Source organism: Enterobacter sp. E14S (assembly GCF_055666685.1).
In genome coordinates this window covers 56,012-168,104 of record NZ_JBVODQ010000003.1, presented here as the reverse complement: position 1 = coordinate 168,104, position 112,093 = coordinate 56,012, and the positions used below count along the sequence as shown (strand labels likewise).

Annotated in this window: 108 protein-coding genes, 4 tRNA genes, 3 pseudogenes and 1 riboswitch (2 of these 116 cut by a window edge); of the genes and pseudogenes, 57 read left to right on the top strand and 58 right to left on the bottom strand. The window is 55.9% G+C overall.

The genetic code is table 11. From position 1 onward, the window contains the following. From rlmKL to rmf, 6 genes are all read left to right on the top strand, one after another. Positions 1–2,023, top strand: partial view of a bifunctional 23S rRNA (guanine(2069)-N(7))-methyltransferase RlmK/23S rRNA (guanine(2445)-N(2))-methyltransferase RlmL gene (gene rlmKL / locus ACZ6J2_RS09020; protein ID WP_126787253.1) — the 3' portion only. The gene continues 86 nt to the left of window position 1, outside the view; 2,023 of the gene's 2,109 nt are visible here — the last part of the coding sequence; its start codon lies beyond the left edge, outside the window; it ends in the stop codon at positions 2,021–2,023. A 12-nt stretch (positions 2,024–2,035) separates the two neighbouring features. Then, on the top strand, positions 2,036–3,943 hold the full coding sequence (locus tag ACZ6J2_RS09015; RefSeq protein WP_471725479.1) for an ABC transporter ATP-binding protein: 1,908 nt from the start codon (positions 2,036–2,038) through the stop codon (positions 3,941–3,943). Between the two features lie 13 nt (positions 3,944–3,956). Beyond that, the gene (pqiA, locus tag ACZ6J2_RS09010) at positions 3,957–5,210 is read left to right on the top strand and encodes a membrane integrity-associated transporter subunit PqiA (protein WP_023311024.1); all 1,254 of its coding nucleotides are present in this window, start codon (positions 3,957–3,959) and stop codon (positions 5,208–5,210) included. A 4-nt stretch (positions 5,211–5,214) separates the two neighbouring features. Further along, positions 5,215–6,855 (top strand): intermembrane transport protein PqiB, encoded by a 1,641-nt coding sequence (gene pqiB, locus ACZ6J2_RS09005; protein WP_008499933.1) that lies wholly within the window; start codon positions 5,215–5,217, stop codon positions 6,853–6,855. Then, positions 6,852–7,418, top strand: coding sequence for a membrane integrity-associated transporter subunit PqiC (gene pqiC, locus ACZ6J2_RS09000; RefSeq protein WP_471725478.1), 567 nt, complete (start codon positions 6,852–6,854; stop codon positions 7,416–7,418). The genes pqiB and pqiC overlap by 4 nt, the downstream gene beginning before the upstream one ends. Positions 7,419–7,673: 255 nt before the next feature. Then, positions 7,674–7,841 (top strand): ribosome modulation factor, encoded by a 168-nt coding sequence (gene rmf, locus ACZ6J2_RS08995; RefSeq protein WP_013097261.1) that lies wholly within the window; start codon positions 7,674–7,676, stop codon positions 7,839–7,841. 71 nt (positions 7,842–7,912) lie between these two features. On the opposite strand, the gene fabA is transcribed toward rmf, so the two are convergent. After that, complete coding sequence (fabA, locus tag ACZ6J2_RS08990; RefSeq protein WP_008499931.1) at positions 7,913–8,431, bottom strand: 3-hydroxyacyl-[acyl-carrier-protein] dehydratase FabA; 519 nt, start codon at positions 8,429–8,431, stop codon at positions 7,913–7,915. Between the two features lie 68 nt (positions 8,432–8,499). Further along, positions 8,500–10,260: an AAA family ATPase gene (locus ACZ6J2_RS08985; protein ID WP_471725477.1), complete on the bottom strand. Its 1,761-nt coding sequence runs from the start codon at positions 10,258–10,260 to the stop codon at positions 8,500–8,502. A 186-nt stretch (positions 10,261–10,446) separates the two neighbouring features. Between ACZ6J2_RS08985 and matP the strand changes: the two genes are divergently transcribed. Next, complete coding sequence (gene matP / locus ACZ6J2_RS08980; RefSeq protein ID WP_032658161.1) at positions 10,447–10,899, top strand: macrodomain Ter protein MatP; 453 nt, start codon at positions 10,447–10,449, stop codon at positions 10,897–10,899. 63 nt (positions 10,900–10,962) lie between these two features. Here the strand turns inward: matP and ompA are convergent, their stop codons facing one another. Continuing rightward, entirely contained in the window at positions 10,963–12,018 is a 1,056-nt protein-coding gene (ompA, locus tag ACZ6J2_RS08975) for a porin OmpA (protein WP_023311028.1), read from the bottom strand. Positions 12,019–12,372: 354 nt separating this feature from the next. After that, positions 12,373–12,882 (bottom strand): SOS-induced cell division inhibitor SulA, encoded by a 510-nt coding sequence (gene sulA / locus ACZ6J2_RS08970; protein ID WP_038417560.1) that lies wholly within the window; start codon positions 12,880–12,882, stop codon positions 12,373–12,375. Between the two features lie 217 nt (positions 12,883–13,099). Between sulA and ACZ6J2_RS08965 the strand changes: the two genes are divergently transcribed. After that, positions 13,100–13,726 carry a TfoX/Sxy family DNA transformation protein gene (locus ACZ6J2_RS08965; RefSeq protein WP_471725476.1) on the top strand — a complete coding sequence of 209 codons (627 nt, stop codon included), beginning with the start codon at positions 13,100–13,102 and terminating at the stop codon, positions 13,724–13,726. On the opposite strand, the gene yccS is transcribed toward ACZ6J2_RS08965, so the two are convergent. After that, positions 13,683–15,845, bottom strand: coding sequence for a YccS family putative transporter (gene yccS, locus ACZ6J2_RS08960; RefSeq protein ID WP_471725474.1), 2,163 nt, complete (start codon positions 15,843–15,845; stop codon positions 13,683–13,685). The two genes, ACZ6J2_RS08965 and yccS, sit on opposite strands and share 44 nt — an antisense overlap. A 19-nt stretch (positions 15,846–15,864) precedes the next feature. Next, the gene (locus tag ACZ6J2_RS08955) at positions 15,865–16,311 is read right to left on the bottom strand and encodes a YccF domain-containing protein (protein WP_023311032.1); all 447 of its coding nucleotides are present in this window, start codon (positions 16,309–16,311) and stop codon (positions 15,865–15,867) included. 123 nt (positions 16,312–16,434) lie between these two features. On the opposite strand from ACZ6J2_RS08955, the gene helD reads away from it, so the two are divergent. Continuing rightward, on the top strand, positions 16,435–18,489 hold the full coding sequence (gene helD / locus ACZ6J2_RS08950) for a DNA helicase IV (RefSeq protein ID WP_471725472.1): 2,055 nt from the start codon (positions 16,435–16,437) through the stop codon (positions 18,487–18,489). 57 nt (positions 18,490–18,546) lie between these two features. Here helD and mgsA read toward each other — a convergent pair whose 3' ends face one another. Then, on the bottom strand, positions 18,547–19,005 hold the full coding sequence (mgsA, locus tag ACZ6J2_RS08945) for a methylglyoxal synthase (protein WP_033145124.1): 459 nt from the start codon (positions 19,003–19,005) through the stop codon (positions 18,547–18,549). Positions 19,006–19,085: 80 nt separating this feature from the next. Further along, complete coding sequence (csgI, locus tag ACZ6J2_RS08940; RefSeq protein WP_033145125.1) at positions 19,086–19,748, bottom strand: curli synthesis inhibitor; 663 nt, start codon at positions 19,746–19,748, stop codon at positions 19,086–19,088. Between the two features lie 173 nt (positions 19,749–19,921). Between csgI and ACZ6J2_RS08935 the strand changes: the two genes are divergently transcribed. Further along, the gene (locus ACZ6J2_RS08935) at positions 19,922–20,335 is read left to right on the top strand and encodes a CoA-binding protein (RefSeq protein WP_023311036.1); all 414 of its coding nucleotides are present in this window, start codon (positions 19,922–19,924) and stop codon (positions 20,333–20,335) included. A gap of 35 nt (positions 20,336–20,370) precedes the next feature. Here the strand turns inward: ACZ6J2_RS08935 and hspQ are convergent, their stop codons facing one another. Beyond that, on the bottom strand, positions 20,371–20,688 hold the full coding sequence (gene hspQ / locus ACZ6J2_RS08930) for a heat shock protein HspQ (protein ID WP_008499919.1): 318 nt from the start codon (positions 20,686–20,688) through the stop codon (positions 20,371–20,373). A gap of 60 nt (positions 20,689–20,748) precedes the next feature. Further along, complete coding sequence (rlmI, locus tag ACZ6J2_RS08925; RefSeq protein WP_471725469.1) at positions 20,749–21,939, bottom strand: 23S rRNA (cytosine(1962)-C(5))-methyltransferase RlmI; 1,191 nt, start codon at positions 21,937–21,939, stop codon at positions 20,749–20,751. A 173-nt stretch (positions 21,940–22,112) separates the two neighbouring features. Between rlmI and ACZ6J2_RS08920 the strand changes: the two genes are divergently transcribed. From ACZ6J2_RS08920 to yccX, 3 genes are read left to right on the top strand one after another with little or no spacing between them, the layout of a single operon-like run. Next, complete coding sequence (locus ACZ6J2_RS08920) at positions 22,113–22,670, top strand: kinase inhibitor (protein ID WP_039261620.1); 558 nt, start codon at positions 22,113–22,115, stop codon at positions 22,668–22,670. Positions 22,671–22,680: 10 nt separating this feature from the next. Continuing rightward, a complete protein-coding gene (locus tag ACZ6J2_RS08915) occupies positions 22,681–23,469 on the top strand; it encodes an AraC family transcriptional regulator (protein WP_039261622.1) in 789 nt (262 codons plus the stop codon). Between the two features lie 11 nt (positions 23,470–23,480). Continuing rightward, positions 23,481–23,762 carry an acylphosphatase gene (yccX, locus tag ACZ6J2_RS08910; protein ID WP_262768775.1) on the top strand — a complete coding sequence of 94 codons (282 nt, stop codon included), beginning with the start codon at positions 23,481–23,483 and terminating at the stop codon, positions 23,760–23,762. On the opposite strand, the gene tusE is transcribed toward yccX, so the two are convergent. From tusE to ACZ6J2_RS08880, 6 genes are all read right to left on the bottom strand, one after another. Then, a complete protein-coding gene (gene tusE / locus ACZ6J2_RS08905; protein WP_008499913.1) occupies positions 23,759–24,088 on the bottom strand; it encodes a sulfurtransferase TusE in 330 nt (109 codons plus the stop codon). The genes yccX and tusE overlap by 4 nt on opposite strands. Before the next feature lie 68 nt (positions 24,089–24,156). Further along, complete coding sequence (locus ACZ6J2_RS08900) at positions 24,157–24,708, bottom strand: LuxR C-terminal-related transcriptional regulator (protein ID WP_047061513.1); 552 nt, start codon at positions 24,706–24,708, stop codon at positions 24,157–24,159. 10 nt (positions 24,709–24,718) lie between these two features. Then, positions 24,719–25,876, bottom strand: a complete 1,158-nt coding sequence (locus ACZ6J2_RS08895; protein ID WP_236903033.1) for a CfaE/CblD family pilus tip adhesin — start codon at positions 25,874–25,876, stop codon at positions 24,719–24,721. Position 25,877: 1 nt separating this feature from the next. Next, entirely contained in the window at positions 25,878–28,595 is a 2,718-nt protein-coding gene (locus tag ACZ6J2_RS08890; protein ID WP_471725466.1) for a TcfC E-set like domain-containing protein, read from the bottom strand. Positions 28,596–28,667: 72 nt separating this feature from the next. Next, positions 28,668–29,174, bottom strand: a complete 507-nt coding sequence (locus tag ACZ6J2_RS08885; RefSeq protein WP_021240847.1) for a CS1 type fimbrial major subunit — start codon at positions 29,172–29,174, stop codon at positions 28,668–28,670. 75 nt (positions 29,175–29,249) lie between these two features. After that, positions 29,250–29,993 carry a fimbrial protein gene (locus ACZ6J2_RS08880; RefSeq protein WP_471725464.1) on the bottom strand — a complete coding sequence of 248 codons (744 nt, stop codon included), beginning with the start codon at positions 29,991–29,993 and terminating at the stop codon, positions 29,250–29,252. A gap of 309 nt (positions 29,994–30,302) precedes the next feature. Here ACZ6J2_RS08880 and ACZ6J2_RS08875 point away from each other — a divergent pair, with 309 nt between their 5' ends. Together ACZ6J2_RS08875 and ACZ6J2_RS08870 are read left to right on the top strand one after the other, a co-directional pair. Next, complete coding sequence (locus tag ACZ6J2_RS08875; RefSeq protein WP_471725462.1) at positions 30,303–31,058, top strand: winged helix-turn-helix domain-containing protein; 756 nt, start codon at positions 30,303–30,305, stop codon at positions 31,056–31,058. Beyond that, positions 31,055–31,531: a hypothetical protein gene (locus ACZ6J2_RS08870; protein WP_039261633.1), complete on the top strand. Its 477-nt coding sequence runs from the start codon at positions 31,055–31,057 to the stop codon at positions 31,529–31,531. Before ACZ6J2_RS08875 ends, ACZ6J2_RS08870 begins: the two co-directional genes overlap by 4 nt. A 54-nt stretch (positions 31,532–31,585) precedes the next feature. Here ACZ6J2_RS08870 and yccA read toward each other — a convergent pair whose 3' ends face one another. Next, entirely contained in the window at positions 31,586–32,245 is a 660-nt protein-coding gene (yccA, locus tag ACZ6J2_RS08865) for an FtsH protease modulator YccA (RefSeq protein ID WP_023335168.1), read from the bottom strand. 269 nt (positions 32,246–32,514) lie between these two features. On the opposite strand from yccA, the gene ACZ6J2_RS08860 reads away from it, so the two are divergent. Both ACZ6J2_RS08860 and ACZ6J2_RS08855 read left to right on the top strand, forming a co-directional pair. Further along, positions 32,515–34,143 (top strand): ABC transporter substrate-binding protein, encoded by a 1,629-nt coding sequence (locus ACZ6J2_RS08860; protein WP_236903030.1) that lies wholly within the window; start codon positions 32,515–32,517, stop codon positions 34,141–34,143. A gap of 130 nt (positions 34,144–34,273) precedes the next feature. Further along, positions 34,274–34,361 (top strand) — tRNA-Ser (locus ACZ6J2_RS08855). A 249-nt stretch (positions 34,362–34,610) separates the two neighbouring features. On the opposite strand, the gene ACZ6J2_RS08850 is transcribed toward ACZ6J2_RS08855, so the two are convergent. The 6 genes from ACZ6J2_RS08850 to ACZ6J2_RS08825 form a co-directional block, all read right to left on the bottom strand. Further along, positions 34,611–35,447 (bottom strand): alpha/beta fold hydrolase, encoded by an 837-nt coding sequence (locus ACZ6J2_RS08850; RefSeq protein WP_032658141.1) that lies wholly within the window; start codon positions 35,445–35,447, stop codon positions 34,611–34,613. A 251-nt stretch (positions 35,448–35,698) separates the two neighbouring features. After that, positions 35,699–35,917 (bottom strand): acyl carrier protein, encoded by a 219-nt coding sequence (locus ACZ6J2_RS08845; protein WP_471725460.1) that lies wholly within the window; start codon positions 35,915–35,917, stop codon positions 35,699–35,701. A 17-nt stretch (positions 35,918–35,934) separates the two neighbouring features. Beyond that, positions 35,935–37,368 (bottom strand): AMP-binding protein, encoded by a 1,434-nt coding sequence (locus tag ACZ6J2_RS08840; protein WP_471725459.1) that lies wholly within the window; start codon positions 37,366–37,368, stop codon positions 35,935–35,937. Continuing rightward, on the bottom strand, positions 37,365–38,483 hold the full coding sequence (locus ACZ6J2_RS08835) for an MBOAT family O-acyltransferase (protein WP_048980325.1): 1,119 nt from the start codon (positions 38,481–38,483) through the stop codon (positions 37,365–37,367). The genes ACZ6J2_RS08840 and ACZ6J2_RS08835 overlap by 4 nt, the downstream gene beginning before the upstream one ends. 9 nt (positions 38,484–38,492) lie before the next feature. Continuing rightward, complete coding sequence (locus ACZ6J2_RS08830) at positions 38,493–38,615, bottom strand: hypothetical protein (protein ID WP_023335174.1); 123 nt, start codon at positions 38,613–38,615, stop codon at positions 38,493–38,495. Then, positions 38,612–39,748, bottom strand: a complete 1,137-nt coding sequence (locus ACZ6J2_RS08825) for a D-alanyl-lipoteichoic acid biosynthesis protein DltD (RefSeq protein ID WP_471725721.1) — start codon at positions 39,746–39,748, stop codon at positions 38,612–38,614. Before ACZ6J2_RS08825 ends, ACZ6J2_RS08830 begins: the two co-directional genes overlap by 4 nt. A 276-nt stretch (positions 39,749–40,024) precedes the next feature. On the opposite strand from ACZ6J2_RS08825, the gene ACZ6J2_RS08820 reads away from it, so the two are divergent. Further along, positions 40,025–40,112, top strand: a tRNA-Ser gene (locus ACZ6J2_RS08820). A 44-nt stretch (positions 40,113–40,156) separates the two neighbouring features. Here ACZ6J2_RS08820 and ACZ6J2_RS08815 read toward each other — a convergent pair. From ACZ6J2_RS08815 to hpxO, 3 genes are read right to left on the bottom strand one after another with little or no spacing between them, the layout of a single operon-like run. Next, positions 40,157–41,092 (bottom strand): PDR/VanB family oxidoreductase, encoded by a 936-nt coding sequence (locus ACZ6J2_RS08815; RefSeq protein WP_471725457.1) that lies wholly within the window; start codon positions 41,090–41,092, stop codon positions 40,157–40,159. Between the two features lie 11 nt (positions 41,093–41,103). After that, positions 41,104–42,138, bottom strand: a complete 1,035-nt coding sequence (hpxD, locus tag ACZ6J2_RS08810) for a molybdenum cofactor-independent xanthine hydroxylase subunit HpxD (protein WP_471725455.1) — start codon at positions 42,136–42,138, stop codon at positions 41,104–41,106. A gap of 17 nt (positions 42,139–42,155) precedes the next feature. Beyond that, positions 42,156–43,310 (bottom strand): FAD-dependent urate hydroxylase HpxO, encoded by a 1,155-nt coding sequence (hpxO, locus tag ACZ6J2_RS08805; RefSeq protein ID WP_471725453.1) that lies wholly within the window; start codon positions 43,308–43,310, stop codon positions 42,156–42,158. A gap of 239 nt (positions 43,311–43,549) precedes the next feature. Here hpxO and uraD point away from each other — a divergent pair, with 239 nt between their 5' ends. Next, positions 43,550–44,050, top strand: a complete 501-nt coding sequence (gene uraD / locus ACZ6J2_RS08800) for a 2-oxo-4-hydroxy-4-carboxy-5-ureidoimidazoline decarboxylase (RefSeq protein WP_471725451.1) — start codon at positions 43,550–43,552, stop codon at positions 44,048–44,050. Beyond that, on the top strand, positions 44,047–44,370 hold the full coding sequence (uraH, locus tag ACZ6J2_RS08795) for a hydroxyisourate hydrolase (protein ID WP_471725449.1): 324 nt from the start codon (positions 44,047–44,049) through the stop codon (positions 44,368–44,370). Before uraD ends, uraH begins: the two co-directional genes overlap by 4 nt. Here uraH and guaD read toward each other — a convergent pair. Both guaD and ACZ6J2_RS08785 read right to left on the bottom strand, forming a co-directional pair. Beyond that, the gene (gene guaD / locus ACZ6J2_RS08790) at positions 44,350–45,669 is read right to left on the bottom strand and encodes a guanine deaminase (RefSeq protein ID WP_471725447.1); all 1,320 of its coding nucleotides are present in this window, start codon (positions 45,667–45,669) and stop codon (positions 44,350–44,352) included. The two genes, uraH and guaD, sit on opposite strands and share 21 nt — an antisense overlap. Positions 45,670–45,770: 101 nt before the next feature. Next, positions 45,771–47,267, bottom strand: a complete 1,497-nt coding sequence (locus tag ACZ6J2_RS08785) for an NCS1 family nucleobase:cation symporter-1 (RefSeq protein WP_471725446.1) — start codon at positions 47,265–47,267, stop codon at positions 45,771–45,773. Positions 47,268–47,411: 144 nt separating this feature from the next. Here ACZ6J2_RS08785 and ACZ6J2_RS08780 point away from each other — a divergent pair, with 144 nt between their 5' ends. The 3 genes and pseudogenes from ACZ6J2_RS08780 to puuE all read left to right on the top strand — a co-directional run bounded on the left by ACZ6J2_RS08780 (position 47,412) and on the right by puuE (position 49,820). Then, a complete protein-coding gene (locus tag ACZ6J2_RS08780) occupies positions 47,412–48,128 on the top strand; it encodes a GntR family transcriptional regulator (RefSeq protein WP_471725444.1) in 717 nt (238 codons plus the stop codon). Further along, a pseudogene (hpxA, locus tag ACZ6J2_RS08775) lies at positions 48,128–49,003 on the top strand (allantoin racemase). Before ACZ6J2_RS08780 ends, hpxA begins: the two are co-directional and overlap by 1 nt. Beyond that, entirely contained in the window at positions 48,921–49,820 is a 900-nt protein-coding gene (gene puuE, locus ACZ6J2_RS08770) for an allantoinase PuuE (RefSeq protein WP_471725720.1), read from the top strand. Before hpxA ends, puuE begins: the two are co-directional and overlap by 83 nt. Positions 49,821–49,889: 69 nt before the next feature. Here the strand turns inward: puuE and hpxZ are convergent, their stop codons facing one another. The 4 genes from hpxZ to hpxW are packed head-to-tail and all read right to left on the bottom strand — an operon-like array spanning position 49,890 to position 53,449. Continuing rightward, positions 49,890–50,276, bottom strand: coding sequence for an oxalurate catabolism protein HpxZ (gene hpxZ, locus ACZ6J2_RS08765; protein ID WP_134866566.1), 387 nt, complete (start codon positions 50,274–50,276; stop codon positions 49,890–49,892). Continuing rightward, positions 50,273–51,670 (bottom strand): AtzE family amidohydrolase, encoded by a 1,398-nt coding sequence (locus tag ACZ6J2_RS08760; protein ID WP_471725443.1) that lies wholly within the window; start codon positions 51,668–51,670, stop codon positions 50,273–50,275. Before ACZ6J2_RS08760 ends, hpxZ begins: the two co-directional genes overlap by 4 nt. After that, a complete protein-coding gene (gene hpxX / locus ACZ6J2_RS08755) occupies positions 51,667–51,855 on the bottom strand; it encodes an oxalurate catabolism protein HpxX (protein ID WP_047174808.1) in 189 nt (62 codons plus the stop codon). Before hpxX ends, ACZ6J2_RS08760 begins: the two co-directional genes overlap by 4 nt. Positions 51,856–51,865: 10 nt before the next feature. Further along, entirely contained in the window at positions 51,866–53,449 is a 1,584-nt protein-coding gene (gene hpxW / locus ACZ6J2_RS08750; protein ID WP_471725441.1) for an oxamate amidohydrolase, read from the bottom strand. 143 nt (positions 53,450–53,592) lie between these two features. Between hpxW and hpxU the strand changes: the two genes are divergently transcribed. From hpxU to hpxK, 7 genes are all read left to right on the top strand, one after another. Then, positions 53,593–54,432 (top strand): MurR/RpiR family transcriptional regulator HpxU, encoded by an 840-nt coding sequence (hpxU, locus tag ACZ6J2_RS08745; RefSeq protein ID WP_471725439.1) that lies wholly within the window; start codon positions 53,593–53,595, stop codon positions 54,430–54,432. Positions 54,433–54,623: 191 nt separating this feature from the next. Beyond that, complete coding sequence (locus tag ACZ6J2_RS08740) at positions 54,624–55,406, top strand: transporter substrate-binding domain-containing protein (protein WP_023311064.1); 783 nt, start codon at positions 54,624–54,626, stop codon at positions 55,404–55,406. A gap of 4 nt (positions 55,407–55,410) precedes the next feature. Beyond that, positions 55,411–56,076 carry an amino acid ABC transporter permease gene (locus ACZ6J2_RS08735; protein ID WP_032658112.1) on the top strand — a complete coding sequence of 222 codons (666 nt, stop codon included), beginning with the start codon at positions 55,411–55,413 and terminating at the stop codon, positions 56,074–56,076. After that, positions 56,076–56,732 (top strand): amino acid ABC transporter permease, encoded by a 657-nt coding sequence (locus tag ACZ6J2_RS08730; RefSeq protein ID WP_014883296.1) that lies wholly within the window; start codon positions 56,076–56,078, stop codon positions 56,730–56,732. The genes ACZ6J2_RS08735 and ACZ6J2_RS08730 overlap by 1 nt, the downstream gene beginning before the upstream one ends. After that, positions 56,713–57,450, top strand: coding sequence for an amino acid ABC transporter ATP-binding protein (locus ACZ6J2_RS08725; RefSeq protein WP_023327069.1), 738 nt, complete (start codon positions 56,713–56,715; stop codon positions 57,448–57,450). Before ACZ6J2_RS08730 ends, ACZ6J2_RS08725 begins: the two co-directional genes overlap by 20 nt. A 13-nt stretch (positions 57,451–57,463) precedes the next feature. Further along, entirely contained in the window at positions 57,464–58,705 is a 1,242-nt protein-coding gene (locus ACZ6J2_RS08720; protein ID WP_471725437.1) for a pyridoxal-phosphate-dependent aminotransferase family protein, read from the top strand. Next, on the top strand, positions 58,702–59,958 hold the full coding sequence (gene hpxK / locus ACZ6J2_RS08715) for an allantoate amidohydrolase (RefSeq protein WP_471725435.1): 1,257 nt from the start codon (positions 58,702–58,704) through the stop codon (positions 59,956–59,958). Before ACZ6J2_RS08720 ends, hpxK begins: the two co-directional genes overlap by 4 nt. Positions 59,959–60,120: 162 nt before the next feature. On the opposite strand, the gene ACZ6J2_RS08710 is transcribed toward hpxK, so the two are convergent. Together ACZ6J2_RS08710 and ACZ6J2_RS08705 are read right to left on the bottom strand one after the other, a co-directional pair. After that, the gene (locus ACZ6J2_RS08710) at positions 60,121–63,738 is read right to left on the bottom strand and encodes an SIR2 family protein (RefSeq protein ID WP_471725434.1); all 3,618 of its coding nucleotides are present in this window, start codon (positions 63,736–63,738) and stop codon (positions 60,121–60,123) included. A gap of 646 nt (positions 63,739–64,384) precedes the next feature. Continuing rightward, complete coding sequence (locus ACZ6J2_RS08705; RefSeq protein WP_029741838.1) at positions 64,385–65,386, bottom strand: magnesium transporter; 1,002 nt, start codon at positions 65,384–65,386, stop codon at positions 64,385–64,387. A 60-nt stretch (positions 65,387–65,446) separates the two neighbouring features. Then, positions 65,447–65,616: riboswitch (M-box (ykoK) riboswitch) on the bottom strand. Between the two features lie 158 nt (positions 65,617–65,774). Here ACZ6J2_RS08705 and ACZ6J2_RS08700 point away from each other — a divergent pair. Continuing rightward, positions 65,775–66,278 (top strand): DedA family protein, encoded by a 504-nt coding sequence (locus ACZ6J2_RS08700; RefSeq protein ID WP_471725433.1) that lies wholly within the window; start codon positions 65,775–65,777, stop codon positions 66,276–66,278. 1 nt (position 66,279) lies between these two features. On the opposite strand, the gene ACZ6J2_RS08695 is transcribed toward ACZ6J2_RS08700, so the two are convergent. After that, positions 66,280–67,029: an SDR family oxidoreductase gene (locus tag ACZ6J2_RS08695; protein WP_471725432.1), complete on the bottom strand. Its 750-nt coding sequence runs from the start codon at positions 67,027–67,029 to the stop codon at positions 66,280–66,282. Positions 67,030–67,129: 100 nt separating this feature from the next. Here ACZ6J2_RS08695 and ACZ6J2_RS08690 point away from each other — a divergent pair, with 100 nt between their 5' ends. Beyond that, the gene (locus ACZ6J2_RS08690) at positions 67,130–67,489 is read left to right on the top strand and encodes a winged helix-turn-helix transcriptional regulator (protein ID WP_214538281.1); all 360 of its coding nucleotides are present in this window, start codon (positions 67,130–67,132) and stop codon (positions 67,487–67,489) included. A 1-nt stretch (position 67,490) separates the two neighbouring features. Here ACZ6J2_RS08690 and ACZ6J2_RS08685 read toward each other — a convergent pair whose 3' ends face one another. Then, positions 67,491–68,285: an SDR family NAD(P)-dependent oxidoreductase gene (locus tag ACZ6J2_RS08685; protein WP_471725431.1), complete on the bottom strand. Its 795-nt coding sequence runs from the start codon at positions 68,283–68,285 to the stop codon at positions 67,491–67,493. 125 nt (positions 68,286–68,410) lie between these two features. Further along, on the bottom strand, positions 68,411–68,854 hold the full coding sequence (locus ACZ6J2_RS08680; RefSeq protein ID WP_032658095.1) for a winged helix-turn-helix transcriptional regulator: 444 nt from the start codon (positions 68,852–68,854) through the stop codon (positions 68,411–68,413). 152 nt (positions 68,855–69,006) lie between these two features. Between ACZ6J2_RS08680 and agp the strand changes: the two genes are divergently transcribed. After that, complete coding sequence (agp, locus tag ACZ6J2_RS08675) at positions 69,007–70,248, top strand: bifunctional glucose-1-phosphatase/inositol phosphatase (protein ID WP_471725430.1); 1,242 nt, start codon at positions 69,007–69,009, stop codon at positions 70,246–70,248. Between the two features lie 33 nt (positions 70,249–70,281). On the opposite strand, the gene ACZ6J2_RS08670 is transcribed toward agp, so the two are convergent. Both ACZ6J2_RS08670 and wrbA read right to left on the bottom strand, forming a co-directional pair. Continuing rightward, on the bottom strand, positions 70,282–70,509 hold the full coding sequence (locus tag ACZ6J2_RS08670; RefSeq protein WP_008499832.1) for a YccJ family protein: 228 nt from the start codon (positions 70,507–70,509) through the stop codon (positions 70,282–70,284). Between the two features lie 20 nt (positions 70,510–70,529). Next, positions 70,530–71,126, bottom strand: a complete 597-nt coding sequence (gene wrbA / locus ACZ6J2_RS08665) for an NAD(P)H:quinone oxidoreductase (protein ID WP_023311076.1) — start codon at positions 71,124–71,126, stop codon at positions 70,530–70,532. A 390-nt stretch (positions 71,127–71,516) separates the two neighbouring features. On the opposite strand from wrbA, the gene ACZ6J2_RS08660 reads away from it, so the two are divergent. The 4 genes from ACZ6J2_RS08660 (at position 71,517) to ACZ6J2_RS08645 (ending at position 73,581) form a co-directional block, all read left to right on the top strand. Beyond that, positions 71,517–71,687: a con-10 family general stress protein gene (locus ACZ6J2_RS08660; RefSeq protein WP_023311077.1), complete on the top strand. Its 171-nt coding sequence runs from the start codon at positions 71,517–71,519 to the stop codon at positions 71,685–71,687. 117 nt (positions 71,688–71,804) lie between these two features. Next, positions 71,805–72,722, top strand: coding sequence for a DMT family transporter (locus ACZ6J2_RS08655; protein WP_471725429.1), 918 nt, complete (start codon positions 71,805–71,807; stop codon positions 72,720–72,722). 61 nt (positions 72,723–72,783) lie between these two features. Then, positions 72,784–73,053 carry a type II toxin-antitoxin system TacA family antitoxin gene (locus tag ACZ6J2_RS08650; RefSeq protein WP_023311079.1) on the top strand — a complete coding sequence of 90 codons (270 nt, stop codon included), beginning with the start codon at positions 72,784–72,786 and terminating at the stop codon, positions 73,051–73,053. Between the two features lie 6 nt (positions 73,054–73,059). Beyond that, a complete protein-coding gene (locus tag ACZ6J2_RS08645; protein WP_471725428.1) occupies positions 73,060–73,581 on the top strand; it encodes a GNAT family N-acetyltransferase in 522 nt (173 codons plus the stop codon). Positions 73,582–73,654: 73 nt separating this feature from the next. On the opposite strand, the gene rutG is transcribed toward ACZ6J2_RS08645, so the two are convergent. From rutG to rutA, 7 genes are read right to left on the bottom strand one after another with little or no spacing between them, the layout of a single operon-like run. Next, a complete protein-coding gene (gene rutG / locus ACZ6J2_RS08640) occupies positions 73,655–74,977 on the bottom strand; it encodes a pyrimidine utilization transport protein G (protein WP_471725427.1) in 1,323 nt (440 codons plus the stop codon). Between the two features lie 21 nt (positions 74,978–74,998). Beyond that, a complete protein-coding gene (gene rutF, locus ACZ6J2_RS08635) occupies positions 74,999–75,493 on the bottom strand; it encodes an NADH-dependent FMN reductase RutF (protein WP_471725719.1) in 495 nt (164 codons plus the stop codon). Positions 75,494–75,502: 9 nt separating this feature from the next. Further along, the gene (locus ACZ6J2_RS08630) at positions 75,503–76,093 is read right to left on the bottom strand and encodes a malonic semialdehyde reductase (RefSeq protein WP_471725426.1); all 591 of its coding nucleotides are present in this window, start codon (positions 76,091–76,093) and stop codon (positions 75,503–75,505) included. A gap of 9 nt (positions 76,094–76,102) precedes the next feature. Beyond that, the gene (rutD, locus tag ACZ6J2_RS08625; protein ID WP_471725425.1) at positions 76,103–76,903 is read right to left on the bottom strand and encodes a pyrimidine utilization protein D; all 801 of its coding nucleotides are present in this window, start codon (positions 76,901–76,903) and stop codon (positions 76,103–76,105) included. A 7-nt stretch (positions 76,904–76,910) separates the two neighbouring features. Further along, positions 76,911–77,297, bottom strand: a complete 387-nt coding sequence (gene rutC / locus ACZ6J2_RS08620) for a pyrimidine utilization protein C (RefSeq protein ID WP_010429508.1) — start codon at positions 77,295–77,297, stop codon at positions 76,911–76,913. An 11-nt stretch (positions 77,298–77,308) separates the two neighbouring features. Beyond that, positions 77,309–77,998 (bottom strand): pyrimidine utilization protein B, encoded by a 690-nt coding sequence (gene rutB / locus ACZ6J2_RS08615; protein ID WP_033145167.1) that lies wholly within the window; start codon positions 77,996–77,998, stop codon positions 77,309–77,311. Then, positions 77,998–79,089: a pyrimidine utilization protein A gene (rutA, locus tag ACZ6J2_RS08610; RefSeq protein ID WP_471725424.1), complete on the bottom strand. Its 1,092-nt coding sequence runs from the start codon at positions 79,087–79,089 to the stop codon at positions 77,998–78,000. Before rutA ends, rutB begins: the two co-directional genes overlap by 1 nt. 245 nt (positions 79,090–79,334) lie before the next feature. On the opposite strand from rutA, the gene rutR reads away from it, so the two are divergent. Further along, positions 79,335–79,973 (top strand): HTH-type transcriptional regulator RutR, encoded by a 639-nt coding sequence (gene rutR, locus ACZ6J2_RS08605; protein WP_023311087.1) that lies wholly within the window; start codon positions 79,335–79,337, stop codon positions 79,971–79,973. On the opposite strand, the gene ACZ6J2_RS08600 is transcribed toward rutR, so the two are convergent. Both ACZ6J2_RS08600 and putA read right to left on the bottom strand, forming a co-directional pair. After that, positions 79,970–80,365 (bottom strand): lysozyme inhibitor LprI family protein, encoded by a 396-nt coding sequence (locus ACZ6J2_RS08600; RefSeq protein ID WP_471725423.1) that lies wholly within the window; start codon positions 80,363–80,365, stop codon positions 79,970–79,972. The two genes, rutR and ACZ6J2_RS08600, sit on opposite strands and share 4 nt — an antisense overlap. A 51-nt stretch (positions 80,366–80,416) precedes the next feature. Further along, entirely contained in the window at positions 80,417–84,379 is a 3,963-nt protein-coding gene (gene putA, locus ACZ6J2_RS08595; protein ID WP_471725422.1) for a trifunctional transcriptional regulator/proline dehydrogenase/L-glutamate gamma-semialdehyde dehydrogenase, read from the bottom strand. Positions 84,380–84,801: 422 nt separating this feature from the next. Between putA and putP the strand changes: the two are divergent. Together putP and ACZ6J2_RS08585 are read left to right on the top strand one after the other, a co-directional pair. After that, a pseudogene (putP, locus tag ACZ6J2_RS08590) lies at positions 84,802–86,309 on the top strand (sodium/proline symporter PutP). 116 nt (positions 86,310–86,425) lie between these two features. Next, positions 86,426–86,845, top strand: a complete 420-nt coding sequence (locus tag ACZ6J2_RS08585) for a DUF3574 domain-containing protein (RefSeq protein WP_028019107.1) — start codon at positions 86,426–86,428, stop codon at positions 86,843–86,845. A gap of 73 nt (positions 86,846–86,918) precedes the next feature. On the opposite strand, the pseudogene ACZ6J2_RS08580 reads toward ACZ6J2_RS08585, so the two are convergent. After that, positions 86,919–88,102: pseudogene (locus tag ACZ6J2_RS08580) on the bottom strand (NupC/NupG family nucleoside CNT transporter). A gap of 251 nt (positions 88,103–88,353) precedes the next feature. On the opposite strand from ACZ6J2_RS08580, the gene efeU reads away from it, so the two are divergent. The 5 genes from efeU (at position 88,354) to ACZ6J2_RS08555 (ending at position 94,835) form a co-directional block, all read left to right on the top strand. Further along, positions 88,354–89,187, top strand: a complete 834-nt coding sequence (gene efeU, locus ACZ6J2_RS08575) for an iron uptake transporter permease EfeU (RefSeq protein ID WP_039261705.1) — start codon at positions 88,354–88,356, stop codon at positions 89,185–89,187. A gap of 40 nt (positions 89,188–89,227) precedes the next feature. After that, a complete protein-coding gene (gene efeO / locus ACZ6J2_RS08570; protein WP_471725421.1) occupies positions 89,228–90,355 on the top strand; it encodes an iron uptake system protein EfeO in 1,128 nt (375 codons plus the stop codon). A 5-nt stretch (positions 90,356–90,360) separates the two neighbouring features. Next, positions 90,361–91,644, top strand: coding sequence for an iron uptake transporter deferrochelatase/peroxidase subunit (efeB, locus tag ACZ6J2_RS08565; protein ID WP_471725420.1), 1,284 nt, complete (start codon positions 90,361–90,363; stop codon positions 91,642–91,644). Between the two features lie 500 nt (positions 91,645–92,144). Then, complete coding sequence (gene phoH, locus ACZ6J2_RS08560) at positions 92,145–92,936, top strand: phosphate starvation-inducible protein PhoH (protein WP_029740192.1); 792 nt, start codon at positions 92,145–92,147, stop codon at positions 92,934–92,936. A 393-nt stretch (positions 92,937–93,329) separates the two neighbouring features. Then, entirely contained in the window at positions 93,330–94,835 is a 1,506-nt protein-coding gene (locus ACZ6J2_RS08555; protein ID WP_471725419.1) for an alanine/glycine:cation symporter family protein, read from the top strand. Between the two features lie 240 nt (positions 94,836–95,075). Here the strand turns inward: ACZ6J2_RS08555 and ACZ6J2_RS08550 are convergent. From ACZ6J2_RS08550 to ACZ6J2_RS08540, 3 genes are all read right to left on the bottom strand, one after another. After that, positions 95,076–95,163: transfer RNA gene (locus tag ACZ6J2_RS08550), tRNA-Ser, on the bottom strand. A gap of 147 nt (positions 95,164–95,310) precedes the next feature. Then, entirely contained in the window at positions 95,311–95,988 is a 678-nt protein-coding gene (locus ACZ6J2_RS08545; protein ID WP_471725418.1) for an isochorismatase family protein, read from the bottom strand. Between the two features lie 20 nt (positions 95,989–96,008). Further along, positions 96,009–96,869: a pirin family protein gene (locus ACZ6J2_RS08540; RefSeq protein ID WP_471725416.1), complete on the bottom strand. Its 861-nt coding sequence runs from the start codon at positions 96,867–96,869 to the stop codon at positions 96,009–96,011. A 109-nt stretch (positions 96,870–96,978) separates the two neighbouring features. Between ACZ6J2_RS08540 and ACZ6J2_RS08535 the strand changes: the two genes are divergently transcribed. Continuing rightward, positions 96,979–97,884, top strand: a complete 906-nt coding sequence (locus ACZ6J2_RS08535) for a LysR family transcriptional regulator (RefSeq protein WP_471725415.1) — start codon at positions 96,979–96,981, stop codon at positions 97,882–97,884. Between the two features lie 132 nt (positions 97,885–98,016). Here ACZ6J2_RS08535 and ACZ6J2_RS08530 read toward each other — a convergent pair. Next, positions 98,017–98,104, bottom strand: a tRNA-Ser gene (locus ACZ6J2_RS08530). 232 nt (positions 98,105–98,336) lie between these two features. Here ACZ6J2_RS08530 and ghrA point away from each other — a divergent pair. From ghrA to ACZ6J2_RS08510, 4 genes are all read left to right on the top strand, one after another. Beyond that, the gene (ghrA, locus tag ACZ6J2_RS08525) at positions 98,337–99,275 is read left to right on the top strand and encodes a glyoxylate/hydroxypyruvate reductase GhrA (RefSeq protein WP_471725413.1); all 939 of its coding nucleotides are present in this window, start codon (positions 98,337–98,339) and stop codon (positions 99,273–99,275) included. Positions 99,276–99,359: 84 nt separating this feature from the next. Next, positions 99,360–100,097: a phosphatase gene (locus ACZ6J2_RS08520; RefSeq protein WP_033145179.1), complete on the top strand. Its 738-nt coding sequence runs from the start codon at positions 99,360–99,362 to the stop codon at positions 100,095–100,097. Positions 100,098–100,118: 21 nt separating this feature from the next. Next, positions 100,119–100,673 carry a TorD/DmsD family molecular chaperone gene (locus tag ACZ6J2_RS08515; RefSeq protein WP_471725410.1) on the top strand — a complete coding sequence of 185 codons (555 nt, stop codon included), beginning with the start codon at positions 100,119–100,121 and terminating at the stop codon, positions 100,671–100,673. 96 nt (positions 100,674–100,769) lie between these two features. Further along, positions 100,770–101,252, top strand: coding sequence for a DUF1097 domain-containing protein (locus ACZ6J2_RS08510; RefSeq protein WP_075203910.1), 483 nt, complete (start codon positions 100,770–100,772; stop codon positions 101,250–101,252). A 43-nt stretch (positions 101,253–101,295) separates the two neighbouring features. Here the strand turns inward: ACZ6J2_RS08510 and csgG are convergent, their stop codons facing one another. The 4 genes from csgG to csgD are packed head-to-tail and all read right to left on the bottom strand — an operon-like array spanning position 101,296 to position 103,637. After that, positions 101,296–102,129 carry a curli production assembly/transport protein CsgG gene (gene csgG, locus ACZ6J2_RS08505; protein WP_096150550.1) on the bottom strand — a complete coding sequence of 278 codons (834 nt, stop codon included), beginning with the start codon at positions 102,127–102,129 and terminating at the stop codon, positions 101,296–101,298. Between the two features lie 26 nt (positions 102,130–102,155). Beyond that, positions 102,156–102,569 (bottom strand): curli production assembly/transport protein CsgF, encoded by a 414-nt coding sequence (gene csgF / locus ACZ6J2_RS08500; RefSeq protein ID WP_008500846.1) that lies wholly within the window; start codon positions 102,567–102,569, stop codon positions 102,156–102,158. A 23-nt stretch (positions 102,570–102,592) separates the two neighbouring features. Beyond that, on the bottom strand, positions 102,593–102,982 hold the full coding sequence (csgE, locus tag ACZ6J2_RS08495) for a curli production assembly/transport protein CsgE (RefSeq protein WP_033145182.1): 390 nt from the start codon (positions 102,980–102,982) through the stop codon (positions 102,593–102,595). A gap of 4 nt (positions 102,983–102,986) precedes the next feature. Then, positions 102,987–103,637 carry a biofilm master transcriptional regulator CsgD gene (csgD, locus tag ACZ6J2_RS08490; RefSeq protein WP_471725407.1) on the bottom strand — a complete coding sequence of 217 codons (651 nt, stop codon included), beginning with the start codon at positions 103,635–103,637 and terminating at the stop codon, positions 102,987–102,989. A 763-nt stretch (positions 103,638–104,400) separates the two neighbouring features. Between csgD and csgB the strand changes: the two genes are divergently transcribed. The 5 genes from csgB to ymdB all read left to right on the top strand — a co-directional run bounded on the left by csgB (position 104,401) and on the right by ymdB (position 106,878). After that, on the top strand, positions 104,401–104,856 hold the full coding sequence (gene csgB, locus ACZ6J2_RS08485; RefSeq protein ID WP_033145183.1) for a curli minor subunit CsgB: 456 nt from the start codon (positions 104,401–104,403) through the stop codon (positions 104,854–104,856). A 41-nt stretch (positions 104,857–104,897) separates the two neighbouring features. Continuing rightward, positions 104,898–105,350: a curli major subunit CsgA gene (csgA, locus tag ACZ6J2_RS08480; RefSeq protein WP_039261729.1), complete on the top strand. Its 453-nt coding sequence runs from the start codon at positions 104,898–104,900 to the stop codon at positions 105,348–105,350. A 61-nt stretch (positions 105,351–105,411) separates the two neighbouring features. Further along, entirely contained in the window at positions 105,412–105,744 is a 333-nt protein-coding gene (gene csgC, locus ACZ6J2_RS08475; RefSeq protein ID WP_033145185.1) for a curli assembly chaperone CsgC, read from the top strand. A 164-nt stretch (positions 105,745–105,908) separates the two neighbouring features. Then, complete coding sequence (locus ACZ6J2_RS08470) at positions 105,909–106,229, top strand: type 1 fimbrial protein (RefSeq protein ID WP_471725405.1); 321 nt, start codon at positions 105,909–105,911, stop codon at positions 106,227–106,229. A gap of 106 nt (positions 106,230–106,335) precedes the next feature. Then, positions 106,336–106,878, top strand: a complete 543-nt coding sequence (gene ymdB, locus ACZ6J2_RS08465; protein WP_023311113.1) for an O-acetyl-ADP-ribose deacetylase — start codon at positions 106,336–106,338, stop codon at positions 106,876–106,878. Between the two features lie 33 nt (positions 106,879–106,911). Here ymdB and mdoC read toward each other — a convergent pair whose 3' ends face one another. Then, on the bottom strand, positions 106,912–108,051 hold the full coding sequence (gene mdoC / locus ACZ6J2_RS08460; RefSeq protein WP_471725403.1) for a glucans biosynthesis protein MdoC: 1,140 nt from the start codon (positions 108,049–108,051) through the stop codon (positions 106,912–106,914). 254 nt (positions 108,052–108,305) lie between these two features. Between mdoC and mdoG the strand changes: the two genes are divergently transcribed. Continuing rightward, on the top strand, positions 108,306–109,859 hold the full coding sequence (mdoG, locus tag ACZ6J2_RS08455) for a glucans biosynthesis protein MdoG (protein WP_021240787.1): 1,554 nt from the start codon (positions 108,306–108,308) through the stop codon (positions 109,857–109,859). Continuing rightward, positions 109,852–112,093: the 5' portion of a glucans biosynthesis glucosyltransferase MdoH gene (gene mdoH, locus ACZ6J2_RS08450; protein ID WP_471725401.1), read on the top strand. Its footprint extends 287 nt past the window's final position; the window shows 2,242 of its 2,529 coding nt (coding positions 1–2,242); its start codon is at positions 109,852–109,854; its stop codon lies beyond the right edge, outside the window. The genes mdoG and mdoH overlap by 8 nt, the downstream gene beginning before the upstream one ends.

Below are 112,093 nucleotides of genomic sequence, written 5' to 3'. Positions count from 1 at the left end.
GGTGGTTCAGGGTGGTGTCCATTTTGAGGGCGACACGCGGCTTATTTACCAGAGCCTGATGTGGAGCCGTCTGGCGTCGCGCATCATGCTGCCGATGAAGGAGTGCAAGGTCTATAGCGACCTGGACCTCTATACCGGCGTACAGATGATCGACTGGACAGAGATCTTCACGCCCAATGCTACCTTTGCGGTGCATTTCAACGGCGTGAACGACGAGATCCGCAACAGCCAGTACGGTGCCCTGCGCGTCAAAGACGCCATTGTGGACTGCTTCACGCGTAAAAATAAGGAACGTCCGAACGTCGATCGCGAAAATCCGGATCTGCGTATTAACGTCTGGCTCAACGGTGACACGGCGAGTATTTCTCTCGATCTGAGCGGCGCGGGCCTGCACCTGCGCGGCTACCGCGATCGTACCGGTATGGCGCCAATTAAAGAAACCCTGGCTGCCGCTATTGTGATGCGCTCCGGCTGGCAGCCGGGCACGCCGCTGCTCGATCCGATGTGTGGTTCCGGTACGTTGCTGATTGAAGCGGCCATGCTGGCAACCGACCGCGCGCCGGGCCTGCATCGCGGTCACTGGGGCTTTAAAGGCTGGGCGCAGCACGACGAAGCGCTCTGGAAAGAGGTCAAAGACGACGCGCAAACCCGCGCGCGTAAAGGTCTGGCGGAGTACACCTCCCACTTCTACGGTTCGGACAGCGACCCGCGCGTGATCGAACGCGCGCGCAGCAACGCCCGTCGCGCCGGTATCGGCGAACTGGTCACCTTCGAGGTGAAAGACGTGGCGAATCTGACCAACCCGCTGCCAAAAGGCCCGTACGGTACCGTGATCAGCAACCCGCCATACGGCGAGCGTCTGGACAGCGAGCCGGCGCTGATTGCCCTGCACAGCCTGCTGGGCCGCAATATGAAGGACTACTTCGGCGGCTGGAACCTGTCGCTGTTTAGCGCCTCGCCGGAGCTGCTGAGCTGCCTGCAGCTGCGTGCCGATCGCCAGTTTAAGGCGAAAAACGGCCCGCTGGACTGCGTGCAGAAAAACTACCATCTGGCGGAGAAAGCGGCGGACAGCAAGCCATCCGGCGTGGCGGAAGATTACGCCAACCGCCTGCGCAAGAACCTGAAAAAATATGAGAAGTGGGCGAAGCAGGAAGGAATTGAATGCTATCGCCTGTACGACGCCGACCTGCCGGAGTACAACGTGGCGGTTGACCGCTACGCGGACTGGGTGGTGATTCAGGAATATGCGCCGCCGAAAACCATTGATGCGCAAAAAGCGCGTCAGCGCATGCTGGACGTTATCGCGGCCACCATCGCCGTCCTCGGCATTGCGCCAAACAAGCTGGTGCTTAAAACCCGCGAGCGTCAGAAAGGGAAAAATCAGTATCAGAAGATGGGCGAGAAGGGTGACTTCATCGAAGTGGGCGAATACAACGCTCGCCTGTGGGTGAACCTGACCGACTATCTGGATACCGGCCTGTTCCTCGACCACCGTATCGCCCGTCGCATGCTGGGCCAGATGAGCAAGGGGAAAGATTTCCTCAACCTGTTCTCCTATACCGGCAGCGCGAGCGTGCATGCGGGTCTGGGCGGCGCGCGGAGCACCACCACGGTGGATATGTCCCGCACCTATCTGGAGTGGGCGGAGCGTAACCTGCGTCTTAACGGGCTGACCGGACGTCAGCATCGTCTGATGCAGGCTGACGTGCTGGGCTGGCTGCGTGATACCGACGAGCAGTTCGACCTGATCTTTATCGATCCGCCGACCTTCTCCAACTCCAAGCGCATGGAAGATAGCTTTGACGTTCAACGCGATCACCTGCGCCTGATGACCGACCTGAAGCGCCTGCTGCGCAAGGGCGGCACCATTATGTTCTCGAACAACAAACGCGGCTTCCGTATGGATCATGACGGCTTAGCAGCCCTGGGACTGAAAGCACAAGAAATCAGCCAAAAAACGCTGTCTCAGGACTTTGCCCGCAACCGTCAAATTCATAACTGCTGGTTGATTACCGCGGTCTGAAAGGAAAAATAAATGTCTTTAATTAGTATGCACGGCGCGTGGCTCTCTTTCAGCGACTCGCCGCTTCTCGATAATGCAGAGCTGCATATCGAAGATAACGAGCGCGTCTGTCTGGTGGGCCGTAACGGCGCGGGTAAATCCACGCTGATGAAAATCCTCAACCGCGAACAGGGGCTGGATGACGGCCGCATCGTTTACGAGCAGGATCTGATCGTCTCCCGCCTCCAGCAGGACCCGCCGCGTCACGTGACCGGCAGCGTTTACGATTTCGTGGCGGAAGGCATTTCTGAGCAGGCCGAATACCTGAAGCGCTATCACGAGATTTCGCATCTGGTGATGACCGACCCGAGCGACAAGAACCTCAACGAACTGGCGAAAGTGCAGGAGATGCTCGATCACCACGGTCTGTGGCAGCTTGAAAACCGTATTAACGAGGTTCTGGCCCAGCTTGGTCTGGAAGCGGACATGGAGCTGTCGGCGCTCTCCGGCGGCTGGTTGCGTAAAGCGGCCCTGGGCCGCGCGCTGGTCAGCGGGCCGAAGGTGCTGCTGCTGGACGAACCGACGAACCACCTGGATATCGAAGCGATTGACTGGCTGGAAGGCTTCCTGAAAACCTTCAGCGGCACCATCATCTTTATCTCGCACGACCGTTCGTTTATTCGCAACATGGCGACGCGTATTGTCGATCTCGACCGCGGCAAGCTGGTCACCTATCCTGGCGATTACGACACCTATCTGCTGGAGAAAGAAGAAAACCTGCGCGTGGAAGAGCTGCAGAATGCGGAGTTCGACCGCAAGCTGGCGCAGGAAGAGGTGTGGATCCGCCAGGGCATCAAGGCCCGCCGTACCCGTAACGAAGGCCGCGTGCGCGCTCTGAAGGCAATGCGCCGTGAGCGCAGCGAACGCCGTGAAGTGATGGGCAGCGCCAAAATGCAGGTGGAAGAAGCGTCCCGTTCCGGCAAGATTGTCTTCGAAATGGAAAACGTCAACTATCAGGTTGATGGCAAAGTGTTGGTGAAAGATTTCTCCGCCCAGGTGCAGCGCGGCGACAAAATTGCGCTTATCGGCCCGAACGGCTGCGGAAAAACCACGCTGCTGAAGCTGATGCTGGGCCAGCTGCAGGCCGACAGCGGCCGCATTCACTGTGGGACTAAGCTGGAAGTGGCCTACTTCGACCAGCACCGCGCGGAGCTGGATCCGGACCGCACGGTGATGGATAACCTCGCCGAAGGCAAGCAAGAGGTAATGGTAAACGGCAAACCGCGCCACGTGCTGGGTTATCTGCAGGACTTCCTGTTCCATCCGAAACGTGCGATGACCCCTGTTCGTGCGTTATCTGGCGGAGAGCGTAATCGTCTGCTGCTGGCGCGTCTGTTCCTGAAACCAAGTAACCTGTTGATTCTCGATGAACCAACGAACGACCTGGATGTCGAAACGCTGGAATTGCTCGAAGAACTGATTGACGGTTATCAGGGGACCGTGATGCTGGTTAGCCACGATCGTCAGTTCGTGGATAACACCGTAACCGAGTGCTGGATCTTCGAAGGTGAAGGGCGAATTGGACAATACGTAGGCGGTTATCACGATGCAAAAGGACAGCAATCGCAGTCTATGGCGCAGAAACAGTCAAAGTCCAAAATAAGTTCAGAACCTGCTGTAACAAAAGCAGAAACTGTCAAGAAAACCTCGGCTAAACTAAGCTATAACCTGCAGCGCGAACTGGAGGGGCTACCGCAGCGTCTTGAAGAGCTGGAGGCCGCGCTTGAGGATCTGCAAAAACAGGTTGCTGATGCGTCATTCTTTACCCAATCGCATGACTATACTCAGAAAGTACTGGCTGAACTGTCCGCGGCTGAAAAAGCCCTGGAAGAAGCATTTGAGCGCTGGGAGTACCTTGAGTCTCTGAAAAACGGCGCATAAACAGGGATAACATATGTGTGACCAGCACCATGCCGACAGGCATATTTTATGCTCGCAATGCGATATGCTCGTGGCGTTGCCAGAGCTTGGTCACGGACATAAAGCCCTGTGTCCACGTTGCGGCGCAACGTTGACAACCGAGTGGGACGCGCCGCGGCAGCGTCCCACTGCTTACGCTCTGGCAGCATTGTTTATGCTGCTGCTCTCCAACCTCTTCCCCTTCATCTATATGAAGGTGGGGGGGATAACCAGCCAGGTGGATTTGCTTGAAATTCCGGGCGTCATGTTCTCGGAAGATTACGCCAGCCTCGGCACCTTTTTTCTGCTGTTTGTCCAGATAGTCCCGGCTTTTTGCCTGGTCGTTATCCTTTTGCTGGTCAACCGCGTCAGGATGCCCTCATCATTGAAAATCCGGCTCGCGCGTATCCTTTTTCAGCTTAAAAGCTGGGGGATGGCCGAGATCTTTCTGGCGGGCATTCTGGTCAGTTTCGTGAAGCTCATGGCGTACGGCGATGTGGGAATCGGCAGCAGCTTTATTCCGTGGTGCCTGTACTGCGTCCTGCAGCTGCGTGCCTTCCAGTGCGTGGACAGGCGCTGGGCGTGGGATGATATCGCCCCGGCACCGACGCTTGCGCAGACGGTAAAAGTCGGTGTGCCCGGCATTCGTCAGGGGCTGCGTTCCTGCCCATGCTGCACCGCCGTGCTGCCCGCCGATCTTGACGTTTGTCCGCGCTGCGAAACGAAAGGTCACGTACGCCGTAAAAATAGCCTTCAGTGGACGATGGCCCTGCTGGTCACCTCCATCATGCTGTATCTGCCTGCCAATATTCTACCGATCATGATCACCGATTTGCTTGGCGATAAAATGCCCTCGACGATCCTTGCCGGGGTGATCCTGCTGTGGGGCGAAGGTTCCTATCCTGTCGCCGGCGTGATCTTTATCGCCAGTATTATGGTGCCAACCTTAAAAATGATCGCCATCGCCTGGCTCTGTTGGGATGCGAAGGGTCATGGAAAACGCGACAGCGAACGCATGCACCTGATTTATGAAGTGGTCGAGTTTGTCGGACGCTGGTCAATGATTGACGTGTTTGTCATCGCCGTTCTCTCTGCACTGGTGCGGATGGGCGGTTTGATGAGTATTTATCCCGCGATGGGGGCTTTAATGTTTGCACTGGTCGTGATTATGACCATGTTTGCGGCCATGACCTTCGACCCTCGTTTATCGTGGGATCGTGAGCCTGAATCAAGCCATGAGGAAGAGTAAGAGCATGGAAAATAAGAGTGGAGAGGCGAAAGTGCAGAAGGTCAAGAACTGGTCGCCGGTGTGGATTTTCCCCATCGTGACCGCGCTGATCGGCGCATGGATCCTGTTTTATCATTACAGCCATCAGGGACCGGAAGTCACGCTGATAACCACCAATGCCGAGGGGATTGAGGGCGGTAAAACGACCATCAAAAGCCGTAGTGTGGACGTGGGCGTGGTCGAAAGCGCAACCCTGACCGACGATTTAACCCATGTGGAAATTAAGGCGCGCCTTAATGCCGGCATGGAAAAACTGCTGCATGGCGATTCCGTTTTCTGGGTGGTTAAACCGCAGGTGGGGCGCGAAGGGATCAGCGGCTTAGGGACGCTGCTCTCGGGTGCCTACATTGAGCTGCAGCCGGGTGCTAAGGGTAACCAGCCAGCCCAATACCAGCTTCTGGATTCACCGCCGCTTGCACCGCCTGATGCCAAGGGCATCCGCGTGATTCTCGACAGCAAAAAAGCGGGTCAGCTCACGGCGGGCGACCCGGTTCTGTTCCGCGGCTACCGCGTCGGGTCGGTTGAGAAAAGCACGTTTGATCCACAGAAACGCGCGATCAGCTATCAGCTCTTCATTAATGCGCCAAACGATCGCCTGGTCACCAGCAACGTCCGCTTCTGGAAAGACAGCGGGATCGCGGTGGATCTGACCTCGGCAGGTATGCGCGTTGAAATGGGGTCGCTGACCACGCTGTTTGGTGGCGGTGTGAGTTTTGACGTGCCGGAAGGGCTGGATTTAGGGCAGCCGGTCGCAGAGAACACCGCTTTCCGTCTCTTTGACGATCAAAAAAGCATTCAGGATGCGCTCTATACCGATCACGTTGATTTCCTGATGTTCTTTAAAGACTCCGTTCGCGGCCTGCAGCCGGGGGCGCCTGTTGAGTTCCGCGGCATTCGTCTTGGTACGGTTGGGCAAGTGCCGTTCTTTGTCCCGGGCCTTCAGCAGGTGCTGGATGATGATTACCGCATTCCAGTACTGATCCGCATCGAGCCGGAGCGTCTGCTTAATCAGATTGGTGAAAATCAGGATATCGCGACTCATATCACCCAGCTGATGGAACGTGGTCTGCGCGGGTCGCTGAAAACCGGCAACCTGGTAACCGGTGCGCTGTATGTGGATATGGACTTCTACCCGAAAGCTCCGCCGATTACCGGTATTCGTGAATTTGGTGGCTACAAGATCATCCCAACGGTGAGCAGCGGTCTTGCTCAGATCCAGCAGCGTCTGATGGAAACGCTGGATAAGATCAACAATCTGCCACTGAATCCGATGATTGAAGCGGCGACGAACTCGCTGAGCGAAAGCCAGGCAACGATGCGTCGCCTGCAAACCACGCTGGATAACATCAACAAGATCACGGCGAGCCAGAGCATGCAGCAGCTGCCGCAGGATATGCAGAAAACGCTACGTGAGCTGAACCGCAGTATGCAGGGCTTCCAGCCGGGTTCAGCGGCGTACAACAAGATGGTGGCAGATATGCAGCGTCTTGATCAGGTCTTACGTGAACTGCAGCCGGTGCTGAAAACGCTCAACGAGAAGAGCAATGCGCTGGTGTTCGAAGCGAAAGATAAAAAGGATCCTGAGCCGAAGAGGGCAAAAGAATGAAAAAGTGGCTATTGATGGTTGGCGCTCTGCTGTTAACGGCGTGTAGTTCAGAGGTAGATAATAAAAGCTACTATCAGCTGCCTGTGTCTACCCACAGCAGTGGACAAAGCACGGCCAGCCAGGGAAACCGCCAGCTGTGGGTTGAGCAGGTTGCCGTGCCGGATTATCTGGCAGGAAACGGCGTGGTCTATCAGACCAGCGACGTTAAATACGTGATTGCGACGAACAACCTGTGGGCCAGCCCGCTGGATCAGCAGCTGCGTAACACGCTGGTGGCCAATCTGGGCAGTCAGCTTCCGGGCTGGGTTGTCGCGTCGCAGCCGCTGGGTAACGACCAGGATACGCTTAACGTCACGGTAACGGGCTTCCACGGCCGTTATGACGGTGCGGTGGTGATCAGCGGGGAGTGGTTGCTGAACCATCAGGGGCAGCTGATTAAGCGTCCTTTCCATCTGGAGCTGAAGCAGCAGAAAGATGGCTATGACGAAATGGTGAAAGTCCTGGCTCAGGGTTGGGCACAGGAGTCGGCCAGCATCGCGAGAGAAATTTCCCGTCTGCCATAAGTAAAATTCATCATCAAAAACCGCAGTTGGCCTGTCGCTGATTGCGGTTTTTTTTCGTTTTCACTTCAGATTGTTACTTGTGCCACGTCACAATTTTTGTACAAATGAACTTCCGGCTAGCTCACAAATATGACACCCGTATGAATTTTGAACATTGACGATGCGACTAATTCGGGGTATTCGTTATCTGTGCCTGTGCATTGAGTGCAGACACTGTTTTCTTTCCACCAGACAAAAGAATGAGGGAAACGAGGCATGAAGAGACAGAAACGAGATCGCCTGGAACGGGCTCATCAACGTGGTTATCAGGCCGGCATCGCTGGACGTTCTAAAGAAATGTGTCCTTATCAGACGATAAATCAAAGGTCACAATGGCTTGGAGGCTGGCGAGAAGCCATCGGCGACAGGGCACTCATAGCCTGATAACGTCTCTTTCAAAAAAGAAACCTCCGCAATGCGGAGGTTTCGCCTTTCTGGAGGTGCGAAAAGCACGATCAGAACGCGGAAGTGTCCTGGAACAGGCCAACTTTCAGGTCGCTTGCGCTATAGATCAGACGACCGTCGACCAGCACTTCGCCATCTGCCAGGCCCATAATCAGGCGGCGGTTAACGATGCGCTTGAAGTGAATACGATAGGTCACTTTCTTCGCTGTGGGCAGAACCTGGCCAGTGAATTTTACTTCGCCCACGCCCAGCGCGCGGCCTTTACCTTCGCCGCCCAGCCAGCCCAGATAGAAGCCAACCAGCTGCCACATGGCATCCAGGCCCAGACAGCCAGGCATTACCGGATCGCCAATAAAGTGGCAACCGAAGAACCACAGGTCCGGGTTGATATCGAGTTCTGCTTCTACGTAACCCTTATCGAAGTTGCCGCCGGTTTCGGTCATTTTCACGACACGGTCCATCATCAGCATGTTCGGGGCCGGCAACTGTGGGCCTTTAGCGCCAAACAGTTCACCGCGACCAGAGGCAAGAAGATCTTCTTTTGTATAGGATTCGCGTTTATCTACCATGTTCTCAGTAAGCCTTATTTTAGTGAAGGACGCAGGATAGCTAACACGTGTACGCTGAACAAGTCCGATCAGTTCGAACTAAACCAGCCCAGCCAGCGTAACGGCCATGGATAACGATGACGAGCATCCTGCTGCGTCGCCTGAGCAATGCGCTCCTGGATAGTCTGCATCAGGGTGGTTTGCCCTTCGCCATCCCAAACCAGATTTGTCAGTAAGGGTAGCGCATCCTCAATCCCTTCGATGGCCCAGATGGTGAATTGCTCTTGCTCAACCGCATCCAGAATATCCTGACTAAGGCTCAAATGGCGTGCGTTGGGAGCAGGAATAATCACACCCTGTTTGCCGTTTAAACCGCGCTGCTGACAGATAGAGAAGAAGCCTTCAATTTTTTCGTTGAGGCCTCCCACTGGCTGTGCACGACCGAACTGGTCCACCGAACCGGTGATCGCGATGTTCTGATTGATGGGCACTTCCGCCAGGGCGCTGATTAAGGCGCACAGCTCGGCCATAGAGGCGCTATCGCCATCCACTTCGCTGTAGGACTGCTCAAACGTCAGCGAGGCGGAGAAGGGGATCTGTTGCTCAAGCTGCAGCTCTGACATCAAAAACGCCTGCATGATCATCATGCCTTTCGCGTGAATGTTGCCGCCCAGCTCGGCTTTTCGTTCAATATCGGTGAACTCGCCATCGCCAATGTGCACAACGCAGCTGATACGGGACGGTTCCCCGAATGCTCGCGGATGGCCAGGAAATTCAATCACCGACAGGGCGTTGATCTGCCCGACGCGTTCGCCTTCGGTTTCCACCAGAATTTGTTCCAGCAGAATTTCATCCTGCATACGGTCGGCAAGATAGCCTTCTCGCCACTCACGCTGAGCCAGCATCTGAGTGAGCTGTTCTCCGCTGAACGCCCCGTTACCGCTAATCACACCCACTTCACGCAGCTGTTTGCCGATCCAGAGCGGGCAAAGCGGCAGCGTTTCCTGGTCACCGGTGTAGCGTACTGCTTCGCGGATTAAGCCCGGCCACGCGTCAGCCGCAGGGGTTGGCAGCGCAAAACGCTCAGCAACGGCCATCACCCACTGGCACCACTGCGCCATATCGTCGGCGTCAGCAATCTGGATGTTGTCTTCGTATTCGCTATACACCGCCTGCTCAGCCAGTTCCGGCTCCATTTCCTGGAAGTCCGCCAGCGATTCACGGTCGCCAGTCAGCACGACGGTCAGAGACAGCGGCATAGACGGAACGGAGACAGGAAGAGGACGAGACTCATCGTAGCCGACCCAGTCAAAGCGCTGTTGGGTCACAATGGTTTTCAGGCGCATCCACAGCAGCGGCTGCGAGAGCAGGGTGCGCAGTGAGATGATGAGCACGCCGCCGTTTGCGCGATGCACCAGCCCCGGCTGCAGGGAAAGCTCGCCGTTAAACTGGCGCAGACAACCAAAGAATTGTTCCGCCTCGACCCAGTTAGCGGTAATCACTTCGCCTTTAACGGCAAAACGGCCATCGGCCTGCGCCGCCGGTTCGAAAGTGACATCATGTCCTGCAATACGATACTGGCCGCCAAAAACTGCGTTCACTTCCGGCTTCAGCTGGCGCACGGCATCTCCGAGCAGCGTCAGGTATTCCGCTTCTTCCGGGGCCTTGAGCAGCATGAAGGGCGCTGTTGCCCATGGGCTTAACACCTGCTCCAGCGCATAATGCAAACGAGGCTGCGTATCGCTAAGGATGAATTCGTGTTCTTTTGCGAGTTCGGGCTGTGCAAACAGTTCCTGGTAACTTTCGGTATCCGGAACAAGGTCACGCCATGCAAGTTTCGTAATGGTCAAAGTTGATGTTTTTTAGTCAGATGTAAAAGCGTGGAGTATACCGTAAGCGGGGGGCTGTACCCAAGCAGGATTGGGGATTTCGACAGGGCGATTGGCTGCATTCACTCACAGGATATGATTTCTTTTCAGCAGATTGCTAAAAAACTGATATTCTGAACAGAGTTACGTGGTAACACTGAGATCGCAATGAAATATCAACAACTGGAAAATCTCGAAAGCGGCTGGAAATGGAAGTACCTGGTCAAAAAGCACCGTGAAGGGGAGCTGATCACCTGCTACGTCGAAGCCAGCGCTGCGCAAGAAGCCGTGGATATTTTGCTGACCCTCGAAAATGAACCGGTACAGGTTAACGGCTGGATTGAGAAACACATCAATCCTGCGCTGTTAAACCGGATGAAGCAAACTATCCGCGCGCGACGCAAACGGCATTTTAATGCTGAGCATCAGCACACTCGCAAAAAATCAATCGACCTGGAGTTCGTGGTCTGGCAACGCCTGGCTGGGCTGGCACAACGACGGGGCAAAACGCTGTCGGAAACCATCGTGCAGCTGATTGAGGATGCCGAACATAAAGAGAAGTACGCCAACCAGATGTCGACGCTGAAGAACGACCTTCAGGCTCTGTTGGGTAAAAAGTAGATTTTTCTTTTCTGCAGATAATAAAAAACCCCGCATGGCGGGGTTTTTTTATAAGACGATAACTTATGCCGCAGGCTGAGTTACAACGTCTTTGATGCCTTTAACTTCGATCTCTACGCGACGATCTGGAGCCAGGCAGTCGATCAGTGCAGCGCGAGCTTTCACGTTGTCACAGGTGTTGCCAGTAACTGGGTTAGATTCGCCCATACCACGTGGGGAAATCTTGTTAGCTGGGATACCTTTAGAGATCAGGTAATCAACAACAGACTGAGCACGTTTCTCAGACAGTTTCTGGTTGTAAGCGTCAGAACCGATACGGTCGGTGAAGCCCAGAACCACTACTGAACCGTCTTTAGGATCCAGGTTGCTCAGCTGGGTGTACAGCTGATCCAGTGCCTGCTGGCCTTCTGGTTTCAGAGTCGCTTTGTTGAAGTTGAACAGAACGTCAGACTTCAGAGTGAAGTGCTTGGTCTGTACTTCTGGAGCTGGAGCCGGCGCTGGAGCAACAACTGGAGCTGCTTCTTCCTGCTGGCCGAAACGGTAGGAAACACCTACGCTCAGCATGCCGTTGTCTGGACGAACACCAACGGTGTTGCCGTCGCCGATGTTGTTAACCCACTGGTATTCCAGACGGGTAGCGATGTCACGGGTCATAGCCCACTCAACGCCACCAGCGAATACTGGGGAAACACCGGTGTCATGGTTGTCACCAGAGATGTTGTTGCTGGAATCTGCGCGCCATACCATGCCGCCCAGACGGGTGTACACGTCCAGATCGTCAGTGATTGGGTAGCCCAGTTTAGCGGTCAGCTGAACGCCCTGTGCTTTGAAAGCGCCGTTGATGGTGTCGCCTTTGTATGGCATACGACCTAACCAGTCGTAACCCATTTCAAAACCAACATACGGGTTAACCTGATAGCCACCGAACGCACCTGCACCAAGCTGGCTCTCGTGAGTTGGGCCATCATTGTTCAGGCTGCTGTTGTACCAGCCGGTGTCGTGGAACTGAGACCAGCCCAGTTTACCACCTGCATACCAGGTATTATCTTTCGGAGCGGCCTGCGCTACGGTAGCGAAGCCAGCCAGTGCCACTGCAATCGCGATAGCTGTCTTTTTCATTTTTTGCGCCTCGTTATCATCCAAAATTCGCCATGAAAGTCTCAGGAGAGAATCACGGTTAAATCCTTCACCGGGGGGCGTGGTCAAATATAAATCTACCGATATCTTCGGCTTAGGCCGAGCACCCCTGGCGATGTAAAGTCTACAACGTAGCTGAAAACTTACAAGTGTGAAGTCCGTCAGGCATATGAAAAAAAAAGTTCCGTATACCGATTATTTAACATTTTTTGAACGAATTTTGTGCAATAAAATTAAGGAGAACCGCACCAGACAAGCCTTGCCGCAATTTTCAGGCCGGGAACTTTAATGCCATCTTGTGGTCAAAAAAAATTCCAGGAAAAATCTTAATTTCACTCAATGATACAAATTTGAGTGAATTTTTAGCCCAGAAAGTTGTCCTCTGCGGTAAGAATCCGATCGAACCGGACGCATAATGAATCCGATCGCACTCCCTTCTTCGGCTGCTTCCGTCAGACGGAAATGTTCCTCTTCCGTCAATTCTTCCGGTAACCATCCAATCACCACGCTGTAATTTCCGGTGCGTAACGCGCGGATCATCGACTCAACGGTATCGCACGGCGGGAGCTGATTAATTTGCATGACCTTAGTAAGCGGAAGGCCTGCGGACTGCACCCACTCACGGCTCAGTTTTTGCTGAGGCGTGAGCCAAAGCTGCCAGCGCGATTGCTGACCAAGCTGTTGTAATAACGGCAACAACAGAAGTTGTGTCAACAGGGGCTGGTCTTCACGATAAACCACTTCACTGATTAGCCCCGTGGAAACACGCTCGACGGAATTCTGCGCGACATTGCCTGCGGTAGAAGAGAGAGAGGTTGAGCGATTTGCATAGCCTGAAGTGTGCATATTCATTCCAGCCCTGTAGTTACTGTATGGATATACAGTAACCCCTGTATGCATAAAGATCAACCTCATTTTCGGAAAGCGACTCGCAAAATTCATTCAATGTTGATGTCCCTCGAAAAATCATCTTGCTCATCGGCAATAAGTTGCCTATTTTCCTGCTAACGGATCCGCTAGTAAGAAATTTCGTTGTTACTTTATGATTTTGAAGGGAAATATCATGAAAAAGATATCTTATGAACGGATTTATAAATCCCAGGAATACCTTTCCCCGTTGGGCGAGATTCATCATCGCGCGCTGTTTGGAGGCTATACCCTGGCGGTGGATGATGCGGTTTTTGCCATGGTGTCAGACGGAGAGCTTTATCTCCGCGCCTGTGAGGAGAGTGCGAAATACTGTGTAAAACATGCCTCCTCTTTTTTGACGTTGATGAAGCGAGGCCGCCCGGTGCTGCTTAACTATTATCGTGTGGATGACGGATTATGGCAGGACAGGGAGCGGTTGCTTCAGCTCTCCTCGTTTGCGCTCAGTGCGGCAAGAAAAGAGCGCTATCAGCGTCATCAGCGAAACCGACTCAAGGATCTGCCAAACCTGACCTTTCAGCTTGAAGTCTTGCTCTTTGAAGCTGGCATCACCAATGAGGAAACGCTGCGGGCGCTGGGTGCCAGAGCGAGCTGGCTAAAGATGCGGGCAAAAAACAAAGCGCTCAGTATTAAAGTTCTCTTCGCGCTGGAAGGGGCTATCGAGGGGCTGCATGAGGCGGCACTCCCGGCAGGCATTCGCCGGGAGTTGATGGAGTGGTTTAATGCGCTGCCTGACCCACAGGAGAATCACTCCTCCAGGTAGCGATTTGCTGTTGCAGCCGGCAAATTTCAGGCAGCAGAGCGATAAGCAGGCCTATCTGCTGAAGCACCAGCGGCGCTTTGCTGTCGTTTCCTGGGTCAAGATGCGCAATGCGTTGAGCCAGTTCATCCAGCGCCTGTTGAACGCGGGGCTCATCGGCCGGTCGGTGATGAAGCGCGTCATCGACATAGCAGACGGCGTCATCGAGCAGGTTGAGAATGCCCGGGTTGGTGAGTTTCTCGCGGTGGGCACCGAGCGTCGAAATATAGCTGGTGAACGTATGGTTCAGGCAGAGCAGGCGGAACGCAGTCTCACGAATCTCCGCCGTGGCGCGAGGCTCCGTTGACATGTTAGAGACAACGGAGGCCAGTTCTGCGTCACTGTTATGCGCATCGCGACGGGCTATCCGGTAAGCCAGTCGGTTATCGCGCCCCTGGTGGTACTGCTCCAGGATAGCGTCAAGGTATCGACAGTTGGCGTTCATCGCCCTGTCCACCACGCGCGGCAAATTGCGGAAACGCCAGTCCGGCCAGATAAAGCTGACCGCGGCCCAGGCAATCGCGCAGCCAATCAGGGTATCGATCACGCGGGGCAGGGCGACTTCAAACCCTTCACCCAGCAGGTTAAAGCAGAGCAGCACCAGCAGCGTGATGAACATGGTGGCATGGGCGTACTGCACGTTGCGAAACGCGAAGAACAACACGCCGGTGATCACGATCAGGATTAATTGACCTTCAACGGAGGGTACGAAATAGAGCACCGGAAGACCGATCGCGACGCCAACAAGCGTGCCGATGATACGCAGCGCAAGACGGTGTCGGGTGGCGTTATAGTTCGGCTGGCAGACGAACAGGCTGGTCAGCAGGATCCAGTAGCCGTGGTGCAGCCCGGTTATCTGGATAAAGGCATAACCCACGCACAGCACCAGCGACATTCTCACCGCGTGGCGAAAGAGAGCCGACTCCGGCGTAAAGTTGCGGCTCAGGCGTAGCCACATATCGCTAACGCTGTGCACGCTGTCATCAGCAAGCTGATTTTCCACCTCACTGCCCGGCAGTGCCATCGCCTGTTCGGACTCAATTGTCGCCAGCTGAGCATCAATCGCCCGCAGGTTGTTCAGCAGAAAGCCCAGCGCTTTGATGTGCTCCGGTGACGTTCCGCTGGCCTGAACGCGATCGAGCGCCGCATCAAGATGGCTGAATACGCGTTCAAAGCGGGGATCATGTTGATAGGGGGTACGCAGCAGAATGGAACGCGAGAGCTGCTGACACGCCTGGGACTGCATGGACAGCAGGCGCTGGAAGCGGAACATGACGTCGCTGTAGCGGAACTTCTCACGTAGGGCGGCGTACTGAACGTGCGATGAGCTGGCTCGTTCGTGAATATCCTGGGCGGCAAAATAGTAGTGTAAGGTCCTTCGCGTTCCGCGCTGACCGCGATCGCCGCGCAGACGGGTAAGCAGAGAGGCTTTTGTCTGGTTAAGAGTGGCGACCAGCTGGCCGTTTGCCAGCGCCAGATCGTAGAGCGGAGCCTGGCTTTCTTCCTCAATGTCCGGGTCGAACAGCCGGGATTTCAGTTCCAGGTAGTGGGCTAGCTGCTCAAAGCTGCGGGCAAGGTTATCCTGCAGCGGGCGAACCGGGAAGATCAGATGACCGGTTAGCGTCAGCAGGTTATACCAGATGGCGCCCAGCAGCAGGAGAACCGGCTGCTGGTACCACTGGTCGTACAGGGAAACGCCCAGCATGGTGTAGATAGCGATCAGCAATGCACCAAACGCGATGGTGGCATAGCGCTGCCCGAGGCCGCCCAGCAAAATAAACCCGCTGGTTGAAAGCGTAAGGCCCAGGGCAAACAGCCAGGGCCACGGGAAAAGCAGCTCAACGGACGCTGACGCAATGAAAAAGCAGACGAGCGTAATGACAAGGTTACGTAAGCGCCCGGCCAGACGATCGTCCAGGTCCGCCAGCGCCCCGGCCACCACCCCCAGCGTAAGCGGAATGGTGAGCTTGACATCATTCAGCCACCAGGGAAGGGCAACCGTGCCGCAAAGCGCGATAAATATCCTGACGTTGTATAGCCAGGTGCTGTTCCAGGTATAACGGCGAAGCAGTGGGCTTAGCATAAACGCGGCCGGTCCTTATTTACTGAAAACGACGACGCGCGTTTGCTTCACGCGCCGCCTGGGCCACTTCTACCGGAACAACCCTGCGACCGACGGGCCAAAGGGCGATAGCGGCGATCTTAAAGTTCGCGATCCCCACCGGAATACCAATAATCGTGATGCACTGTGCAATACCGGCAAAAATATGCATGATGCACAGCCACCAGCCGAAGAAAATCAGCCACAGTATGTTCAGCAGGGTTCCGCCCGTATTCATCAGGGCGTTTTTGCTCTCCGGATTGAGCTCGTCAACGTGGATAGCTTCATTCCCGTAGGGGATTAAGGAGAGTTTTGTGATTTCCCAGCAGGAACGAGTCAGGGGAAGCGTGAAAATCAGGACGATGCTCACCAGCGTGGCGAAAAGCCAGGAAAGGGTGGTGGCAAAACCGCCCAGCACAAAATTCAACACATTCAGAACGGTACGCATAAACCCTCACTTCCTTTCGATAAAATTAACGCCCAATGATTGTAACGTTTTTTTAGGCTGGAGCACCTTAAAACTGGCAGTTAAACTGTCAGGTAAATTATCTCTTCGTGGATTTGGCGGAACATGGAACTGAAAGCAACCTCGTTAGGCAAACGCCTGGCGCAACACCCTTACGACAGGGTGGTTCTCCTTAATGCCGGGGTGAAAGTCTCCGGGGAACGCCACGAATACCTTATTCCGTTTAATCAGCTTCTGGCTATCCACTGTAAACGCGGGCTGGTGTGGGGCGAGCTGGAGTTCGTTCTGCCTGACGATAAAGTCGTGCGTCTTCACGGCACCGAGTGGTCGGAAACCCAGCGTTTCCATCATCACCTGAACGCACTCTGGCAGCAGTGGAGCCAGGATATGAGCGTGATTGCCGCCCAGGTGCTGCAGCAGGTGCTGGACGATATCGCGCAGAGCAACGCGCAACACGCGTGGCTGACCCGTCAGCAGACCGCCGGGCTGCAGCAAAAGATCCGACAGGCACTCTCGGCGCTGCCGCTCTCCGTGACGCGTCTCGACGAGTTTGACAACTGTCGCGACGCCTGGCGCCAGTGTCAGGCCTGGCTGAATGATAAGGATAAAAGCCGTCTCGCCCATAACCAGGCCTGGACGGACGCCATGCTTACCCAATACGCCGACTTTTTCAGTACGGTGGAATCTTCACCGCTCAATCCGGCCCAGGCGCGCGCGGTGGTCAACGGCGAGCAGTCGCTGCTGGTGCTGGCGGGGGCCGGTAGCGGTAAAACGTCGGTGCTGGTGGCGCGTGCCGGCTGGCTGCTGACGACCGGAGAAGCGGTAGCCGATCAAATTCTGCTTCTGGCCTTTGGCCGCAAGGCTGCCCAGGAGATGGACGAACGTATCCAGGAACGCCTTCACACGCGGGATATCACGGCCAGAACCTTCCATGCCCTTGCGCTGCATATTATTCAGCAGGGCAGTAAAAAAGTGCCTTCCATCAGTAAGCTGGAAAACGACGCGCAGGCGCGTCAGGCGCTGTTCATCAAAGCGTGGCGCCAGCAGTGCAGTGAGAAAAAGGCGCAGGCGAAAGGGTGGCGTCAGTGGCTGGAGGAGGAGCTCGGCTGGGAGGTGCCAGAGGATAGCTTCTGGCAGGATGACAAACTGGCGCGTCGGCTGGGTTCGCGACTTGACCGCTGGGTCAGCCTGATGCGAATGCACGGTGGAACGCAGGCAGAGATGATTGAAAGCGCGCCGGAGGCGATCCGCGATCTGTTTTCGAAACGGGTCAAGCTGATGGCTCCGCTGCTGAAAGCCTGGAAAACCGCGCTCAAAGAGGAAAATGCCGTCGATTTCTCCGGTTTAATCCATCAGGCCATCATCATTCTTGAGAAGGGACGTTTTGTCAGCCCGTGGAAACACATTCTGGTGGATGAGTTCCAGGATATCTCTCCGCAGCGTGCCGCACTGCTCTCGGCGCTGCGGGCGCAAAATAAACATACGTCGCTGTTTGCGGTGGGTGACGACTGGCAGGCCATCTATCGCTTCAGCGGGGCGCAGCTCTCCCTGACGACCGCATTCCACCACTATTTTGGCGAAGGGGATCGCAGCGATCTGGACACCACCTACCGCTTCAATTCACGCATTGGTGAGATCGCCAACCGCTTTATCCAGCAGAACCCGCATCAGCTGGCCAAGCCGCTCAATAGCCTGCGGCCAGGGGATAAAAAAGCGGTCACCCTGCTGGCGGATGACCAGCTGGAGCCGCTGCTGGACAAGCTCAGCGGCTACGCGAAGCCCGATGAACGTATTCTGGTACTGGCGCGCTACCATCACCTTAAGCCCGCGGCGCTGGAAAAAGCCGCCACCCGCTGGCCGAAACTGCAGCTTGAATTTATGACAATTCACGCCAGCAAAGGGCAGCAGGCTGACTATGTGATTGTGCTGGGGCTGAAAGAGGGCAGCGACGGTTTCCCGGCCCCGGCCCGCGAGTCGGTGATGGAAGAGGCCCTGCTGCCGGTGCCGGAAGACTTCCCGGATGCCGAAGAGCGGCGTTTGCTGTATGTGGCCATCACCCGCGCGCGGCATCGCGTGTGGCTGCTGTTCAATAAAGAGGAGCCATCCGTGTTTGTCGATATCCTGAAGAGTATTGATGTGCCGGTGGCGCGTAAGCCATAACGATGTCAGGCAAGATTTTGTAGCCGGGTAAGGCATAGCCGCCACCCGGCAAAAAAGCTACTTCAGTCTATCGGAAAGATAACGCTGATAGTCCGGAATAAGGATATCAACCGGCGAGTTAAACTGCGGCGATTCGATGATGAAATCCGCCGTCGACAGGTTTGTCGCCACCGGAATATTCCACACCGTCGCCAGGCGCAGCAGCGCTTTGACATCCGGATCGTGCGGAACCGCGTTCAGCGGGTCCCAGAAGAAGATCAGCACATCAATTTTCCCTTCGGAAATCTGCGCGCCGACCTGCTGATCGCCGCCCATCGGGCCGCTCAGCATGGCATTCACCTGCAGACCCGTTTCGCGCTGGATCAGGTTACCGGTTGTGCCGGTCGCCGACAGGGCGTGCTTTTCCAGCGAAGGCTGATGGCGGCGAACCCAGTTAAGCAGCATTTGTTTACAGTGATCGTGCGCCACAAGAGCAATGTGTTTACGTTCAGGCAGCGTGCGTGTTGTCAGTTCCATAATCATTTCCATCAGGTTAACTGACTACACGATGACGGGAACCGTCTGACCCTGCAAGAGAAAGGCGTAAAAAATGTGGCTTATGATGAAGGTTGTTGTTTTGCCCACTGTAAAAACCGGGCCCGCGTGTCGGGATCGGCCTGCTGGAACCAGAATTTAAGGCGCTGTTCCGTCAGGGTCTGGGACTGGGGAGGAATAACGTCCAGTTCAGAGACGCCGGATAAAAGCGTACTGTCATCCGCCATCATGGTGGCAAACTGCGGAAGCGATGCGCGTTTTCCCGCTTTGTTATAGGTCTGGGTCGCGGCCTCGTAATCCGGGCCTTTCGGCGAGGTCGTCAACGCCAGAATATCCAGCTTCACCGGAATCGGCATCGCATTCCCGTCCAGCAGTTCAACGCGGGGTGAAGCGTCAAAGGCCGCAGATTCCTTCTCCGTTTCAAGGCGAGGCAGGGTGATGTTCACCTGACTGATTTGCCGGGTATTAAAGCTGACGATCAGCGGCGGGGAGATGTACATCCGTTGCTCGTGATTAGCCAGACCGATCGACTTTTCTACCCGAAAGACCAGCTGATGCGGCCCGTTATCTAACTCGATGCTGTCTGCACCGCGCAATAACGAGCTGGAGACCTTTTTTCCGTCCAGTACAAGAAGATCAATGTCGGTAGAGAGCCGGAGCGTGGTAGCAAAAACGCAGACCGGCATCACTAACGCAATCAGGGCAGTGGCAATACCGGTTTTCATAGAAGGCTCCCGTCAGAAATCCTGTCGCCGCATTAATGTATCTAAATTTTTCGATAATCACGTTTACTAACATATAGACATATTTCGCCGTTTTGCCCTCATGCATCTGTATGGGATGGATGGTTGAGATGTGCGGTTTGGCGTACACTTTTAAAAAAGCCAGGAGAAAAACCATGAAAGAGAACGATATTGCCGAGATTCTGACATCCACGCGTACCATTGCGCTGGTGGGCGCGAGCGATAAACCCGATCGTCCCAGCTATCGGGTGATGAAATACCTTCTCGATCAGGGCTATCACGTTATCCCGGTCTCGCCAAAAGTGGCGGGGAAAACATTGCTGGGCCAGCAGGGTTACGCCACGCTCGCTGAGGTGCCGGAAAAAATTGATATGGTCGATGTCTTCCGTAATTCCGAGGCCGCGTGGGAAGTGGCGCAGGACGCTATCGCCGTAGGGGCGAAAACGCTGTGGATGCAGCTGGGCGTGATTAACGAGCAGGCCGCCGTGCTGGCGCGGGATGCGGGGTTGAAGGTCGTCATGGATCGCTGTCCGGCGATCGACATCCCCCGTCTGGGGCTGGCGAAGTAATAAAAAAAAGCCCGTTATCGGGCTTTTTTACACGCTTAGTTCCGCAGGCGCGGAGCCTGTAACTGTTTGCGGATAGTCTGAGCAAGTTCATCCATTGTGGGTTGCTCCGGATGCTCTTCCTGCAGCTCGCTACTCAGCTGCGCTTCGGCCAGATAGGTGTGAACGGGTTGTCCATCATCACCTTCCATTACCACATGGTACCAGGGCGCGGCGCGAAGCTCTGCGTTCACCGCCAGCTCGTCTGCTGACGGTTCATCAAGGGAATACTCCGGGTCGATATCCACGACCACACCCAAATACCCTAGCAAAGTGTGGCGGACCTGCTGGCCGATACCGAATTTGCTGGCAATCATAGTCACCTCCCGGGAAATACGACTTACACGTTATGTGCGGGCAATATTTCTCTTTTCAAGTTACATGACGCGACAGGCAAACCCTTTCAGATACAGTCCTTCCGGGTAGGTAGCAATCACGGGGTGATCGGCTGCCTGACGGAACTGCTCTATAAATTGTACATCACGCCCGGCATCTATTGCGGCATCGGCGATGATTTTTTGGAATAAATCGGTGGTCATCAGGCCAGAGCAGGAGAAGGTGAGCAGAACTCCGCCCGGGTTCAGCAGCTGGATAGCCAGCATGTTGATATCTTTATACCCGCGACATGCTCCCATCAGCTGGCTTTTGTTTTCCACAAACTTTGGCGGATCCATCACGATGACGTCGAACTTCTCGCCCTGGTCGCGATATTTACGCAGCAGCTTGAAGACGTCATCGCGAACAAATTCCGCTTTGCTCAGATCCAGCTTGTTCAGCTCGACGTTCTGTTTTGCCACGTCCAGCGCTTCCTGCGACGTGTCCACGCTGACCACCTGAGCACAGCCGCCCAACAGCGCCGAAACGGCAAAACCGCCGGTGTAGGAGAAGCAGTTCAGCACGCGTTTGTCGGCAACATACTGACGCGTCGCCAGACGGCTGTCGCGCTGGTCAAGGTAGTAACCCGTTTTGTGCCCGCCCTGAATATCCACCAGCAGCTTCATGCCGTGCTCTTCAATCGGCAGCAGGGCCGGTGGCAGCTCGCCCGTTACGGGCCCCTGAGTCAGCTCCATGCCTTCTTTTTTGCGCACCGCCACATCGCTGCGGTCGTAAATGGCACACTGCGGGAACAGCGTTTGCAGCGCGCTGATCAGCGCGGCACGCTGGTATTCCGCTCCGGCGCTCAGGAGCTGCAGCACCAGGAAGTTACCGAAGCGATCGATGGTCACGCCAGGCAGGCCGTCGGACTCACCGGCAATCAGGCGGTAGCTGTCCAGCCCGTCGCGTTTTGCCAGCCAGTCGCGCCACTGCTGCGCCTGCTGCAGACGGCGAACGAAGAAGTCGATGTCGATGGTTTCATCTTTATCAAACGTCCAGACGCGAGCGCGGATCTGGGACGCTGGCGAGTAGGCGCCTCGCGCTAACCATTTCCCCTGATGGTCAACGATATCAATGGTTTCACCGAGGATGGCTTTGCCTTCCATACGGGCAACCGCGCCGGAAAAGACCCAGGGATGACGGCGCAGTAATGATTTCTCGCGCCCTTTGGCTAACACTAAACGTACACTCATAATTTGCTGTTCTGTCGATTTCAGGAAATGGCGCGTAGATTACCACATTCAGCAAGGCGCAATCATCTGCGGATGCCGTTGAGCGTTTCGGCACAAAATTAAATCGCTTAGGCACATTCCGGCATTGCAGCAGGCTTTACAGTAGGGCTTCCGGTACAGCAGAGGGAGCACCCATGAAAAAGCGCAGTGTGATAGCCATAGCCGCTCTGGCGGCGATGAGTTTTCAGGTTTTAGCAACAACGCCTTTCGACGTCACCAGCCGGGATATTTCCGGCGAAAGGCGGCTGGCGCAACAGCAGGTATTTGAGGGATTTGGCTGCCACGGTGGGAATATCTCACCGCAGCTGGCATGGAAAAATCCGCCTGCCGGTACGAAAAGTTTTGCCGTCACGGTATATGACCCGGATGCGCCCACCGGCAGCGGCTGGTGGCACTGGACCGTAGCCAATATTCCGGCGAAGACAATGACGCTGCCCGCTGATGCCGGTAACCCGAACGGCGAGAAATTACCTGCCGGCGTTGTGCAGGGGCGTAATGATTTCGGCTATTCTGGATTCGGCGGCGCATGTCCACCCGAAGGGGACAAGCCTCACCGCTATCAGATTACCGTCTGGGCCCTGGACGTGGATAAACTGCCCGTCGACAACAATGCCAGCGGCGCGCTGGTCGGTTTTATGCTCAATAGTCACGTTCTGGCAAAGGCTCAGTTAACAGCAACCTACAGCAGATAAGGATGGCAGGGTGCAGGAGTTTCATTTTCGACATAACCATCTTACCGCGGGTGAAGTGACTGCCAGCAAAATGCATCGCCTGCACCAGGTTAAACTCTTTTTTCCGGCTATTTGTCATATCACTCACGGCACTAAGGTGATAGTTCAGGATGATAACCGCCTGGAGGCGACACGGGATGAGCTCATCATTATCCCGGCCAATACGGCGATGGAGATTATCAATCAGCCTGTAAACGGTCTGTTTCACTCGGATTTGCTGATGTTATCCCCGGAGATCGTCGCCGAGTTTAAGGCGCATTACCTGAAATCCTGGCCGCGCACGACGCTGCATTCGCTCTGCGCCCCGCTGAGCGAGGGGTTGGCGTTTATGTGGGACAACCTGCTGCACGCCGTGCGTCAGGATTTACCGGAGGCGCTACAAAAGCATCAGGCTTTCGGTCTTTTGCTGGCCCTGCTGCACGATGGCGTGGCGGGTCCACTGCTTGTTGAGCGCAACAGTAACCTGACCGAGCAGGTGCGGCAGTTCATTATGCTGTCGCCCGCCAGAGACTGGACCGCGCAGGACGTTGCCAGCCGTCTGGCCTTAAGCGTGCCGACGCTGCGCAGACGCTTGCGTGAAGAGTCGCAGAGTTTTCGCCAGATCGTGGAGGAGGTGAGGATGGCCGTTGCTTTGTCACAGCTCCAGTCAACCCGATTACCGATTGGCGAAATCGCATTACAATGTGGGTATCTTTCCAGCTCTCGTTTCACCGCCCGTTTCCGGCAGCACTATGGCTGTTTGCCGAAAACGCTACGTTAAGGAGAAGAAAAATGTCAAAAGTCTGCACCATTGTCTGGGTTCACGGCGTTGTTCAGGGGGTGGGGTTCCGCTACAGCACCCAGCGCGAAGCGGTTGAGCTTGGGCTCACGGGATACGCGCGAAATAGGGACGACGGCAGCGTTGAAGTGGTCGCCTGCGGCGAAGCGGAGCAGGTCGACAAGCTGGTGGCGTGGCTGAAAGCGGGCGGGCCGCGCAGCGCACGGGTTGATAAGGTGTTAACGGAACCGCATCAACCCGGGCGAGAATACGTAAACTTCGGGATTCGGTATTAAATACACTTCACCGGCTTAGGCAGGCCGGCAATTTTGGTGGCCTGTTTTGCCGGGCCTTTCGGGAACAGACGATACAGATAGCGGCTGTTGCCTTTCTCTTCGCCGAACTTATTGGCCATGGCTTTGACCAGCATGCGGATCGCTGGAGAGGTGTTGAATTCAAGATAGAACTCGCGAACAAAACGCACCACTTCCCAGTGTTCGGGGGAGAGGGTAATCCCTTCGTTTTCCGCAATTTTCTCCGCCAGCGGTTCGCTCCAGAGCGTCGTATCTTTCAGATAGCCTTCGCTATCGGTCTCAATTTCCTGGCCTGCAAAAATGAACATAATCTTCTGTCGTCTGTGAAAAAACGGCGACAGTGTAGCAAAAAAGCCGCCGAAGGATAAGCCGTGCCCTACAGGAGCAGTTGCAGCAGATTGTTGGCATTAAGCTTTTTCAGCGCGTTGCATTTATGGGTCGAAACCTGCTTCTCAGACATACGCGTCACGATGGCAATGTGGCGTACCGGCAAGCCGGTAAGCATCAGATCGAGCACGTTGAATTCAAGGCCGGTAAGACAGCAGTCAAGACTTCGGACGCGGCGAGGCTCTTTTGCCAGCAAATATGCCGCATCAGCGACGGCGATCCGGTCATCGATGATATAAAGGGTCAACGTACTGAAACGCTTGCGTAAATGCGTCGCCAGCGCCCACCCCTTTTCATTGCAGACCAGATACAGGCTGCCTTGCCAGCGGGCGGCTTCCAGTCTGAGCAAAATGTTTATCAATGCCTGATGCGTACCTGCCACGGAAAAACGACAGCGTACGACAACCACGCGGCGGGTAAGCAGCGCTGGCTGCCATTGCACGGTGTCGCTTTGGACCTCTGGCTGAACGCCCCGACGCAGCAGCGCGTAGCGCAACCCTTCGGCGTAAAATCGATTATTGTCGAGAATGGCGTAACTCACGGTGACCTCATTATAACGTGCTGGGCGTATAGATAACGCGCAGCGTGCCGGTATAGTCGCCCGCGTTTTTGCTGCTGGCGGCAAACGCGGGGGTTTTCAGGATAATAGGGGCAGGGATGCACAATACGCTCTCGCGTCCGCCGGGCAGCACGACCTGACGCAGATGTTGCGGATCGTTCGTGCCTTGCCAGACCAGGGTTTTACCGTTCGCGACGCTTTCGGTTGCGCCTGTGATTGGGTTGGTGACGGAGACCCGATAATCGAGACGATCCCGCGCATCGGTCTGGCTACCGCCGCGTCGCCTGATAGAAAACGCGCCTTCGGCACGATCCGCTGAGGGAAGCCCGTCATCCTCAAAGCGAAGATAGGCGCGGGTGCTGGTGCTGTTTTTGCCGTCGTAAAGGCACATATCCAGCGAGTTTTCACCCTGGATCTCACTACCTCCCGGCCGCCCCGGGAAGTTGGTCAGGTTGAGGTTAACGATGGGCGTTGAGTGCGGAAATGCCGGCAGATAAATCTGCTGATTACCCGGATCGACCACCTCAATGCGAATATTTGCCTGCCACCTGGCGATGGTGAGGTAGCCAGGGCATCCGACGTTTACGTCATTGAAGTTTCCGCCACAGTCGGCGCTTCCCCATTGACGCAGGTTCTGCTTCAGCGTTGCGGTCCAGATCCCCGGCAGGGCGAGCTTATCCAGTTCGCTTTTCACAATATAGAAATCGAAATAGGGCTCTCTGTTCCAGGCGCTGAGATCGCCCGTTCCCCCTGTGACAAAACTGGCGAAGGTAAAGACTTTATTGTTGATAAACATGTAGTGATCGCCATACACCTTGATATCCACCGTCTTGCTGGTGAGGGCATGCGTGAAACGTAAATTGATGGCATAGGGCGCGGCCGGGTTAGCTGAGAACCAGACCGGCGAGTTCATGCAGGCCCCGTTCGTGGTATCAGTCCGGGACTCACAGGTCAGGGTATTACGTCCCCACTTTTGCGGGTCGGCGAGGTCATAGCCGCCCGATTCATGAAACCAGATATCGAAACGCGCAGGCGGTGCCGTGCGATCGAAGCTGATCCCAACGCTGGTGTTTCGTCCCGCAGGGGCGCCCGCCAGCGCCTGGCCTGTCCACAGGCTTAAGAACAGTAAAATAAAGAAGCACTTAATCACATCATTTCCCTTTAGTGAGGTTGTCGGCGTTCATGGCAGTTGAACCGGTAGGTACCGATCGTCCGGCGAGCATCAGCTGTGCCTGCTGCTGGACGGCATCCGGCAGGGCGGAGAAGGTTAACTCCCGGCAAGGAATTGAGCCGACATAGCGCACCACGTCGCGCATACTTTTCACGTTAAGTTCGCACTGATAAAACTGCTGCTGGCGCACCAGGTAGAGGTTATGCAGCAGGGCATCGCTCTGGGCGCTGAATCCGCCGTTGCCGAGATCGCTCCAGCCGTTAACGTTCAGCGGCACGCCACCGATAAACGGCGAATGACGCTCGTCGGTTAACTGGCCGAGCCAGGTGTAGCTTGCGGTGGTTTGCACATCCCGACGCAGCAGTTTGCCAGGCACCATAAACAGCGTTCTGCTGCCTGAACCTTGCGTGATCTCACTGCTGGCCCCCCGGGATACGTCCAGCGATTCGTTAATCGTCAACGTTGTCTGCTGGTAGCCCGGCACAGCGAAGAGGGCGCGGCTATTGCCCGGAATGTCTGCGCTCCCGCTGTTATCCAGCGACACGGCAACGCTAGGAGCCTGGGTATCTTCCGGTGTAGCAACGTTAACCGCGACGGCGGAAGCAGGACGACCGTCGCTCCAGCGGCCGAGCCACAGGCCAGAACGCGACAGCGCAAGGGTCGAGCTGTAGTTGCCGCTGCTGCTCAGCGTATGGCGCCTGTCCTGACGATCCCAGGCGTCGCTGACGGTCAGACTGCCGTTGCCGTATCGCCCGCCCTGGCGCGTATAGGCTGAGGTATTCAGCGAGTCGCTGTTAATGCCCGAAGCGCTCAGACCATACTCGTTTTCGCCGCGTGCATCGGCGTACCAGTTATGCGCCACGTTGTAGCTCAGCTGATTTTTTTCACGCTGCTGGTGCTGCCAGGTCGCGCCAAGAGAGGTATAGCTCGACGCATCACCCTGACGGTTATGCGCCATGGACAGGCTCACGCTCAGGTAGCCGCCTTTGTCCCTGCCGTCGCGGGCGTCATCGTTACGCATGAACAGGTTAATGCTGCTGTTAATGTTCACGCCTCGGGTGCTAAAGGCATTGCTCAGCCCTCCCTGCCAGGCGCGCGAGCGCGAGCGGGTCATATAGACCGATTCCCACGGCAAACCCGCATCGTGGCGATCGTCGCTGTCCGGGAGCTCCCGACGTGAAACGTACCGTCCTTCGTTGCGGTTATCCGAATATCCGAGGCTCGCATACCAGGCGCCGACAGGGACGGAAAACATCACCGAGAGGGTGCGATAACAGCCGTTCACGGCGTCAAACCCCGTGCTTCGGGTGTTGCAGTTTTCCGCTGATAGCGCGTTGCGATAGAGGCTCAGTGAAAAACCGTCGTTGTAGCTGATTTGCTGAATATTGCCGCGCTGGCCTTCGCTGCCGTAAAGGTAGCTAAACCGGGTACTCAGCACGCCGTCGATCGGGCCCGCGTTGAAGCCCCGGCTCCAGTCGAGCGCATTTTCCAGGAAACGCTGGTTTTTCTTTATCGTTGCTCCGCTGGTCAGCGCCAGGGTCGGGGTGACGGGCAGGCGCACACCCGCCTGCGCAACCGCGCTGCGTTCTTCGTTCCGATCGCTATTGTCGGTTTCACCCGCCTGCAGGAACCACTCGACGCGGTCAAATGGCGTAATGCCGGTTCGGGTAAACGGCACCTGCTCGGTACGCGTCAGCCGGTTATTTTCATAGACCGACAGCGTGACGGTGTAGCTCCCGTCCGGAAACGATCGCGTGTCGAGGGTTTGCGCCCCGGCATTCAGGTAAAAGCTGGCCAGCAGCTGATTGCCACGGCGGGCGTCGATACGCGCGTCATGGGAAAGCAGTACGGTGACAGGAGTTCCCTTTGACTGCTGAACCGGATTAATCCACGCCCGTGTTGAACCCGTGCGCAGACCGCGAATTTTGCCCAGCGGCAGCTGGCTGAGGTTGATATTCCCGCCGGCATTACTGAACAGATCGCGGGTATCCATCTCGCCCAGCTGGACATAGTACTGACGCAAGATATCCTGGCGGAACCAGGCGTTGTTGACGGTGATTTCCTGTTGCTGCTGGTGCCTTGAACGCTGTCCCAGCCAGGTCCAGTCGAGGTTAACATAGCCGTCCTGCGTGAGCGCCAGCGCGCCATTGCCCTGTACGGTGGCTGACTGATAATCCCTGTCGGCAACAAAATTAATATTCTGCTGATGGATCAGCGCATTTTCGGTGTCCTGCGTGGGCTGATACCACTGATTTTCCGCGGTGGCTTTAGGCAGAAATTTCTTGTCCAAAAACAGGCTAATACGGGCGTTATTCTCGTCATAGATAATGGCCGCGCGGTCGGTATCAATGTAATCGCAGCCCGCTGCGGAGCCGTTGCTGCTGCAGGCCAGGTTGCCGTTACGGGCAAGCGGAACGGCCAGCGCGGCAGACACGGTGCCAACGAGAGCTGGGTCGTCGTTAAACCGTCGTTTGATGGCCGCCACAACGGTTTCAGGTGCGACAAAACTGACCGTTTCAAGCGTGATATCCGTTTCAAAAAGTCCAAGCGACTCGCCGTAGAGGTTGACCTCTGTCCACAGGCGCTGCGTTTTCGCCAGATCTTCAAAACCTGCCGGGACGGCCATCCCGGCGCAGGCGAGTTGGATGGATGCGGGTAACAAAGCAACAAAGAGGAGAGTATTTCTGTGAAACGCCATGAACGAGCCTCGACATCATCCTGACGTCAGAGGGTGGGCACCCTCTGACGTTATTCCTTAGGTGCTGTGGTGTTACGCACCGCCTTCCGTGGTAGTCGCCTGCGTCAGCATCAGGCTGACAACGCCGCTGTACTGACCGGTTTTCAGAATGCCTTTGGTTGTCTGTGAAATGGTCAGCGGCAGTACCGCTGAACCGTTTTCAATGCTTCCCGGGAACAGTTCGGTACCGGTATATTCCACATCGGCGGTAGAGAGGGTTTTATCGCCCAGCTTCACCGTCATTGGGATGGTCTCAGCACCGTCGGCATTTGCCAGCTTCGCGGCGCTTACCAGACGGACTTTCACGTTGCTGGTGGCGGAGTTAGACCACACCTTGGTATTCAGGCGATAGCTTTCCAGACCGCGGCCTGGCAGGTACTGCATATCGATGCTTGCCGGCAGCGGCGTGTTATCGGCCTGGGTCATGTCCAGCTGTGAATCAACGCTGGCGTTGACGGTAATATCTTTTTGGATCGCCAGCGCGCTAACGGACGTGGTCATCGCGGCAACAATCATCAGAGGTTTAAAGTACTTACGCATTGATATCTCCATATTTACAAATGAGCACCCTGGCTCTTTAAACAAACCCTTTTGGGTCTTTACGGTAACGTCGTGTTATTGCACGACGGGTAAATCAGCTTCTTCAGCGGTTTTATTCACCCAGTTGAAGTAGCGGAATTTATATTTCTGGCCTTGTGTATTTGTGAGCGTTTTTAATTTCCGTTCGGTATCCGGATAAATCGTCGCGTCTTCTTTAACCCATTTACACGACGAATCTCCGTCACAAATACCGATCTCTCTCAGCGGCACGCGCAGCGTACCGTTGTTTTTTAACGTGCCCCTGCGAGGGTCTATCGAGAGTGAAACCGCACTTTTTTCCGGGGCGAGGTGGATCAGGGCGCCCCAGATCACATTGACGCCCAATGTCGCCGTCGCAGCCGGGCTTTCTGCCTTGCCGGGAATAATGCTGTCAGGCTGCTTTACCCCTTCAAAATAGACGCGCCAGGTGGTCTCTTTTTCCGGTGGCGTAAGCGATACCAGACGAACGACGCGCATTGCACCTGCCGCGAGGGCAAATTTTTCGGGCGTGACAACAACGCCGCCTTCTTTCCACGAGGCCACATCAATCTCTTTTTCCTGGGCCGTGCCGGGATTAAGAATTTTCTTTTGCCTCACCCGAATGAACTGAATATCATCCGTTTTCGACGCTACCTTAATTTGCGCCGCACCGGACCTGTCCACATTCAGTTCCATGGGGTACACGCTCATATTGGCCATTGCCATTTCTGAGAAAAATGGCAATGACAGCGCGGCGGCATAAAAGGCGGTTGTCATGCTCACTCTATTTTTCTGTTTCACATTCAGTCTGCCTGCTCTGAGTTCATCGGCGGCGCGTTAACACCAGGACACCGTCTGCTTTCGTATTGCTTCAGGGCAGGGAAACTTTAACCAGAACAGCGGTTTGTGAAAATTTGTATTAATTAACTCGTTAAATACAGGTTTTTATCCTGCTTTTCTGTCTTTAAGGTTGTATAGTTAAGCGAAAATACCGCGACCAAGGATAGGAAGAAAATTCCTTCTGATGAAAAAATAAGCAGGTCAGGAGGCGGTTTTCATGTCGATGTACCAGGGATTAAAAAAGCATGCGGTAACAGCCGAGAATAAAAGATGTTTTTTATATGCAATAATTCGTTGTTATTCGATCCTGAAGCACATGCAATAAGTCTTGTTGGACAACCAGAATCTGTATTAACGCTTTCGGCGCCAGCCGTGCGGCTTTTGCAGGAATTTATAAAACACAAAGGGCACGACCTGAGTCGGGAGGAATTGATCACTCGCGTGTGGGAGGAATTTGGCTTTACGCCATCGGGAAATAATCTCAATAAAGCGGTAAGCGAATTACGTAAAAGCTTCCAGTCTCTGGGAGAGGGGCACGAATTTATCGTGACCGTGCCCCGTTACGGATTTCGTTTTGATGCTGAGGTGATTTTTCAGCCCGGAGAGAATATTCCATCCGTCGATCCGCAGCCCTCGTTCGCGCCGCAAGAAGTAAAGCCTCAACGCGCCTCCATGAAAAAATGGGCGATTGTGGCCGTATTGATCGTCGCTGCGCTGGGGACGAGTCTCTACTTTAGCCGACAGCAGGGGATTTACGTTCCGGCGAAACTCAAGCCGGTTAAGGAAAAAATCGCGCGTTGCAGCATCTGGATTATCAACGATCACGGAAGACCGCTGGTGCTATCGAAATTAGCGGAGCGGCTGGAGTCTAATAACGTAGCGTGCGGACGGGAGGAGTACGACATTTATTATTTCAGTGCCCGCTTTACTATTTCCGCTGCAGATGAGGTGTTTATTGGAGCCTGTCCGGTCAGCAAAACCAGCCTGTGTAAAACCATACGTTATAAAAGCGGGGCACAAAAATGAAAATAAAACTTCTTTTTGGCGTGGGCGGTGTCCTGGTTGGTTGTTCGCTGGCATTTTTTTACTTTTCCGGCAGCGTGGGTAAAAAGGATGTGCTGGCCTGCAGCACTGAATTTAATTTCACGCGCAATGAGGGAAAAGCCAGTGAAGTGAAGGTCAATACCGTTGCCCAGTTCTATTTTCATCGGGACGGTACCGGTTTGACCACCTATAAAGGCGCGGCAAGGGCTGGCGGGCAATGTTTGATCGTTGACAGGGATGTGGATTTTACCTGGCAGCAGCGGGACGATGATAACGTCATCGTATTGAGCTACACCAAAACCTGGCGTCGGCACAATGACAATACGCCTGATGCTCAGTGGGGTAGCTTCGCCAATCCGACCGCTCGCTACTACCTTACAATCTCTGAACTCTCGCCTTCCGTGTGGCTGATTCAGGACCGGCGCTATCCCACCTATATTTGCCGGGGTGAGTAGGGCATAAAAAAAGGAGAATGCCACAGGCATTCTCCTTTTTTGTATCCGTTGTGCTTAATCGCGGCTGGCGAAGCCCAGGATGCTCAACAGGCTGACGAAGATGTTGTACAGCGACACATACAGGCTCACGGTGGCGCGAATATAGTTCGTCTCACCGCCGCGAATGATGTTGCTGGTTTCGAACAGGATCGCGCCCGAAGAAATCAGAATAAACACGGCGCTGATTGCCAGATGCAGGGCAGGCAGCTGCAGGAAGATGTTTGCCACCATGCCCACCAGCACTACCACAACACCCGCCATCAGCATTCCGCCGAGGAAGGACATATCCTTACGCGTGGTCAGCACGTAGGCAGAGCAGCAGAAGAACACCAGCGCGGTACCGCCCAGCGCCATGCCGATAAGATCGCCCATACCGGCAGACAGATACGCATTCAGCATCGGCCCCAGGATGTAGCCCAGGAAGCCGGTGAAGGCAAACGCGGACAGAATACCAACGGGCTTGTCAGCGGTTTTGTAGGTCAGGAACATCAAACCATACATACCCACCAGCGTCAGGATCAGCCCCGGAGACGGCAGCATCAGCACGGTGCTGGCGGTGGCGGTGATCGCCGAGAATGCCAGCGTCAGGCTGAGCATGAAATAGGTATTGCGCAGCACCTTGTGGGTGCTGAGTAGCGATGTGCGGTCGCGTGAAGAAGTAATTATACGATCCATGAGTCACTCTCTTATGACAGATGTAATTAGTGGAAAGAATAGGAAACGACACGCCAGTCTCAAAGTGGTTTTACCCATCTTTACTCAGCACGTTAGCGCTGGAGGTGGTTATTTCTTCTGCGGAAATCCGTTTCGCCAGTATGAACAGCGGTTTGCGACAATTTACCAGATCAAGCTCTTATAGGTTACTGAAAAATATTGCGTTATTACCATTCGAACGCTAAGAGTTATTTCCGGATCGTCATAAAACAGACTATAAGGCGAAGGAAATGAAACCACAAACACGCACTCACTTTACGCTCTCTTTGTTAACCGCAGGGATCCTGTGCGCCAGCACGGCAGCCTGGGCGGCTAACGTGCCGGCAGGAACCGCGCTGGCCGACAAACAGGAACTGGTCAGAAACAACGGCAGTGAACCGGCTTCGCTCGACCCGCATAAAGTCGAAAGCGATGTCGAATTCAATATTATCAGTGATTTATTCGAAGGACTGGTAAGCGTCTCCCCGACAGGAGAAGTCCAACCCCGACTGGCGGAAAAATGGGAGAACAAGGACAACACCGTCTGGACGTTCCATTTGCGTCCGGGCATCACCTGGAGCGACGGCACGGCGATTACCGCTGAGGATGTGGTCTGGAGCTGGCAGCGCCTGATCGATCCGAAAACGGCTTCGCCGTATGCCAGCTATCCAGGCAACATGCATATCGTCAACGCGGCCGATATTGCTCAGGGAAAAAAAGCGCCCGATACGCTGGGCGTAAAAGCGATTAACGACACCACGCTGGAAGTGACGCTCACGCAGCCAAACGCGGCCTTCCTCGCGATGCTGGCGCACCCGTCGCTGGTGCCGGTGGATAAAGTACTGATTGGCCGCTTCGGGGATAAGTGGACCAAGCCGGAGCATTTCGTCAGCAGCGGGGCGTATAAGCTGTCGCAGTGGGTGGTCAACGAACGTATCGTGGCGGAGCGCAACCCGCGCTACTGGGATAACGCGCATACCGTGATTAACAAAGTCACCTACCTGCCCATCACCTCCGAGGCCTCGGACGTGAACCGCTATAAGGCGGGCGAAATTGATATCGTGTATACGGTGCCGATAAACCAGTTTGCCCAGCTCAAGAAAACCCTGGGCAGCGAGCTGGACGTTTCACCTCAGCTGGCGACCTATTACTACGAATTCAATACCACCCGGCCGCCGTTCAACGACGCGCGCGTGCGTAAGGCGCTGAACATGGCGCTGGATAAAGACATCATTGCCGGGAAAGTATTAGGGCAGGGGCAGCGCCCGGCGTGGCTCATCAGCCAGCCGGATATCGGCGGCGTGAAGCTACAGAACCCGGATTACGCCAGCTGGCCGCTGGACAAGCGCATCGCCGAGGCGAAAAAGCTGCTGAACGAGGCCGGATATAACGCCAGCCACCCTCTGAGCTTCAACCTGCTCTACAACACCTCTGAATCGCACCAGCGCATCGCGATTGCGGCCAGCTCCATGTGGAAGAAAAACCTTGGCGTGGAGGCAAAGCTGCAAAACCAGGAGTGGAAAACCATGCTGGACACCATGCACACACACAACTTTGATGCGGTGCGGTACGCGTGGATTGCCGATTACGACGATGCGGCGACCTTCCTGAACAACTTCCGCACGGGAGACAGCGAAAACACCAGCCAGTACAGCAATCCGGAATACGATCGCGCGCTGCTCAATGCCGCAAAAGCCAAATCAGCGGAAGAGCGGGGTAAGTTCTACCAGCAGGCGGAAGATCTGCTGGGGCGTGATGTACCGGCCATTCCGGTTTATCACTACGTCCGTACGCACCTGGTGAAACCGTGGGTAGGCGGATTTACGCCGGATAAGCTGGGGTACTATTTCACGAAAGACATGTACATCAAAAAACACTAGGCCTGTGCTGATAAAATCGTCGATGTGTCGTCAGTTCAACCGATTAAACACGTTTTGACTATTTTTACAGCGAACGAGTGCAGCCACTCTTTACAGCACGCGGTGAGGTGTTTATAGTTCGCCTCACTTAGGAAGTGTGGCCGAGCGGTTGAAGGCACCGGTCTTGAAAACCGGCGACCCGAAAGGGTTCCAGAGTTCGAATCTCTGCGCTTCCGCCAGATATAAACCCCAGGTTACTCGTTAACCTGGGGTTTTTCTTTTGGATCGACCGATCCGCCTCACGCTATTAAGACTCCGCTTTTTCCCTGTAAAAAAACAGGCGTTATCATTCACCCCGTAAATACATTGCTATTTCTCACCGAGGCGGGTGGCGTTCATGCATTTAACGGTGCAATTCAGGGATATCGTTGCGGATGCAGGAGTGTAGGCCGGGTAAGCGCAGCGCCACCCGGCAATAAAGGCGACGTTTAAGAGCGGATAAAGGCCAGAATGTCCGCGTTGATGGTATCCGCGTGCGTGGTATGCATCCCGTGCGGGAATCCCGGATAAATTTTCAGTACGCTGTTCGCCAGCAGCTTGTCCTGCAGCAGGGCTGCATTCTTATACGGCACGACCTGATCGTCATCGCCCTGCAACACCAGAACGGGAACCGTGATGGTTTTTAGATCCTCCGTCTGGTCGGTCTCTGAAAATGCCTTAATCCCCTCATAGTGGGCTTTGGCGCTGCCAATCATCCCCTGACGCCACCAGTTCTGGATCGTCCCCTGTGAAACGTCCGCGCCATCCCGATTAAAGCCGTAGAAAGGGCCGCTGGCGACGTCGAGGTAAAACTGGGCGCGATTAGCCGCCAGCGCTTTGCGGAAGCCGTCGAAAACCTCGATGGGCGTTCCGCCGGGGTTACTGTCCGTTTTGACCATCAGCGGCGGGACGGCGCTGACGAGCACCGCTTTGGCGACGCGCCCCTGCGGTTGCCCGTACTGCGCAACATAGCGGGCGACCTGTCCGCCGCCGGTGGAGTGACCGACGTGCACGGCATTGCGCAGATCCAGGCTTTCAACCACGGCTGACGCGTCGGCCGCGTAATGATCCATATCGTGGCCTTCACTCACCTGGTCCGAACGCCCGTGACCGCGACGATCGATAGCGATAACGCGATAGCCTTCAGCGAGGAAGAAGAGCATCTGGTTATCCCAGTCATCGGCACTCAGCGGCCAGCCGTGGTGGAAAACAATGGGCTGAGCCTCTTTTGGGCCCCAGTCTTTGTAGTAAATATTGACGCCGTCTTTCGTTGTTACGAATGCCATACCGCAGACTCCTCTGTTAAAGGCAAAACGTTCCCCGGCTGAGCGCACAGCGAATCATTAATGCCTTAATTAAGTTGGCTTTTTTCTCTTTCCCGTACCGACAGTACTCCTAAAGTGTAGGAGAAATAGTAAAAGCAGTCGGTTTCATTCCTGTGAAAGGGAGCAGAACAGCGTTCAGGGGGAGGGGGAACGAATGAAGGCTCTGGGGAGATCCTCCAGAGCCTTCAGGGCAGCATTAACAGCAGGGACGTTTAGCGGTTTTCTTCAATATAGCGGGCCAGGTTCGCCGGGGTTTTTAGCACCGTCGCCACGTCAGTTGGCGGGATCATGCTGCCGTAAACGTCCTGCACTTCCAGCACCATATCGACCGCCAGGATGGAGTCGAGAATGTCGGATTCAATCAGTTCATCGTGAAAGCCCACCTTACGGGATAACACTTTTTCGAACAGGGCGAGAATTTCTTGTTCCATAATTTTTCCTGGAGTCATTAATTTGTGCGGGCGTAAGCGTCCAGCAGCTTGCGGTCAATTTTGCCGTTAGGATTCAGCGGCAAAGCGTCTTTTACGATAATTTGTGAAGGCACCATATAGTGCGGAACGACCTTCGACAGCGATGTTTTGATGGTGTCCGGCGCCATATCCGTCACGCAGAACGCGGCAATGCGCAGCACGCTGCCGCAGGATTTCATCAGCGGCAGGACCACCGCTTCGTTGATGCCGGACATGGCCAGCAGGCGGTTCTCGATCTCGTTGATTTCAATACGGTAGCCGTTCAGTTTGACCTGGCTGTCGTTGCGGCCCTGACAGTAGATCAGCCCCGCTTCATAGCCCAGATCGCCGGTACGGTAGCCGCGAAACGCTTCATCTTCCCGACGGAGTAATTTCGCCGCGTTCTCCTGCGGCAGGCCGAGATAGCCGCGCATGACGTTTTTACCCCAGATAATCAGCTCGCCGTCGGCGGAAATTTCCATTTTGCTCTCAGGCATCATGACCCCCACCGGCAGCACGGTGCTGTCGCTGTTCAGGATCGCATCCGTGATTTCAACCACGGTCGTCGCAATCGTCGCTTCCGTAGGGCCATAGGAGTTAATGATTTTGGCCTGCGGGAAGCGGCGGCGAAGCTGTTTAACCAGCGCCTTATTGAGCACTTCACCAATGAAGATAAAGACGTTGAGCGCGGGCAAATACTCGCTGTTGAACTGCGGGGAAAGCAGCTGCTGGTAAGCAAAAGAGGGGGTCGAAACCCAGGCGGAGACCGCGTTGCTTTTCAGTCGCTCCAGCCAGTTCTCTTTCTGAATGTCCTCTTTGGCGTTCAGCACGATATGTCCGCCCATCGCCAGATTCGCCAGCAAAGGGATCAGGGAGAGGTCAAAGCTGAATACCGCGTGGTTCATCAGGACCGGTTTTTCCGGCAGTGAAAAGTCCTGGCTGACCCATTTCATGAAGTGCCATACGCTTTCACGCCCAATCTGCACGCCTTTAGGTTTACCGGTGCTGCCTGAAGTAAACATGATGTAGGCCAGATCCTGCTCCTCCAGTACCTTGCCCGGTTCCCCGGTGGCGATGAACTGCCGGGTCGCGACGTCGTAATAGTAAGGGGCGCTGGCCAGATGGCAGATCTCCCGGAGGCGCTCCTGCGGGTAAATGCAGTCCACCGGGATGTACGGAATGTTGTGCAGCAGGCAGCTATAAATCGCCACGGCGAACTCGGCCTGCTGGTGTCCGTACAATACGACCGGCGTACCGGCAACCGGCTGGCAGCGCTGATAGCGCTGCGCCCAGTCAGTCACGGCAGCGGAAAGCTGTAGCCAGCTTAAGGCTTCGTCGCTGCCGCTGATGGCCAGCTGCTGCGGGGAGGCGGGATCGCATAATGCCGCACGTAAGAAATCCTGCAGTTCCTGGAGATCGGAGTGATTTTTCATAGAGGTGACATTCCACTAAAGATGTAAAGGGATCCCGCGGCGCTTCCCAGCGTCAGAATTCGCCCTAAAAACGCAACGGCCGGATACTGCAGGCCGCGGTGCAATGCCGGGCTGCGTTTGGCTGACCACAGCAGCATATTGTGAGCGACGGAAATCGCGCCAAACAGCGCGCCGCTGATGACGTAATGGCGTTCCAGGCCATTCCATGCCCCCATGCAGAATAAGGTGCAAAAAATACCGATATTTTGCGCCAGCGTTTTGTTCTGACGGAAAAAGTTGAATTTCATCAGGTTCATATAAACGGGCATAAAGACCACATCGCGCAGCCATTCAGACAGGCTGATGTGGAAGCGGCGCCAGAAATCCTGCGGGTTCTTTGCCAGAAGCGGCATGTTAAAGTTTGCCGGAATGCTGAGCCCAAACAGGCGGCCTGCGCCGATGGCCATATTGCTGTAGCCCGCAAAATCAAAGTACAGGTAGGTGCTGTAGGCAATCGACATCACCACGCCCACGGTCAGCGTAAACGGCTTATGGCTCCAGGGCTGCACGACAAGGGAATCAATCAGCATGGCAAACAGGAACTTCTGGACAATGCCGGTAATGATTTGCTCTAACGCGACTAAAAACTGTTCGCGGTTAAGGGCAAATACGGGCTTGCTGACGTCACTCATCCACGTCCGCCAGCGGTACATTGGGCCGGCCAGGATAATAAAGGGCATAAACAGATAACAGAAATAGTGCAGGAAATTCTGACCTTCTTTTTTACTGCGATAGAGCAGCACGTCCAGCGCGCGGAACGTCATAAAAGAGAGGCCGATCATGCCCCAGTGGTTATTTAAATGTAATTTCACCAGCAGCAGCGGCAATAATGTCAGAACGACCGCCTGCCACGTTTTTAACCATCCCTTCTCTTTAAGCGTGGCAAAAACATAAAAGCTGAAAAAAACGGCGACGGGGACAATATAATCGCCCTGAAATATATAGCCCCATCCCAGCGCCGTCAGCACCGACAGCGCAGATAACCAGGTCAGACGATGGCGTAATACGCGATTAACCAGCGCAAACGCCAGCGCGGATGAAAACAAATAAACAAAAAACATTCCTGAGCTGTACATCATTCGGCCTCAGAACTTTTGATATTCAAAATGCAGCTGCATACTCATGCTGTCATCGACAGAGGTCCACGCGACGATGGTGATCGCCAGCAGGAGATAAAGGAAAAAAAGACGGATCGCGATTTTCATCATTTAAAACTCTGTGCAATAAAGCGAATCATAGGAACCCAGGCCAGTTCGGAAGGGTGCAAACGATCCCAGTTCCAGCCATTCTGATAAGGCATGGCGTACATATCTAAATAAGGGATCTGGTTCTTTTCCAGAATGGTTTTTATTTGTTTATCAACCGGTCGGAAGGTATCGGTATTGTAAAGCGCCCAGGGGTTAACCGGGTCGACGATAGCAATCACCTGCACGTTGTGTTCTTTAAGCAGCTGGACGGTTTTACTGAAGGCGGCGATTTGCGCAGGCACAACCGGCGTGTCATCCCACTGCTGCCGCGAACTGTCCTCCTCGTAAATCGTTTTGTCCATCCACAGGGTGGCCGCGCTCTGCTGGCGTTTTTTATTTAACTCGCGCGCATTCGCCAGCTCTTTGTCCCAGTTGGGGGCAATGTGGCCGGCTGGCTGCTGCGGCCAGGGCTGTACCGTCTGAGGCGTGATGTTGAGCAGCGCCAGCCAGTCGTTTTTTATCAGGGTGCAGACGTTGGCAAACTGGAAGCTCAGCTCGTCCCACATCAGATCGGGGTGCCAGCCAAAGACGCGCATTTGGCCGAAGGTTAAATGGCTTATTTCTTTACTATCAATATGCTTTAAATAATTAACCAGCAGCGGGCGCGCCTGCGGATCCTTCATCAGCGGATTAAAAATAGAGCCGGGGAAATTATCGGCATAGATAGCCGGTGGCAGCCCTTTTGAATAAAAGCTGTCAGGAGCCAGAAGCAAAACAACTTTACTGTTTGCGTTAAGGCTATTTTTAAAACGAGAGAACAGTAAAAATTGCGTTTCATCATCGACGAACGCATCGCCATACGCCACGACGGGTTTGTGCAATTGCTTATTAAAGTAATTATATACAGCGTAATGTTCATCTTCTGAGGTGGCCACCTCAGACGCGCCAATGAAGAAAATAGCATTCCCTTCTAAGGCATGGGAAATAGTCGCAATTTTTTCTGCTTGTTCTTTCGGCGTGCCCGCCATTGATTTAATCAGCGGCTGGAAGGTGAGGGGCGGATTGAAGCTCGTCACCAGCGGGTGAACACAGAGGAACAAAATGGCCAGGGTCGCCATCAGGATATGTAAGCAAAGCGTATTTTTGATTTTCATCATCAACCAGTAACACTGCATGGCAGAAATTTCTAAATCTGCGGGTACTCAGATTTATAACAATTACACAACAAATGACCGTTTATTTTTGTGGCATTCTATACCAGAGCGATTTAAAAGGATGAGCGTTGCTGTGTAACGGTATGTACAAGGGGGCTGTGACCGGTGCGCGGCAAGCGCCTGGGTGATTTTTGCGCAGTCAAACGCCGGTGGGTGAAAATAGAAAAATTCCTGCTTTACAAGGGGCTAATAGATGTTTATAGTGCGCCTCACTTTGGAAGCGTGGCCGAGCGGTTGAAGGCACCGGTCTTGAAAACCGGCGACCCGAAAGGGTTCTAGAGTTCGAATCTCTACGCTTCCGCCAAATTCGAAAACCCTGCGATAGCAATATCGCAGGGTTTTTTCGTTTTACAGGGCAATCACCAGCTCCCCGGAATGGCTTCGAGAACAGCACAGCGCCACCTGCTGGTCCGGCGCGCCTTTTTCCGCCTCCGACTGCACGCTATCCCGGTGATCCACCACGCCGTCAATCACCGGCGTCAGGCACGCGCCGCAAATCCCCATTTCACATGACAGCGGCACGTCCACGCCGTTTTCGTGTAGTACCTGAGCGATGGTCTTATCCGCAGGCACCGGCCAGCGCTCCCCGGTGGAGGCGAGTTTGACCGTAAAGATCTCGCCCGCGTCACCGCGTGCGGCAGGGGCCGCGGGCTGAAACGCCTCGCTGTGAAGATGGCCATAATCCCATTCCCTGGCCGTCGCCACGTCTCGCACTTTTTCCATAAACCCTGCCGGGCCGCAGATCCAGGCGTGAAGCCCCGCCTCAGGTGCCGGGAGATGCTCTGCCAGCGCCGTGCGCGGGCTGGCGGTATGAATGTGGCAGTCACCTAACCGGGAGAGTTCGCGCGCAAAGGCCGCGCTTTCGCGGCGTTTGACGTAATAGTGCAGCGTAAACGGCGTTCCGGCCGCCTTCAGCTGCAGGGCCATCGCATACAGCGGCGTAATGCCAATGCCCGCCGCCAGCAGCAACACCCGCTCAGCCTGATGCAGCGGAAACAGATTGCGCGGGGCAGAGATTGCTAATTTCTGCCCGGGTCGCAGCGTCTCGTGAACGTAGCGCGATCCGCCGCGCGAGGCGGTTTCCCGCCCCACGCAGATAAGATAGCTCTCGTCTCCACATGCCCCGGTCAGGGAATACTGGCGCACCGCGCCGCAGGGCAAGTGCACATCAATGTGCGCGCCGGGCTGCCAGGACGGCAGCGTTTCGCCGTTTTCAGCCACCAGCCTGACGGCGAGGCTTTTGTCGCCCTCGCGCCACAGCCCGTCAACAATTACGCTCAGCATATCGGCCTCCGTCATACGAGGAAAAATTCGCCAAAGCCCATCTTCTTCAGTCCCCGACGGTAGGCAATTGAGCTTTTATCGGCGGGGATATGGGCTTCCAGCGTCAGATCCAGCGGCAGACTTTCCGGGCGCTGGGTTTCGACCATCAGGCGATCCTCTTCGAAGATGCGCAGGTTAAAGGCATGCACGTCTTCCACCGGAATATGCAGGTCAAGGTTGCGCGCAATAGGGGCGAACATGCGGGTCACGCGCGATGACACGGGCGAGGCGGCGTTCATAATCACCAGCCGCGATTCACCCGGAAAATGAATCGTCAGCGTGGCGGTAAATGGCAGATGCATCTCGAAATGGCGCAGCCACTGGAAGCCGTCCGGAGCCTGCACGTCAGAGCTGGCAGGGTAATTGCTCACGGAGCTCCAGTAATCGGCCACGAAGCCGAACGGCGTCTCCTGCGGCTGATAGGTGGGAACCAGCTGATTATTGGGGTCCGCAAAGGTATCGGTGTGGATCCAGGCAAAGTGCGCCACGTCCAGAAACCCCTCTACCTGACGACCGGCAAAGCCGTTCACCTCAAACGCCGGGCAGTTGATCTGCTGAAATCCGTCGTCATCCCAGTGCGGCATGGTGGGCAGCGGCACAGGATTGTCCGGGTCAAACGCCAGGCAGGTCCAGATCAGGCCGAAGCGCTCTTCCACGGCGTAGTTAATCAGGTTCAGCTTCGCCGGAACGGGCTGGTCGGGGCTGGACGGAATACGGTTGCAGCGCCCGTCCTCCCCAAAGCGTAAGCCGTGGTAGGGGCAGATAATCCCATGCTCGTCGTGAAAGCCGAGCGTCAGCGGCACGCCGCGGTGCGGGCAGACGTCACGGGCGACCACGACCTGGTCGTTAATCCGGTAAATCACCAGCTGTTCGTCCAGCAGGGTCGCCTTGACCGGCGCCGGGCCGACATCGCAGGCGCGCGCGACCGGATGCCAGCATTTCGCCAGGCGCAGCCAGTCCTCGGGCTCAAACGTGCAGTGGGCGGGTGGAGTCGGTTCTCTTTTCATCGTAATCCCTCTTACGTTCAGCCTAACGGGCCGCCCTGAATGGTCTCGCACAGACCGTTGATGATGCGCTCCCCGGTCTCCTCTTTCAGCTCCTGATACCAGGCCTGCGTCAACGCCATGTCTTTACCGTGGGTGACGTCGCAGCGTTTACGCGCCTTCAGCACCAGGTCGCGCACCCGGTCGCAGCGCAGCGCTTCGTACTGGCGCAGCGCCAGCGTAATGCTGTGGTTTTCACGCAGGCACTCACCCAGCACCACGGCGTCTTCCATCGCCGCACAGCCGCCCTGGCCGATATCCGGCGTGGTGCTGTGCCCGGCATCGCCGAGCAGCGCGACGTTGCCGCGCACCAGGCTGTCGAACGGCTCAATGTCGTGGATTTCAATGCGGTTGGTCGTTTCAGGATCCAGCGCCGCGATAAGCTTCTGCACCGGCGGCGCCCATCCGCGGAAGTAGCCCGTGAGATCGGCGAGCAGGGTGGTGCGATCCTCCGCCAGGCCCGCGGGCAGCGGCACGTCAAAAAAGAAGTAGAAGCGTCCGCCGGAAACGGGCATCAGCGACACGCGTTTGCCTTCACCAACGAAGGTGGTCCACTGGTGCGCCGGGGCAATCTCTTCGTCAATCTTCACCAGCCCGTTCCAGTTCACGTACCCGGCGTAGCGGCGCTCGGGGGTATACCCCAGCACGTACGGGCGCACGGCGGAGTGGCTGCCGTCGGCGGCAATCAGAAAATCGCCGGCTGCCGTGGTGCCGTCGGTGAAGGTCACGCTCACGCCCGCGTCGTCTTCGCTTACGCGTTCGACGCGCTTGCCGAACTGCACCCTGTCGCGCCCCCAGAAATCCAGCATTTCGCGCTGAAGTTCAGCGCGCGAGACGGGGCAGGGGCGCCCGCCGGTACGCTCAACCAGCGGGGCAAGGCTGAAGCGGGTCAGGGTGTCGCCGCGCCGGTAATCCTTGTAGGCCATAAAACGCATTGGACCGCCGTACGTCTCGATGATGTCGCCCATGCCGAGGTGCTGCATGCATTTCACGCCGTTAGGCCAGATGGAGATGGCCGCCCCGACGGGCCTGATCTCTTTGACGGCTTCAAACACGGTACAGTCGATGCCCGCTTTCTTCAGCGCGACGGCGGCGCTCAGGCCGCCAATACCCGCACCAATGACGATTGCTCTCATGCTTCTCTCCTTTTGCAGGGTGTAAAGACATTCAGCAATTTGCGTACCAGGCTGCAGAGTGGCGAAAACGGCGTTGTGAGGGCTACGTTTGCACTGCTAAGGTGCGCAAACGCGGTGAGCGTGCCTTTTTTTGAATCAAAAATTTCCAGTTGAGCTATACGGAATCGACTGTTTCACGCCCGCGCTCAGAGTGGCGTGGTTTGTGCAACAGCCCGGAGGAAGACAATAAAGGAGACGCTATGTTCGCACTGCATGAGTTCAATCATCTTTCCCACGAAAAGGCGTTAGCGCTGATTCACCCCTGCGTGGCGCTCCCCGGCTGGGCCGATGCGCTGGTTCGCGGGCGGCCATACGCCAGCCGGGACGAATTGTTCGATACGGCAAATGCGCTGACGCAAACCTGGGACGAAGCGGCGCTGGCGCAGGCTCTGAGCGCCCATCCGCGCATCGGGGAAAAGCCCGCAGGTTCACAGGCGGAGGCGGCGCTGTCGCGCCAGGAGCAGGGCGCGGTGAACGATCGCGATGCTGACCTTGCCCAGGCGCTGCGCGAGGGCAATGCCCGCTACGAGACCCGCTTCGGACGCGTCTTTCTGATCCGCGCGAAGGGCCGCAGCGGCGAGGAGATTTTACAGGCGCTGCACGCGCGGCTGGAGAACAGCGACGCGCAGGAAGTCCGTGCCGCGCTGGAACAGCTGCGGGAAATTACGCTGCTACGGCTGGAAGGAGTCATTAGCGAATGAGCACACTCAGCACCCATATTCTCGATATCTCGACGGGCAAACCCGCAGAGGGCGTGACGGTCCATCTACAACAGGACGGGAACACGCTGGCCACGGGCGTGACCAACGCCCAGGGGCGCATCGCCGCGTTCGTTCCCTCTCTGCCCGCAGGCCGCTATCGGCTGGTGGCCGAGATCGGCGAGTGGTTTAGCGAAACCGGTCGCGACACGCTCTATCCCTGCGCGCAAATTGATTTTGTGACGGGAGAAGCGGCAGACGAGCATTTCCACCTGCCGTTTGTGATTGCGCCCGGCGGGTGGTCAACCTACCGGGGAAGTTGACCACACCCGCTCGCCGTTGACCCAGGTCTCGCTGATGTTGCGCTCGTCGCCGAGGGTCATCAGCACAAAAAGCTGCTCGTAGATATCCTGACAGCGGCGATTGCGCAGGCGCTGCAGCGGCGTCACGTCAGGGTCGATCACCACGAAATCCGCCTCTTTGCCGGGCGCGAAGTTGCCAATCTTATCGTCGAGCCTGAGGGCGTGCGCGCCGCCCAGCGTGGCGTGGTAAAACGCCTCGCTGGCGCGCAGGCGGTAGCTCTGAAGCTGGCCGACCTTGTAGGCTTCCCCCAGGGTGCGCAGCATGCTGAAGGTGGTGCCCGCGCCGACGTCGGTGCCGATGCCCATCCTGACCTTGTGCTGCCAGCAGGCGGGCAGGCGAAACAGCCCGCTGCCGAGAAACAGGTTAGAGGTGGGGCAAAACGCCACCGCCGAACCGGTGTCATGCAGGCACTGCCACTCGCTGTGGTGAAGGTGAATCGCGTGGGCAAACACGCTGCGCTCGCCGGTCAGGCCGTAGTGGTGATACACGTCCAGATAGCGCTCGTGCTCCGGCCAGAGGTCGCTCACCCAGGCCACTTCGTTGGGGTTTTCGCTCAGGTGGGTCTGTATCCAGGTATCCGGGAACTCCTCTCTGAGCAGGCTGACCGCGGCGAGCAGCTCGGGGGATGAGGTCGGGGCAAAGCGCGGGGTAATGGCGTAGCCCAGCCGTCCCCGGTGGTGCCAGCGCTGGATCAGCGCCCGCGTCTGCCGGTCGCTCTGCTTCGCGTCTTCGCTCAGGTAGTCAGGGGTGTGTCTGTCCATCATCACCTTTCCGGCGATTAGGCGCATGTTGAGGCGCAGGGCTTCGGTAAACAGCGCCTCGACCGATTCCGGATGCAGCGTGCAAAACACCAGCGCGGTGGTGGTGCCGTTGCTTACCAGCTGGTGAATGAAAAATTCGGCGATCTCTTTCGCGTAGGCTTCATCGGCAAACTGGCTCTCCACCGGGAAGGTGTAGGTGGTCAGCCACTCCAGCAGCTGTTCGCCAAAGGCGCCGATCATCTCCGTTTGCGGATAATGGACGTGGGTGTCGACAAAACCGGGCAACAACAGCCTGCCGCGCAGGTCGGTGTAGCCCTTGTGGGGGTCAAGATACTGCTCGCCCTCCTGCCACGGCATCTGCGCCAGAATTTTCCCGCTCTGTATAAACAGCAGCCCGTCCTCAAGGTAGCGCGCGTGTTGGGCAATCGCGTCTGCGCTGTCGCAGACCTGGGCAATATCAAAAAATGCACCGCGGATCGCTGTCTGGTAATCCATCATGGTTCCTGCCTTAGTGTTTGCGTAGCGGGGTGATAAGGCGCAGCAAGAACGGTGCCAAAAAATGGATGGGCCGCAGATACCCTGCGGCCGGAAGGAGGAAGTTACTCTTTTTGCGTCGCCACGCGGGAGCTGAACGACGTCGCGCCCGCCGTCTCACGATCTTCCCGCGCCAGCCAGCGGTAGGTCACGCCGCCGAGGAAGACGCCGATAAACCAGCTGAAGTTCGCCACCTCATGCAGGGCCGGGATAAAGCTAATCACCAGGCCTACGGCAACGGACGGGATCAGCGCGCCAATGGCTTTCGGGTTAAAGCCGTTGCGGTACCAGTATTTGCCCTTTGGCGTGTCGTCGAACAGATCGTCAACCGACACCTTGCCGCGCTTAATCAGGTAGAAGTCGGCAATCAGAATGCCGAACAGCGGGCCGATAAACGCCCCGAGCACGTCCAGGGTGTAGTGGATAAGCTCCGGCGAGTTGAACAGGTTCCACGGGGTAAGCAGGATCGAGCCGACGGCGGCAATCATGCCCCCGGTGCGGAAGCTGATCTTCTGCGGCGAGCAGTTAGAGAAATCAAACGCCGGGGAGACGAAGTTCGCGACGATGTTGATCCCGATGGTAGCGGTGATCATCGTCAGCAGGCCGATCGCCACGGCCAGATCGTTGCCCACGCGGCTGACGGTTTCGATCGGGTCGGTGATCATGCGGCCAAACAGCGACTGGGTGCCGGAGACAATCACCACGGTGACGATGGAGAACAGCAGGAAGTTAAACGGCAGGCCCCAGCGGTTGCCGCGGCGGATCTCGCCCATGCTTTTGCCGTAGCGGGAGAAGTCGCCAAAGTTGAGCAGCGGGCCGGAGAAGTAAGACACCACCAGCGCGGTCGCGGTGATCATCTGCCAGGTCTGCTCGCCCGCGCTCAGGGATTTGCTGGCGAGAGTGAAGGAAATGCCGTCAAAACCGGTCTTGTATACAATCCAGCCTGCGAGGGCCAGCATCACCACGTAGACCGCCGGACCGGCGATATCAATAAAGCGCTTGATGGCGCTCATGCCGTGCCAGAAAACCATCGCCTGCAGTACCCACATAATGGCAAAGCAGATCCAGCCGAGATGCGACAGGCCCAGAAATGCGCCGGTGGTGAGCGAAGAGAGCGACGGCCAGAACTTCAGCGCCACCAGCATCAGGGCGTTGGCGGCCAGATAGGTCTGAATGCCGTACCACGCAAAGGCGATCAGCCCGCGGATCACCGCCGGAATATTGGCCCCGAACACGCCAAACGCCTGACGGCTGATTACCGCGTAGGGCACGCCCGCCATCTGGCTCGGTTTGGCCACCAGGTTGGCGCACAGCTGCACGATGCAAATCCCCACCAGCAGGCAGAGCAGCACCTGCCAGCTTGCCAGACCGAGCGTAAAGAAGCTCGCGGCGACAACATAACCCCCCATGCTGTGAACGTCCGACATCCAGAACGAAAAGATGTTGTACCAGCCCCAGTTCTGGTCACGCGTCGGCGCCAGATCCTCATTGCAAAGACGTGGGCTGTAAACCGCACCGGAATCAGCGGCCGTACCCTGTTGCGCGTTTTGACTGTTTGGCATGAAACCTGCTCCTGTGAATGAAAACCCGTTAAGCGGGAGTGCAGACGGTGTTGCAGGATCCAGGCCAAAATAATAAATCTTGTATGCAATATTTTATTTTTATGTATACGATTCGATAACGAAGAGTAAAAGACGGAGTGGTGAATGAACAACATAAACGCCCTGCAGACCGCGCCAGACCTGCATGACAAAGACGAATCGATCTTTCAGGCGCTGATGACCGCGATTGTCGAACATCAGCTGCTGCCGGGGAGCAAACTGCCGGAGGAGGCGCTGGCCGAGGTCTTTGGCGTAAGCCGCACGGGCATCCGCAAGGTGCTTCAACGACTCGCGGCTGTGCAAATGGTCACCTTAACGCCCAAGCGTGGTGCACACGTTGCCAGCCCGACGGTGGAAGAGGCGCAGCACATCTTCCGCACCCGCGCCCTGCTGGAGGTCGCCAACCTGCCGGACGTGCTGGCCCGCTGCCAGCCGCCGCACCTTGCCGCGCTGGAGGCCATCATTCGCCAGGAGCAGCAGGCGCACGAGGCGTACGACGGCCCGGCGGCAATTCGCCACTCCGCCAATTTCCACATTCAGCTGCAGGCCATCTCCGGCAACCAGGTGCTGACGGAGATGGTGACCGGCCTGAGCCAGCGCTCGTCGCTGGTGATTGCCGCCTGGGGCGCGCCGTGGCGTCAGGGCTGCCGCTGTAACGATCACGAACAGCTGGTGGATCTGCTGCGCCAGAAGGCGCTCCAGCCGCTCAGCGATGCCCTCATGCACCATTTTGAACATATTGTCGCCAGCCTCTGCTTCGAGCGGGCGGGCGAGTGCCTGCCTGATTTTGCCCGGCTGTTTGCCGGCCACAAGGAGTCGTAATGTCATCTGTCTGTATACAAGTGATCAACCCCAACACCAGCCTCGCGATGACGGAAACCATCGGCGCGGCGGCCCGCGCGGTGGCGGCGCCGGGGACGGAGATCCTCGCGGTCTGCCCCAGCGCGGGCGTGCCGTCGATAGAAGGCCACTTTGATGAGGCCATCGCCGCCGTGGGGGTTCTCGAACAGGTCAAGCTCGGCAGAGAGCAGGGCGTCGACGGTCACGTCATCGCCTGCTTTGGCGATCCGGGCCTGCTGGCGGCGCGCGAGCTGGCGCAGGGGCCGGTGGTCGGCATCGCCGAAGCCGCCATGCATATGGCGACGCTGGTGGCGACGCGCTTTTCGGTGGTCACCACGCTGCCGCGCACGCTGATTATTGCCCGCCATCTGCTGCACCAGTATGGCTTTCACGATCGCTGCGCGGCGCTGCACGCTATCGATCTCCCGGTGCTGGCGCTGGAGGACGGCAGCGATCTGGCGCAGGAGAAGGTGCGCGCGCGTTGTATACAGGCGCTGAGAGAGGACGGCTGCGGCGCCATCGTGCTGGGCTGCGGCGGCATGGCGACGCTGGCGCAGGAGCTCACGCGCGAGCTGCGCGTGCCGGTCATCGACGGCGTCAGCGCGGCGGTGAAGATGGTGGAATCGCTGGTGGCGCTGGGGCTGTCGACCAGCAAGCACGGGGATCTGGCGTTCCCCGAGAAAAAAGCGTTAAGCGGACAGTTTCAGGCACTGAATCCATTTTAATTTTTTGGGGGTGGCAATGGGGCTTTTTGAACAGGATTACCCGCGGGATCTGCGCGGCTACGCGGGCAACCCGCCGCACGCGCGGTGGCCGAATCAGGCGCACATCGCCGTGCAGTTTGTGCTCAATTATGAGGAAGGGGCGGAGAACCACGTTCTGCACGGCGATGCTGGATCCGAGCAGTTCCTGTCGGACATTATCGGCGCGGCCAGCTACCCGGATAAGCACATGTCGATGGACTCCCTCTACGAATACGGCAGCCGCGCCGGGTTCTGGCGGATCCACAATGAATTTCAAAAGCGCGGCCTGCCGCTGACGGTCTTTGGCGTGGCGATGGCGCTGGCGCGTCACCCGGAGATCGTCGAGGCAATCAAGGGAGCGGACTACGACGTGGTCAGCCACGGCTGGCGCTGGATCCACTACCAGAGCATGGATATCAGCCAGGAGCGCGAACACCTGCACAAGGCGGTGCACGTGTTGACCGACCTTTTCGGCAAGCCGCCGACGGGCTGGTACACCGGGCGCGACAGCCCCAACACCCGCCAGCTGGTGGTGGAGCACGGCGGCTTCGACTATGACAGCGACTACTACGGCGACGACCTGCCCTTCTGGACGGAAGTGGCCTGCGGCGATGGCTCACGTAAACCGCACCTGATCGTGCCGTATACGCTGGATGCGAACGACATGCGCTTCGCCACCGCGCAGGGGTTTAACACCGCCGAGCAGTTCTATACGTATCTGAAGGACAGTTTTGACGTGCTGTACGAAGAGGGGGAAAGCGCGCCGAAGATGATGTCCATCGGCATGCACTGCCGCCTGCTGGGGCGGCCGGGGCGTTTTCGCGCGCTGCAGCGGTTCCTCGATTACGTGCAGCAGCACGAGCGGGTGTGGGTCTGTACCCGCCAGCAGATTGCTGACCACTGGCGGGAGGTGCATCCGTTTAAGAAGTAAGTGTGCCGTGTTTAGCCGGGTGGCGGCTGCGCCTTACCCGGCCTACAGGACCTCGTATTCCCGGTGGCGTTACACCATCAAACTCACCTGTGCCGCCACGATCCGCCATCCGTAGGCAAACCGCACCCACGTCTGCTGCTGGCGGCCAATGCGTTCCGTCCCCTCGCGGGTAAACTCGGTGCTGCACACCGCGTAATCCTCCCCGAAGGTGGTGATCACGGTGTGGCGCAGCGTCCGCTGTAAACCGGCGGCGGGGCGCGCCGCCCGAAAGGCGCGGATTTCATCAATCCCGTACAGGTTTTCACCCGCCCCCAGACGCACCGTGTTTTTGTCGTGCCAGAACAGCTCGTCCAGCACCGCAACGTTGTTGCTCACCAGCGCGTCTTCATAGCGATAAAACGCGGCGGTCACCTCGACAACCACCCACGGCAGGTTAATGTCATCGTGATTCATCATGCGGCCACCTCCGCCGGGCGGGCATCGGCTATCCCACTCTCTTCCAGCACGCGCGCGACGCGCAGGCAGGCCTGCTCGTTAAACGGCGCGGCAATCAGCTGCAGGCCAATCGGCGCACCCTTGGCGGTACGCAGCGGAACGGTGGTCACGGGCAGGCCCAGAAATGAAATCGGCTGGGTCAGCATCCCCATGCTGGCGCGAATGGGGAGCGCCTGGCCGTTAATCTCCATGGTCTGCTCACCCGCGAGCGTGGCGCTGCGCGGCGTTGCCGGAGCGATCAGCACGTCGGCCTGCGCGAACAGGGTTTTAAACGCCTGCCGGGCGTGCGCGCGAAACCGCTGGGCCTGAATGTACCAGGCGGAGGGGATCATCGCGCCTGCCAGCAGGCGTTCCCGGGAGTGCGGCTCAAAACGTTCGGGCTCGCGGCGAAGCGCGGGCAGGTACTGGTTTCCCCCTTCGGAGGCGCTAATGATAAACGCCGCGGAGCGCGCCAGCTCGGCGTCCGGGAACTGCAGCTCATCCCGCACGTCGAGCGCCTTCGCCACCCGCGCCACGGCGTCTCTGGCATCCGCATCGCACCAGGTGGTGAAGTAGCCGCCGAGCACCGCGCAGCGCAGGCCGTCAAGCCCGCGGTCGAGCAGGGGACGCGTCTGCTCGCGCGAGCTCTCTGCCTGAAAAGCGTCGCTGCTGTCCCGGCCCTGCAGCGCATCGTATACGGACGCCAGGTCGCACACGCGGCGGGCAAAGGGGCCGATATGATCGAGGCTCGCGACAAACGGATGGCTGCCGGATCGCGACAGGCGGCCAAAGGTGGGCTTCAGGCCATAGATGCCGCACAGGGAGGCCGGAACGCGAATAGAGCCGTTGGTGTCGGTGCCGAGCGAAAAGTGCACCAGCCCGGCGGCCACGGCGGCGGCCGAGCCGCCGGACGACCCGCCCGCAATGCGCGCCAGATCGTGCGGGTTACGCGTCGTGCCGTAGTGGCTGTTTTCGGTCGTGAAGCCGTAGGCGTAGGCGTCCATATTCACCATCCCGGTCAGCAGCCCGCCCGCGCTGCGCAGCTGGCGCACCGCGAAGCTGTCAGCGGCCGCGGCGGGGCGCTGGCTGAACAGCTCTGCCCCGGCGAGGGTGGTGTGACCGGCAACGTCGAAGAGGTTTTTTACCGCGTAGGGCACGCCCGCCAGCGGCGGCAGGGGGCGCTTTTCGCGGCGTAGGGTATCGATGCTCTCGGCCTCGGCGAGCATGCGTGCTTCCGTCACGGCGGTCCAGGCGCCGATCTGCGGGTTAACGCGCGCAATCGCCTCCAGCGTCTGGCGAGCAATCTCGCGAGCGCTCAGCTCGCCCGCGCCCAGCGCATGCTGGATCGCGCTGATACTCATCTCGTGTAGCCTCATGCTTTGTACACTCCTGCGATCTCCAGACGGTCGTCGAGCGGCAGCGCCATCAGCGGGGCGGCCATGCTTGCTATGCGGCTGAACTGCACCTGCAGCTCGGCGCGGCGGGCATCGTCCAGCGTTACGCCGAGAACGGACTCCATTTGCGCCAGATACGCCTGCCAGTCGGGTTGTTGTGTCGTCATTGTTTTCTCCTCAGAATCCGGCGGCCGCGCCGTTGCTGCGCGGGTCAAATGCCCCTTCGAATAGCCCGTTGGGGTGGCGGACAATCGCGCCCGCGTGGCCCATCGCCTCACTGAAGTCAGGGAACATTTCCACCTCGTGTCCGAGTGCCTGAAGCCGTGAGACCGTCTCAGCGGTAAAGCGTCCTTCCAGCTTTAACGTGTCCGAGGTTTGTCCCCAGGTGCGACCCAGCAGCCAGCGCGGGCGGGAAATACTTTCCTGTAAAGGCACGCCCTGAATCGCGTAGCGGGTAAAGAGCGCGGCCTGGGTTTGCGGCTGTCCGTCACCGCCCATCGATCCGTAGACCATCACGCGCCCGTCCTTAAGACGCGCCGCCGCCGGGTTCAGGGTATGGAAGGGCTGCTTGCCCGGCGCGAGGGCCAGAAGATGATTGGGATCGAGACTGAAAGACGCGCCGCGGTTCTGCCAGACGATGCCGGTGTCGGGCAGCACCACGCCGCTGCCGAACTCGTGATAGATACTCTGGATAAACGACACGGCGAGCCCGCTGTTATCCATCACTCCCATCCACACCGTATCGCCGGGGCCTTTTCCGGTCCCCCACGGCGCGGCGCGGCCGTCGTCAACCCTGTCGGCAAGCGCCTGCAGGGCGGCGGGATCCAGCAGACCCTGAATATCGGTTTTCAGCTCGCGCGGGTCGGCGATGTGGGCATCGCGCAGGCCAAAGGCCAGCTTGGTGGCTTCAACGATGCGGTGAATGGTGTCGGCGTCGTCAGCCTCGGCCATGTTCAGGCGGTCGGTGATGCCGAGTATCGCCAGCGAGACCAGCCCCTGCGTCGGCGGGGCATGGTTAAAGATCTCGCCCTGCTGATGCAGCAGCTTCAGCGGCGCGGTTCGCCGGGCAGCGTGCGCGTTAAGATCGGCCAGCGTCACGGGCAGGCCCAGCGTCTCCATGCCGTGCGCCAGCACGTCCGCCAGCGGGCCGCGGTAAAAGCTGTCCAGACCGTCCTCCACCAGGCGCGTCAACGTTGTGGCCATGGCGGGCTGGTAAAAGCGGCTCCCGACCTCTGGCGGCTTGCCGTCCACAAGCCAGGTTTCCGCGAAGCCGGGCACGTCCTTCAGCTCGTCGAATTTGCTGGCCGTGGCGTGGGCCTGAGAGGCCGTGACCGGCGTGCCGTTCTTCGCATAGTCAATGGCGTCGGCCAGCAGGCGAGCCAGCGGCAGCGCCTTGCCGGTCATCTCGCGCGAGACCTTCAGCGCCTCGTCCCAGCCGCTCACCGTGCCGGCGACGGTCAGCGCCGCTTGTGGTCCGCGATGAGGGATGTGCGCCAGACCGTCGTAGGCGGCGAGCGTCGCGCGCGATCCCGCCGCGCCGCTGGCATCAATGGCGACAGGTTCGCCGTCCGGCGGCACGATAAGCCAGAAGCCATCGCCGCCCAGCCCGTTCATGTGGGGGTAAACCACGGCAACGGTGGCCGCCGCGGCGACCATCGCCTCTATCGCGCTGCCGCCTTCGCGCAGCACCGCCAGGGCGCTCTGGCTGGCAAGATGGTGGGGCGCAACGGCCATGCCGTGCGTGGAGACATTACTTTGCATGAAGAGTCCTCGTAACCCTGAAAGTCACAAGGCGCTGCAAAAGCTGTTCCAGTTCTGAAAGAAAAGTTTCAGTAAACTGGCACGTATAATGAATACGCATAATAAAAGGTACAATGTGATGAAACAAAAGTTACAGAGGCGCTATGGAACAACTGGATGAACGTCTGAAAGCACAGTACCCGTCGCTGTCGCCGCAGGAGCAGCGGGTGGCGGACTTTATTTTCGATCATTTTGACGATCTCATTAGCTACAACAGCGCCGAGCTGGCGCAGCTGAGCGGGGTGTCGAAAGCCACGGTCAGCCGCCTGTTTAAGCGTCTGGGCTATGAGAAATATAAGGATATGCGTGACGAGCTGCGCACCCTGCGCCAGAGCGGGATGCCGCTCACCGATAACCGCGACGCGGTGCAGGGCAATACGCTGCTGGCGCGCCACTATAAGCAGGAGATGGCGAACCTGACCCAGTGGGTCAATGCCCTCGACGCGCAGCAGTTTGCCGACGCGATGGCCTGCATGGTGAAGGCGCGGCGCATCGTCATTATCGGCATGCGTAACGCCTATCCGGCGGCGCTGCACCTGCGCCAGCAGCTGCTGCAGGCGCGCGGTCAGGTGCTGGTCCTGCCGCAGCCGGGGCAGAGCCTGAGCGAGGAGCTGGTGGATTTAACGCCGGACGATCTGGTGGTCATGATGGCCTTTCGCCGCCGCCCGCGCATCATCCGCCCGCTGATGCAGCAGCTTCAGAGCCGCGGTATTCCGGTGCTGCTGATGTGCGAGCCGCAGGCGCACAGCCTGTTTCCGCTGGCGAGCTGGCAGCTTTGCGCCCCGCTGGACAGCGTCTCGGCCTATGACAGCTACTCCTCGGTCAACAGCCTGATTAACCTGCTGGCGAACGCCTTCCTGCATGAAATTCTCGATAAAGGCCGCCCGCGCATTCACGACATTGCCTCCCTATACCTGCAACTGGACGAGCTCGAACAGCGATAATGGGGCATCAGGCTGGTGCTTTGCATTGAAATGGTGCAGCTGACGGGTCGGAGAAACGCACGTTTTTTCGACCCGTCCGCGTTTTATCAGGCTTCACAACAATATTTCCCGCTTCGCCTTAACTGGCACATTAGTTGCAAAAACACATTCAAAGAATCTTTTGTTTCATGTTAACGTTACGGGGAAGCACCATGAAAAAATTGTTGATTGCACTGGCCGGGGCCGCATGCCTCTTCACACAGCTGCCGGCAAAGGCTGACCAGCTTCAGGATATCGAGAAGCGCGGCACCATTCGCATTGCCGTTCCGCAGGACTTCCCGCCGTTTGGCTCGGTGGGGACCGACCTGCAGCCGCAGGGCTATGACATCGACATGGCGCGCTATCTTGCCAAACAGATGAAGCTCAAGCTGCAACTGGTACCGGTGACCAGCGCCAACCGCGTGCCGTACCTGCAAACCGATAAGGTGGATCTGGTCATTTCCAGCCTCGGTAAAAACCCGGAGCGCGAGAAGGTGATCGACTTTAGCCGCGCCTACGCGCCGTTCTTCCTCGGCGTGTTTGGTCCGAAAGGCGCTGAGCTGAAAGATGCCGCCGCGCTGAGCGGAAAAACCATCGGCGTGACGCGCGGGGCGGTGGAGGACATGGTGCTGACCGGCCTGGCGCCGAAAGACGCGGACGTGAAGCGCTACGAAGATAATAACACCACGCTCTCCGCCTACCTCTCCGGACAGGTGCAGTACGTGGCAACCGGCAACCTCGTGGTGGCGGCCATTTCGCGCCAGAACGCGGATAAAGCTCCCGTGCCGAGCTTTATGCTGAAAGATTCGCCGTGCTTTATTGGCCTTAAGAAAAACGAACCGGCCCTGAAGGCAAAAGTGGACGCGCTGATTGAGCAGGGCATCAAGGACGGCACGCTGAACGGCCTGTCCGAGCAATGGCTGAAGGCCCCGCTGCCGGCCAACCTTGGCGCCTGAGCCGATGACGGAGCAACTTGATTTTTCCGCGCTCTGGCCGCACTGGCCGGAGCTGCTGGCGGGGCTGTGGGTCACTATTCAGCTGACGGTGATGGCGACCGTCGGCGGCCTGGCGATAGGCATTTTCGGGGCGGCGATCCGCAGCGGACGCACCACCTGGTTCAGCCGGATCTGGGGCGCGTACGTGGAAATTATCCGCAACACGCCGTTTGTGGTGCAGCTGTTTTTCATCGTCTTCGGCCTGCCGAATCTCGGGCTGAAGATGACGGCGGGGGAAGCGGCGCTGCTGGCTATGGTGGTGAACCTGGGCGCCTACAGCACCGAGATTATCCGCGCGGGCATACAGGTTACGCCGAAAGGGCAGTGGGAAGCCGGACGCGTGCTGGGGCTGACCCGCCTGCAGACCTTTATCCGCGTGGTGCTGCCGCCCGCGCTGCAGCGCATTTACCCGGCGCTGGTGAGCCAGTGCATCATCGTGATGCTCGGCTCGTCGGTGGTGTCGCAGGTCTCGTATGAAGAGCTGACCTTCGCAGCCAACCTGATCCAGTCCAGAACGTTTCTGAGCTTTGAGGTTTATCTGGTGACAACCGGGATTTACTTAGCGCTGTCGATTACCCTGCGCCAGCTGATGATGGCGGCGGGACGCAAATGGCTGGGGGTGCAGGCATGATGACCACCTTTACCGACTGGGACATTATTCGCAACCTGCTGCTGGCCGGACGCTGGACGGTGCTGCTGTCGCTGGTGGCGTTTGTCGGCGGGGCGGTGGTAACGCTGCCGCTCCTGCTGCTGCGCCTGACGGGCGGACGCACGGTGAAGCGCATCATCCGCGGCTATATTGAGCTGTTTCAGGGCACGCCGCTGCTGATGCAGCTGTTCCTGGCCTTCTTCGGCGTGGCGCTGTTCGGCATCGACGTCTCGCCGTGGACCGCCGCCTCGCTGGCGCTCACCTTCTACACCAGCGCGTTTCTGCTCGATATCTGGTACGGCAGTATTCGCGCGCTGCCGAAGGGGCAGTGGGAAGCGTCGCGCTGTCTGGGGCTGACTTTTGGCCAGACCCTGTTTCGCGTAGTCGCCCCGCAGGCGCTGCGCATCGGCATTGCGCCGACGGTCGGCTTTGCCGTGCAGGTGATCAAGGGGACCGCGCTGGCGTCGATTATCGGCTTTATCGAGCTGACCAAGGCCGGGACCATGCTGACCAACGTGACGTATCAGCCGTTTAAGGTCTTTGCGCTGGTGGCGCTCGGCTACTTTATTCTGTGTTATCCGCTGTCCCGCTACAGCCGCTATCTGGAGACGAAATTCAATGCCTCTCATCACCATTAATCAGGTGCAGAAGTACTACGGCGATAACCACGTGCTCAAGGGCGTCGATCTGGATATCGACATGGGCCAGGTGATCTCCATTATCGGGCGCAGCGGATCGGGCAAAAGCACGCTGCTGCGCTGCATCAACGGACTGGAAGGCTATCAGGACGGCAGCATCAAGCTGGGCGGCATGACCATTACCGACCGGGACTCTCAGGCGCGCGAAATCAGCCGCTCGGTCGGGATGGTGTTCCAGAGCTTCAACCTGTTCCCGCACATGACGGCGCTGGAAAACGTGATGCTCGCCCCGCGTCGGGTGCTGAAGAAAAGCGCCGCCGAATGTCGGGCGCTGGCGCAGCAGATGCTGGAGAAAGTGGGCTTAGGCGATCGTCTGGATTACTACCCGTCGAGCCTCTCCGGCGGCCAGCAGCAGCGCGTGGCGATTGCCCGGGCGTTGGCCATGTCGCCTAAAGTTTTACTCTGCGACGAGATCACCTCCGCGCTCGACCCGGAGCTGGTGGGCGAAGTGCTCAAGGTGCTGGAGCAGCTGGCGGCCGAAGGGATGACGCTGATACTGGTTACCCATGAAATGAATTTTGCCCGCGAAGTGGGCGACCGCGTGGTGTTTATGCACCAGGGGAAAGTCTGGGAGCAGGGCGACAGCAAAACGCTGTTCGCCAACCCGCAGACCACGGAACTGAAGCAGTTCATCTCCTCCGTGCGCGGCCTCAACTGATAAGGACTTAACAATGGATATCGCACGCTTTCCGCAAATCAACCCGCCCCAGCGCCTGCTGATGGGGCCGGGCCCGATCAACGCCGACCCGCGCGTGCTGCGCGCCATGTCGAGCCAGCTGATCGGCCAGTACGATCCGGCCATGACCCACTACATGAACGAGGTGATGGCGCTCTATCGCGGGGTGTTCCGCACCGAAAACCGCTGGACGATGCTGGTGGACGGCACTTCCCGCGCGGGAATTGAAGCCATTCTGGTCTCCGCCATCCGCCCGGGAGATAAGGTGCTGGTGCCGGTCTTTGGCCGCTTTGGTCATCTGCTGTGCGAAATTGCCCGCCGCTGCCGCGCGGAGGTGCATACCATCGAGGTGCCGTGGGGCGAGGTGTTTACCCCCGACCAGGTGGAGGATGCGATTAAGCGTGTTCGTCCGCGCCTGCTGCTGACGGTGCAGGGCGACACCTCCACCACCATGCTGCAGCCGCTCGCCGAGCTTGGCGCGATCTGCCAACGCTACGACGTGCTGTTCTACACCGATGCCACCGCGTCGCTCGGCGGTAACGCGCTGGAGACCGACGCCTGGGGGCTGGATGCCGTCTCGGCCGGGATGCAGAAGTGCCTCGGCGGCCCGTCGGGCACCTCGCCGATAACCCTGAGCGCGCGGATGGAAGAGGCGATCCGCCGCCGCAAGTGCGTGGAGGAGGGCATTCGCACCGACGCCCACCGCGACGGCGACGAGGAAATGATCTACTCCAACTATTTCGATCTCGGCATGGTGATGGACTACTGGGGGCCGGAGCGCCTTAACCACCATACCGAAGCCACCACCGCGCTGTTTGGCGCCCGCGAGTGTGCGCGTCTGATCCTGCAGGAAGGGCTGGATAACGGCATCGCGCGCCATAAGCTGCACGGCGATGCGCTGCTGAAGGGCATTCAGGCGATGGGGCTGGAGACATTCGGCGACCTGAAGCACAAGATGAACAACGTGCTGGGCGTGGTTATCCCGCAGGGCGTCAACGGCGACCAGGTACGTAAGCTGATGCTGGAGGATTTCGGGATTGAAATCGGCACTTCGTTTGGCCCGCTGCACGGCAAAGTGTGGCGCATTGGCACCATGGGCTACAACGCGCGCAAGGATTGCGTGATGACCACCCTGAGCGCGCTGGAGTCAGTCCTGAACTACCTGAAATTCACCACCACGCAGGGGGCCGCCATGCAGGCCGCGTGGGACCACTATCGTCGCGAGACGCCACAATGAGCCCGGCGGCAGAACGGGTGATGGCCCGCGCCGACGCGCTGGCCGCCATCAGCGAAACCCCGGATGCGCTGACGAGGGTTTATCTCTCCACCCAGCATCTGCAGGCCAACCAGCTGGTGGGGCAGTGGATGAGCCAGGCGGGAATGACCGTCTGGCAGGACAGCGTGGGCAATATCTGCGGTCGCTATGAGGGCGCGCAGGAAGGGGCGCAGGCGGTGCTGCTCGGCTCGCATCTCGATACCGTGCGCAACGCCGGGCGCTACGACGGCATGCTCGGGGTGCTCACCGCCATTGAGGTGGTGGACAGCCTGCACCAGCAGGGGGTGCATCTGGCCCAGGCCATCGAGATTGTCGGCTTTTGCGACGAAGAGGGAACCCGCTTTGGCATTACGCTGTTAGGTAGCCGGGGGCTGACGGGCACCTGGCCGCAGGGCTGGCTGGAAAAAGCCGACGCCAGCGGAATCAGCGTGGCGCAGGCGATGACCCTGATGGGGCTCGATCCTGCCCGCGTGCTGCATGCCGCGCGCCGTCAGGAGGATTTCAGCGCCTATCTGGAACTGCATATTGAGCAGGGGCCGTGCCTTGAGCAGGAGGCGCTCGCCCTTGGCGTGGTGGAAGCCATTAACGGCGCGCGCCGTCTGAACTGCCGCTTCACCGGCGAGGCCGGGCACGCGGGAACCGTGCCGATGCTCCACCGCAGGGACGCGCTGGCCGCCGCCGCCGAGTGGATGGTTATCATTGAAAACGCTACCCGACAGCAGGGCGGGAACCTGGTGGCGACGGTTGGCGAGCTGCGCTGCCTGCCGGGGGCGGTGAACGTGATCCCCGGCGAGGTTCAGCTCTCGCTGGATATTCGCGGGCCGCAGGATGCGCCGCTGGATCGGTTGCTTAACGACCTGCTGGAACATGCGCAGGCGATCGCATCGCGCCGCGGTCTGGACTTCAGCGCCGAGGAGTTTTACCGCATTGCCGCCACGCCGTGCGATATCCACCTGCAAAACGTGCTGGGGGAGGCCGTTACATCGGTACAGGGTCGCTCGCTATCGCTGCCCAGCGGTGCGGGACACGACGCGATTGCCATCGCGGAACGCTGGCCGGTCGGCATGCTGTTTGTGCGCTGCAAAGGGGGCGTCAGCCACCATCCGGCGGAATCGGTGATGGCTGAAGATGTCGCCCTGGCGATTGAGGCATTTGGGCGGGCGGTGAGAACGCTTGGTGCAACGAAGCACCTCAACCAGCTGAATGAGGTGTAAAGCGTCTTTTCCCAGCCTAACTTATAAGGATTCATTTATTTATAATAAAATGATGATTTAAATCCTAATTAGTATTTTATGGGGTTATTGCTAGGATTTTTTACTAGGAATAATTTTAATGAAAATAAGCCCGACATAAATCGATCGGGCTATATTAATGTTCTAATTAAGATATCTACGTCCAAGGCGAGAGCCAGCTTGGATCAAAATTTCATTAACATTTTCTCTTAATATAGAATCGGAACTGTGTAATAGCGGTAAAAGAGTCTCATCAATAAAAGTTTCAGATGCAATTCTTCCAATTATATGGCCATGAAAAGAAGAAACAGCATTTTTATTTGAAAGATCATCCAGCAGGTAATTTATGGCATCATAGCTAAATGCGTCAATATTTATATTTTCCATAAATCTAAATATAAACTTATGGATTATCTCTCTGTATTTTGACTCGCTTTTATTAAATTCATCCATAAACAAACCCTGTGTTTGGCCGTCTGTATGTTTGCCAAAAAATGAACCAAGCTTTTGAATGAATTGATAATCATCACTATTTCGTTGTTGAGTAAGATCTTGAAGCCACTCAAGGATCCATAATATATTATTAATATGCAAGGGAGCTAAATTTTTAATTTCAGTGGGCAAGCTAGCACTGAATGTTGCACCGACAAGATTTTTGTCACGTGTCTCTAAAATCTCTAAAAAAAGCTGTTCCTGGCTCGACCAATCGATATCATAACCATTTAATAGGAAAATCTTTTGAGTTTTTCTTTCATGTGGCTCCATGTCTATTAATCTTTTAAAAATATCAAATAGTAATGCAGTGTTATTATTTAAACAGGTCAAATATACAGCTTGGATAATCATTTCTTTACTTGCAATAATTTCTTTAAATTTATTAGCTAAATCATCTCTTCCTTGCAATATATATTGCAAAGTATCTAAACTCCATTTTTTATCATCACCATCATCTTTTTCAATATAATTCATTAATATCATGATATGTTGCAGAGTAAATTTATCCCATGATAGTTGACTCGATTCATCTCCAAATTTAACAATGAAGAATATTGTAATGGATAGTTGTTTAGGATAAAGCAATAACAAATCTGCGGCAATATTTAGTGCTTCGTTTGTATGATGGTTACTAAGTATTTCACATAAAATTTTAGTTCTTAATGTGAGCCTTAAGGGCGCAGATTTTTTTGGAATGAAATACTCTTTAATCTCTGAAAGATCAAGATGTGAAAAAATTTCTGAAGCTCCACTTACAAGTCCGCTAAACTCATCTTCGTAACAATCATCATCAAGTATATTATTATCCTGCACTAGGTCTATCATTTTAACTATAGTTTCAGCATCGTTTTTTGTAATGAATGGTTTTAGGGCTGGAGCAATGCCGTTTCTGCAGAGATTGAAATCATTTCTTTTATGAATTAATAAATTTAAGACATAATCTTTTACTTCAGAACCTTTTATTTCCACGAGACGTTTAACTGCCGCACCTCCAAGAGTGTCGCCTTTTTCGATTATTTGTTTTAGTTGTGGTACATGAACATCGTTTAGGGGAAGTTTAAACTCTAGAGAACTTGCTATATTCCATTGTCTGTTGAAATTTTTTTCTTTAATATTTAACATGTTTTCAAGTAATTTTGCTACAATCTCATCTCGGCCTATTTCAATATACTTGGCAGCTTCGAGTGATAAGCAATAATCAGCATTTATTACATCTTTAAGGAATGTAGAGGCATCATTATCATCTAATAAACTCAATGTAAGGAATAAAGATTGATCCCATCGTGTAAGTCTTATTTTGTCTTTCAGACAATTTCGGTCATTTATATATAGTCTTGATAATTCGGTCGCTGCAAGATATTCAGTTATCGATTGGTGTATAAAGCCAATTTTACCACCTATATATGGTAGTATTAATGATTTAGATATAAGCCAATTTGCAATATCTTGTGATGATGTTTTTTCTACGTTTAAATGCTCTAGTATCTCAGAAAATGCGTTGATTAAATTAATTGTTGGAAATATTTCTTCTCCGCGATTGAGAGCATTATATGCAACAGGAGAAAGTATTTTCTCTATATGAATATTGAAGCCAAACCGAATAAAGAAATCATTATTAACGTTACTAAAATATTTTTTGAAAAAATCTCTAGGATGGGTCTCATTATCAAGTGCCAAAGAGCCATTTTCAATCAGCCGAAAATAAAAAGGACGCTGGATAAGTTGATAGGTTTCATAGCTAAATCGGCCGGCTACTTTGAATCCTAATCTTAATAGTTCTTTGTCAACAGAAACTTTATCAATTTGATTTAAATTATAAATTGGGAAATTAAGTTTGTCTAACCCATCACTTGTTCTTGAACTTATAATTATAGCGGAACTTTCAAACTCTTGAATGAATTGCTGAAAGTCAAGTTCATATTTACCACTTTCTAAGAAATCCCTTGGCATTTCATTGAAAGAATCTAAAAATATTTTTAATTTGAATGTCTTTAAAATATTGTTAATATCCAAGCTTCTTGGTAGTGTTTGATTTATTAGCTCTTTAAGATTTCCTGAATAAAGTTTCAAATCTGCGAATATGGGTATTGTTACTAACTTTGTGTCAAATTCATCAGCTAGACATATGTGATGGAGTCTTTCCGCATACATCGCTGCGGCTTGTTTTAAAGAATAACTCTTTCCTGAGCCTGGAAGGCCGATGATGATAGCCTGCCTGGGCCCTGAATCCAAGAATGTATTCACCACACTATTATCGTTATAAAGGTCATACCTGTTAGAAGCAACATTTTTTTGGATTATTTGATTTACACGAATGGTAAACTCGGGGGATGACTTCGTAACATGCATCATAGATGATGCATGACGAGCCAAAGAAAGTATCATTTCAAATGATGTTGTTTCAAAAATTTCAGTTTCTTTCCTTTGATGAGAATTCGCTATTGACTTGTCAAGCAGGTCAAGTAATTGTTGATGATTCCTAGAATTATCAGCATTTTCAGTGGTGGTATAATTAATTAGATGAATGCCATAGTTTTTTCTCCAGTATGCTATTTCTGAATCATTGACATCTGCCATGATCGCATAATGATCTCTAGTTCCGCCTTTATAAATATTGGCGAGTAGATCTCTTAAGTATATAAAATCTGGGTCACGGAGCCCAAAACCAATATATACTACAGGTCGACTTGCTAAGAGCATTTTTACCGATTCAAGTGCAGAGTGTCGTTCTCCCTGAGCTGATAGCAATCGATACTGTTCTCTTGTTAAAATAATACTCTCACTATCACTGGCATCTCCATGAGGTTTAAATATAAAATTTGTAGCTCTGGCATGTACAATCTCAGCAGTTTCAGTTAAGTGTCGATTTGTTATAGGAGGGCGATAAAATATTTCTGGCTGCCATTTACGCAGACTTTGTTCAATTAGATCATCATAATTGGTTGTTATGAAACAACTTGGTCCAAGAGATATGATCTTATGATGAATATCGTGAGGTTTTGCATATCCATAGCGACAGGCTTTACGAATGAATTCACCCATCTGATGCTTTGTAAGTTGATCGAACCCATAACTGGCAGCTTGTAACAAATCACCTCGCATAGCTTCTGAGCGTACCAACTTAGCATCATTACCATTTTGCTCAATAAAATCCGCCAATTCTTCAATCAACCTACTCCATGATGGTAGCCCTGACCACAATGAAACCCCGGATCCTATAAAAAGAATAGTATCATCTTGCGAAAATATAGAGTTTAATTTTTCCATGTTGTGATATCTTTCAATATGTTAGTGATGAAATTAGCCATTTTAAATAATATAATCTAGTGAACACTATGATCCTATCATCATTATGATTTTTTTACATTTAAAGTTTAAAAAAGATATACATCTACAAATCTACATGTTTGACAATTACATCATTTTTCACGATTACTGAACCTTCATTGGTTAAGTGAAGGTTCGAGTGATGCACTGGCAAGAGATAGATGAACTGGCACCAAATGAGTAATTTGTGTTAAGTGGTGATACATGCTCTTAACCATGCTGATTCTGGCTATAACAGCTCGCTCAAATGTGTTGTCTAGCGGGCAACAGATGTTCTACAGATGAGAAATAAGTAACGTTGTTCATAATTCATCTTATCAACTATCTGGCACTGACGGCGATGACCATTGATCTGAATTTGAGGATAAGGTGGTTGTATAGACGCAGCGCCTTCTTGACAGTGATAAAGACAGCGCTATGTAAATGTCTTCGATTTGTCTTACTCGCCGGCGTGAGTGTTAGTTAGCTGGACGAGGATATGATAAACCTCCAAGCGCTGGCCCAGCAGCTGCGTGAGATTGCGCATCAACTTGGTGATGTGTAGCGGAGTGAGCACCTCAATCACGTGAAAGAGGTGCTCACAAGATTACTCCAGACCCAGCGTATATTGCGCGATCTTAAAGTAGATAATCAGCCCGGTACCGTCGATAAGCGTCGCGATAAACGGCGCGGAGACGACCGCCGGGTCAATGCCGCAGCGCTTGAGCACCATCGGGATCACGGACGACACGATCGCACTCCAGAGCGTAATGCACACCAGCGTCAGGCTGACGATAAGCGTAATTTCCAGCCCAATCCCCATCATCCAGGCGCGAATGCACCCGGCGATACCGAGCGTGGCGGCAATCATTAGCGAGGTGGTCATCTCTTTACGCAGCACGCGGCCAACGTCGCGCAGGCGGACTTCCCCCAGCGCCATGGCGCGCACCAGCGTGGAGGTGATCTGCGTCCCGCTGTTGCCGCCCGTGCCGATCAGCAGCGGAATAAAGAACGCCAGCGCGATGGCGGACTCCAGCGCCTCTTCAAAATGCTGGATCACCGAGCTGGTGTAGGCCTCCGCGACAAACAGCAGCAGCAGCCAGACGGAGCGTTTCTTCCACAGGCTATACGGGCTGGTGTCCAGATAGGGCTTCTCCAGCGGCAGCGTCGCCCCCTGAAGCTGGGCGTCTTCGGTGACGTCATCTTCCAGCAGATGGGCGATTTCGCGCTCGGTCAGGCAGCCGACGAGCTTGCCGTGGGTGACCACGGGCACCACATCCGCGCCGCCGTGCGCCAGCAGTCCGGCAACGTCGGCACGTTCATCCTCCGGTTTGACCTGCAAAAACTGCGAAATCATCAGCGATTTCACCGGCTGTACCGTATCGGCGGTTTGCAGCAATTTGCGCACGGCAATCATGCCCGCCAGGCGGCCATTGTCTTCAATAAAAATATGAGACGGAATATCGTCGTCTTTTAATTTTTCGAAGAATTGCTCGCGCGCCAGCGCCACGCATAATGAAATATCGAGGACAATAAAATCGGTATTCATATATTGCGCAATGGCGCTGTCATTGAATGCCAGATTCTGGTTGTGAATAGCGTAAGACATAGTGAATTCCCTTTGAATAATAACATCTCTCAGGGGCGAGCAAGACAGGGCATGTCGAAGAGGAGATCCCCACGTCCTGGGTTCAGCACTGTACACCGTATCCCGCGAGGGAAGTTATACTGACAAAGCCTTGATTCGACAGTGCCTGTTTTACCCTGTGCCGGTTCTCTCGAACCCACCAGAGCGATAACGTGTATTTGTACAGGAGCCTCGCCATAACGAGATCGTTGTAAAACGAGAGGAATAATACGCTTATTTAAATTTACCGCTCAGAAAGTTAAATAATGTTTAAGAACGGTTTAGACGATTTTTATTAATAAAATGTTGAGGGTTTATTTAGGTTAATTCATTTCTAATGGAGGATTAAATAATTCAGGGAGAGGGTAAAATGGCGTGGTTTGATAATCTGCTGAATCATTTTGCGCTGTATCCGGCACATCTTTTCGCGCTGTTATTTGTGATGGCGCTGAGTAAATCGACGGTGCTGATCTCCTCCGTGCTGCCGCCCGCCTCGGTGATGCTGCTGGCGGGCATTACCGTCAGCCAGGCGAGCATGCATCCCGCGCTGACGTGGCTGGCCGTGGTGCTAGGGGCAACGGCGGGTTCGGTGCTGAACTACCATATCGGCCAGCTGATGGGGGGCACCCGGCTGGTCACGCGTTTTACCTCAAAGCATGCCGATAAGTTCTTGCGGGTACAGCATCAGCTGCAAAAGAACGGCGTCATCGTGCTTTTTACGTCGCGCTTTCTGGCGGTGTTGCGCTACATCGTGCCGCTGGCGGCGGGAATGCTCAGGCTGAATGCAGTCAAGGTCTACGCCGTCAGCCTGCTTTCCGCCTGCGCATGGGCGGCGCTGTATGTCGGCATCGTCACCGGCATCAGCGCCTTTTGAGTTACAAACTCCCCATTCCGCCGTCGACCAGCAGCTCGGTTCCCACCGTGTAGCTCGACTCGTCGGAGGCCAGATAGAGCGCGGCTTTTGCCAGCTCCGTCGTCGAGCCCATTCTGCCGAGCGGCACCAGCTTGATGATCTCCGCCATCATCGCGTTAAGCGCCTCGTCGCTTAAGCCCGTCTTCGTAAACGCCGGGGTCTCCACCGGACCGGGGCTCAGGCCGTTGACCCGGATCCCGCGCGGCAGCAGCTCCGCCGACAGCGTGCGCGCCAGCGACAGCAGGGCGGCCTTGCTCGCGGCATACGCGCTGCTGGTGGGCAGGCCGATGCGCGCGCTCACGGAGCCGCAGAGGATCACCGACGACGGGTTATTCAGCAGCGGCAGCAGCGCCTGAATTAAAAAGAACGGCCCCTTCAGGTTGATGCCCATCAGGCGGTCCCAGGCATCCTCCTGCCAGGCTTCCAGCGGCGCGTGCGTCACGTCACCGGCGTTGAGAAACACCGCGTCCAGGCGTGGCCAGCGGGTGGCGAGGGTTTCCGCCAGCGCTTTTTGCGAGGCGATATCTCCCGCATCGGTCGGGATCACCCAGGCCTTATCGCCAAGAATACGTTCTGCTTCGGCGAGGGTGTCCGGGTTGCGTCCGGTCACGGCGACGCGCGCGCCTTCGGCGATAAACGCCTGCGCGGTGGCAAGACCGATGCCGCTGGTGCCGCCGGTAATCAGCGTATATTTATCTGTTAAACGACCCATGTTCTTCTCCTGAAATGTCTCTGGAGAAAGCACTATAGAAACGTTAGTATCGAAAGGAAACCAGGTACCAAATGGATACTAAAGAGGCAAGAGGTGTGCTATGGCAGAAATGCTGGAGGTGTGCTGCGAAAAAAAATCTGAGGCGTATACCTGCCCGATGACGCAGTTTGTGAACCTGATTTCCGGTAAATGGGCGATCCCCATTCTCTACCGCCTGATTGTCTTTAATGCGCCCGTTCGCTTTGGCGATCTGCTGCGGGCCGCTGCCCCCATCACTCAGAAAGAGCTGACGAAGCAGCTGCGCCTGTTTGAGCAGCGCGGGCTGGTGACGCGGACGGTCTACCCGGAGATCCCGCCGCGCGTGGAGTATCAGATCACCGCGCTGGGGTTAACCCTGCAGGACGCACTCTCCCCGCTGGCCGCCTGGATGAGCGAGTACGGCGACCAGCTTGAGCGTTAGGCTACTGTTTTGCGTAGCGCGGTGCCGGAATGCCGGTGCGCGCGCTGTTGAACAGCTCAAGACGCGCCGCTTCGTAGCGATCCCACAGGCCGGCGTCATGCATCGGCGGGATGGTGATCGGTTCACCCTGATCCAGACCCGCCAGCGATGCATCCACCATATCGTCGGTGGTCATCACCGATCCTTCCGGCAGATCGTTCACCGTGACGCCCGAATGGCTCCAGATTTCTGTCGCCGTGGCGGCGGGCAGCACGGCCTGAATGCGCACGCTGCTGTCGGCAAATTCTTCCTGTAACCCACGGGTAAAGCTCAACACCCACGCCTTGGTGGCGCTGTAGAGCGCGCTGCCCGCCCGGACGTGCAGAGCCAGCACGGACGCGATATTGATCAGCGTGCCGCGATTGTTCTGCGCCAGGCGCGGCAGGATGGCGTAGGTCAGACGCATCAGCGCCGTGGTGTTCAGGGTGTTAATGGCCTGATGCTGCGCCACATCGCCCGCGAGGAACGGCGCCATCTGCGCGGTGCCCGCGTTGTTAATGAGCGTATCAATGGCGGTATTGCTGCGCAGCGCCTCTTCCACGGCGCGGATCCCGGCTTCATCGGTAAGATCGGCCACCAGAATATCGACGGCCACGCCGTAGCGCGCGCGAAGGTCGGCGGCAAGGGTTTTCAGGCGATCCTCGCGACGTGCGGCCAGCACCAGGTTAGCGCCGCGCGCGGCAAGACGGTCGGCATAAACGGCACCAATCCCGGAAGAGGCGCCCGTAATCAGGGCGGTGGTGATTTGCGTAGTCATCGTGTGTTACCTCAGGGCAAAGTGGGTTATTTGGTTTCAAGATGAAACTGAATAAACTCTCTGCTATTTGGTTTTATAATGCAACCATATTTGCGAGCATTTTGTGCTTTTGCCGTCGGGAACGATCAGGAGGGGAGTTTCGCCACGATCTCTTCAGGCGTCAGTTCGCGGCCATCGTCGGCGATAAGCGCCAGTTTGCGCAGGGGTTTGCGCTGTTCGGTATCGACCAGCACGGTGCCGCATTCGTTATCCGCAAACAAAAATTCATTGCCCCACTGGGAGAGGGCAACCAGCACCGTTTGCAGGGCACGCCCCTTGTCGGTCAGGACGTATTCCTGCCAGGCGCTGCCGTCGGACGCGGGCTGAAGCCGGAGGATGCCTTCGTCGACCAGCAGTTTTAGCCGCGTGGTCAGCATGTTTTTTGCAATGCCGAGGCTTTTCTGGAACTCGCCGAAGCGTTTAATCCCGCGCAGCGCGTCGCGAACAATCAGCAGCGACCACCAGTCGCCGATGATATCCAGCGAACGGGCGACGGGGCAGGTGCTCTCTTCGAGGCGGGTACGTTTCACGGTCAATTCTCCGGTGGGGGGTGGTTTTATTATAAAACTTATTGGCACACACCGTAAGCACGTTAATCATCAGTTTGAGAAATGCTTCCCGGAAAATTGTCACCAATCTGTCACACTGAACGCGACATTTTAAAACGAGTGAGGAATTAGGGATGAAAAAAGCACTACTCGCGCTGGCAGTCGCCGGTTCCATTTCAGCAACGTTTGGCGTGCAGGCGCAAGAGACGCCGGAAGGGTATCAGCTGGAGCAAGTTTTAATCATGAGCCGTCACAACCTGCGCGCGCCGCTCGCCAATAACGGCAGCGTGCTGGAGCAGTCCACGCCGAAGCAGTGGCCGGAGTGGGGGGTGCCGGGCGGTCAGCTCACCACCAAGGGCGGCGTGCTGGAAGTCTATATGGGCCATTACATGCGCGAGTGGCTGGCGCAGCAGGGGATGGTGAAGACGGGAGAATGCCCGGCGGCGGATAGCGTTTATGCTTACGCCAACAGCCTGCAGCGTACCGTCGCCACCGCGCAGTTCTTCATCACCGGCGCGTTCCCGGGATGCGACGTTCCCGTGCACCATCAGGAAAAAATGGGCACCATGGACCCGACCTTTAATCCGGTGATAACCGATAACTCGCCGGAATTCCGTGAAAAAGCGCTCAAGGCGATGGAGACCGAGCGGCAGAAAATGCAGCTGGGCGAAAGCTATAAGCTGCTTGAGCAGATGACGAACTACGCCGATTCCCCGTCCTGCAAGGAGAAAAAGGTCTGCTCGTTGGCGGACGCAAAAGATACCTTCAGCGCCGACTATGAAAAAGAGCCTGGCGTATCCGGGCCGCTGAAGGTGGGTAACTCGCTGGTGGACGCGTTCACGCTGCAGTATTACGAAGGCTTCCCGGCCGACCAGGTGGCCTGGGGCGAAATCAAAACCGACCAGCAGTGGCGCGTGCTGTCGAAGCTGAAGAACGGTTATCAGGACTCGCTGTTTACCTCTACCGAGGTAGCGCAAAACGTGGCGAAACCTCTGGTGAAGTATATCGATAAAACGCTGGTCACCGAGCAGGCGAAAGCGCCGAAAATCACCCTGCTGGTGGGGCATGACTCGAACATTGCTTCCCTGCTGACGGCCCTGGATTTCAAACCCTATCAGCTGCACGACCAGCAGGAGCGCACCCCGATTGGCGGCAAAATTGTCTTCCAGCGCTGGCATGACAAAAACGCCAATCAGGAGCTGATGAAAATTGAGTATGTCTACCAGAGTTCAGAGCAGCTGCGTAACGCCAGCGTGCTGTCGCTGAAGTCCCCCGCGCAGCGCGTGACGCTGGAGCTGAAAGGCTGCCCGGTGGATGCGAACGGCTTCTGTCCTGTAGATAAATTCAATGCGGTGATGAATAACGCGGCGAAGTAAAAGAGAACCCCCCGCTGCGGCGGGGGGAAACGCTTAGACGTTTTTACGTTCGATGGTTTGCTCGCCCCAGAAGAGCGAGTCTTTATCCGTTTTTTCGAAGGCGCGCACCAGCACCTCATCGTTACCTTCCTCCCAAATCTGCTCGGCCAGCTTTTCATCGTACTTCGCGACTTCAAAGATAGCTTCGGCAATCTCCGGAGAGGTGTTGCGTAAACTTGCCCATTCGCCCACGTGATGAGCTTTGGATTCTTGAGTTGGCATGCTTGTCCTCCTGTTGGGTGTTAGCCGTTCAGTTTTTTGGCCAGACCCGCGACGTATTCACCCTGATAGCGGGCGATAGACAGTTCTTCATTGCTTGGCTGACGTGAGCCATCCCCACCGGCAATGGTGGTTGCGCCGTACGGCGTACCGCCACGCACCTGGGAAATGTCAAACAGCTCCTGGGCGCCGTAGCCAATCGGCACAATCACCATCCCGTGATGAGCAAGGGTAGTCCAGGTTGAGGTAATCGTCTGCTCCTGACCGCCGCCGGTGCCGGTAGAGCTGAATACGCTGGCGAGTTTGCCGTAAAGCGCCCCGGATGCCCAAAGTCCGCCAGTTTGATCGAGGAAGGTGCGCATCTGGCCCGACATATTGCCGAAGCGGGTCGGGGTGCCGAAGATGATGGCATCATAGTCCGCCAGCTCCTGCGGGGTGGCTACCGGGGCGTTTTGCGTTTTTCCCCCGGCTTTCAGGAAGGCTTCCGCCTGCATGGTTTCCGGTACGCGTTTCACCACAACCTCAACGCCATCAACCCTGTTCGCACCTTCTGCGACCGCGTGAGCCATGGTTTCAATGTGTCCATACATGGAATAATAGAGCACCAGAACTTTTGCCATTTTGCATCACTCCTCGTTGGTTTTTCTGACAGCGGATCGCTGCGTTCTTTTAAAGATATGCCATCACAGCCAGACTGCAAAAATGAACGGCATTTCTTTGATTTATAACAATATGGTTACAAAAAGGCTTTGTAGCAAAATGAAACAACTTTTTGGCAGCAGATTTTTGAAATGATAAGAAAGGTTTATGAATCGCCGCCGCGTCATCTCACCCGAAAGGCTGAGTTCATGTTGCAGAATATTACCTGCGGCTTGCCGGATAGCGGCATTCCACTAAGCTTAGTTTCACGCGGCACAGATAAAGGCACTGTCCTTGTGTTGCGAGGTGAAAGAATCCTCTTTTACTGAATGCAATATGATGTCTAATGTTTCACATTCTGGAGGTTAGAGATGGCAAACCATCGTGGTGGTTCAGGTAATTTCGCAGAAGACCGTGAAAGAGCATCAGAAGCAGGCCGTAAAGGTGGCCAGCATAGCGGGGGCAACTTCAAGAATGACCCGCAACGCGCATCTGAAGCTGGCAAGAAAGGGGGGAAAAACAGCCACGGCAGCAGTAAGTAACACGCCGGGTTGAACCCCTGCCGCCGGGATCTCCCGGCGGTTTTTTTATTTCTGCAACATTGAACTGTAACCAAAGGCAACGCACACTAGAGAATTGATCTTAACCGCGAGTGCCGCATGTCTGTCTCACGCTTCAAATTCTCCGTTAAACCGCAGGAAGCCATCCTGATTCTCATCACCATGTTCTGGGGCGGGACGTTTCTGGCCGTTCAGTACGCGGTGACCCTCAGCGATCCGTTCTTTTTTGTTGGCCTGCGCTTTGCGACGGCGGCGCTTGCCGTGGGGCTAATTTCGCTTAAAACGCTGCGGGGCCTGACGCTGAAAGAGCTCAAGGCGGGCGTGGCGATTGGGGTGGCGATAGCGATGGGCTACAGCCTGCAGACGTGGGGATTGCAGACCATCTCCAGCAGCAAATCCGCGTTTATCACCGCCATGTATGTGCCGCTGGTGCCGCTGCTGCAGTGGCTGTGCCTGGGGCGGCTGCCGGGGCTGATGTCCTGTATTGGCATCGTGCTGGCGTTTATCGGCCTGATCTTACTGGCCGGGCCGGAAAACAACCTGCTTGCGCTGGGGCCGGGCGAAATCATCACCCTGATAGGGGCGATTGCCATTGCGGCGGAAATTATTCTGATTAGCGCCTGGGCGGGCAAGGTCGACGTTAAGCGGGTGACGGTGGTGCAGCTCGCCACCGCGTCGCTGGTGGCGTTTGCGACGATGGTGCCGGCAGGGGAGTCCGTGCCGCCGATGTCCACCGGCCTGGTGGTGGTTGCACTGGGGCTGGGTATCTTCAGCGCCATTATTCAGGTCACCATGAACTGGGCGCAGCGCAGCGTATCGCCAACCCGCGCGACGGTGATTTATACCGGCGAACCGGTCTGGGCGGGGATTTTCGGACGCATTGCTGGTGAGCGCTTGCCACTTCTGGCGCTGGTGGGTGCGGCATTTATTGTCGCCGGGGTGCTGGTGAGCGAGTTAAAGCTCAGAAAACGTCGGAGTGAGGCCAGGGATTTGACGGCAAAAGAAGGTTTAGATTGAAAAAAGAGACAGGCTTATTTACGATGTGTACGGATGAATACCGTACACGGTGATGTAAACCATGCCAGCACTTAAAAAACAGCGTATCGATCTTCGCTTAACGGACGAAGACAAAACAATGATTGAAGAAGCGGCGGCGATGACGAACCAAACGATCACCCAGTTTATGGTGAACAGTGCGTCAGAGCGTGCTGCAGAGGTCATCGAGCAGCACCGTCGTCTCGTATTAAACGAAGCATCATGGACTGCGGTGATGGATGCCATCGACAATCCGCCTGAGCCAAATGAACGCCTGAAACGAGCAGCAAAACGGCTTCGAAACATGGAGTGAAGCGCCGTGGAGAATCTCACGATCGAAATGTTATCAGAGGGAACCGATTATGACTTCGAGGATTTTGATTGTGGCGAACCCTCGCTAAATGCCTTCCTTGCTGAACATCTGGTGCGTCAGCACAATGGGCGTATTTTACGAGCCTACCTGCTTAAAGAGCGCGATCGTCCGCGTGTCCTGGGTTATTACACGTTATCGGGAAGCTGTTTTGAAAGAGCGATGCTTCCTTCTAAGGCTCAGCAGCGCCGGATCCCTTATATCAACGTACCCAGCGTCACGCTGGGACGTCTGGCTGTAGATAAAACACTACAGGGAAACGAGTGGGGAACAACGCTCGTTGCGCATGCTATGCGCGTTGTCTACCTGGCTTCACAGGCTGTGGGGGTACACGGAATATTTGTTGATGCCCTTAACGAGCGGGCAAAACGATTTTATCTGAAGCAGGGCTTTATCCCGCTGACAGCGGAAAACAGCCATTCTTTGTTCTTCCCAACAAAATCTATCGAACGGCTGTTTGAGCAAGAGTGATTGCTTTATTACCTGTTGTTCTGAAGGAATGTACATGTCGGGTAAGGCCTGGCCGTCACCCGACATGTTGATTTCACGAATCCTGATGCACCACGGCGCCCTGCGGCGCTGCGGCCATCCGGCGGCTTAGCAGGGCGTTAAGCAGGATCGCGCCGAAGGTCGCCGTGCCAATCCCGCCAATCGTAAACCCGCCCAGCGTCAGGGCAAAATCGCCTGCGCCCAGCACCAGCGTGACCGCCACCATAATCAGGTTGCCGTTCTGACTGAGATCGACCCGATGCTGCACCCAGATACGCGCACCGGCTACGGCGATTAGCCCAAACACCACAATCGATGCCCCGCCGATGACCGGGGACGGAATGGTGTGGATCAGCGCGCCGAACTTCGGTGAGAAGCCTAGCAGCATCGCCATCACCGCCGCCGCCACGAAGACCAGCGTGGAGTAAACTTTGGTTACCGCCATCACGCCGATGTTTTCGGCATAGGTGGTGACGCCGCTGCCGCCCACGGAACCGGAGAGCATAGTCGCCAGCCCGTCGCCGACGAACGCGCGGCCCATGTACGGGTCCATGCTGCGCCCGGTCATTCCCGCGACGGCTTTCAGGTGCCCCAGGTTTTCCGCCACCAGGATCACCGCCACCGGGGCGATAAGCATCATCGCCTGGGTGTTAAAGGTGGGTGAGGTCACCTTCGGCAGGCCGAACCAGTCGGCCTGGTGAAGCAGGGTAAAATCAACCGGCTTGCCGAGGCCAAAAACGTTGGCCAGCAGCGCATAAACCAGACAGGCAACAATCAGCCCGACCAGAATCAGCAGCCGCTGGATCATCCCCCGCGTAAATACCGCCACCAGGCCAATGCACAGCACAGTGATCACCGCCATCCAGCTTTCAAACGGCGAGGCGGAGACGCTTTTTACCGCAATTGGCGCAAGGTTCAGGCCAATCGCCATCACCACGGCGCCCGTCACGACGGGGGGCATCATCCGTTCGATCCAGCGCGTGCCGATCTTCATCACCACCAGACCAATCAGGGTGTACACCAGACCGCAGGCGATGATGCCGCCGAGGGCCACGCTCAGGTTGGGGTTGATCCCCTGGCCGTTAAACCCGGTAGTGGCGATGACAACGCCGACAAAGGCGGCGCTGGATCCGAGATAGCTGGGCACGCGCCCGCCGGTGACGAAAAAGAACAGCAGCGTGCCGATACCCGACATCAGAATGGAGAGGTTGGGATCGAGTCCCATCAGCATTGGCATCAGCACCGTGGCGCCAAACATGGCCACCGCGTGCTGAACGCCCATCACCATCGTCTGCCCGAGCGGCAGACGTTCATCCGGCGCGACCACGCCTGCTTCTGTGGAGGTCGATTTCAACTGCCAGTGGGGAAATCCGAACATGGTCTGTCTCCTTAAGGCGGGTTAACAGGCGGGTCGCATAAGCGCGTGGTAGCCGCGGTCAAACCACACCAGCCCTTGCGGCGCGGGGTGGCGAATAATCGAAACGATGTCGCAAAACAGAATGTCGTGGGTGCCGACGCTCACCACCTGGCTGATGCGGCAGTCAAACGAGGCCAGCGCATCTTCCAGGCGCGGACAGCCCGTGTCGCCCGTCTGCCAGCGGGCGGCGGCAAAGCGTTCCGCCATCGGCGTTTTCCCGCCAAACAGGTTAGATAAAGGCTCCTGTCCTGCGCTTAGGGTATTCACGCAAAGGGTGCGGTTTTCGCTAAAGATTGGCCAGACGGACGCGCCGCGGTTCAGGCACACCAGCAGGGTGGGCGGTGAATCCGTGACGCTGCACACCGCGCTGGCGGTGAAGCCTGCCATCCCCGCCGGACCGTCGGTGGTGATGATGTTGACCGCCGCGCCAACGCAGGCCATGGCGTCGCGAAAGGTTTGTTTATCCGGTGTTGTCATCATCGCTCCTTACGCCAGTCCGCAGGCATCGTCGAAGTCCAGACGCGGCAGGCGCCCGTAAAGTTTGCGGGTATCGCCATAGCCAATGTTGATCAGCAGATTGCTTTTAAGCGTGGTGCCGGTGAAAAAGGCCTCGTCGACCTTTTGGCGATCAAATCCCGACATCGGGCCGGTGTCCAGCCCCAGGGCGCGACAGGCGAAAATCAGGTAAGCGGCCTGCATTGAACTGTTGCGAAAGGCGGTCTCTTCCGCCAGCGCGGGGCTGGTGGTAAACCAGCTCTTTGCATCGCCATGCGGGAACAGCTCGGGCAGGCGCTCGTAGAATTCTCCGTCCCAGGCAATAATCGCCGTGACCGGAGCGGTGAGCGTTTTCTCGAGGTTGCCGCTGGAGAGCGCCGGGCGCAGCTTCTCTTTTCCCTCCGCGCTTCGCACAAACACAATTCGCGCCGGGGAGCAGTTGGCGGACGTTGGCCCCCATTTCATCAGGTCGTAGATTTCGCGCAGCGTTTCGTCGCTGATGGCAATATTCTGCCAGCCGTTATGGGTGCGGGCGCCGGTGAACAGCGTTTCCAGCGCGGCGGGGGTAATGGCTTCGCTCATTAAAGCTCCTTATAAAGCGGGTTCCGGGCTGTGCAACAGGCTGGCCAGCCCGTTCAGCAGCAGGGTGTTGAAGGTATCCGGCTCGGTGACGTTGCAGGCGTGCCCGCCCTGGCGCATCACCGCGCTGCGGCTGTGCGGGATCGCCGCCTGCAGTTCCGACGAGCAAACAGCGGGCACCAGCATGTCGTCGGCAGAACAGATAATCTGTACCGGACAGCGAATGCGCGCGGCATGGCGGCTGAAGTCGGCCTTTTTCAGGGCGCTGAGCCTGTGCAGCAGGTTGGTTTTGCCCTGGAAATGGGCCAGCGCCAGCGCTTCTTCGGCCTCCAGACGGGGGGCGCGGGCGGCCATCCAGTCCGCCGGGTAGAGAAACAGCGGCTGCGCCTCGACCCACGCCTGTGCGCCGCCGTAATGCAGCAGGCGCTCGCGGATCTGAAAGCAGCGGCGGGTGTGGGGGTTAAGGGTCAACCAGCCGTTAACGCACACCAGCGCGGTGAGGGCGTCGGGCCTGTCGAGGGCCAGCTGCAGGCCGACCAGCGCCCCCAGCGCGTGACCCACGACGCTGTAGCGGACAATCCCGGCTTCAGCCAGCGCCTGGGCCAGCTCATCCGCCATCTGCGCAAGGCTGTACCCTTCCGGCAGGGTGTCAGGGTTATTGCCCGTTCCCCGCTGGTCATAGCACACCACCTGATACTCCGGCTCGAGCGCGGCCAGCTGGGGCAGCCAGTAGCTGCCGCTGCCGCCGAGACCGGAAATAAAGACCACCACGGGCGCACCCTCATACGGAGGCGGCGAGACGGAGAGTTTCATACCTGCCTCACTTCGCGATGTGCGCAACGGTGGCGATTTCAACCAGCGCCTCTGGCTTCACCAGCCCGCACTGAATGCAGAACCGGGCCGGTTTATCGCCAGGGAAGAACTCGGCGTAAATCTCGTTAATCGCGGCGTAGTTTTTCCAGTCGGTGATAAAGATGCTGTTGAAGGTCACATCCTCCATCGTGCCACCCGCCGTTTCGATCACGGTTTTGATCGTCTCCAGCACGTGGCGGGTTTGCGCCTTTGGGTCGTTGATAAACACCACGTTATTGTCTTTATCAAACGGCAGCGTGCCGGAGACATACACCACGCCGTCGGCGAGGGTGCCGGGAACAAACGGGGCAATCGGCGTGCTGGTGCCCGGCGGAATAATCACGGATTTCGGCATCAGATGTCTCCTCAGGCGATACGGGCGAGCGGGGGAGTCAGGGCGTCGCAGAAATCATTGACGTTACTGACCCAGCCAAAAAAGGTTTCGATATTGAACAGGGCCGCTTTTTGGGCGAATTCCGGCCCGGCCTGGTGGGTCGCGTCTTCCAGCACCACGCCAAAATACTCGAGGAAAAAGCCGTCGCGCAGGGTCGACTCCACGCAGACGTTGGTGGCTATGCCAGTGAACACCAGATGACGAATGCCCCGGCTGCGCAGCAGGCTGTCGAGCGGGGTGTTGAAAAAGCCGCTGTAGCGCGGTTTGGGCAGGACGATATCGCCCGCCTGCGGTACCAGCTCATCCACCAGCTGATAGTCCCAACCGCCTTTCGCCAGCAGCTTGCCCTGCAGTTCGGGCCTTTTGCGCATGGTTTTCAGGGCGTTCGACTTGTGGAAGTTGGGCGAGCCGGGGCCGCCGGCCTCGACGTACTGGTCATCCCAGCCGTTCTGGAACCAGATGATGAGCATCCCCGCGGCGCGCGCGGCGGCGACGGCGGTTTTAATGTTCTCGATCACCGGCCGGGTGGCGGAGACGTCGAACCCCGCCAGATCCAGATAGCCGCCCTGGCTGGCGTAGGCGTTTTGCATGTCCACCACGATCAGCGCGCTCTGCTGCGGCGCAAAGGTGATGGCTTCCGGGCGTGCGTTAAGGGTCGTCATTACGCCACCTCCTTCGTGACGGCAGGGATGTGGGCGCGGCACTGCATCAGCGGCTGGATGCGCTCGCCGAAGGTCTCCACGCCGGTGAGGAAATCGTCGAAGGTCAGCAGAACGCCTTCCGCACCGGGAACGGCCGCCACTTCGTCAAGCATTCTGGCGACGCTGGCGTACGAGCCGACCAGCGTGCCCATGTTGATATTGACGGCGGAGGTCGGGTCAGCCATCTGGCGAACGTTGGTGTCTGCCCCGGAGCGGGTATCCTTCTGGCTCTGCTCGGTGAGCCAGCTCAGGGCCTCCTCGTCGGCGCCGTCCTTATAGCGCTCCCATTTGGCGCGCGCGGCGTCGTCGGTTTCGTCGGCAATGACCATAAACAGCACGTAGGAGCCCACGTCGCGCCCGGTTTTGTCGGCGGCCTCTTTCATCCGCGCGGCGGTCGGGGCGAAGGCGGCAGGCGTGTTCACGCCTTTACCGAAGCAGAAGTTGAAGTCGGCGTATTTCGCGGAAAACTCCATCCCCGCGTCGCTCTGTCCGGCGCAAATCACCTTCATCGGCACCGACGGCTGCGGGCTGACGCGGCAGTCGTTCATGGTGAAGAAATTGCCCTTGAAATCGCTTTTGCCGGTCCCCCACAGGTCGCGCAGCACCTGCACGTATTCGGTCAGGTAGTCGTAGCGACGCGAGAAGTAATCGTCACCCGGCCAGAGCCCCATCTGCTCGTACTCCGGTTTTTGCCAGCCGGTGACCAGGTTGACGCCAAAACGCCCGCCGGAGATGGAGTCGATGGTGGAGGCCATGCGCGCAACGATTGCCGGGGGCAGGGTGAGCGTGGCGGCGGTGGCGTAGATTTGGATCCGCGAGGTGACCGCGGCCAGCCCGGCCATCAGGGTAAAGGACTCCAGGTTGTGGTCCCAGAATTCGGTTTTGCCGCCAAAGCCGCGCAGCTTGATCATCGAAAGCGCAAAGTCGAAATGGTAGTGTTCCGCTTTCTGCACGATGGCTTTATTGAGCTCAAAGGTCGGCTTGTATTGCGGTGCAGTGGTCGAGATAAGCCAGCCGTTGTTGCCGATGGGTACAAATACGCCAATTTTCATCACGAACCTCTCTTCATTACGTCGCAGGTGTAGCGGTGTTTTTGCAAAGGCAGTGCCAGTTTTGAAAATGGCTGTGTTATTAATGTGTTAATCAGAAGTTGGGGAATTGATGTCGGCAAATGTGGACTAACTGGTCAAAAACGTTGCACAGAAAACAGGCATTCATGCGCGATGGGAGTGCAGAATGTCGTGGCGAGACGGGGGTTTTGCTATGCTGAGGGCAACGCAGAATAAGGAGAGCGGGAATGACACAAGGCGCAGTGAAAACACCAGGTAAACGTTCGCAGGCGGTGAGCGCCAAGAAGCAGGCGATCCTCAGCGCGGCGCTGGAGACTTTTTCGCAGTTTGGTATTCACGGCACGCGCCTGGAGCAGGTGGCGGAGCAGTCCGGAGTATCCAAAACCAATCTGCTTTACTACTACCCGTCGAAAGAGGCGCTCTATGTGGCGGTGATGCAGCAGATCCTCGATATCTGGCTCGCGCCCCTCAAAGCGTTCCGCGCGGAGCTGGCCCCGCTGGTGGCGATCAAAGAGTACATTCGCCTGAAGCTGGAGGTGTCGCGCGATTACCCGCAGGCGTCGCGACTGTTTTGTCTTGAGATGCTGCAGGGCGCGCCGCTGCTGCAGGCGGAACTCACCGGAGATTTAAAACAGCTGGTGGACGATAAATCGGCGATTATTGCCGGATGGGTCGCCAGCGGAAAGCTGGCCCCGGTCGACCCGCATCATCTGATCTTTATGATTTGGGCCTCCACCCAGCATTACGCTGACTTTGCGGCCCAGGTTGAGGCGGTGACCGGAAAAACGCTCCAGGACGAGGCGTTTTTCCACAGTACCCTGGAAAACGTGCAGCGGATGATTATCGAAGGGATCCGCTTGCGCTAGTTCCCCGGCGGGAGAGGGCAGCTTAAGTCGCCCTCTTCACACTGCATCAGCGAGGCCAGAAACGCTTCTCGCTCCACGGTTTTTTCCGCCAGGCACTGGTTAACAATCATTGGCTGGACGCTCCCGCCTTCCGTCCCCGAACCGATAAACGCGCAGTCCGCATCGCGCAGGGTAATCCACGCCTGCTGCGCTTTTTTCAGCAGGTCTCGCTGGGGCGCTGCCGCGCGTTTGATGGCGGCCTGATAGGTCTGGTTGAGCTTTTTATCGGCAGCCTGGTACTGCTGCGCGCTACAGGTATTCAGTTCAAGCTGGGTGGTCGCGTTGTCGCACTCGTCGGCCAGCGCGCTGGCGCTCAGCAGCAGTGCCGCACTGGCGATAAGATATCGTTTCATATACTCCCCAATAAAATAAGGCTCCGTCTCCGGAGCCTTATTAGCACAGCGTTAGCCTATTGTCATCAGGCTGGCGTTACCGCCTGCCGCCGCGGTGTTGACGCTGAGCGAGCGCTCCACGTACAGACGCTCCAGCAGCAGGTTAGTTTCCCCGCGCGCAAAGCCCTGCACGGAAACGATGGCGCCGCTGCGGGCCGCAACCTGCTCGCACAGTTCGCGCAGCTGGTCGGAATCACCGTGGTAGATCACCGCATCAAACGGCTGGATCAGCAGGTTATCGGCTTTCGCAAAGCGAATGCGGGCCGAGACCGCCTTCGGCAGCTGTTTGGCGAGATCGCGATGCAGGGCATCTTCCGGCCACAGCACTTCACAGCCGGTTGCCATGGCGGCGGCCAGCTGCACCAGCGCGTCCTGCTCGTTATCGGCCACGCACAGCACGCGCTCGCGAGGCATCAGCGTCCAGGTGTTGCGCTCGCCGGTTGGCCCCGGCAGCAGACGCTGCGTGCCCGCCTGCGCCAGCTCGCCGTACTGCTTCGCGACGGCACGCAGTTCAGGACGTTTTTCTGCCCATGTAATGAGCGCCTCCAGCGGCTGGGTCAGCACGGTTTTCAGCTGCGCATCCACCGGATAGTCCGCATCCTGGCGTGCCAGGGTGACGCCCAGGGCGTTCTCCGGACGGTTCGCCAGCAGACGGTACAGGTAGAGCGGACCGCCCGCTTTCGGACCGGTGCCGGAAAGGCCTTCACCGCCGAACGGCTGCACGCCCACGACTGCGCCAACCATGTTACGGTTGACGTACAGGTTGCCCACTTTGGCGCTGCCGGTGACCTGCGCGATAGTCTCGTCGATACGGGTATGCACGCCGAGCGTCAGGCCATAGCCGGAGGCGTTGATCTGCTCAACCAGCTCGTTCAGGTTGTTACGGTTGTAGCGCACCACGTGCAGCACCGGGCCGAAGACCTCTTTTTTCAGCTCGTCGAAGCTCGCCAGCTCAATCAGCGTTGGCGGCACAAAGGTGCCGGTCCGCCATTCGCGGGCATCTTCGCTGTTCTCGCGCACCGCCTGGAACACCGGACGGCCTTTCGCGCGCATGGTCTGAATGTGGTTTTCGATGTTGGCTTTCGCTTCCGCGTCGATCACCGGCCCGATGTCGGTGGTGAGGCGGCCCGGGTTGCCCATGCGGCATTCGGCCATCGCGCCGCGCAGCATCTTCAGCGTGTGGTCCGCCACGTCGTCCTGCAGGCACAGCACGCGCAGGGCGGAGCAGCGCTGACCGGCGCTGTCGAACGCGGAGGCCAGCACGTCGACCACCACCTGCTCGGTGAGTGCGGAGGAGTCAACGATCATGGCGTTCATCCCGCCGGTTTCCGCGATGAGCGGCGTAGGGCGACCCTGCGCATCCAGACGGGTGGCAATGTTGCGCTGCAGCAGAGACGCCACTTCGGTCGAACCGGTGAACATCACGCCGCGCACGCGGTTGTCGGAGGTCAGTTTGGCACCGACTGTTTCACCGCGGCCCGGCAGCAGCTGAACCACGCCCGCCGGCACGCCGGCTTCGAGAAGAATATTGATGCCCTGCGCGGCAATCAGCGGGGTCTGCTCTGCCGGTTTTGCCAGCACGCTGTTGCCTGCGGCCAGCGCGGCGGCAATCTGGCCGGTGAAGATCGCCAGCGGGAAGTTCCACGGGCTGATACAGACGACCGGACCCAGCGGACGGTGAGTTTCGTTATCGAAATCATCGCGCACCTGACCGGCGTAGTAGTGCAGGAAATCAACCGCCTCGCGCACTTCGGCAATCGCGTTGCTGAAGGTTTTGCCCGCTTCGCGCACCAGAATGCCGATGAGCGACTGCATCTGATCTTCCATCAGCACCGCCGCGCGCTCCAGAATCGCGGCGCGCTCCTGCGGCGGCGTGGCAAACCAGATAGGGGCGTTGTTCACCGCGCTGTCCAGCGCCTGATCCACTTCCGCTTCGGTCGCTTCACGCGCGTAACCGACGATATCCTTCGGCTCGGCCGGGTTGATCACCGGCTGCATTTCGCCGTCTGCAACGGGCTGCTCCAGCATCGGTTTGGCCTGCCACTTCTGCAGCGCGCTGTTGAGCAGGGCAGAGGAGAGGGACGCCAGACGGTGTTCGTTGGCGAGATCCAGACCCGCCGAGTTGACGCGGCCTTTGCCGTACAGCTCGCGCGGCAGGGCAATCTTCGGATGCGGCAGGCCAATCTGGCCTTCCTGTGCCGCCATCTTCTCAACGGCCTGCACCGGATCGGCCACCAGCTCGTCCAGCGGCAGGGTGGTATCGGCGATGCGGTTAACGAAGGAGGTGTTTGCACCGTTTTCCAGCAGACGACGCACCAGGTACGCCAGCAGGGTTTCGTGCGTTCCCACCGGAGCATAGATTCGGCATGGGCGGTTCAGCTTGCCGTCCGCCACTTTACCGGTGACCTGCTCGTACAGCGGTTCACCCATGCCGTGCAGGCACTGGAACTCGTACTGGCCCGGATAGTAGTTTTGCCCGGCCAGGCTGTAGATCGCCGCCAGGGTGTGGGCGTTGTGGGTAGCGAACTGCGGATAGATCAGGTTCGGCACGCCGAGCAGCTTTTTCGCACAGGCGAGGTAAGAGACGTCGGTGTATACCTTGCGGGTATAGACCGGATAGCCTTCCAGCCCTTCCATCTGGGCGCGTTTGATTTCGCTGTCCCAGTAGGCGCCTTTCACCAGACGGATCATCAGGCGACGGCGGCTGCGGCTTGCCAGGTCAATCAGGTAATCAATGACGAACGGGCAGCGCTTCTGGTAAGCCTGGATAACGAAGCCAATGCCGTTCCAGCCTGCCAGCTCCGGCTCGAAGCACAGTTTTTCCAGCAGATCGAGGGAGATCTCCAGACGGTCGGCCTCTTCGGCGTCGATGTTAATGCCGATGTCATACTGGCGCGCCAGCAGGGTCAGGGACTTCAGGCGCGGGTAGAGTTCTTCCATCACCCGGTCGTACTGCGCGCGGCTGTAGCGCGGGTGCAGGGCGGAGAGCTTAATGGAGATGCCCGGGCCTTCATAAATGCCGCGGCCGTTGGACGCTTTACCGATGGCGTGGATCGCCTGCTGGTAAGAGACCATGTAGGCCTGCGCGTCGGCGGCGGTCAGGGCCGCTTCGCCCAGCATGTCGTACGAGTAGCGGAAACCTTTATCTTCCAGCTTGCGGGCGTTCGCCAGCGCTTCGGCAATGGTTTCCCCGGTGACAAACTGCTCGCCCATCAGGCGCATCGCCATATCCACGCCTTTGCGGATCAGCGGCTCGCCGCTCTTGCCGATGATGCGGTTCAGGGAGCGGGAGAGGTTGGCTTCGTTATGGGTGGAGACTAGCTTGCCGGTAAACAGCAGGCCCCAGGTCGCGGCGTTGACGAACAGCGACGGGCTGCGGCCAATGTGGGAATGCCAGTTGCCGTTGCTGATCTTGTCGCGGATCAGCGCGTCGCGGGTGGCTTTATCCGGAATACGCAGCAGCGCTTCCGCGAGGCACATCAGCGCCACGCCTTCCTGAGAGGAGAGGGAAAACTCCTGCAGCAGGCCCTGAACCATCCCGGCGCGGCCGGTGGCGGTTTTCTGGTTGCGCAGCTTGTCGGCTAACTGATACGCCAGGCTGTGCGCCTGTGCGGCAATGGCTTCCGGCAGGCGGGCCTGCTCCAGCAGCATCGGCACGGCGTCGGTTTCGGCACGGCGGTAGGCGCCGGTAATGGCGGCACGGCTGACGGACTGCGGCAGGATCTGCTCGGCGAATTCAAGGAACGGCTGATGGTTCTCGTCGCCAGCGGCCGGGGCCTCTTCACTTTCGTTCGCCGCGCCGGCCAGCAGGGCAGGCAGCTCCGGCAGGCCCTCATCGCTCTCGAGTCTTTCGAGATAGTTAAAAATCGCCTGCTTAATTAACCAGTGCGGCGTGCGGTCAATGCGGGTTGCTGCGGTCTTAATCCGTTCGCGGGTAGCGTCATCCAGCTTAACCCCCATGGTGGTCATACCCATGCCAAAGCTCCTGTTGTTCTGTAATAGCGTTCTGTTGATAGCGTGAAATATCCACCATGTTGCAACTTTGTGCAACCGTGTTAAATGTGACCTGGTTTGCAACCCGGAAAATGAATGGATTGTTAACGAATGGTTAGCTGTAAAAACGCGCTGGCTTTTGTGCGGGAAGCCTGGTTTTATGCGGTGGTTAACACTTTTCAAAGGTGCAACCCGTAAAAGCGTGAGCGAGTGCAACCTATAGGAAACTCGTATCAAACCGGGGATGAAATTGATGTAAATGCAGTGTTAAATCGTTTGTCAGCGGAAGGCGCATACGGCAGGATAGCGCGCCCAACCGAAACACAAGATACATTCACCTCGTTCCGGTGATCATATAACAAGGCAGCCCGGATGGTTGTCGCTCGACATTTTGGAGAATTTGAATGGCTATTAGCACACCGATGCTGGTGACATTTCTCGTTTATATTTTTGGCATGATCCTGATAGGGTTTTTGGCGTGGCGTTCTACAAAGAACTTTGACGACTACATTCTGGGCGGACGCAGTTTAGGCCCGATGGTGACCGCACTCTCTGCGGGCGCATCCGACATGAGCGGCTGGCTGCTGATGGGGCTGCCCGGCGCGATTTTTATCTCCGGCATCTCGGAAAGCTGGATCGCCATCGGTCTGACCGTCGGCGCGTGGATTAACTGGAAGCTGGTGGCAGGCCGTCTGCGCGTGCATACCGAGGCCAACAATAACGCCCTGACGCTGCCGGATTACTTCACCGGACGCTTTGAAGATAACAGCCGCATCCTGCGCATTATCTCCGCGGTGGTTATCCTGCTGTTCTTCACCATCTACTGCGCCTCCGGCATCGTGGCCGCGCGCGCCTGTTCGAAAGCACCTTCGGCATGAGCTATGAAACCGCTCTGTGGGCCGGTGCTGCGGCGACCATCCTCTATACCTTTGTGGGCGGTTTCCTGGCCGTGAGCTGGACCGATACCGTGCAGGCGAGCCTGATGATTTTCGCCCTGATCCTGACCCCGGTGATTGTGATTTTCACCGTTGGCGGCTTTGGCGATTCGCTGGAAGTGATCAAGCAGAAGAGCATTGAAAACGTCGACATGCTGAAAGGGCTGAACTTCGTTGCCATCGTGTCGCTGATGGGCTGGGGCCTGGGCTACTTCGGTCAGCCGCATATCCTGGCGCGCTTTATGGCGGCGGATTCTCACCACACCATCGTTCATGCCCGTCGCATCAGCATGACGTGGATGATCCTGTGTCTGGCAGGGGCGTGTGCGGTCGGCTTCTTCGGTATCGCGTACTTCAACAACAACCCGGCGCAGGCGGGCGCGGTCAACCAGAACGCCGAGCGCGTGTTCATCGAGCTGGCGCAGATTCTGTTTAACCCGTGGATTGCCGGTATTCTGCTCTCTGCAATCCTGGCGGCGGTGATGTCCACCCTGAGCTGTCAGCTGCTGGTTTGCTCCAGTGCGATCACCGAAGACCTCTACAAAGCCTTCCTGCGTAAAAACGCGAGCCAGAAAGAGCTGGTCTGGGTAGGGCGCTTTATGGTGCTGCTGGTGGCGCTGATTGCCATCGCGCTGGCGGCCAATCCGGAAAACCGCGTGCTGGGCCTGGTGAGCTACGCGTGGGCGGGCTTTGGCGCCGCGTTTGGTCCGGTAGTGCTGTTCTCCGTCATGTGGTCACGTATGACCCGTAACGGCGCGCTGGCGGGGATGATTATCGGTGCGGTGACCGTTATCGTCTGGAAACAATTCGCGTGGCTGGGCCTGTACGAAATTATTCCGGGCTTCATCTTCGGCAGCATCGGCATCGTGGTGTTCAGCCTGCTGGGTAAAGCCCCGTCTGCCTCCATGCAGAAACGCTTTGCTGAAGCCGACGCGCATTACCACACTGCGCCGCCGTCTAAGCTCCAGGCAGAATAATTTTTCTCGCAGCACAATGCAGGCCGGGTGAGCGCAAGCGCACCCGGCTTTTTTCTTGCCAAAATCCGTAATTTCCTGTGATATCCCTGTGCTTATAACAATGAGGATAGCGAAGCATGACAATCAAAACAGGGGTAATGGCAGCGGCACTATTGATGCTCGCTGGCTGCACGGCGCCATCGCAACACGCGGCTGTAGAGACCTGCAAAGCGGATAACCAGATGCAGCAAACCACGCTCTATTTCGGCTTAAATCGTCCTGCCGGGGCGCAAATCACCAGCAACGAGTGGCAGCAGTTTGTTGACCAGGACGTGACGCCGCGTTTCCGCGATGGCTTAACGGTGTTTGACGCGCGCGGGCAGTGGCTGGGGAACGACGGGAAAGTGGCGCGTGAACCCAGCAAAGCGCTGATGCTGATCCACGGTAAAGATGCGCAGAGCGAGAAGAACATCGAAGCGTTACGCGGGATTTATAAATCACGCTTCGCGCAGGAGTCGGTGATGCGCGTCGACCAACCGGTGTGCGTGCAGTTCTAATAAAAACGGCGGGATAACCCGCCGTTGTTGTATCGTAGGCCCGTGCAAGCGAAGCGCCGCCGGGCAAAAACACTTACAACACCAGCCCCGCAAAGCTCGCCGACAGCAGGCTCACCAGCGTCGCGCCGTACACCAGACGCAGACCAAACCGCGACACCACGTTCCCCTGCTGCTCGTTAAGGCCCTTAATCGCCCCGGCCACAATACCGATGGACGCGAAGTTCGCGAAGGATACCAGGAAGACGGATAAGATGCCCAGCCCGCGCGGGACATCTGATGCGCGATTTTTTGCAGCTCAATCATCGCCACAAATTCATTCGCCACCAGCTTGGTCGCCATAATACTGCCCGCGTTTAAGGCATCGCTCAGCGGAATACCGATAAGCCATGCCAGCGGATAAAACACATAGCCCAAAATCTGCTGGAAGCTCATGCCAAATACGCTGGAGAAGAGGGCGTTAACGGCGCTAATAAGGGCGATAAAGCCGATCAGCATAGCCAGAATAATCATCGCCACCTTAAAACCGGCCAGGATATACTCGCCGAGCATTTCGAAGAAGCTCTGCGATTCATGCAGTTTTTCCAGCTTGATATCCGGCTCCGCTTCCGGGCGCGCCGGGTTGATGACGGAGAGAATAATAAAGGTGCTGAACATATTCAGAATCAGCGCCGCGACGACAAATTTGGCGTCGAGCATGGTCATATAGGCGCCGACAATCGACAGGGAGACCGTCGACATGGCCGTGGCCGCCATGGTGAAGAGACGACGAGAGGAGAGATCGCCCAGCACGCCCTTGTAGGCAATGAAGTTTTCCGACTGGCCGAGGATCAGCGAACTCACCGCGTTAAAGGATTCCAGCTTGCCCATACCGTTCAGTTTTGACAGCAGCGTGCCGATGACCCGAATAAAAATCGGCAGGATCCGCCAGTGCTGAAGAATACCAATCAGTGCGGAAATAAAAATAATCGGGCAGAGCACGCCGAGGAAAATGAACGCCAGCCCTTTTTCCCCCATTCCGCCAAAGACGAAATTGGTGCCTTCCCCGGCAAATTTAAGCAGCGACTCAAAAAATCCCGAGACGTATTTAATCAGGAATAACCCGCTTTCGGCGTGCAGGAAAAAGAACGCCAGCGCAATTTCAATAACAATCAGCTGTAAAACATAACGAATGCGAATTTTTCGGCGGTCGAAACTTACCAGCCAGGCAAGCGCGAGAATAATGACCAGCGCCAGCAGGAAATGGACAATCTTAAACATGGTTTATTTTCAGTTGGTTTTTGAGAAGGATATTTAGCCACAGCGCTGGTTAACCGTAAATGGGCAATTTTATTATAACTTATAAACTTAACGGTAACGTCGGCAACTATTAACAGGCTCTGCGTTTACAACTCGTCATCAAAACACCACACATTTCGCTTGTGTTTCTTTCCGCCGTAATGATAATCACTATCACAAGAATTTACCTTTCTTTGCATCAGTTGACCGCGATAAACATTTAAGGTGTCGGCATGTTTGTTCCATTTCTCATTATGTTACGTGAAGGGCTCGAAGCTGCCCTTATCGTGAGCCTCATCGCCAGTTATCTGAAGCGAACCCAGCGCGGACGCTGGATTGGCGTCATGTGGGTCGGGGTATTCCTCGCCGCGGCACTCTGTCTGGGCCTCGGTATCCTCATCAACGAAACCACCGGGGAGTTCCCGCAGAAAGAGCAGGAGCTGTTTGAGGGGATCGTCGCCGTAATTGCGGTGGTGATCCTGACCTGGATGGTGTTCTGGATGCGTAAAGTCTCCCGTAACGTGAAGGTGCAGCTGGAGCAGGCGGTGGATAACGCGCTGCAAAAGGGCAATAACCACGGCTGGGCGCTGATCATGATGGTCTTTTTTGCCGTCGCGCGTGAAGGCCTGGAGTCCGTTTTCTTCCTGCTGGCGGCGTTTCAGCAGGACGTGGGGATCTGGCCGCCGGTTGGTGCGATGCTCGGGCTGGCAACCGCCGTTGTGCTGGGCTTTCTGCTCTACTGGGGCGGTATTCGCCTGAACCTGGGCGCCTTCTTCAAGTGGACCAGCCTGTTTATTCTGCTGGTGGCGGCTGGGCTGGCGGCAGGGGCGATTCGCGCCTTCCACGAGGCGGGCCTGTGGAACCATTTCCAGGACGTTGCGTTCGACCTCAGCAACGTGCTCTCAACCCATTCTCTGACCGGCACCCTGCTCGAAGGTATCTTCGGCTATCAGGAAACGCCGAGCGTCAGCGAAGTGGCGATGTACTTTATTTATCTGGTTCCGGCGCTGGTGCTGTTCGCTATGCCGCCGCGTACCGGCACCCAGGCGTCGCGCGTTGCGCCGTAATGTGTAATTTAGTTACAACATACTTTTAAAGGGAAGAGTCATGGCAATTCAGTTCCGTCGTAGTGCGTTATGCGCAGGCATTGCCGCGCTGTTCGCTTCTTCATTCTCTGCCTGGGGCGCTGATGTTCCTCAGGTTAAAGTCACCGTTAATGATAAGCAGTGTGAGCCGATGACCCTCACGGTGAACAGCGGCAAAACCCAGTTTATTATTCAGAACCACAGCCAGAAAGCGCTGGAGTGGGAGATCCTGAAAGGGGTTCTGGTGGTGGAGGAGCGTGAAAACATCGCCCCTGGCTTCAGCCAGAAGATGACCGCCAACCTGCAGCCGGGCGAGTATGAGATGACCTGCGGCCTGCTGACCAACCCTAAAGGGAAGCTGATCGTCAAAGGTGAAGCGACGGCCGATGCGGCGAAAGGTGCTGCGGTGCTGAGCCTGGGCGACGCGATTACAGCGTATAAAGCCTATGTCACGAAAGAAACGGCGGACCTGGCGGCGGCAACCAAAGCCTTTACCGATGCGGTGGAGGCCGGTGACATCGAAAAAGCGAAATCCTTGTATGCGCCAACCCGTCAGCACTACGAGCGCATCGAGCCGATTGCCGAACTGTTCTCTGACCTTGATGGCAGCATTGATGCCCGCGAAGACGATTACGAGCAGAAAGCCGCCGATCCGAAATTCACCGGTTTCCACCGTCTGGAGAAAGCCCTGTTTGGCGACAACTCTACCAAAGGGATGGAGAAATACGCCGAGCAGCTGAACGGCGACGTGCTGGAGCTGCAAAAGCGCATCAGCGAGCTGGCCTTCCCGCCGTCAAAAGTGGTGGGCGGCGCGGCTGGTCTGATTGAAGAAGTGGCCGCGAGCAAAATCAGCGGCGAAGAAGATCGCTACAGCCATACCGATCTGTGGGACTTCCAGGCCAACGTCGACGGCGCGCAGAAAATTGTTAACCTGCTTCGTCCTCAGCTGCAGAAAGAGAACGGCGAACTGCTGGCCAAAGTGGACGCCAACTTCAAAAAAGTCGACACCATTCTGGCGAAGTACCGTACCAAAGACGGGTTTGAAACCTACGACAAGCTGACCGATGCCGACCGTAACGCGCTGAAAGGCCCGATTACCGCCCTGGCGGAAGATCTCTCTCTGCTGCGTGGCGTACTGGGTCTGGACTAAGCACGATGAATAAGCATAGCGAGAACGATGTGGTTGAGCCTTCACGTCGTCGATTGTTAAAAGGGGTAGGGGCGCTGGGCGGCGCGCTTGCCCTGGCCGGTGGCTGCCCTGTTGCACATGCGGCAAAACCGCAAAGCGCGCCCGGCACGCTGTCACCCAACGCCCGCATGGAGACGCAGCCGTTTTATGGCGAGCATCAGTCGGGCATCCTGACGCCGCAGCAGGCGTCCATGATGCTGGTGGCCTTTGATTCGCTGGCCAGCGATAAAGCCGATCTGGCGCGTCTGTTCCGCCTGCTGACGACGCGCATTGCGTTTCTCACCGCGGGCGGACCGGCGCCCGATACGCCGAACCCGCGTCTGCCGCCAATGGACTCCGGCATTCTGGGGCCGTTTATCGCCCCGGATAACCTGACCATTACCGTTTCGCTGGGTGAATCGCTGTTTGACGCGCGCTACGGGCTGGCAAAACAGAAGCCGAAAGCGCTGCAGAAAATGACGCGCTTCCCGAATGATTCTCTCGACGCGGCGCTGTGCCACGGCGACCTTCTCCTGCAAATTTGTGCCAATACCCAGGACACGGTGATCCACGCCCTGCGCGATATTATCAAGCACACGCCGGATCTGCTGAGCGTGCGCTGGAAGCGGGAAGGGTTTATCTCTGACCACGCCGCCCGCAGCAAAGGCAAAGAGACCCCTGTTAACCTGTTGGGCTTTAAGGACGGTACGGCCAACCCGGACAGCAGCGATGCGGCGTTGATGAAAGACGTGGTGTGGGTGACGGCAGATCAGGGCGAACCGGCGTGGGCGGTGGGCGGCAGCTATCAGGCGGTGCGGATTATTCAATTCCACGTGGAGTTCTGGGACCGCACGCCGCTCAAGGAGCAGCAGACGATCTTTGGTCGCGATAAGCAAAGCGGCGCGCCGCTCGGCATGAAGAACGAGCATGACGTGCCCGACTACGCCAGCGATCCCAATGGGGATACCATCGCGCTGGACAGCCACATTCGTCTGGCCAATCCGCGCACCAAAGAGACGCAGTCCAGCCTGATGATGCGTCGTGGCTACAGCTATTCGCTCGGCGTGACCAACGCCGGTCAGCTTGATATGGGCCTGCTGTTTGTCTGCTATCAGCACGATCTGGAGAAAGGCTTCCTGACCGTACAGAAGCGGCTCAACGGCGAAGCGCTGGAAGAGTACATTAAGCCCATCGGCGGCGGCTATTTCTTTGCCCTGCCGGGCGTGCGCGATCGAAACGCGTACCTCGCTCAAGGTCTTATTGAAGCCTGATAATTGTCCCCGCAACCGTTCGCGGGGACATTATTTTTTCATATGACTATCCTCCTGTTATATTTCTGTAATATTTCTATATGAGACTGATTTCACCTGTAGGGACAGTCTTAAAAGTTGCATTCAGGTAAAATAAATGTTGCATTTATGATAACTCCTGATGTACTTAAGATAAGACAGCGGTAGTTCCCGGCAGTGATGCTGAATCACTATGGAGATCGCGAATGGTTGCGTCCTGTACTGGACAAGGTAAACATAACAACCGCAGCACCCGGCGCGGAGGCTCAGACTCCGGCAGCGATTTCCTCACCACTAAATTTTCCCCCCTTCCTCAAGAATCTGATTCGACCGACGTGCAGAACGGTGCGCGTAGCTGTTCCGTATCGTTATCCGATAAAGCAAGCAATGGCTTACAAGGAAGCCAACCCTCTGATGTTCGTGCGCATAATCGTGCCGAAGCTGGCGCGTGTGATGAATACCAACAACTCAAGGTGCTATCCATGGGAAGACAAAAAGCAGTGATCAAAGCTCGTCGCGAAGCAAAACGTGTGCTGAGACGGGATTCACGTAGCCATAAACAGCGTGAAGAAGAATCGGTCACCTCGCTTGTGCAGATGAGTGGCGTAGAAGCAATTGGCATGGCCCGAGACAGCCGTGATAATTCTCCAATTGTGGCGCGCAATGAGGCTCAGGCGCACTACCTGAATGCTATCGAGAGTAAACAGCTCATCTTTGCAACCGGTGAAGCCGGATGCGGGAAAACCTGGATCAGTGCAGCCAAAGCGGCGGAAGCGCTGATTCATAAGGACGTGGAGCGCATTATTGTTACCCGTCCTGTACTGCAGGCTGATGAAGATCTCGGCTTCCTGCCCGGAGATATTTCGGAGAAGTTTGCTCCGTACTTCAGGCCCGTCTATGACGTGCTGGTGAAGCGACTGGGTGCATCCTTTATGCAGTACTGCCTGCGACCAGAGATTGGCAAGGTGGAAATCGCGCCGTTCGCCTATATGCGCGGACGTACATTTGAAAATGCGGTCGTCATTCTTGACGAGGCTCAGAACGTGACCGCTGCGCAAATGAAGATGTTTTTAACGCGCCTCGGGGAGAACGTGACGGTTATCGTTAACGGCGATATTACCCAGTGTGACCTGCCATCCGGCGTGAAATCCGGGCTGAGCGACGCCATGTCACGTTTTGAGGAAGATGAGATGATTGGGGTGGTACGCTTCACCAAAGAGGACTGCGTGCGTTCCGCGCTCTGTCAGCGCACGCTGCAAGTCTATTCCGACTAAAGGTAAAGCATTATCGTTTTGCCTCTTTACTGTAATGTCTTCCCGGCGTAATGCCGGGAAGCGTTGTTTATACTCCACAGAAACTCCCCTTATTTAAACACCGAGTTGCTGAATTAATAATTTCGCTTATTAAGCGGGTGGGTGTTTTATTATTTTTTTGCAGAAGTGTGATGTGAGGTGATAATACCCACAAAATGCCTGTGAATATAATGAGTGCGCTAATTGTTAGTTAAAAATTAAACGTGAATGTGGTCACAGAACATTACTACGAAGTAAAAATTAAGTTGGTGTCTTCAGGTGAGTTATCTATGTTTCGTACTTGTTCGAACAAAATTCTAAGAAGAAACACAACAGGGGAGCTTTTTCCCTGAAACATCACGCTGAGGGTCATACATGAACGAACTGGTTGGTGCTATTAATGGTGTAATCTGGAGCCCTGCGTTAATATTTTTATGTCTGGGTGTTGGGCTCTATTTCTCGCTGCGTAGTCGCTTCCTGCAATTACGCCATATCAAGCATATGATTACCCTGATGTTCCAGGGGCGTCCAACCGATGCAGGCGTATCGTCGTTTCAGGCGCTGACGATGACGCTAGCAGGCCGCGTAGGGACAGGGAATATCGCCGGTGTGGCCACGGCAATTACCTTTGGCGGTCCGGGCGCGCTTTTCTGGATGTGGATAGTCGCTTTTTTAGGTGCCAGCTCCGCATTTGTCGAATCCACTCTGGGACAAGTTTATAAAGAAAAAATTAACGGCGAATATCGCGGTGGTCCTGCCTTTTATATTGAAAAAGGTTTAGGCGTTAAGTGGTACGCATGGTTATTTGCTATTGTGACTATTTTCTCCTGCGGATTATTACTTCCGGGCGTGCAGGCAAACTCGATTGGGGCGAGCCTGGATATTGCTTTTGGTCTGAGTCCGAACGTTACGGCGGCATTACTTGCGGTGCTGTTAAGTTTTATTATATTCGGCGGTGTGAAAAGGATCGCCAGCTTTAGCAGCATGGTCGTTCCATTTATGGCGCTGGGGTATATTATTGTCGCCTGCGTGATTATCGCTATTAATATTAACCAGCTCCCTTCGGTTATTCTGCTGATCTGGAAAAGTGCGTTCGGCCTTGAAGCAGGTTTCGGTGCCATCCTGGGTCAGGCCATCATGTGGGGCGTTAAGCGCGGCGTCTATTCCAACGAGGCCGCGCAGGGGACCGGGCCGCATGCATCCTCTGCGGCGGCAGTAAGCCATCCGGTGAAGCAGGGGCTGGTTCAGGCATTCTCGGTCTACATCGACACGCTGTTTGTCTGCTCCGCGACCGGGTTTATGCTGCTGATCACCGGGCTGTATAACGTCCAGGGCGTCGACGGCGCAGCGCTTTATACCGGGATTGCTGGCGTGGCCGCGGGTCCTGGCTATGTGCAGACGGCGATGGAAAGTATGATGCCAGGCTTTGGTAATTACTTTGTTGCCATTGCGCTGTTCTTCTTTGCCTTCACGACGATTATTGCCTACTACTATATTGCCGAAACTAATATCGCCTTCATTAACCGTAAAATTCACCGTCCATGGCTGACATTCCTGCTCAAGCTATGCCTGATGGCCTCCACGGTATATGGCACGGTTCGCACCGCGGATCTGGCATGGGGACTGGGCGATATCGGGGTAGGGCTGATGGCATGGCTCAACATTATTGCTATTGTTCTGTTGCATAAAAAAGCGTTTGCCAGCCTAAAGGATTATGAAATCCAGAATGCGCAGGGGCTGGATCCACAGTTTAACCCGGTTCGGCTGGGAATTAAAAATGCGGATTACTGGCTTGATGGGCGTAAGGATGAGGATGGTGTTCAGCCTGAGCAGGTTTCATCGCTTGAAAGAAAGCAGCCGGCAGCAAAGTTGAATAGCTGAGGAATCGAATAAAAAAGCCCGGGCATTAGTTCGGGCTTTTTTATATAGCTGAGGCGGCTCAGTCCGCACCGGGGGGGATTGACTCGCTTCGCTCGCCCTTCGGGCAGATTCCTCGCAGGCTCGTCATCTGTCCAACTGGCTGCGCCAGTTGTCGAACCCCGGTCGGGGGTTCTCATCCCCCCTTACGGAGAATATAAAAGAAAAAAGCCCGTACTTTCGTACGAGCTCTTATCTTAAATATGGCGGTGAGGGGGGGATTCGAACCCCCGATACGTTGCCGTATACACACTTTCCAGGCGTGCTCCTTCAGCCACTCGGACACCTCACCATATTGTTTTGCTGCCTGACCGCTTGGGGGGCAACGGGGCGCTACTATAGGGAGTTGCGCTAACACGGTCAAGCAGATTTTCAGCTTTAGTGCCTGTTCGGTTAAGCATTAATCAGCTCCACGGTTTTTACGTCGTGGAGCAGGGGATTAACGCTGTGAATCGAGCACTTCGCTGTTTTTAACCACTTCCTGTGCTTTGCCGTAGCTTTCGATCAACAGCCGGTAAGCCGGGAAGATGTGGGTATACACCTCAGCCCACTCAGCCGCGTCCTCACGGTTCCAGGTTCTCTGGATCTCGGAGGCCACCCCCGCCGTATCCATCGGGACCACGCCGGCCTGCACCACGCGCGCCAGGGTGATCTCCTGCGCCATTTTGCTGTAGGTGCCGGAGGCATCAATCACCGCAAACACCTTATAGCCGTCCGCTACCGCGCTGATTGACGGGAAGGCCATGCAGACGCTGGTGATAGTGCCCGCGATAATCAGCGTCTTGCGCCCGGTCGCTTTCACCGCAGCAACAAACTCCGGGTTATCCCAGGCGTTGATTTCACCTTTACGGGCAACATATTGCGCATGCGGCGCGTTGGCGTGGATCTCCGGGATAAGCGGTCCGTTCGGTCCCTGCGGTACTGACGCGGTGGTGATCACCGGGATCTTCGCCAGAGTCGCGATTTTTGCCAGCGCAGCCGCACGGGCGCGCAGTTCCGGCATTGGCATATCCCCAACGGTCTGGAACAGACCGCTCTGGTGATCGATAAGCAACATCACCGCATCGTTCACATCAATAACCGGACGTGCGCCATTAAAATTCGCAGGTGTAGACATTATCTTCTCCTTTATTAATTTCAGATCTGGCCGAAGCGGCCGGAATTAAAATCACGAATGGCTTCGTTGATTTCGCTTTTACTGTTCATCACAAACGGGCCATAGCCCACGATGGGTTCATTCAGCGGCTCGCCCGCCATCAGCAGCACTTTTGCATCGCTGTTCGCCTCCAGGTGCAGTTTGTCGCCTTCCTGACTCAAAACGACCAGCTGGGCTTCACCCGCCTGCGTTGTACCGTTCACCGTGATGTTGCCTTCAAGCACGACCAGCGCGGTGCTCCAGCCTTCGGGCTGATTGAGCGTCAGATGGCTTCCCTGGTTCAGCGCGATGTCCCAGACGTTAAGCGGTGAGAAGGTGTGCGCCGGGCCGGTTACAGCCTCGTAGCGACCGGCAATAACCCGCAGCGAACCGCTGTTATCCGGTAGCGTCACGACCGGGATCGCATCCTTCGTAATGCTCTGGTAGCCCGGTGCCGCCATCTTGTCTTTGGCCGGCAGGTTGACCCAAAGCTGCATCATTTTTAGTTCTCCGCCTTTCTGCGAGAACGCGCTGGAGTGGAACTCCTCGTGCAAAATGCCTGCACCTGCCGTCATCCACTGCACGTCGCCGGGGCCAATAATGCCGCCTTTGCCCGTGGAGTCGCGATGCTCCACTTCACCGGAATAGACGATGGTGACCGTTTCAAAACCCCGGTGAGGATGTTGGCCTACACCGCGTTTCGCCCCATCTGCCGGAAAGGTGTATGGACCCGCGTAGTCCAGCAGCAGGAACGGACTCAGCGGCTCGCCGTGGGTTTGGTAAGAAAACATCGAACGAACCGGGAAACCATCGCCAACCCAGTGCTGACGCGGAGCGGTATAAACGCCTGTTACGTTTTTCATGACTAACTCCTGATGTTCTGTTGATGTAATTAGCTTATATTCAGATTTAATATCCCGGTAGATAGTGAAAATGGCATTCACTGTTCCGAAAATGGAACGATGAGGATTTATGCAGGATCTCAATGATTTCGTCTGGTTTGTGAAGGTGGTGGACTACGGTGGCTTCGCCGCGGCGGGAAGGGCGCTTGATCTGCCAAAGTCCAGGCTAAGCCGCCGGATAGCGCAGCTGGAAGAACGCCTTGCCGTGCGGCTTATCCACCGAACAACCCGACAGTTTACAGTGACTGAGGTCGGGCAGACCTTCTACCAGCACTGTAAAGCGATGATGGTGGAGGCCGAGGCCGCGGAGGAAGCCGTTGCGGCACTGCAGGCTGAACCGCGCGGTGTTGTCAGAATTACGTGCCCGATAACTCTGTTGCATGTCCACGTGGGTCCGATGCTGGCCAGATTTATGGCGCGCTACCCCGGGATTAATCTTCAGCTTGAGGCGACCAACCGGCGGGTAGACCTGGTGGGAGAGGGGGTTGATATCGCGATCCGCGTACGCCCGCGTCCGTTTGATGACAGCGACCTGGTATTAAGGGTGCTGGCTGACAGGGGGCATTGTCTGGTCGCGGGTCCGGCGTTGATTCAACGCATGGGAGAACCCGTCGTGCCGTCTGAACTCAGTGCCTGGCCCGGGTTAAGCATGAACGAGGGGAAACATATTCATAAATGGGAGCTATCCGGTCCCGGAGGTGCCAAAGCGGAGATCCATTACCACCCTCGATTGATCACCACCGACATGCTGGCGCTACGTGAAGCTGCCATGGCAGGCATCGGCGTGGTGCAGCTGCCGATATTGATGGTGAAGGATCAGCTTGCGTCAGGGGAACTGGTACGGGTGCTGGACGCGTGGGAACCCCGAAGGGAGGTGATTCACGCGGTTTATCCTTCGCGGCGCGGTCTGCTGCCGTCGGTCAGGACGCTGGTGGATTTTCTGACCGAAGAGTATGCGCGGATGGTGGAAGAGTAGTTTTTTGTAGGTCGGGAAAGCTCAGCGCCACCCGACATAAAGAGCGCAGGGAGTCTCAAGGTTCGAATCCCCCCTTTCGGAGAATATAAAAGAAAAAAGCCCGTACTTTCGTACGAGCTCTCATCTCGAATATGGCGGTGAGGGGGGGATTCGAACCCCCGATACGTTGCCGTATACACACTTTCCAGGCGTGCTCCTTCAGCCACTCGGACACCTCACCATATTGTCATCCCGTTGTTGCCGGGACGGGCGCTAATGTAAGGAAAAGCCGAACTGCCGTCAACTCACTTTTTCAGTAATTTAGCGCGTTTAGACAAACTTCAGGCAACATGATTCTTAAATGTGCTGAAAGCGTCTTTTTTATCAGCAACCCAGTCGCGCTATAAATTTGTTATGCTGACCGTCCAGTGAAAAAGCAAAATAAATCAGCGCAATAAAAGGCAGGAATGACTATGGATATACTTTTCTATCACCCCACTTTTGATACAGCATACTGGATCAAGGCGCTTTCGGCGGCGTTACCCGGCGCACGTGTTCGCGAGTGGAAGCGTGGCGATAATGAACATGCTGACTATGCGCTGGTCTGGCATCCTCCGGTAGAAATGCTCCAGGGCCGCAAGCTGAAGGCCGTTTTTGCCCTGGGAGCCGGCGTGGATTCCATTCTCAGCAAACTGAAGGCACATCCTGAAATGCTGCCGGAAGACGTCCCCCTTTTTCGCCTGGAAGATACCGGAATGGGCCAGCAGATGCAGGAGTATGCCGTGAGCCAGGTACTGCACTGGTTCCGCCGCTTCGATGACTATCAGGCCTTTAAACAGCGAGCCCACTGGGAGCCGCTGCCTGAGTACCGTCGCGAAGACTTTACGATCGGCATACTCGGTGCGGGCGTGCTGGGCTCAAAAGTGGCCGAAGCGCTTGCCCCGTGGGGATTCCCGTTGCGCTGTTGGAGCCGCAGCCGTAAGGACTATCCGGGCGTTGAGAGCTTTGCCGGAACGGATGAGCTTCCTGCATTCCTGAAAGGGACTCGCGTGCTTATTAACCTGCTGCCAAACACGGCGGAAACGGTAGGGATCATCAATGAAGCCCTGCTCAATCAGCTCCTCGACCAGAGCTACCTGATGAACCTTGCGCGCGGGGTCCATGTCGTGGAAGGCGATCTGCTGAAGGCGCTGGACAGCGGAAAGCTTAAAGGTGCCATGCTGGATGTCTATAGCCGTGAGCCGCTGCCCGCGGAAAGCCCGCTGTGGGCGCATCCGCGCATCGCGATGACCCCGCACGTGGCTGCCGTGACGCGTCCGGCAGAAGCGGTGGCGTATATATCCCATACCATCAGCGAAATGGAAAAGGGTAACGCGGTCACCGGCCAGGTCGACAGACAGCGCGGCTACTGAGAGAAACCCGGCGTTCGCCGGGTTTTTGCTAATATTCGCCGCTGATAACTGCTATCCTTTGGAAAAACCGCAGAGGAGAGAGAGATGTATCCCGTTGACCTGCATATGCACACCGTCGCCAGCACCCACGCGTATAGCAACCTCCATGATTATATCGCCCAGGCGAAGCTTAAAGGCATCAAGCTGTTCGCGATCACCGATCATGGCCCGGACATGGCGGATGCGCCGCACTACTGGCATTTTGTGAATATGCGGATCTGGCCACGCCTGGTGGACGGCATTGGGATACTGCGCGGCATTGAGGCGAACATCAAAAATACCGACGGTGAGATCGACTGCACCGGCCCGATGCTGACGTCTCTTGACCTTATCCTCGCTGGTTTTCATGAGCCGGTTTTCCCGCCTCAGGATAAAGACACCAACACCGCGGCGATGATTGCCACCATTGCCAGCGGCAATGTGCACATTATCAGCCACCCCGGTAACCCGAGGTATCCGATTGATATTCAGGCTGTCGCGCAGGCGGCAGCGAAGCACCGCGTGGCGCTGGAGATTAACAACTCCTCCTTTGTGCACTCGCGTAAGGGCAGTGAAGCCAACTGCCGCGAAGTGGCTGCCGCCGTGCGTGACGCGGGTGGCATGGTGGCGCTGGGCTCAGATTCTCATACCGCGTTTACGCTGGGCGATTTCAGCGAGTGCCTGAAAGTGCTGAATGATGTTAACTTCCCGGAAGCGCAAATCCTGAACGTGACCCCACGCCGCATGCTTGATTTCCTCGAGTCGCGCGGAATGGAACCGATAGCCGAATTTGCCGATCTTTAATTGTGTAATGGAATCATAAAAATGAACGAGTTTTCCATCCTCTGCCGCGTGCTGGGTACGCTCTATTATCGCCAGCCGCAAGACCCGCTGTTGGTTCCGCTCTTTACGTTAATTCGTGAAGGCAAACTGGCGCAGAACTGGCCGCTGGAACAGGATGATTTACTGGAACGTCTGCAAAAAAGCTGCGACATGCAGCAGATCGCGACGGACTACAATGCGCTGTTCGTTGGCGATGAGTGCCGCGTTTCGCCATACCGTTCAGCCTGGCAGGACGGGGCAACGGAAGCGGAAGTCCGCGCGTTCCTCTCCACGCGCGGTATGCCGCTGAGCGATACGCCAGCCGATCATATCGGTACGCTGCTGCTGGCGGCGTCCTGGATCGAAGACAACGCCGGTGATGATGAGAATGAAGCCATCGAAACCTTGTTCGAAACGTACCTGCTGCCGTGGGTCGGGACATTCCTGGGTAAAGTCGAAGCGCATGCCACCTCGCCATTCTGGAGAACGCTGGCCCCGCTGACCCGCGACGCTATCGCGGCAATGTGGGACGAGCTGGAAGAAGAAAGTGAAGAGTGATTTAGATCACATTAATTCTGCAACTCATTATTCCAACTTGCACGTAATGTGCTGTTGATCTCATTTCTATGGTGCGCATCTGCTAAGATGCGCGCCATGAACATATTACTTTGTATCGCAATAACGACAGGTATTCTCTCCGGACTCTGGGGATGGGTAGCAGTGTCTCTCGGATTGCTCAGCTGGGCCGGGTTCCTCGGCTGCACCGCCTATTTCGCCTGTCCGCAGGGGGGCGTCAAAGGGCTCTTTATCTCTGGCTGCACGCTGATGAGCGGTGTTATCTGGGCTCTGGTGATCATGAAGGGCAGCGCGCTGGCGCCGCATCTGGAGATGCTGGGGTACGTCATGACGGGTGTCGTTGCCTTTTTAATGTGCATCCAGGCTAAGCATCTGCTGCTTTCATTTGTGCCGGGGACCTTTATGGGGGCGTGCGCGACCTTTGCAGGGCAGGGGGACTGGAAGCTGGTGGTTCCCTCCCTGGCGCTGGGGTTGCTGTTTGGCTATGCCATGAAAAACAGCGGTCTTTGGCTGGCGTCGCGACGGGGAAAAGCGCAAAACATCACTGCGGTGAGCGAATAAAAAAAGGCGAGATAATCATCTCGCCTTTTTTATGCGCTTCCTGTCAGGATTCCGGAGGGACTGACATATCGCGGTATTTCACCAGTATCGGGTTCTGCACGTCTGCTTTGTTTTGCAGATCCCACAGCCCGCGGTCAATACCGTCGTTGATTAAGAAGATCACGCCGGTTTCAATGGCTGACATCAGGCACATCATGACCGGCTCGTTAGAGGTGTAGCCAATTTCACCTTCCAGCAAACGCTGGTAATCGATGAAGCGGAATACCCCAGCCTGCACTTCATAAGACAGAATGGTTTTGCTGGTGTTCACCGAAGAGAGCACTTCGCCTGTACTGACGTTAACCACACGCAGGTTCACGGCGATTTGGTCAAGCTGGTACTGGGTATCCGCACCGATACCGAAGTAACGAGCTCCTGCACCACCCGACTTAACGTTACTTTCGTAGCCAATAATCGATCCTTCAATCATCACGTTCGCTGCCGCCAGAGATTGCAGAGGCATGCGGTTATTGTCCGCGACGGTGCCATTTTCCTGAGCGGCACGAATGATTTTGCGTTCATTCAACAGGTTCTGGAGCCCCTGACGTTCCAGCGGAATAAACCAGTGCGAATCCTTGAGCGCGGTAACCAGCATGGCGGTGGCGCTTTGCGGCACAGCCGTGGAGAAGTTACTTGCCGGGTAAGGTTTGAATTGCCCGGTTTCATCCTGAATGTTGTATACGGAGACAAATATTTTCCCCGTTGGAGCAGGTAAATGGGTTAAATCACGATAACTCTGGGCCCGAGGCATTAATGTAGGTTTTGCAGCTTCTTTAGGTGGAGCAGTTAAACAACCGCTCAATAAGCACACTGCAACAAATATCAGGAAGCGCTGCATGATCGTTGTCCTTATTTAGCTATTGTTTAAAAGTCAGTTGAATTACTTTGTAGACCGGAAACCTGAATAGTGGAGATTCTTCCGGTTTTACGATCGGTCACGTTCAACTGAAGCTGTCCGTCAGTATTGGCGATATCAACGATAAAGTCGTTGGTCACCATGCGGCCGGGTTTACCGGTATTAATGTTGGTCAGTAACCCACCTAAAATCTGCGACTGAATAGCTTGAGTGAAGTTGTCCAGCGCGGACGGGGTATCAACGCTAAAATCCTTTAAGCTGGGATCCTTATAGGAGTTTTGCGCCTGGGCTTCGTTCAGCAGGAACGCGCCGTTATTAGGGTTACCGCCAAAGTTAGGGTTACGGAACTGAAACGTCATGTTTCCGGCCCAGCTTATGGGTGTTATCAGCATTATCGAAACAACTGCATATGCAATACGCATGACAGCCTCCGCATATCGGTTCGCTAGAACTCGTCTTTTGCTAAATCGCTGGTGCTTAATAGGGCTTTATCTATTTGCAGGCGATTAATAGCGTCTTCTGATTGTGCCAGTGCTAAGGCTACGTTTTTATCGAAGTCTATTTTGGTCGGGAATAAAAACGTTTGATAAATAACGTACTGATTAGCCGTTATTGTTATCCAACTTCCCCATCGTGCACTGGGCCGCTCGTTGATTGTTATATTTCCGGTGTAGGTACTGTCCCATTTGTCACTGAAGGCGCGGTAAAAACTGTGCCCGACCGATGAGACAGTGTGGTCTGTTAACAATCCGGGAACTTCGACCTCGACGGCCTTCAGATTCCCGGCAGCGAGCAGGAAACTCGCTGCGGCGATCCAACTCAACGTGCGCTTCATGTGATTAACGCCTGAGGTTATCGTTTGCCCACGAAACAGCCTGAGTTCGGTTTTTCACAGCTATCTTCTTGAAAAGATTATAAAGGTGCGTCTTTACCGTATTTTCGCTGATAAATAACGAACGGGCGATTTCAATATTTGAAGCACCAATGCGTAACTTGTTCAGGATCTCTTTCTCTCGGTGCGTGAGCAGCGCGGACTCTGAACTGTTATAGCGATAATTTCCGGAGTGCGTGATGAGATAGCTGGCAAGCTTTTGCGAAAAATAACACTCTCCGCGTAATATACCTTGCAGCCCATCTACCACCCGGTCTTCTTCTTCCGTGACGTAGAACACGCCATTGATATGCGGCCAGCTTTCAATATCTCTGAAAGGATATTCATCAGGCGTATTCAACAATAGCAAGCGGATATTATTGTTTTTCCTGCTTAAAACATCTTGCCAGTAATGGATAAGCTTTTTATCAGCTTCCATCATATCGAAAAGAATGATGCTGCCAGGTGCAATATCATCAAAAGAACGTTGAATATTATGCAATTTCCCGTTCAGTGATAAAGATTGCTTTAAATGTTGTAATAACGCTGTCGCTTGCAAAGAAGGTTTTGTGATCAACAGTAATGTATGACCATGTAAACTATGGACTTCATTATACATGATGAAACCCCACTTTTTTTTGGCACCTGGCAGCTGTCCTCCTGTTTATAAGAGGACACCAGAAGTACTGACAGATGTTGCACTGCTGTGTGTAGAATCAGACCATAACCTCCACAGGGAGGTAAATATAAAACCAATTTCGTACATCTAATTTCAATCTAGCTTTTACGAAGTTTAAAGCAAGTGTTAAACGTGTAACAGAATGTAAAAATCAATATTAATTTGTGAAATCTGCTTGTTGTTAATGGTAATAATTGATGAAAAAGTTGTACACATAAATAGACGTGCACAGATTTTAAAAATCATACAAATATTTTCATGTAATTGATTTTTAATGTTATTTGTTATTTTTGCGTAGCAGTAATTAAGTATGAGTTTCAGATTATTTCTAAGCCCATGAATGAGCTGCTGTCTGGCTTAAGAAAACAGGCGTCGTGTCACGCACTGAGAAAAATGATCTCCAGCCGTTACGTTTAAACAACGCGGGATGACGCCTGGACAGCCTTCATCCCGTTGTACAGCCCGATCGCAAGAGCTGCTTAATAAAAAATATAAGCTGACCTGATTAAAGTGATTTTTGCTGTAAATTACGACTTTGTGGTGAGCCGATAAATAAAAATAAGCCGCGCGGTGAGATATTTAAAATGTTTCAGCGGACATACTCTTCACCGTAACGACGCGTTAACACAATACGAGTCGTTTTAACAAGAAACATTGTTATAGGGTTATGGCGTGATTAAATAGCCAGGTCCAGGGTGACAACATGAAAAACACATCGTTAATTATGATGTTTACATTACTGGGTGCGCCTGGATTTGTAACCGCAGCGAATTCAGATTTGGCAAATGCTGAATATAACTTTGCGGTTAACGAATTAAGTCTTTCATCACTCAATCAGGCAGCCATTATTGGTCAACGGGGCGTTTTCAATAACGCTGAGGTTAGCCAGGACGGTTCACGACTCTTATCCATAGTATCTCAGGATGGGGCGGGTAACAGAGCGAGAGTTGATCAATCAGGGAGTTACAATTTAGCCTGGATCGATCAGAGCGGTAACGGGAATGATGCAGGTATTACGCAAGATGGATACGGTAATAGCGCGAAAATTATCCAGAAAGGGTCGGGTAATAGAGCAAATATTACGCAGTACGGTACGCAGAAAACCGCAGTTGTAGTGCAGAAACAGTCGCAAATGGCGATTAACGTTATTCAACATTAGCGCGTTCGCGACGACTTTAATCAATCCGATGGGGGTTTACCATGAAATTTATCAAAGTGGCAGCACTTGCAGCAATCGTAGTTTCTGGTAGTGCTATGGCGGGTTCTATTAATCAGGGCGGATGGGGTCATGGACATGGTCATGGTGGATATAGTGGCCCAAATTCAACCCTGAATATTTATCAGAACGGTGGCGGTAACTCCGCGGTTGCCCTGCAGACAGACGCCAGAAATTCCGTCCTGAATATTAGCCAGACCGGCGGCTTTAACGGTGCTGACGTTGGTCAGGGCTCTGATGACAGTAAAATCAACCTGACCCAGAAAGGTTTTGGCAACAGTGCGACACTTGATCAGTGGAACAGTAAAAAATCCGTTATGAACGTTAGCCAGTCCGGCGGCTTTAACGGTGCACTCGTAGACCAGACTGCGTCCAACTCGACTGTTAACGTTACCCAGATCGGTTTTGGTAACCACGCGTCAGCTCATCAGTACTGATACTGAAATCTGTGCTACAAAAAAACAGGGCATCAGCCCTGTTTTTTTTCGGGAGTTCATCATGAATACCTTAATTCTCCTTGCCGCGCTTTCCAGCCAGATAACCTTCAAAACGTCACAGCAGGAAAATATGACCACCATTGTTCCTCAGGTCACTCTGGCGCAGTCGTGTGATTGTCAGGTTCAGATTGTTTCTGTGCGAGAAGGGCAGGGGGGACAAAGTTCTTCCCGGCAGCAAAACACACTTTTTATACCCGCTAATCAGACGATTGATTTAATGCGCCTGAGTTTAAATATTAATGCGGGAGACACGGTAAAAATCGTTGTCACCGTTTCAGACGGTAAATCGCTGCATTTATCACAACAGTGGTCGCCAGCGGAACGTTCGCTATGAAAACCCATTAAATCAATAGGTTGTGAATGTGGCGGGTCTGGGCCGTTGAGCTATGCTGATATCAGGGACCAGGTCGTTATGTTCCGTAACGTGAAACTTCGTTTGCAATAATAAATGAAGCGCGTTTACCCCTCATGGACGATTTTCATTGAGGAGTACCTATAATGAACAACTATTTTGCTCGACTCATGGCAGGTCTGGGTCTGGTCGTTTCTGCTTTGAGTATCCCGGCTTATTCGGCCACGGTTGTTGACGGCGGTGTCATTCATTTTCGCGGTGCCATTGTCGCCGACCCCTGTGAAGTCACTCCCCAGAAGCAACAGTTTGCCATGTCATGTCCAGATAATAACCGTATGCAAACGCGTATGGTCAGCTATACAGAGGCGCTTAACGGGAAAGTGAGCGACTCAAACCTGGCAACGCTCAATATGAAATACCTTAATCCTGAAAAAACGCTCGCGGTTGTCGAAATCCAGTATCGCTAGTGCACATTCTCGCGCCCTGCGGTGAAAGAGGATTTTTTCTGATAGTTTTTTCTCCCGGTCTCCTCTGCGATACACTTAAGAAAATGGCGGGTTGCAGAGGGGCTTTATGAAACCGCAAATTGAAATTATTCATGGCGATATTACGACAGTGCACGTCGACGTCATCGTCAATGCGGCCAATCCCTCCCTGATGGGGGGAGGCGGTGTGGACGGGGCTATCCACCGGGCTGCCGGACCGCAGCTGCTTGAAGCCTGTAAAACCGTGCGGCAACAGCAGGGCGAATGTCCTCCCGGTCACGCGGTGATTACGCTGGCGGGCAATCTGCCTGCGAGAGCGGTAATTCACGCGGTAGGGCCGGTCTGGCATGGCGGGGACCAGCACGAAGCGAGCATTCTGGAAGAGGCTTACCGGAACTGTCTGCGACTGGCCGCCGACAACGGTTATAAAACGATGGCGTTTCCGGCCATCAGCACCGGCGTGTATGGTTACCCTAAGGCCGCTGCCGCAACGATCGCCGTAGAAACCGTTTACCGCTATTTGTCGCTAAAACCGCTGCCAGAGAAGGTGATTTTTGTCTGTTTCGACGACGACACCACGCATCTTTATCAGCGGCTTCTGACTCAGCGCAGACAAGAACTGGAGAGCTGATGCAAACGCGGCGCATCTGATGCGCCGCGTGGTTTATGAGGCTTTTGCCTGTGGTTTTCCTGAAAAGAGGAAGCGCAGGAGCGGGATCCGCAGATGGATTTCGTAAAGTACGATTGCCACCCCTACAACAAACACCAGCCCGGTAAAGAAGCCTAGTGTGTTGGAGGCGATGTGCGGTGTGATGTAAGCCCCGAAGAAAAGCGTCAACGGGTGATGCACCAGATAGATAAACAGTGATGCATTAACGAAGTAGGTCACGCGGCTGGACTTAAAGTTCAGCAAGCGGTGGCCCAGCGCGAATACCACGTTCACCATCCACAGCCCCAGCAGCATAGTGATCACGCTTTCCGTTTCATACATCCAGGCGTCGCCGCTGCCGTAGCGCTGATTCAGCAGATAGGCCGCGAACGCGAGGGTGGCCCCCAGCGCGCACCACGGTGACGGGGTGACAAACAGCGATTTAAGCTTCGGATGAATAAAAGCCAGCGCGCCGATTAAAAAGAACGGAATGTAGAACAGGGACTGCATTACTACAAAATTAAATAACCCGTCGCTCAAAATCGGCGGATAGACGATGAGCAGCGTCCGGCGCACGGCGGCATACGCAATCCCCAACAGCAAGAAGAGCACTGACAGTTTGCCCATCGTAATGTTGGCGAAGAAAGTGTCGGCTTTTGTACTCAGACGGTGGCGCAGGCGGCTGAAAATCAACAGGCTCACCGTTGTGAGCACCACCAGCACCAGCAGGAACCACAGGTGAGACACCAGCTCCCAGACCAGCGTATTGTACTTTTCATACAGCGTAAGGTTCGGCCAGTTCTCCGCTTTGCCTTTGACGTATTGCAACATAATGAACTGAGGCAGCGTCAGCAGCGGAATTGCGGTCAGCATGGGGATCCCCACGCGCTCTACACGCACTTTCCACCAGCGCTTGAGCGGGTATCGCAGAAACAGCATGTAAGAAAAATAGCCGGATATGACGAAGAATACCTGCATACGGAAGGCGTGAATAAAGTCATTAAACAGCGTCAGCCACCAGGAGGGCATCTGGCTATTCACATGCCAGGTATGGCTGGAGTAAATCAGTGAAATGTGAAAGGGGATCCCCAATAGCATCAGCCAGGCCCTGATCGAGTCGAGGAAATATTCACGTTCTGTTGGTGTTGTGCTCATATAACGTTGTGCATTCTCAGACTTTTCGTCTTATCCCTAAGACTCATAATGGTTACATTCGAAGCCAACCCTACACCAAGACCGACACCCTGTCTCCAGGATAAGCACGCAAAGTGAATAGCGGGTTCTTTCATTTGCTTATTCCATGAGCCAGCAGCTGAACAAAGCAGTGATAATGTTGTCGGATTGCCTGAGTTTCCATTAAAATGGATCGGATCGATATAAGCACACAAAGGGGGAAGTGCTTACTTATTATGAAACATAAACCACAGATGATGAAAATGCGTTGGTTGGGTGCTGCAGTGGTGTTATCACTGTATACCTCATCGGCACTGGCCTTTAACATCGACGATGTCGCAAAACAGGCAAAATCGATGGCAGGCAAGAGCTACGAAGCGCCGAAAAGTAACTTGCCCTCCGTTTTCCGCGACATGAAGTATGCGGACTATCAGCAGATCCAGTTCAATCACGACAAAGCGTACTGGAGCAATATTAAAACCCCGTTCAAGCTTGAATTTTATCATCAGGGTATGTACTTCGACACGCCTGTTGCCATCAATGAAGTGACGGCAACCGCGGTACGTAAGATCAAGTACAGCCCGGATTACTTCAATTTTGGCAATGTGCAACACGACAAAGATACGGTGAAAGACCTGGGCTTCGCAGGCTTTAAGGTGCTTTACCCGATCAACAGCAAAGATAAAAACGACGAAATCGTCAGCATGCTTGGAGCCAGCTATTTCCGCGTTATCGGCGCGGGGCAGGTGTACGGGCTTTCTGCGCGTGGTCTGGCAATTGATACCGCGCTGCCATCAGGTGAAGAGTTTCCACGTTTCCGTGAGTTCTGGATTGAACGTCCAAAGCCAACGGATAAGCGTCTGACCATTTATGCGCTGCTGGATTCCCCGCGTGCAACCGGTGCCTATCGCTTTGTGATTATGCCGGGTCGTGACACGGTAGTTGACGTGCAGTCCAAGGTTTACCTGCGTGATAAAGTGGGCAAACTGGGCGTTGCGCCACTGACCAGTATGTTCCTGTTTGGGCCGAACCAGCCGTCACCGGCTACCAACTTCCGCCCGGAACTGCATGACTCCAACGGTCTGTCTATTCATGCCGGCAACGGTGAGTGGATCTGGCGTCCGCTGAATAACCCGAAACATCTGGCGGTTAGCAGCTTCGCAATGGAAAACCCGCAAGGTTTTGGCCTGCTGCAGCGTGGTCGTCAGTTCTCCCGCTTTGAAGATTTGGACGATCGCTATGACCAGCGTCCAAGCGCCTGGGTCACGCCAAACGGTGACTGGGGTAAAGGCAAGGTCGAGCTGGTAGAGATTCCAACCAACGACGAAACCAACGATAACATCGTCGCTTACTGGACGCCGGATCAGCTGCCGGAAGCCGGTAAAGAGATGAACTTCAAGTACACCATTACCTTCAGCCGCGACGAAGATAAGCTGCATGCGCCGGATAACGCGTATGTAATGCAGACTCGCCGCTCAACGGGTGATGTGAAGCAGTCTAATCTTATCCGTCAGCCTGACGGTACCGTGGCGTTTGTCGTGGACTTCACAGGCCAGGATATGAAGAAACTGTCGCCGGACACCGCCGTTGCCGCTCAGGCCAGCATCGGTGATAACGGTGAAATCGTTGAGAATACCGTGCGTTACAACCCGGTAACCAAAGGCTGGCGTCTGACCCTGCGCGTGAAAGTGAAAGATCCGAAACAGACCACAGAAATGCGTGCTGCGCTGGTCAGTAACGATCAGCCGCTGAGTGAAACCTGGAGCTATCAGCTACCTGCCAATGAATAATACATCTGAATATATTGATGCCATGCCGCTGACGGATATCGAAAAAGCGGCACTGCCAAAGAGCGACATCCGCGCGGTTCACACCGCGCTGGATGGCGAACATCATACGTTTTCCCGTGATGATGATACGCCGCTCGGGTCAGTCAAGGCGCGTCTGGAGCAGGCCTGGCCGGACTCGCTGGCGGAAGGGCAGTTGATTAAAGACGATGAAGGACGCGATCAGCTTCAGGCAATGCCGAAGGCTACGCGTTCCTCTATGTTCCCCGATCCATGGCGCACCAACCCGGTGGGCCGCTTCTGGGATCGCCTGCGCGGGCGTGATGTGACGCCGCGCTATCTGTCGCGCCTGACGAAAGAAGAGCAGGCGTCCGAACAGAAATGGCGTACCGTCGGGACAATCCGTCGCTATATCCTGCTGCTTCTGACGCTGGCGCAGACCGTCGTCGCGACCTGGTACATGAAAACTATCCTGCCTTACCAGGGCTGGGCGTTTATCAACCCGACGGACATGATGGGCCAGGATCTCTGGGTCTCCTTCATGCAGCTGCTGCCGTATATCCTGCAGAGCGGCATTCTCCTGCTGTTCGCGGTCCTCTTCTGCTGGGTCTCGGCCGGTTTCTGGACCGCGCTGATGGGCTTCCTGCAATTGCTGATGGGGCGTGACAAATATAGCATTTCAGCGTCAACGGTCGGGGATGAACCCCTTAATCCCGAACACCGTACCGCGCTGATTATGCCTATCTGTAACGAAGACGTTGACCGCGTATTTGCTGGCCTGCGTGCGACCTGGGAGTCCGTGAAGGCGACCGGCAACGCGGAGCATTTCGACGTTTACATCCTGAGCGACAGCTACAACCCGGATATCTGCGTTGCGGAACAAAAAGCGTGGATGGAGCTGATTGCAGAAGTGCAGGGCGAAGGCCAGATCTTCTACCGTCGCCGCCGCCGTCGCGTGAAGCGTAAAAGCGGCAACATCGATGACTTCTGCCGTCGCTGGGGTAACCAGTACAGCTACATGGTGGTGCTGGATGCTGACTCCGTCATGAGCGGAGACTGCCTGAGCGGTCTGGTGCGTCTGATGGAAGCCAACCCTAACGCCGGTATCATTCAGTCCTCGCCAAAAGCGTCCGGAATGGACACCCTTTATGCGCGCTGCCAGCAGTTCGCCACCCGTGTTTACGGGCCGCTGTTTACGGCCGGTCTGCACTTCTGGCAGCTGGGTGAATCGCACTACTGGGGCCACAACGCCATTATCCGTGTAAAGCCGTTCATTGAGCACTGTGCGCTGGCGCCGCTGCCGGGTGAGGGTTCGTTTGCCGGTTCTATTCTGTCGCACGACTTCGTAGAAGCGGCGCTGATGCGTCGTGCTGGCTGGGGCGTCTGGATTGCCTACGACCTGCCGGGGTCGTACGAAGAGCTGCCGCCGAACCTGCTGGACGAGCTCAAGCGTGACCGCCGCTGGTGTCACGGTAACCTGATGAACTTCCGCCTGTTCCTGGTAAAAGGGATGCACCCGGTTCACCGAGCGGTATTCCTGACCGGCGTGATGTCCTATCTCTCTGCACCGCTGTGGTTTATGTTCCTGGCGCTGTCGACTGCCTTACAGGTGGTTCATGCCCTGACGGAGCCGCAATACTTCCTGCAACCGCGCCAGCTGTTCCCGGTGTGGCCGCAGTGGCGTCCGGAGCTGGCGATTGCGCTGTTTGCCTCCACCATGGTGCTGCTGTTCCTGCCTAAGCTGCTCAGCATTATCCTGATCTGGTGCAAAGGCTCGAAAGAGTACGGCGGTTTCTTCCGCGTGACCCTTTCTCTGCTGCTGGAAGTGCTGTTCTCCGTCCTGCTGGCGCCGGTACGTATGCTGTTCCACACCGTGTTTGTGGTCAGTGCATTCCTGGGCTGGGAAGTGGTCTGGAACTCGCCGCAGCGTGACGACGACTCCACGCCGTGGGGTGAAGCATTTATGCGCCACGGTTCTCAGCTGCTGCTGGGTCTGGTATGGGCGGCCGGGATGGCGTGGCTGGATCTGCGCTTCCTGTTCTGGCTGGCGCCGATTGTCTTCTCGCTGATCCTGTCGCCGTTTGTGTCCGTGATCTCCAGCCGTTCAACGGTGGGGCTGCGAACCAAACGCTGGAAGTTGTTCCTGATCCCGGAAGAGTATTCCCCGCCGCAGGTGCTGGTGGATACCGATCGTTACCTGGAACAGAACCGCAGTCGCTCGCTGGATGACGGCTTCA

Excerpts from the sequence above, each read along its gene's own strand:
- wrbA (WP_023311076.1), bottom strand. The coding sequence starts at position 71,126 with ATGGCAAAAGTTCTGGTGCTCTATTATTCCATGTATGGACACATTGAA.
- ACZ6J2_RS08935 (WP_023311036.1), top strand. The coding sequence starts at position 19,922 with ATGAAAGAGAACGATATTGCCGAGATTCTGACATCCACGCGTACCATT.
- yccS (WP_471725474.1), bottom strand. The coding sequence starts at position 15,845 with ATGCTAAGCCCACTGCTTCGCCGTTATACCTGGAACAGCACCTGGCTA.
- rutD (WP_471725425.1), bottom strand. The coding sequence starts at position 76,903 with ATGAAACTCTCCGTCTCGCCGCCTCCGTATGAGGGTGCGCCCGTGGTG.
- ACZ6J2_RS08920 (WP_039261620.1), top strand. The coding sequence starts at position 22,113 with ATGAAAAAGCGCAGTGTGATAGCCATAGCCGCTCTGGCGGCGATGAGT.
- ACZ6J2_RS08830 (WP_023335174.1), bottom strand. The coding sequence starts at position 38,615 with ATGATGAAAATCGCGATCCGTCTTTTTTTCCTTTATCTCCTGCTGGCG.
- hpxD (WP_471725455.1), bottom strand. The coding sequence starts at position 42,138 with ATGAAAAGAGAACCGACTCCACCCGCCCACTGCACGTTTGAGCCCGAG.
- ACZ6J2_RS08690 (WP_214538281.1), top strand. The coding sequence starts at position 67,130 with ATGGCAGAAATGCTGGAGGTGTGCTGCGAAAAAAAATCTGAGGCGTAT.
- ACZ6J2_RS08825 (WP_471725721.1), bottom strand. The coding sequence starts at position 39,748 with ATGAAAATCAAAAATACGCTTTGCTTACATATCCTGATGGCGACCCTG.
- ACZ6J2_RS08730 (WP_014883296.1), top strand. The coding sequence starts at position 56,076 with ATGACCACCTTTACCGACTGGGACATTATTCGCAACCTGCTGCTGGCC.
- pqiA (WP_023311024.1), top strand. The coding sequence starts at position 3,957 with ATGTGTGACCAGCACCATGCCGACAGGCATATTTTATGCTCGCAATGC.
- csgA (WP_039261729.1), top strand. The coding sequence starts at position 104,898 with ATGAAATTTATCAAAGTGGCAGCACTTGCAGCAATCGTAGTTTCTGGT.
- yccA (WP_023335168.1), bottom strand. The coding sequence starts at position 32,245 with ATGGATCGTATAATTACTTCTTCACGCGACCGCACATCGCTACTCAGC.
- ACZ6J2_RS08660 (WP_023311077.1), top strand. The coding sequence starts at position 71,517 with ATGGCAAACCATCGTGGTGGTTCAGGTAATTTCGCAGAAGACCGTGAA.
- ACZ6J2_RS08720 (WP_471725437.1), top strand. The coding sequence starts at position 57,464 with ATGGATATCGCACGCTTTCCGCAAATCAACCCGCCCCAGCGCCTGCTG.
- efeB (WP_471725420.1), top strand. The coding sequence starts at position 90,361 with ATGAATAAGCATAGCGAGAACGATGTGGTTGAGCCTTCACGTCGTCGA.
- ACZ6J2_RS08670 (WP_008499832.1), bottom strand. The coding sequence starts at position 70,509 with ATGCCAACTCAAGAATCCAAAGCTCATCACGTGGGCGAATGGGCAAGT.
- efeU (WP_039261705.1), top strand. The coding sequence starts at position 88,354 with ATGTTTGTTCCATTTCTCATTATGTTACGTGAAGGGCTCGAAGCTGCC.
- hpxZ (WP_134866566.1), bottom strand. The coding sequence starts at position 50,276 with ATGATGAATCACGATGACATTAACCTGCCGTGGGTGGTTGTCGAGGTG.
- hpxW (WP_471725441.1), bottom strand. The coding sequence starts at position 53,449 with ATGCAAAGTAATGTCTCCACGCACGGCATGGCCGTTGCGCCCCACCAT.
- ACZ6J2_RS09015 (WP_471725479.1), top strand. The coding sequence starts at position 2,036 with ATGTCTTTAATTAGTATGCACGGCGCGTGGCTCTCTTTCAGCGACTCG.
- ACZ6J2_RS08835 (WP_048980325.1), bottom strand. The coding sequence starts at position 38,483 with ATGTACAGCTCAGGAATGTTTTTTGTTTATTTGTTTTCATCCGCGCTG.
- ACZ6J2_RS08785 (WP_471725446.1), bottom strand. The coding sequence starts at position 47,267 with ATGCCAAACAGTCAAAACGCGCAACAGGGTACGGCCGCTGATTCCGGT.
- hpxX (WP_047174808.1), bottom strand. The coding sequence starts at position 51,855 with ATGACGACACAACAACCCGACTGGCAGGCGTATCTGGCGCAAATGGAG.
- uraD (WP_471725451.1), top strand. The coding sequence starts at position 43,550 with ATGTTCGCACTGCATGAGTTCAATCATCTTTCCCACGAAAAGGCGTTA.
- ACZ6J2_RS08470 (WP_471725405.1), top strand. The coding sequence starts at position 105,909 with ATGAACAACTATTTTGCTCGACTCATGGCAGGTCTGGGTCTGGTCGTT.
- csgG (WP_096150550.1), bottom strand. The coding sequence starts at position 102,129 with ATGCAGCGCTTCCTGATATTTGTTGCAGTGTGCTTATTGAGCGGTTGT.
- ACZ6J2_RS08630 (WP_471725426.1), bottom strand. The coding sequence starts at position 76,093 with ATGAGCGAAGCCATTACCCCCGCCGCGCTGGAAACGCTGTTCACCGGC.
- ACZ6J2_RS08710 (WP_471725434.1), bottom strand. The coding sequence starts at position 63,738 with ATGGAAAAATTAAACTCTATATTTTCGCAAGATGATACTATTCTTTTT.
- agp (WP_471725430.1), top strand. The coding sequence starts at position 69,007 with ATGAAAAAAGCACTACTCGCGCTGGCAGTCGCCGGTTCCATTTCAGCA.
- csgE (WP_033145182.1), bottom strand. The coding sequence starts at position 102,982 with ATGAAGCGCACGTTGAGTTGGATCGCCGCAGCGAGTTTCCTGCTCGCT.
- hpxK (WP_471725435.1), top strand. The coding sequence starts at position 58,702 with ATGAGCCCGGCGGCAGAACGGGTGATGGCCCGCGCCGACGCGCTGGCC.
- ACZ6J2_RS08515 (WP_471725410.1), top strand. The coding sequence starts at position 100,119 with ATGAACGAGTTTTCCATCCTCTGCCGCGTGCTGGGTACGCTCTATTAT.
- ACZ6J2_RS08780 (WP_471725444.1), top strand. The coding sequence starts at position 47,412 with ATGAACAACATAAACGCCCTGCAGACCGCGCCAGACCTGCATGACAAA.
- ACZ6J2_RS08520 (WP_033145179.1), top strand. The coding sequence starts at position 99,360 with ATGTATCCCGTTGACCTGCATATGCACACCGTCGCCAGCACCCACGCG.
- phoH (WP_029740192.1), top strand. The coding sequence starts at position 92,145 with ATGGGAAGACAAAAAGCAGTGATCAAAGCTCGTCGCGAAGCAAAACGT.
- csgD (WP_471725407.1), bottom strand. The coding sequence starts at position 103,637 with ATGTATAATGAAGTCCATAGTTTACATGGTCATACATTACTGTTGATC.
- guaD (WP_471725447.1), bottom strand. The coding sequence starts at position 45,669 with ATGATGGATTACCAGACAGCGATCCGCGGTGCATTTTTTGATATTGCC.
- ACZ6J2_RS08600 (WP_471725423.1), bottom strand. The coding sequence starts at position 80,365 with ATGAAACGATATCTTATCGCCAGTGCGGCACTGCTGCTGAGCGCCAGC.
- hpxO (WP_471725453.1), bottom strand. The coding sequence starts at position 43,310 with ATGAGAGCAATCGTCATTGGTGCGGGTATTGGCGGCCTGAGCGCCGCC.
- csgC (WP_033145185.1), top strand. The coding sequence starts at position 105,412 with ATGAATACCTTAATTCTCCTTGCCGCGCTTTCCAGCCAGATAACCTTC.
- putA (WP_471725422.1), bottom strand. The coding sequence starts at position 84,379 with ATGGGTATGACCACCATGGGGGTTAAGCTGGATGACGCTACCCGCGAA.
- csgB (WP_033145183.1), top strand. The coding sequence starts at position 104,401 with ATGAAAAACACATCGTTAATTATGATGTTTACATTACTGGGTGCGCCT.
- ACZ6J2_RS08685 (WP_471725431.1), bottom strand. The coding sequence starts at position 68,285 with ATGACTACGCAAATCACCACCGCCCTGATTACGGGCGCCTCTTCCGGG.
- sulA (WP_038417560.1), bottom strand. The coding sequence starts at position 12,882 with ATGCACACTTCAGGCTATGCAAATCGCTCAACCTCTCTCTCTTCTACC.
- ACZ6J2_RS08890 (WP_471725466.1), bottom strand. The coding sequence starts at position 28,595 with ATGGCGTTTCACAGAAATACTCTCCTCTTTGTTGCTTTGTTACCCGCA.
- pqiC (WP_471725478.1), top strand. The coding sequence starts at position 6,852 with ATGAAAAAGTGGCTATTGATGGTTGGCGCTCTGCTGTTAACGGCGTGT.
- mdoG (WP_021240787.1), top strand. The coding sequence starts at position 108,306 with ATGAAACATAAACCACAGATGATGAAAATGCGTTGGTTGGGTGCTGCA.
- csgI (WP_033145125.1), bottom strand. The coding sequence starts at position 19,748 with ATGAAAACCGGTATTGCCACTGCCCTGATTGCGTTAGTGATGCCGGTC.
- ACZ6J2_RS08510 (WP_075203910.1), top strand. The coding sequence starts at position 100,770 with ATGAACATATTACTTTGTATCGCAATAACGACAGGTATTCTCTCCGGA.
- ymdB (WP_023311113.1), top strand. The coding sequence starts at position 106,336 with ATGAAACCGCAAATTGAAATTATTCATGGCGATATTACGACAGTGCAC.
- rutF (WP_471725719.1), bottom strand. The coding sequence starts at position 75,493 with ATGACAACACCGGATAAACAAACCTTTCGCGACGCCATGGCCTGCGTT.
- ACZ6J2_RS08650 (WP_023311079.1), top strand. The coding sequence starts at position 72,784 with ATGCCAGCACTTAAAAAACAGCGTATCGATCTTCGCTTAACGGACGAA.
- efeO (WP_471725421.1), top strand. The coding sequence starts at position 89,228 with ATGGCAATTCAGTTCCGTCGTAGTGCGTTATGCGCAGGCATTGCCGCG.
- rutG (WP_471725427.1), bottom strand. The coding sequence starts at position 74,977 with ATGTTCGGATTTCCCCACTGGCAGTTGAAATCGACCTCCACAGAAGCA.
- ACZ6J2_RS08740 (WP_023311064.1), top strand. The coding sequence starts at position 54,624 with ATGAAAAAATTGTTGATTGCACTGGCCGGGGCCGCATGCCTCTTCACA.
- matP (WP_032658161.1), top strand. The coding sequence starts at position 10,447 with ATGAAATATCAACAACTGGAAAATCTCGAAAGCGGCTGGAAATGGAAG.
- ACZ6J2_RS08540 (WP_471725416.1), bottom strand. The coding sequence starts at position 96,869 with ATGAAAAACGTAACAGGCGTTTATACCGCTCCGCGTCAGCACTGGGTT.
- rmf (WP_013097261.1), top strand. The coding sequence starts at position 7,674 with ATGAAGAGACAGAAACGAGATCGCCTGGAACGGGCTCATCAACGTGGT.
- ACZ6J2_RS08965 (WP_471725476.1), top strand. The coding sequence starts at position 13,100 with ATGAAAAAGATATCTTATGAACGGATTTATAAATCCCAGGAATACCTT.
- ACZ6J2_RS08955 (WP_023311032.1), bottom strand. The coding sequence starts at position 16,311 with ATGCGTACCGTTCTGAATGTGTTGAATTTTGTGCTGGGCGGTTTTGCC.
- rutA (WP_471725424.1), bottom strand. The coding sequence starts at position 79,089 with ATGAAAATTGGCGTATTTGTACCCATCGGCAACAACGGCTGGCTTATC.
- pqiB (WP_008499933.1), top strand. The coding sequence starts at position 5,215 with ATGGAAAATAAGAGTGGAGAGGCGAAAGTGCAGAAGGTCAAGAACTGG.
- tusE (WP_008499913.1), bottom strand. The coding sequence starts at position 24,088 with ATGTTCATTTTTGCAGGCCAGGAAATTGAGACCGATAGCGAAGGCTAT.
- ACZ6J2_RS08860 (WP_236903030.1), top strand. The coding sequence starts at position 32,515 with ATGAAACCACAAACACGCACTCACTTTACGCTCTCTTTGTTAACCGCA.
- yccX (WP_262768775.1), top strand. The coding sequence starts at position 23,481 with ATGTCAAAAGTCTGCACCATTGTCTGGGTTCACGGCGTTGTTCAGGGG.
- uraH (WP_471725449.1), top strand. The coding sequence starts at position 44,047 with ATGAGCACACTCAGCACCCATATTCTCGATATCTCGACGGGCAAACCC.
- ACZ6J2_RS08725 (WP_023327069.1), top strand. The coding sequence starts at position 56,713 with ATGCCTCTCATCACCATTAATCAGGTGCAGAAGTACTACGGCGATAAC.
- ACZ6J2_RS08555 (WP_471725419.1), top strand. The coding sequence starts at position 93,330 with ATGAACGAACTGGTTGGTGCTATTAATGGTGTAATCTGGAGCCCTGCG.
- ACZ6J2_RS08735 (WP_032658112.1), top strand. The coding sequence starts at position 55,411 with ATGACGGAGCAACTTGATTTTTCCGCGCTCTGGCCGCACTGGCCGGAG.
- ACZ6J2_RS08815 (WP_471725457.1), bottom strand. The coding sequence starts at position 41,092 with ATGCTGAGCGTAATTGTTGACGGGCTGTGGCGCGAGGGCGACAAAAGC.
- hpxU (WP_471725439.1), top strand. The coding sequence starts at position 53,593 with ATGGAACAACTGGATGAACGTCTGAAAGCACAGTACCCGTCGCTGTCG.
- ACZ6J2_RS08700 (WP_471725433.1), top strand. The coding sequence starts at position 65,775 with ATGGCGTGGTTTGATAATCTGCTGAATCATTTTGCGCTGTATCCGGCA.
- rutB (WP_033145167.1), bottom strand. The coding sequence starts at position 77,998 with ATGACGACCCTTAACGCACGCCCGGAAGCCATCACCTTTGCGCCGCAG.
- rutC (WP_010429508.1), bottom strand. The coding sequence starts at position 77,297 with ATGCCGAAATCCGTGATTATTCCGCCGGGCACCAGCACGCCGATTGCC.
- ACZ6J2_RS08545 (WP_471725418.1), bottom strand. The coding sequence starts at position 95,988 with ATGTCTACACCTGCGAATTTTAATGGCGCACGTCCGGTTATTGATGTG.
- hspQ (WP_008499919.1), bottom strand. The coding sequence starts at position 20,688 with ATGATTGCCAGCAAATTCGGTATCGGCCAGCAGGTCCGCCACACTTTG.
- ompA (WP_023311028.1), bottom strand. The coding sequence starts at position 12,018 with ATGAAAAAGACAGCTATCGCGATTGCAGTGGCACTGGCTGGCTTCGCT.
- ACZ6J2_RS08870 (WP_039261633.1), top strand. The coding sequence starts at position 31,055 with ATGAAAATAAAACTTCTTTTTGGCGTGGGCGGTGTCCTGGTTGGTTGT.
- helD (WP_471725472.1), top strand. The coding sequence starts at position 16,435 with ATGGAACTGAAAGCAACCTCGTTAGGCAAACGCCTGGCGCAACACCCT.
- csgF (WP_008500846.1), bottom strand. The coding sequence starts at position 102,569 with ATGCGTATTGCATATGCAGTTGTTTCGATAATGCTGATAACACCCATA.
- ACZ6J2_RS08875 (WP_471725462.1), top strand. The coding sequence starts at position 30,303 with ATGTTTTTTATATGCAATAATTCGTTGTTATTCGATCCTGAAGCACAT.
- ACZ6J2_RS08885 (WP_021240847.1), bottom strand. The coding sequence starts at position 29,174 with ATGCGTAAGTACTTTAAACCTCTGATGATTGTTGCCGCGATGACCACG.
- mdoC (WP_471725403.1), bottom strand. The coding sequence starts at position 108,051 with ATGAGCACAACACCAACAGAACGTGAATATTTCCTCGACTCGATCAGG.
- mgsA (WP_033145124.1), bottom strand. The coding sequence starts at position 19,005 with ATGGAACTGACAACACGCACGCTGCCTGAACGTAAACACATTGCTCTT.
- ACZ6J2_RS08655 (WP_471725429.1), top strand. The coding sequence starts at position 71,805 with ATGTCTGTCTCACGCTTCAAATTCTCCGTTAAACCGCAGGAAGCCATC.
- ACZ6J2_RS08705 (WP_029741838.1), bottom strand. The coding sequence starts at position 65,386 with ATGTCTTACGCTATTCACAACCAGAATCTGGCATTCAATGACAGCGCC.
- ACZ6J2_RS08850 (WP_032658141.1), bottom strand. The coding sequence starts at position 35,447 with ATGGCATTCGTAACAACGAAAGACGGCGTCAATATTTACTACAAAGAC.
- ACZ6J2_RS08840 (WP_471725459.1), bottom strand. The coding sequence starts at position 37,368 with ATGAAAAATCACTCCGATCTCCAGGAACTGCAGGATTTCTTACGTGCG.
- ACZ6J2_RS08845 (WP_471725460.1), bottom strand. The coding sequence starts at position 35,917 with ATGGAACAAGAAATTCTCGCCCTGTTCGAAAAAGTGTTATCCCGTAAG.
- ACZ6J2_RS08760 (WP_471725443.1), bottom strand. The coding sequence starts at position 51,670 with ATGAGGCTACACGAGATGAGTATCAGCGCGATCCAGCATGCGCTGGGC.
- ACZ6J2_RS08695 (WP_471725432.1), bottom strand. The coding sequence starts at position 67,029 with ATGGGTCGTTTAACAGATAAATATACGCTGATTACCGGCGGCACCAGC.
- ACZ6J2_RS08585 (WP_028019107.1), top strand. The coding sequence starts at position 86,426 with ATGACAATCAAAACAGGGGTAATGGCAGCGGCACTATTGATGCTCGCT.
- rutR (WP_023311087.1), top strand. The coding sequence starts at position 79,335 with ATGACACAAGGCGCAGTGAAAACACCAGGTAAACGTTCGCAGGCGGTG.
- ACZ6J2_RS08535 (WP_471725415.1), top strand. The coding sequence starts at position 96,979 with ATGCAGGATCTCAATGATTTCGTCTGGTTTGTGAAGGTGGTGGACTAC.
- fabA (WP_008499931.1), bottom strand. The coding sequence starts at position 8,431 with ATGGTAGATAAACGCGAATCCTATACAAAAGAAGATCTTCTTGCCTCT.
- rlmI (WP_471725469.1), bottom strand. The coding sequence starts at position 21,939 with ATGAGTGTACGTTTAGTGTTAGCCAAAGGGCGCGAGAAATCATTACTG.
- ghrA (WP_471725413.1), top strand. The coding sequence starts at position 98,337 with ATGGATATACTTTTCTATCACCCCACTTTTGATACAGCATACTGGATC.